Annotated in this window: 87 protein-coding genes, 1 tRNA gene, 1 other RNA gene and 3 pseudogenes (1 of these 92 only partly in view); 60 read left to right on the plus strand and 32 right to left on the minus strand. The window is 69.9% G+C overall.

Annotation, left to right across the window (positions count from 1 at the left end; translation table 11 throughout):
• The 5 genes and pseudogenes from ABZU43_RS24490 to ABZU43_RS24510 all read right to left on the minus strand — a co-directional run.
• Window positions 1–636, minus strand: the 5' portion of a protein-coding gene (locus ABZU43_RS24490; protein WP_355008814.1) for a beta-ketoacyl-ACP synthase III. It extends 309 nt beyond the left edge of the window; only the first 636 of its 945 coding nucleotides appear in the window; its start codon is at window positions 634–636; the stop codon falls past the left edge of the window.
• A 14-nt stretch (window positions 637–650) separates the two neighbouring features.
• Window positions 651–1,559 (minus strand): annotated as a pseudogene (locus ABZU43_RS24495) (ACP S-malonyltransferase); the annotation flags it as partial.
• 78 nt (window positions 1,560–1,637) lie between these two features.
• Window positions 1,638–2,939 carry a helix-turn-helix domain-containing protein gene (locus ABZU43_RS24500; RefSeq protein ID WP_355008815.1) on the minus strand — a complete coding sequence of 434 codons (1,302 nt, stop codon included), beginning with the start codon at window positions 2,937–2,939 and terminating at the stop codon, window positions 1,638–1,640.
• Window positions 2,940–2,975: 36 nt separating this feature from the next.
• Window positions 2,976–3,677 carry a response regulator transcription factor gene (locus tag ABZU43_RS24505; protein ID WP_355008816.1) on the minus strand — a complete coding sequence of 234 codons (702 nt, stop codon included), beginning with the start codon at window positions 3,675–3,677 and terminating at the stop codon, window positions 2,976–2,978.
• Entirely contained in the window at window positions 3,674–4,858 is a 1,185-nt protein-coding gene (locus ABZU43_RS24510; protein ID WP_355008817.1) for a histidine kinase, read from the minus strand. The genes ABZU43_RS24505 and ABZU43_RS24510 overlap by 4 nt, the downstream gene beginning before the upstream one ends.
• Before the next feature lie 66 nt (window positions 4,859–4,924).
• Between ABZU43_RS24510 and ABZU43_RS24515 the strand changes: the two genes are divergently transcribed.
• Both ABZU43_RS24515 and ABZU43_RS24520 read left to right on the plus strand, forming a co-directional pair.
• Window positions 4,925–5,131, plus strand: coding sequence for a hypothetical protein (locus ABZU43_RS24515; protein WP_355008818.1), 207 nt, complete (start codon window positions 4,925–4,927; stop codon window positions 5,129–5,131).
• 154 nt (window positions 5,132–5,285) lie between these two features.
• Window positions 5,286–5,597 carry a hypothetical protein gene (locus ABZU43_RS24520; protein ID WP_355008819.1) on the plus strand — a complete coding sequence of 104 codons (312 nt, stop codon included), beginning with the start codon at window positions 5,286–5,288 and terminating at the stop codon, window positions 5,595–5,597.
• Between the two features lie 160 nt (window positions 5,598–5,757).
• Here ABZU43_RS24520 and ABZU43_RS24525 read toward each other — a convergent pair whose 3' ends face one another.
• Window positions 5,758–6,408, minus strand: coding sequence for a hypothetical protein (locus ABZU43_RS24525; RefSeq protein ID WP_355008820.1), 651 nt, complete (start codon window positions 6,406–6,408; stop codon window positions 5,758–5,760).
• A 252-nt stretch (window positions 6,409–6,660) separates the two neighbouring features.
• Between ABZU43_RS24525 and ABZU43_RS24530 the strand changes: the two genes are divergently transcribed.
• On the plus strand, window positions 6,661–7,278 hold the full coding sequence (locus ABZU43_RS24530) for a copper resistance CopC family protein (protein WP_355008821.1): 618 nt from the start codon (window positions 6,661–6,663) through the stop codon (window positions 7,276–7,278).
• A 175-nt stretch (window positions 7,279–7,453) separates the two neighbouring features.
• Here ABZU43_RS24530 and gltX read toward each other — a convergent pair whose 3' ends face one another.
• Genes gltX through ABZU43_RS24545 form a run of 3 tightly spaced genes read right to left on the minus strand, consistent with a single transcriptional unit; the run spans window position 7,454 to window position 11,540 of the window.
• Window positions 7,454–8,863: a glutamate--tRNA ligase gene (gene gltX, locus ABZU43_RS24535; protein ID WP_355008822.1), complete on the minus strand. Its 1,410-nt coding sequence runs from the start codon at window positions 8,861–8,863 to the stop codon at window positions 7,454–7,456.
• A gap of 53 nt (window positions 8,864–8,916) precedes the next feature.
• Window positions 8,917–10,194 carry an MFS transporter gene (locus ABZU43_RS24540; RefSeq protein WP_355008823.1) on the minus strand — a complete coding sequence of 426 codons (1,278 nt, stop codon included), beginning with the start codon at window positions 10,192–10,194 and terminating at the stop codon, window positions 8,917–8,919.
• Window positions 10,191–11,540, minus strand: coding sequence for a GH1 family beta-glucosidase (locus ABZU43_RS24545; RefSeq protein WP_355008824.1), 1,350 nt, complete (start codon window positions 11,538–11,540; stop codon window positions 10,191–10,193). The genes ABZU43_RS24540 and ABZU43_RS24545 overlap by 4 nt, the downstream gene beginning before the upstream one ends.
• 188 nt (window positions 11,541–11,728) lie before the next feature.
• On the opposite strand from ABZU43_RS24545, the gene ABZU43_RS24550 reads away from it, so the two are divergent.
• Window positions 11,729–12,175: an SRPBCC domain-containing protein gene (locus ABZU43_RS24550; protein ID WP_210783445.1), complete on the plus strand. Its 447-nt coding sequence runs from the start codon at window positions 11,729–11,731 to the stop codon at window positions 12,173–12,175.
• Window positions 12,176–12,341: 166 nt separating this feature from the next.
• Here ABZU43_RS24550 and aceE read toward each other — a convergent pair whose 3' ends face one another.
• Entirely contained in the window at window positions 12,342–15,080 is a 2,739-nt protein-coding gene (gene aceE, locus ABZU43_RS24555) for a pyruvate dehydrogenase (acetyl-transferring), homodimeric type (RefSeq protein WP_355008825.1), read from the minus strand.
• 178 nt (window positions 15,081–15,258) lie between these two features.
• On the opposite strand from aceE, the gene ABZU43_RS24560 reads away from it, so the two are divergent.
• The 8 genes and pseudogenes from ABZU43_RS24560 to ABZU43_RS24595 all read left to right on the plus strand — a co-directional run bounded on the left by ABZU43_RS24560 (window position 15,259) and on the right by ABZU43_RS24595 (window position 20,716).
• Window positions 15,259–15,732, plus strand: coding sequence for a hypothetical protein (locus ABZU43_RS24560; RefSeq protein ID WP_355008826.1), 474 nt, complete (start codon window positions 15,259–15,261; stop codon window positions 15,730–15,732).
• A gap of 26 nt (window positions 15,733–15,758) precedes the next feature.
• The gene (locus ABZU43_RS24565; RefSeq protein ID WP_355008827.1) at window positions 15,759–16,163 is read left to right on the plus strand and encodes a YjbQ family protein; all 405 of its coding nucleotides are present in this window, start codon (window positions 15,759–15,761) and stop codon (window positions 16,161–16,163) included.
• A gap of 231 nt (window positions 16,164–16,394) precedes the next feature.
• Window positions 16,395–16,799, plus strand: a complete 405-nt coding sequence (locus ABZU43_RS24570; protein WP_355008892.1) for a MarR family winged helix-turn-helix transcriptional regulator — start codon at window positions 16,395–16,397, stop codon at window positions 16,797–16,799.
• Window positions 16,800–16,850: 51 nt separating this feature from the next.
• Window positions 16,851–17,189, plus strand: a pseudogene (locus ABZU43_RS24575) (transketolase); the annotation flags it as partial.
• A 282-nt stretch (window positions 17,190–17,471) separates the two neighbouring features.
• Window positions 17,472–19,442: pseudogene (locus ABZU43_RS24580) on the plus strand (thiamine pyrophosphate-dependent enzyme); the annotation flags it as partial.
• A 112-nt stretch (window positions 19,443–19,554) separates the two neighbouring features.
• Window positions 19,555–19,992, plus strand: coding sequence for a DUF3052 domain-containing protein (locus ABZU43_RS24585; protein ID WP_007463483.1), 438 nt, complete (start codon window positions 19,555–19,557; stop codon window positions 19,990–19,992).
• Between the two features lie 111 nt (window positions 19,993–20,103).
• The gene (locus ABZU43_RS24590) at window positions 20,104–20,568 is read left to right on the plus strand and encodes a peroxiredoxin (RefSeq protein ID WP_355008828.1); all 465 of its coding nucleotides are present in this window, start codon (window positions 20,104–20,106) and stop codon (window positions 20,566–20,568) included.
• Window positions 20,569–20,644: 76 nt separating this feature from the next.
• Window positions 20,645–20,716, plus strand: a tRNA-Val gene (locus ABZU43_RS24595).
• 43 nt (window positions 20,717–20,759) lie between these two features.
• Here ABZU43_RS24595 and ABZU43_RS24600 read toward each other — a convergent pair.
• The gene (locus tag ABZU43_RS24600) at window positions 20,760–21,503 is read right to left on the minus strand and encodes an SDR family oxidoreductase (protein WP_355008829.1); all 744 of its coding nucleotides are present in this window, start codon (window positions 21,501–21,503) and stop codon (window positions 20,760–20,762) included.
• Window positions 21,504–21,738: 235 nt separating this feature from the next.
• On the opposite strand from ABZU43_RS24600, the gene ABZU43_RS24605 reads away from it, so the two are divergent.
• Complete coding sequence (locus ABZU43_RS24605) at window positions 21,739–22,362, plus strand: HAD-IA family hydrolase (protein WP_355008830.1); 624 nt, start codon at window positions 21,739–21,741, stop codon at window positions 22,360–22,362.
• A 6-nt stretch (window positions 22,363–22,368) separates the two neighbouring features.
• On the opposite strand, the gene ABZU43_RS24610 is transcribed toward ABZU43_RS24605, so the two are convergent.
• Entirely contained in the window at window positions 22,369–22,962 is a 594-nt protein-coding gene (locus ABZU43_RS24610; RefSeq protein ID WP_355008831.1) for a Pr6Pr family membrane protein, read from the minus strand.
• Window positions 22,963–22,971: 9 nt separating this feature from the next.
• On the minus strand, window positions 22,972–24,282 hold the full coding sequence (locus tag ABZU43_RS24615; protein WP_355008832.1) for a glycosyltransferase: 1,311 nt from the start codon (window positions 24,280–24,282) through the stop codon (window positions 22,972–22,974).
• 122 nt (window positions 24,283–24,404) lie between these two features.
• Between ABZU43_RS24615 and ABZU43_RS24620 the strand changes: the two genes are divergently transcribed.
• The gene (locus ABZU43_RS24620) at window positions 24,405–24,884 is read left to right on the plus strand and encodes an N-acetyltransferase (protein WP_355008833.1); all 480 of its coding nucleotides are present in this window, start codon (window positions 24,405–24,407) and stop codon (window positions 24,882–24,884) included.
• A gap of 90 nt (window positions 24,885–24,974) precedes the next feature.
• Entirely contained in the window at window positions 24,975–26,117 is a 1,143-nt protein-coding gene (locus tag ABZU43_RS24625; protein ID WP_355008834.1) for a polysaccharide pyruvyl transferase family protein, read from the plus strand.
• A gap of 8 nt (window positions 26,118–26,125) precedes the next feature.
• Here ABZU43_RS24625 and ABZU43_RS24630 read toward each other — a convergent pair whose 3' ends face one another.
• Window positions 26,126–26,332, minus strand: a complete 207-nt coding sequence (locus ABZU43_RS24630) for a hypothetical protein (protein WP_355008835.1) — start codon at window positions 26,330–26,332, stop codon at window positions 26,126–26,128.
• A gap of 82 nt (window positions 26,333–26,414) precedes the next feature.
• Between ABZU43_RS24630 and ABZU43_RS24635 the strand changes: the two genes are divergently transcribed.
• A complete protein-coding gene (locus ABZU43_RS24635) occupies window positions 26,415–26,933 on the plus strand; it encodes a DinB family protein (protein WP_355008836.1) in 519 nt (172 codons plus the stop codon).
• 28 nt (window positions 26,934–26,961) lie between these two features.
• Here ABZU43_RS24635 and ABZU43_RS24640 read toward each other — a convergent pair whose 3' ends face one another.
• The gene (locus ABZU43_RS24640; protein WP_355008837.1) at window positions 26,962–27,834 is read right to left on the minus strand and encodes a PfkB family carbohydrate kinase; all 873 of its coding nucleotides are present in this window, start codon (window positions 27,832–27,834) and stop codon (window positions 26,962–26,964) included.
• Between the two features lie 189 nt (window positions 27,835–28,023).
• Between ABZU43_RS24640 and ABZU43_RS24645 the strand changes: the two genes are divergently transcribed.
• Both ABZU43_RS24645 and ABZU43_RS24650 read left to right on the plus strand, forming a co-directional pair.
• Window positions 28,024–31,314 carry a DEAD/DEAH box helicase gene (locus tag ABZU43_RS24645; RefSeq protein WP_355008838.1) on the plus strand — a complete coding sequence of 1,097 codons (3,291 nt, stop codon included), beginning with the start codon at window positions 28,024–28,026 and terminating at the stop codon, window positions 31,312–31,314.
• Window positions 31,311–32,222: an SWIM zinc finger family protein gene (locus tag ABZU43_RS24650; protein WP_355008839.1), complete on the plus strand. Its 912-nt coding sequence runs from the start codon at window positions 31,311–31,313 to the stop codon at window positions 32,220–32,222. The genes ABZU43_RS24645 and ABZU43_RS24650 overlap by 4 nt, the downstream gene beginning before the upstream one ends.
• A gap of 46 nt (window positions 32,223–32,268) precedes the next feature.
• Here the strand turns inward: ABZU43_RS24650 and ABZU43_RS24655 are convergent, their stop codons facing one another.
• Window positions 32,269–32,526: a DUF3040 domain-containing protein gene (locus ABZU43_RS24655; RefSeq protein WP_355008840.1), complete on the minus strand. Its 258-nt coding sequence runs from the start codon at window positions 32,524–32,526 to the stop codon at window positions 32,269–32,271.
• Window positions 32,527–32,957: 431 nt separating this feature from the next.
• Between ABZU43_RS24655 and ABZU43_RS24660 the strand changes: the two genes are divergently transcribed.
• Genes ABZU43_RS24660 through ABZU43_RS24680 form a run of 5 tightly spaced genes read left to right on the plus strand, consistent with a single transcriptional unit; the run spans window position 32,958 to window position 39,209 of the window.
• Window positions 32,958–35,039, plus strand: coding sequence for a DUF1800 family protein (locus ABZU43_RS24660; protein ID WP_355008841.1), 2,082 nt, complete (start codon window positions 32,958–32,960; stop codon window positions 35,037–35,039).
• A gap of 8 nt (window positions 35,040–35,047) precedes the next feature.
• Window positions 35,048–36,430, plus strand: a complete 1,383-nt coding sequence (locus tag ABZU43_RS24665) for a DUF1501 domain-containing protein (RefSeq protein ID WP_355008842.1) — start codon at window positions 35,048–35,050, stop codon at window positions 36,428–36,430.
• Entirely contained in the window at window positions 36,427–37,845 is a 1,419-nt protein-coding gene (locus ABZU43_RS24670) for a ferredoxin reductase family protein (RefSeq protein ID WP_355008843.1), read from the plus strand. Before ABZU43_RS24665 ends, ABZU43_RS24670 begins: the two co-directional genes overlap by 4 nt.
• A 13-nt stretch (window positions 37,846–37,858) precedes the next feature.
• Entirely contained in the window at window positions 37,859–38,437 is a 579-nt protein-coding gene (locus tag ABZU43_RS24675) for an FMN-binding protein (protein ID WP_355008844.1), read from the plus strand.
• 49 nt (window positions 38,438–38,486) lie between these two features.
• Window positions 38,487–39,209: an FAD:protein FMN transferase gene (locus ABZU43_RS24680; protein WP_355008893.1), complete on the plus strand. Its 723-nt coding sequence runs from the start codon at window positions 38,487–38,489 to the stop codon at window positions 39,207–39,209.
• A 441-nt stretch (window positions 39,210–39,650) separates the two neighbouring features.
• Here ABZU43_RS24680 and ABZU43_RS24685 read toward each other — a convergent pair whose 3' ends face one another.
• Entirely contained in the window at window positions 39,651–40,322 is a 672-nt protein-coding gene (locus ABZU43_RS24685) for a bifunctional DNA primase/polymerase (protein WP_355008894.1), read from the minus strand.
• A 248-nt stretch (window positions 40,323–40,570) separates the two neighbouring features.
• Between ABZU43_RS24685 and ABZU43_RS24690 the strand changes: the two genes are divergently transcribed.
• The 7 genes from ABZU43_RS24690 to mctP all read left to right on the plus strand — a co-directional run bounded on the left by ABZU43_RS24690 (window position 40,571) and on the right by mctP (window position 47,295).
• Window positions 40,571–41,800, plus strand: coding sequence for a helix-turn-helix domain-containing protein (locus tag ABZU43_RS24690; RefSeq protein WP_355008845.1), 1,230 nt, complete (start codon window positions 40,571–40,573; stop codon window positions 41,798–41,800).
• 16 nt (window positions 41,801–41,816) lie between these two features.
• The gene (locus ABZU43_RS24695; protein ID WP_355008846.1) at window positions 41,817–42,389 is read left to right on the plus strand and encodes a flavoprotein; all 573 of its coding nucleotides are present in this window, start codon (window positions 41,817–41,819) and stop codon (window positions 42,387–42,389) included.
• A gap of 82 nt (window positions 42,390–42,471) precedes the next feature.
• On the plus strand, window positions 42,472–43,344 hold the full coding sequence (locus ABZU43_RS24700; RefSeq protein WP_355008847.1) for a Nif3-like dinuclear metal center hexameric protein: 873 nt from the start codon (window positions 42,472–42,474) through the stop codon (window positions 43,342–43,344).
• Complete coding sequence (locus tag ABZU43_RS24705; RefSeq protein WP_355008848.1) at window positions 43,334–44,071, plus strand: C4-type zinc ribbon domain-containing protein; 738 nt, start codon at window positions 43,334–43,336, stop codon at window positions 44,069–44,071. Before ABZU43_RS24700 ends, ABZU43_RS24705 begins: the two co-directional genes overlap by 11 nt.
• Window positions 44,072–44,074: 3 nt before the next feature.
• On the plus strand, window positions 44,075–45,250 hold the full coding sequence (locus ABZU43_RS24710; RefSeq protein ID WP_355008849.1) for a bifunctional RNase H/acid phosphatase: 1,176 nt from the start codon (window positions 44,075–44,077) through the stop codon (window positions 45,248–45,250).
• Window positions 45,251–45,403: 153 nt separating this feature from the next.
• Window positions 45,404–45,646 (plus strand): DUF3311 domain-containing protein, encoded by a 243-nt coding sequence (locus ABZU43_RS24715; protein ID WP_091409411.1) that lies wholly within the window; start codon window positions 45,404–45,406, stop codon window positions 45,644–45,646.
• Window positions 45,646–47,295 carry a monocarboxylate uptake permease MctP gene (gene mctP / locus ABZU43_RS24720; protein WP_355008850.1) on the plus strand — a complete coding sequence of 550 codons (1,650 nt, stop codon included), beginning with the start codon at window positions 45,646–45,648 and terminating at the stop codon, window positions 47,293–47,295. Before ABZU43_RS24715 ends, mctP begins: the two co-directional genes overlap by 1 nt.
• Before the next feature lie 115 nt (window positions 47,296–47,410).
• Here the strand turns inward: mctP and ABZU43_RS24725 are convergent, their stop codons facing one another.
• A complete protein-coding gene (locus ABZU43_RS24725; RefSeq protein WP_355008851.1) occupies window positions 47,411–47,953 on the minus strand; it encodes a helix-turn-helix domain-containing protein in 543 nt (180 codons plus the stop codon).
• Between the two features lie 86 nt (window positions 47,954–48,039).
• Here ABZU43_RS24725 and ABZU43_RS24730 point away from each other — a divergent pair, with 86 nt between their 5' ends.
• Window positions 48,040–48,930 carry an NmrA/HSCARG family protein gene (locus ABZU43_RS24730; RefSeq protein ID WP_355008852.1) on the plus strand — a complete coding sequence of 297 codons (891 nt, stop codon included), beginning with the start codon at window positions 48,040–48,042 and terminating at the stop codon, window positions 48,928–48,930.
• A gap of 178 nt (window positions 48,931–49,108) precedes the next feature.
• Here ABZU43_RS24730 and ABZU43_RS24735 read toward each other — a convergent pair whose 3' ends face one another.
• A complete protein-coding gene (locus ABZU43_RS24735; protein ID WP_355008853.1) occupies window positions 49,109–49,570 on the minus strand; it encodes a MarR family transcriptional regulator in 462 nt (153 codons plus the stop codon).
• A gap of 54 nt (window positions 49,571–49,624) precedes the next feature.
• On the opposite strand from ABZU43_RS24735, the gene ABZU43_RS24740 reads away from it, so the two are divergent.
• On the plus strand, window positions 49,625–50,848 hold the full coding sequence (locus ABZU43_RS24740; RefSeq protein ID WP_355008854.1) for an MFS transporter: 1,224 nt from the start codon (window positions 49,625–49,627) through the stop codon (window positions 50,846–50,848).
• Between the two features lie 4 nt (window positions 50,849–50,852).
• Here the strand turns inward: ABZU43_RS24740 and ABZU43_RS24745 are convergent, their stop codons facing one another.
• On the minus strand, window positions 50,853–51,614 hold the full coding sequence (locus ABZU43_RS24745) for a sulfite exporter TauE/SafE family protein (RefSeq protein WP_355008855.1): 762 nt from the start codon (window positions 51,612–51,614) through the stop codon (window positions 50,853–50,855).
• Window positions 51,615–51,706: 92 nt separating this feature from the next.
• Here ABZU43_RS24745 and ABZU43_RS24750 point away from each other — a divergent pair, with 92 nt between their 5' ends.
• The 12 genes from ABZU43_RS24750 to ABZU43_RS24805 all read left to right on the plus strand — a co-directional run bounded on the left by ABZU43_RS24750 (window position 51,707) and on the right by ABZU43_RS24805 (window position 64,419).
• Complete coding sequence (locus ABZU43_RS24750) at window positions 51,707–51,991, plus strand: hypothetical protein (protein ID WP_355008856.1); 285 nt, start codon at window positions 51,707–51,709, stop codon at window positions 51,989–51,991.
• Window positions 51,988–52,374, plus strand: coding sequence for a hypothetical protein (locus tag ABZU43_RS24755; RefSeq protein ID WP_355008857.1), 387 nt, complete (start codon window positions 51,988–51,990; stop codon window positions 52,372–52,374). Before ABZU43_RS24750 ends, ABZU43_RS24755 begins: the two co-directional genes overlap by 4 nt.
• A 151-nt stretch (window positions 52,375–52,525) precedes the next feature.
• Window positions 52,526–52,941, plus strand: an RNA gene (rnpB, locus tag ABZU43_RS24760) — RNase P RNA component class A.
• A gap of 178 nt (window positions 52,942–53,119) precedes the next feature.
• A complete protein-coding gene (locus tag ABZU43_RS24765) occupies window positions 53,120–53,440 on the plus strand; it encodes a tyrosine-type recombinase/integrase (protein WP_355008895.1) in 321 nt (106 codons plus the stop codon).
• A 997-nt stretch (window positions 53,441–54,437) separates the two neighbouring features.
• The gene (locus ABZU43_RS24770; protein WP_355008858.1) at window positions 54,438–56,573 is read left to right on the plus strand and encodes a tetratricopeptide repeat protein; all 2,136 of its coding nucleotides are present in this window, start codon (window positions 54,438–54,440) and stop codon (window positions 56,571–56,573) included.
• Window positions 56,574–56,934: 361 nt separating this feature from the next.
• On the plus strand, window positions 56,935–57,771 hold the full coding sequence (locus ABZU43_RS24775; RefSeq protein WP_355008859.1) for a hypothetical protein: 837 nt from the start codon (window positions 56,935–56,937) through the stop codon (window positions 57,769–57,771).
• Between the two features lie 152 nt (window positions 57,772–57,923).
• On the plus strand, window positions 57,924–58,502 hold the full coding sequence (locus ABZU43_RS24780) for a DUF3883 domain-containing protein (RefSeq protein ID WP_355008896.1): 579 nt from the start codon (window positions 57,924–57,926) through the stop codon (window positions 58,500–58,502).
• A 280-nt stretch (window positions 58,503–58,782) separates the two neighbouring features.
• Window positions 58,783–59,295 carry a tyrosine-type recombinase/integrase gene (locus ABZU43_RS24785; protein ID WP_355008897.1) on the plus strand — a complete coding sequence of 171 codons (513 nt, stop codon included), beginning with the start codon at window positions 58,783–58,785 and terminating at the stop codon, window positions 59,293–59,295.
• Between the two features lie 147 nt (window positions 59,296–59,442).
• Window positions 59,443–59,910 (plus strand): DUF4265 domain-containing protein, encoded by a 468-nt coding sequence (locus ABZU43_RS24790; RefSeq protein ID WP_355008860.1) that lies wholly within the window; start codon window positions 59,443–59,445, stop codon window positions 59,908–59,910.
• A 927-nt stretch (window positions 59,911–60,837) separates the two neighbouring features.
• Window positions 60,838–62,514 (plus strand): DUF6119 family protein, encoded by a 1,677-nt coding sequence (locus ABZU43_RS24795; protein WP_355008861.1) that lies wholly within the window; start codon window positions 60,838–60,840, stop codon window positions 62,512–62,514.
• 36 nt (window positions 62,515–62,550) lie between these two features.
• Window positions 62,551–63,300: a tyrosine-type recombinase/integrase gene (locus tag ABZU43_RS24800; protein ID WP_355008862.1), complete on the plus strand. Its 750-nt coding sequence runs from the start codon at window positions 62,551–62,553 to the stop codon at window positions 63,298–63,300.
• Window positions 63,301–63,426: 126 nt separating this feature from the next.
• Window positions 63,427–64,419, plus strand: a complete 993-nt coding sequence (locus ABZU43_RS24805) for an HNH endonuclease (RefSeq protein ID WP_355008863.1) — start codon at window positions 63,427–63,429, stop codon at window positions 64,417–64,419.
• A gap of 228 nt (window positions 64,420–64,647) precedes the next feature.
• On the opposite strand, the gene ABZU43_RS24810 is transcribed toward ABZU43_RS24805, so the two are convergent.
• Window positions 64,648–65,454: an inositol monophosphatase family protein gene (locus tag ABZU43_RS24810; RefSeq protein ID WP_355008864.1), complete on the minus strand. Its 807-nt coding sequence runs from the start codon at window positions 65,452–65,454 to the stop codon at window positions 64,648–64,650.
• Window positions 65,451–66,398 carry a DUF5919 domain-containing protein gene (locus ABZU43_RS24815; protein WP_355008865.1) on the minus strand — a complete coding sequence of 316 codons (948 nt, stop codon included), beginning with the start codon at window positions 66,396–66,398 and terminating at the stop codon, window positions 65,451–65,453. Before ABZU43_RS24815 ends, ABZU43_RS24810 begins: the two co-directional genes overlap by 4 nt.
• A gap of 200 nt (window positions 66,399–66,598) precedes the next feature.
• Here ABZU43_RS24815 and ABZU43_RS24820 point away from each other — a divergent pair, with 200 nt between their 5' ends.
• Complete coding sequence (locus ABZU43_RS24820) at window positions 66,599–66,859, plus strand: hypothetical protein (protein ID WP_355008866.1); 261 nt, start codon at window positions 66,599–66,601, stop codon at window positions 66,857–66,859.
• Window positions 66,856–67,110, plus strand: coding sequence for a hypothetical protein (locus ABZU43_RS24825; RefSeq protein ID WP_355008867.1), 255 nt, complete (start codon window positions 66,856–66,858; stop codon window positions 67,108–67,110). Before ABZU43_RS24820 ends, ABZU43_RS24825 begins: the two co-directional genes overlap by 4 nt.
• Before the next feature lie 61 nt (window positions 67,111–67,171).
• Here ABZU43_RS24825 and ABZU43_RS24830 read toward each other — a convergent pair whose 3' ends face one another.
• From ABZU43_RS24830 to ABZU43_RS24845, 4 genes are all read right to left on the minus strand, one after another.
• Window positions 67,172–69,967 (minus strand): TIM-barrel domain-containing protein, encoded by a 2,796-nt coding sequence (locus ABZU43_RS24830; RefSeq protein ID WP_355008868.1) that lies wholly within the window; start codon window positions 69,965–69,967, stop codon window positions 67,172–67,174.
• 171 nt (window positions 69,968–70,138) lie between these two features.
• A complete protein-coding gene (locus tag ABZU43_RS24835; protein ID WP_355008869.1) occupies window positions 70,139–70,510 on the minus strand; it encodes a hypothetical protein in 372 nt (123 codons plus the stop codon).
• Window positions 70,511–70,644: 134 nt separating this feature from the next.
• The gene (locus ABZU43_RS24840) at window positions 70,645–71,562 is read right to left on the minus strand and encodes an expansin EXLX1 family cellulose-binding protein (RefSeq protein WP_355008870.1); all 918 of its coding nucleotides are present in this window, start codon (window positions 71,560–71,562) and stop codon (window positions 70,645–70,647) included.
• A 55-nt stretch (window positions 71,563–71,617) separates the two neighbouring features.
• A complete protein-coding gene (locus ABZU43_RS24845; RefSeq protein WP_355008871.1) occupies window positions 71,618–72,220 on the minus strand; it encodes a TetR/AcrR family transcriptional regulator in 603 nt (200 codons plus the stop codon).
• 118 nt (window positions 72,221–72,338) lie between these two features.
• On the opposite strand from ABZU43_RS24845, the gene ABZU43_RS24850 reads away from it, so the two are divergent.
• Window positions 72,339–73,172, plus strand: a complete 834-nt coding sequence (locus ABZU43_RS24850) for an SDR family oxidoreductase (protein ID WP_355008872.1) — start codon at window positions 72,339–72,341, stop codon at window positions 73,170–73,172.
• Between the two features lie 89 nt (window positions 73,173–73,261).
• On the opposite strand, the gene ABZU43_RS24855 is transcribed toward ABZU43_RS24850, so the two are convergent.
• Window positions 73,262–73,903 (minus strand): TetR/AcrR family transcriptional regulator, encoded by a 642-nt coding sequence (locus ABZU43_RS24855; protein WP_355008873.1) that lies wholly within the window; start codon window positions 73,901–73,903, stop codon window positions 73,262–73,264.
• Window positions 73,904–74,046: 143 nt separating this feature from the next.
• Here ABZU43_RS24855 and ABZU43_RS24860 point away from each other — a divergent pair, with 143 nt between their 5' ends.
• From ABZU43_RS24860 to ABZU43_RS24870, 3 genes are all read left to right on the plus strand, one after another.
• Entirely contained in the window at window positions 74,047–74,826 is a 780-nt protein-coding gene (locus ABZU43_RS24860; RefSeq protein WP_355008874.1) for an SDR family oxidoreductase, read from the plus strand.
• Window positions 74,827–75,065: 239 nt separating this feature from the next.
• On the plus strand, window positions 75,066–76,292 hold the full coding sequence (locus ABZU43_RS24865) for an epoxide hydrolase family protein (RefSeq protein WP_355008875.1): 1,227 nt from the start codon (window positions 75,066–75,068) through the stop codon (window positions 76,290–76,292).
• Window positions 76,293–77,234, plus strand: coding sequence for a redoxin family protein (locus tag ABZU43_RS24870; RefSeq protein WP_355008876.1), 942 nt, complete (start codon window positions 76,293–76,295; stop codon window positions 77,232–77,234).
• Here the strand turns inward: ABZU43_RS24870 and ABZU43_RS24875 are convergent.
• Window positions 77,221–78,105: a transglutaminase domain-containing protein gene (locus ABZU43_RS24875; protein ID WP_355008877.1), complete on the minus strand. Its 885-nt coding sequence runs from the start codon at window positions 78,103–78,105 to the stop codon at window positions 77,221–77,223. The two genes, ABZU43_RS24870 and ABZU43_RS24875, sit on opposite strands and share 14 nt — an antisense overlap.
• A gap of 66 nt (window positions 78,106–78,171) precedes the next feature.
• Between ABZU43_RS24875 and ABZU43_RS24880 the strand changes: the two genes are divergently transcribed.
• Window positions 78,172–78,762: a GNAT family N-acetyltransferase gene (locus ABZU43_RS24880; RefSeq protein WP_355008878.1), complete on the plus strand. Its 591-nt coding sequence runs from the start codon at window positions 78,172–78,174 to the stop codon at window positions 78,760–78,762.
• A 40-nt stretch (window positions 78,763–78,802) separates the two neighbouring features.
• On the opposite strand, the gene ABZU43_RS24885 is transcribed toward ABZU43_RS24880, so the two are convergent.
• The gene (locus ABZU43_RS24885; RefSeq protein WP_355008879.1) at window positions 78,803–79,393 is read right to left on the minus strand and encodes a GrpB family protein; all 591 of its coding nucleotides are present in this window, start codon (window positions 79,391–79,393) and stop codon (window positions 78,803–78,805) included.
• A 140-nt stretch (window positions 79,394–79,533) separates the two neighbouring features.
• Here ABZU43_RS24885 and ABZU43_RS24890 point away from each other — a divergent pair, with 140 nt between their 5' ends.
• From ABZU43_RS24890 to ABZU43_RS24900, 3 genes are read left to right on the plus strand one after another with little or no spacing between them, the layout of a single operon-like run.
• Complete coding sequence (locus tag ABZU43_RS24890; protein ID WP_355008880.1) at window positions 79,534–80,406, plus strand: AraC family transcriptional regulator; 873 nt, start codon at window positions 79,534–79,536, stop codon at window positions 80,404–80,406.
• 20 nt (window positions 80,407–80,426) lie between these two features.
• On the plus strand, window positions 80,427–80,759 hold the full coding sequence (locus tag ABZU43_RS24895) for a helix-turn-helix transcriptional regulator (protein ID WP_355008881.1): 333 nt from the start codon (window positions 80,427–80,429) through the stop codon (window positions 80,757–80,759).
• Window positions 80,753–81,715, plus strand: a complete 963-nt coding sequence (locus ABZU43_RS24900) for a hypothetical protein (RefSeq protein ID WP_355008882.1) — start codon at window positions 80,753–80,755, stop codon at window positions 81,713–81,715. The genes ABZU43_RS24895 and ABZU43_RS24900 overlap by 7 nt, the downstream gene beginning before the upstream one ends.
• A gap of 3 nt (window positions 81,716–81,718) precedes the next feature.
• On the opposite strand, the gene ABZU43_RS24905 is transcribed toward ABZU43_RS24900, so the two are convergent.
• Window positions 81,719–82,216 (minus strand): NUDIX domain-containing protein, encoded by a 498-nt coding sequence (locus ABZU43_RS24905; RefSeq protein ID WP_355008883.1) that lies wholly within the window; start codon window positions 82,214–82,216, stop codon window positions 81,719–81,721.
• 174 nt (window positions 82,217–82,390) lie between these two features.
• On the opposite strand from ABZU43_RS24905, the gene ABZU43_RS24910 reads away from it, so the two are divergent.
• The 4 genes from ABZU43_RS24910 (at window position 82,391) to npdG (ending at window position 85,867) form a co-directional block, all read left to right on the plus strand.
• A complete protein-coding gene (locus ABZU43_RS24910; protein WP_091409533.1) occupies window positions 82,391–82,594 on the plus strand; it encodes a hypothetical protein in 204 nt (67 codons plus the stop codon).
• 82 nt (window positions 82,595–82,676) lie between these two features.
• Window positions 82,677–83,510 (plus strand): histone, encoded by an 834-nt coding sequence (locus tag ABZU43_RS24915; protein WP_355008884.1) that lies wholly within the window; start codon window positions 82,677–82,679, stop codon window positions 83,508–83,510.
• Between the two features lie 80 nt (window positions 83,511–83,590).
• On the plus strand, window positions 83,591–85,021 hold the full coding sequence (locus ABZU43_RS24920; RefSeq protein WP_355008885.1) for an RNB domain-containing ribonuclease: 1,431 nt from the start codon (window positions 83,591–83,593) through the stop codon (window positions 85,019–85,021).
• A gap of 147 nt (window positions 85,022–85,168) precedes the next feature.
• On the plus strand, window positions 85,169–85,867 hold the full coding sequence (gene npdG, locus ABZU43_RS24925) for an NADPH-dependent F420 reductase (protein ID WP_091409546.1): 699 nt from the start codon (window positions 85,169–85,171) through the stop codon (window positions 85,865–85,867).
• Window positions 85,868–85,929: 62 nt separating this feature from the next.
• On the opposite strand, the gene panB is transcribed toward npdG, so the two are convergent.
• Both panB and ABZU43_RS24935 read right to left on the minus strand, forming a co-directional pair.
• Window positions 85,930–86,775 carry a 3-methyl-2-oxobutanoate hydroxymethyltransferase gene (panB, locus tag ABZU43_RS24930; RefSeq protein WP_124855798.1) on the minus strand — a complete coding sequence of 282 codons (846 nt, stop codon included), beginning with the start codon at window positions 86,773–86,775 and terminating at the stop codon, window positions 85,930–85,932.
• 209 nt (window positions 86,776–86,984) lie between these two features.
• Window positions 86,985–88,742 (minus strand): NAD+ synthase, encoded by a 1,758-nt coding sequence (locus tag ABZU43_RS24935; RefSeq protein WP_355008886.1) that lies wholly within the window; start codon window positions 88,740–88,742, stop codon window positions 86,985–86,987.
• 302 nt (window positions 88,743–89,044) lie between these two features.
• Between ABZU43_RS24935 and glnA the strand changes: the two genes are divergently transcribed.
• Complete coding sequence (gene glnA / locus ABZU43_RS24940) at window positions 89,045–90,394, plus strand: type I glutamate--ammonia ligase (RefSeq protein ID WP_355008887.1); 1,350 nt, start codon at window positions 89,045–89,047, stop codon at window positions 90,392–90,394.
• Between the two features lie 89 nt (window positions 90,395–90,483).
• A complete protein-coding gene (locus ABZU43_RS24945) occupies window positions 90,484–90,909 on the plus strand; it encodes a DUF350 domain-containing protein (protein ID WP_355008888.1) in 426 nt (141 codons plus the stop codon).
• Window positions 90,910–91,160 lie beyond the last annotated feature (251 nt).

The raw sequence follows: 91,160 nt of genomic DNA on the forward strand, positions 1-91,160 counted from the left end.
GGCCCAGCGGAACACCGCCTGCCCCTCCTGCTGGATGTACGGGCGCCAGCCCTCGATGCGGACCGCGTCGCTCTTGTCCGGCACCGAACCCCAGACGACCGGGCCGATGCCGGTCGGCTCGTCGTCGGCGGTGGCGGAGACCACCGCGGCACCGGCCCCGTCGGCGAAGATGATGCAGGTGGAGCGGTCGGTCCAGTCGGTGAAGTCGGACAGCTTCTCCGCGCCGATGACGATCGCGTTGCGCGACGCCCCGGCCCGGATGGCGTGGTCGACGGTGCCCAGCGCGTACGCGAAGCCCGAGCAGGCGGTGTTGAGGTCGAACGCGCCCGGCGCGGTGATGCCCAGCTTGCCGGCGACCCGGCAGGCCACGTTGGGGCTGCGGTCGATGGAGGAGCAGGTGGCGACCACGACCAGGTCGATGTCGGCGGCGGTCAGGCCCGAGTTGGCCAGTGCCTTGCCGGCAGCCGCGGCGGCCATGTCGGCGACCGTCTCGGTGTCGGCGATCCGCCGGCTGACGATGCCGACCCGGTCGCGGATCCACTCGTCGTTGGTGTCGACGAGCTGGGCGATGTCGTCGTTGGTCACCACCCGGGAGGGCTGGTAGTGCCCCATCGAGACGATGCGACTGCCAGTCATGAACGGCCTCCGATACGGGCGATCAGGTCCCGTGCGGCCGGCAGGTCGTCCGGGGTGTTGAGGGTGACGATCTCCGGGGCGCCGTCGCCCTTGAGTTCCCGCTTGACCAGGCCGGCGAGGGTGCCGGCCGGGGGTAGTTCGATCACGCCGGTGACCCCGAGGTCGGCCAGCGTACGCATGCACAGGTCCCAGCGCACCGGCGCGGTGACCTGACGAACGAGGCGCTGCACCATTGCCGCGCCGTCGTCGACAGCGGTGCCGTCGAGGTTCGACAGCAGGGTGCGGGCCGGGTTCGCCGGGGTGATCCCGGCGGCTTCAGCGGCGAGCGCGGTCTCCGCCGGAGCCATGTACGGGGTGTGGAAGGCGCCGGCCACCTGGAGTCGGATGATCCGGGTCCGGGCGGGCGGCGCGGCGGCGAGCTTGTCGAGCCCGTCCAGGGCGCCCGCGGCGACGATCTGCCCGGCGCCGTTGCGGTTGGCCGGGTAGAGCCCGTTCGCCTCGATCGCGGCGATCACCTCGTCGGGATCACCACCGAGCACCGCGGCCATTCCGGTCGGCTCCAGCGCACACGCGGCGGCCATCTCCCGGCCGCGGACGCCGGCCAGGGTGATCGCGGCGTCGGCCGACAGCACACCGGCCAGGGCGGCGGCACCCAACTCGCCGACGCTGTGGCCGGCGGTGACGGCGACGCCGTCCAGCGGCAGGTGCTCGGCCGCGAGCAACGCCGCGGCAACCAGCAACGGCTGGGTGCGGGCGGTGTCCTTGATCTCGTCGGCGTCGGCGTTGGTGCCCAGGTGCAGCAGGTCGACCCCGGCCAGCGCCGACCAGTCGCGCAGTCGCGCCTCAGTGCCGGTCAGGTCGAGCCAGGGGGTCAGGAAGCCGGGTTTCTGAGAACCCTGGCCGGGACTAAGTACGGCGAGCACGTCTATGACTCTCCCGGATAATGGCGGGTAACGCGGTGCCGCCTTCGACCAAACCACACTAGGACCTTTAGAGGTTTCCTACAAAGATCGGCGGGGATCATCCTCGGTTTGGGCGGATTTCCGGGTCGCCGGGGTCATTGTCTGAGTCGGGACCGGCGAGGCCAGCGGGGCGACCGGATCCAACCGACCCACGGTCAGCGCGACCTGAAGGGCGAACGCGTCGCGCGGCGACAGTGGCGAGAACCCGGTCACCTCGGCGATCCGGCGCAACCGGTAGCGCACCGTGTTCGGGTGCACGAACAGCGCCCGGGCCGCGCTCTCCAAGGTGCCACCGGCCGCCAGGAAGGCGTCCAGGGTGGCCAGCAGCTCCCCACCGGCGCGCACCAGCGTCGCGTACACATCGTGACGCAGCCGACGACGGGCCTCGGTGTCGCCGGCGAGGGCCCGCTCCGGCAGCAGGTCCGCGGCCGGCACCGGCCGGGGCGCGCTCGGCCAGGCCGGTGCGGCCCGAAAGCCGGACAGCGCGGCCCGCGCCGACTCGGTCGCCTCGTCCAGGCTCGGTACGGCGGGACCGACCACCACCGGGCCGTCCCCGAACGCGCTCAGCAGCTTCGCGGTGGCGGTCAGCGGGTCAGGTGCGCCGCCCAGCACGATCACCAGCCGGTCGCCGTGGACGCCGCCGATCACCTCCACGCCGATCCGGCGGGCCTGCCGGTAGACCACGTGCAGCACCGCGGAGACCTCGCCGCCGGGCGACCGACCGACAGCCACCGCCACCGGCGGCGCGTCCGCCCAGCCGAGAGCGGCGGCCCGACTGGCCAGGACGTCCGGCGAGTCACCCCGCAACAGCGCGTCGACGAGCAGCGCCTGCAACCGGGCGTCCCACGCGCCACGCGACTCGGCGGCCCGCGCGTAGACCCTGGCGGCGGAGAACGCGATCTCCCGGGAGAAGCGCAGCACCGCCTCGCGTAGCTGCTGCTCCTCACCCTCGGCGGCCAGGTGCGACACCTGCTCCTCGACCACGTCGATCGTCACCTTGATCAACGCCACGGTCTGCTGGAGGGTGATCGACCGGGCCAGCGCCTGCGGGGCGGCGGCGAAGACCTCGTCCGAGACCTCCTGGGTGCTGTCCGCGGTGCCGCCGCCCTCGCGCAGCCACTGCACCAGCGACCTCGCGCCCGCCTGCGCCACCAGCATCACCCAGGACCGCTGGTCGGCCGGCAGCGCCCGGAACCAGGGCAGCGTCTCGTCCATCCGGGCCACGCTGGAGGTGGCCAACGCCCCCGCCGATCGTTCGATCCGGCGCAGCGTGGCCGACAGCTCCCCACCGCCCGGCGTGCTCACCGCCCTAGCCTGACACGTCGTGAGCAGGCCAACCACGCCGGCACCGGTCCGCCGTGCGCCCAACGGCCCGTCTCACGACTGCGGGGGAGCGGGCAGGCCCACCTCCTGGGCCAGGATGGCGGCCTGCACCCTGCTGCGTAGGTCCAGCTTCGCCAGGATCCGGCTCACATGGGTCTTCGTGGTGCTCTCCGCCAGCACCAGTCGATCGGCGATCTGCTGGTTGGACAGACCCAACCCGAGGCAGGCCAGCACGTCACGCTCACGCGGGGTGAGGGTGGCCAGCGCGGCCCGCGCGTCCGCCGACGCACCCGGCGCGGTGGCCGCGAAGGCGGTGATCAACCGACGGGTCACAGTGGGCGCGATGAAGCCGTCGCCCCGCGCCACCGTCCGCACCGCGCCGACCAGGCCGTCGGCGTCGGTGTCCTTGAGCAGGAACCCGGCCGCCCCGGCCCGCAACGCCCCGAAGACGTACTCGTCCAGGTCGAAGGTGGTGAGCACCAGCACGTCGGCGAGCCCGTCGCTGACGATCGCCCGGGTCGCGGAGATCCCGTCCCGGTGCGGCATCCGCACATCCAGCACCGCCACGTCGGGGCGCAACTCCCGGCACAGGCGCACCGCGGCGTCGCCGTCGGCCGCCTCGCCGACCACCTCGACACCCGCTGAGCTGTTCAGGATCAGGGCCAGTCCGGCCCGTACCGCCGGCTGGTCGTCGGCGAGCACCACCCGTACCGTCGCCGGGGCCGTGTCGTCCGACGGCCGCGCCGGCCTGGTCACCCGCCCTCCCCGGTGGGCAGGGCCGCCCGCACCTGCCAACGGCCGTCGTGCGGCCCGGCGGTGAACCGGCCGGCGAGCAGCGTGGCCCGCTCCCGCATGCCGATCAGCCCGGCCCCGGCGCCCGGCAGCCCGGCCCCGCCCCCACGCACCGGGTTCTCCACAGTCAGCACCACCTCGGCCGGCCGGTACGCGATCGTCAGCTCCGCCTCACCCGTACCGTGCTTGAGCGCGTTCGTCAGGGACTCCTGCACGATCCGGTACGCGGCGAGGTCCACCCCCACCGGCAACGCGCCCGGCGTGCCATCGGTCCGGACCCGCACCGCGAGGCCGGCAGCCCGGACCCGGTCGACCAGTCCGTCCGCCTCGGCCAGTCGCGCGGTGACCACCTCCGGCGCGGCCGGGTCGGCGCTGGTCCCCGGCTCGCGCAGCACCTCGATCATCTGACGCATCTCGGCGAGGCCCTGCACGCTGCTCTCCCGGATCACCCGCAACGCCGACTCCACCTGACCGCGATCCAACCCGGGTACGGAGAGCACAGCGGTGGCGTGGATGGCCACCGCGCTGAGGTGGTTCGCGACCACGTCGTGCAGCTCCCGTGCCATCCGGGCCCGTTCGGCGCTGACCGCCTGCCGACGGTCCAACTCGACCAGCCGGGCGGTCTGCTCGGCCCGCGCCCGCTCGGCGGCGGCCTGATCGCGGTACTGCCGCACGCTGATACCGGTCAGGACCGGCAGGAGGCCGACGAGCACCACCAGCACGCCGATGGCCACCCCGCTCCACTGGTCGGAGAGGATCACGCCGACGACCGCACCGAGCACGCTCAGCCCGATGGTCGCCCGCAGCAGCCACCGCCACAGCCGTGGCGGACCGTAGACACAGGCGTCGTAGAGGACCTGCGTGTAGATCAGGATCGCGCCCAGCGAGCCCCCCAGCGCGATGTCCACCACCACTGCCACGGTGCCGACGGCGAGGCTGGCACGCGGGGCGGCGCGGCGCAGACCCACCGCGACGCACATCGCCAGCAGCGACGGCAGGAACAGGACCGCGGGCACGTCCGGGTGCGGACGGATCTGCGGTTGCCAACCCAGCGTCCACAGCACCAGCCCGCCGGCCAGCGACGCCCCGGCCAGCGCCAGGTCCCGGCCGCGGGTGCCGGAGCCGAGCCACGGTGTCGGACGCATGCCCCGATCCCACCACAGTCGCACCGGGTCGGAGTCCGACCGGGGGAGGAGACCGCCGCCTGCGACATGCGCCGAAAGGGGTACGCGGGCCGCGCCTCCCACGCCCTCTGCGTCATCGACCGGGCTGAGGGCGGGGCGCAGGCGCTCGCTCATCACGGCGTGACACTGCGGGCGCTCTTCGCCCGCGCCGACCTGGAGGCTCACCGCGCCCGCTGCCCGCCGGTCCGCCTCGCCGCCGAACCTCACGGTGAACGACACGAAAAGAAGCTGTGAACTGCGTAACCGGCGCCCGCGCTCAGCGGCGTCTTCGGGGACCGGCCGGTCCGGACCCCGGGTACGCTGCGCGCGGCCCGTCGGTTCCGGCCAGTACGGTGACAGGGCACCTCGGGGAGCATTCGAGGGTGAAGCGAGCGTGAGGAGACCGGGGATGGCGCACGGGGAGGCCGAGCACGGCTGCGCCCAGGGCGAGCCCTGCCGGCCGGGGCACCACGACCCGCAGGCGGCTGGCAAGCCCCGCCGGCCGGTCGGCGGTGCGCCATCGCACCCGGTGGAGCCGCTGCCGGGGCGCGTCGACGACGAGCCCGTGCTGCCGCGTCAGCGCTCTGCCGAGCCCGACTCGGACGTTCCCGCTGGTTGCCTCAGTGAACTTTCCGGCTGGGCCGGGGCGCACCGGCACGGCGCGGTCCGGCCGCGTCCACGAGCCACCCGCCGGGAGCGCCCACCGCGCCGCTGGTGCTGAACACCGCGTTCCGCTGCCCGGTCGGCCGACGCACCCGCTGACCAGCGAGTGCGTCGGACCGTCGCGTGTTGCGGGTCAGCGGAAGCGTGACCTCAGTGCGTGCGCCTGCTCAGTGCGTGCGCCTGCTCAGTGCGTGCGCCAGCTCAGCGCGTGCGCCAGCTCAGCGCGTGCGCCTGCGGATCAGCAGGGCGATCCCGGCGAGGCCGACGGTGATGGTCAGCATCACGCCGACGTTGAGCAGCAGCAGGCGTTGCAGGTCGCCGAGCGCCTCGTCGAGGTCCTTCGCCGGGTCGAGCGTGTCCTCCGGGAGAACCCGCTCACCGCCGCCCGCGCCGCCGCTGACCGTGTCGAACTGCCGCTCCAGCGGCACACCGGCGGTGCGCAGGGTCTCGGACATGCTGAGCCGACCCAGGAACCAGCCGGCGCTGGTCTTACGGCCGTCCGGCTGCTTCGCCGGCCGGAAGACGCGAGGGCCGCCGATCGCCTTGGGGTAGAGGTCGTAGGTCTGCTTCGGCGTCTCGCCGGCGAGCACCACGACGGTGTATTTCGGACCGAGGTTGGCTGCCTTCGGACCGGTTGGCATGCCGGTGCGCGCGAGGAAGTTGACCTGGTCGATGACCGCGCCCACGAGGGCGGGCTCCTTTTCCGCGCGCAACCGCAGCGGTGCGGACAGCCCCGTGCCGGTGATGTCCACTCCGGCGGGTGCCGGCTTCGGCGCCGCCGAGGCCGAGCCGGCGGTGCCAAGCGACAGCAGTGCCACCGCCATCGTGCCCGCCAACACGGCGGCCAACCGCCTCATGTGTCGGAGCATCCCGCCTCCTCGCCCCGTTCGATGGATGGCTTCGTGGTGACGTCTGGACCGATCTGCCGGTGCGGCATCGACCGGATGGTCGCGTCCACTCCTACAGACTCCGCAGAACGTCGATGAGTTGCAGCTTTTGGAACAGTAATTGGAACTATCTGCGATCTCTGCTCGACTAATGAGGAGCCGTTTGATCAGCGGGCGGATCGTACCCTTACGGAGGGGTTCATGGGGGGCAGGGTTACACGTACGGTGCGGGTCGTGCCAGTGGTGCTCGGCGTGGCGTTCGGTGTGTCGTTTTTGGTGCCGGCGACTCCGGCCGCCGCTCACAACCAGCTGACCGGCAGCAACCCGCGCGACGGCGCCCGCGTGGCGTCGGCACCCGCCCGGGTCGAGCTGCGGTTCCTCGCCAAGCCGTCGCCGACTACGACGAAGATCACAATAACCGGACCGGACAATGTGGTCGCTGGCGGGACTCCCGCCTTCGACGGCAGTCGGGTGCGGGTGCCGTTCAAGCCGGCCGCAGCCGGGCTTTACATCGTCGGCTACCAGCTCGCGTCGTCCGATGGGCACCCGGTGAAGGGCGAGGTGCGGTTCACCCTCACCACCGGCACCGCAGCCGACCCCACTGCCTCGCCGTCGGCCACCGCCGGAACCAACCCGGCGAGCTCGCCGTCGGCTGGCGCGTCGGCCGTCGGCGTACCCTCCGCCGGCTCGCCGTCGGCGGCACCTGGCAGCCCGACGGCCTCCCCGGCGCCGGCCGCCTCGGAGCGGTCCGACTCCGGCAGTCGCTGGTGGATCTGGGCTCTCGGCGGCCTGCTGCTGCTCGCCGCACTCGCGGCCGGCCTCGTGTTCCGCCGCCAGCGACGAGCTCGGTAACCCTCTGATCCTCGCCGCTCCCGGTGGGCAGGCAGGCGTACGCATCATCCTTTGCTCTGCACCCGCGGATGCGACGGCAACGGTCGGTGACCGGTGCAGATCGGGGTGCAGAGCAAAGTCAAAGCGATGCTGAGGTACGCCGGCGACGCTCTCCTGACGAGTGGACGGGCGACAGTCAGACGAGGCGCAGGCGGGCGGCGCGCATCCGGGTCAGGGTGCGCTCCCGACCGAGCACCTCCAGCGACTCGAACAGCGGCAGACCCACTGTGCGACCGGTGACCGCGACCCGCACCGGCGCCTGCGTCTTGCCGAGCTTGAGGCCCCGCTCGGCGCCGACCGCCTCCAGCGTCGACTTCAACGACTCGGCGTCCCAGGACTCCAGCGCCTCGAACGCCGCGACGGCGTCGTCCAGCAGCTCGGCGGAACCGTCCTTCATCGTCTTGGTCCAGGCGGCCTCGTCGATCAGCGGTGAGGCCAGGAAGAGGAAGTCGACGTTCGGCACGATCTCGCTGAGCACCGCGATCCGCGTCTGGGCCAGCGGCGCCACGGCGGCGAACGCGTCGGCGTCGAACTCCTCCGGCTGCCACGGCGGCGGCGCGATGGTCCCGGTGCCGGTCAGCCACGGCTGGCAGGCGTCGATGAACTCGGTCACCGGCAGCGCGCGAATGTACTCGCCGTTGAACGCGCGCAGCTTCTTCTCGTCGAAGAACGCCGAGGAGAGGTTGACCTCGTCCAGCCGGAACTCGTCCTCGATGACCGACCAGGGAACGATCTCCCGGTCGCCGGAGGGAGCCCAGCCGAGCAGCATGAGGTAGTTGCGCATCGCGCCGGCCAGGTAACCCTCGTCGCGGTACGCCTCCAGGGCGACCTTGTCCCGGCGCTTGGAGAGCTTCTGCCGCTTCTCGTTGACCACCACCGGCACGTGTGCCCAGATCGGCGGCTTGACCCCGAGGGCTTCCCAGAGCAGCTGCTGCTTGGGGGTGTTGGGCAGGTGCTCCTCGGCCCGGATCACGTGGGTGATCCCCATCGTCATGTCGTCGACGACGTTGGCCAGCAGGAAGACCGGCGAGCCGTCACCGCGGGCGATGACGAAGTCCTCGATGAGCTTGTTCTCGAACGTGGGCTCACCGCGGATCAGGTCGACCACCACTGTCGCGCCCTCGTCGGGCGTACGGAAGCGCAGGGCGTGCCCGGGGCCGGGGCCGAGGCCACGGTCGCGGTGGTAGCCGTCGTAGCCCTGGTACTGCGAGCCGGTGCGGGCCTGCACGTCCTCGCGGGTGCAGTCGCAGTAGTAGGCGCGGCCCGACTCGTGCAGGCGCGCGGCGGCAGCCCGGTGCTCCCCGGCGTTGGCCGACTGGAAGTACGGGCCCTCGTAGCTGCCCCGGGAGATCCCGATCCAGTCCAGCGCGGAGAGGATGCCCTCGGTCCACTCGGGCTTGTTGCGCGCCGCGTCGGTGTCCTCGATGCGCAGCACGAACACGCCGCCCTGCTGCTTGGCGTAGATCCAGTTCTGCAGCGCCGAGCGGGCGCCGCCGACGTGGAACATACCGGTCGGGGAAGGGGCGAAGCGCACACGTACTGTCACGTCCCCCAGCCTACGGCGGTCCGCGACTGCATTCCGCCACCGCCCCCCACGGCTCAGGGGACCGAGCGGATCTTGACGACCAGCGCGCTGCCGAGCAGGGTGACCACGGCGGTGACCGCGTAGAGCGTGGGATAGCCGCCCAGGTACACCACGAGCGGGGCGGAGAGCGCCGGGCCGAGCACCTGCGGCGCCGAGTTGGCGATGTTGATGACGCCCAGGTCCTTGGCCCGGTCGGTGGCCCGGGGCAGCACCTGGGTGATCAACGCGGCGTCCACCGAGAGGTAGACGCCGTAGCCGGCGCCGAGCAGCAGCGCCGCGACGATCGCCATCGGCCAGACCGGCGCGACCGCGAGCAGCAGCGCCGCCACCGCCATGATCAGCCCGGAGACGATCACGTAGATCTTGCGGCGGCCGGAACGGTCGGACAGCCGGCCGGCGACCACAGCTGTCAGCATCATCCCGAGCGTGTAGAGCAGGATCAGCACCAGCAGGCCGCCCTCGGGGTCGGGGTGGCGCACCCCGTCGCTGAGGAAGTACAGCAGGTAGAGGGTGCCCAGGGCGTTGCCCAACTGGACCAGGAAGCGGGTGATCCAGGCCCAGGCGAAATCCGGGTGCCGGCGGGGGCTGATCCACATCGAGGCCAGCAGCGCCCGCGTCCGGATCGCCGGCCGATGGGTACGTGGTAGCGGTTCGTCGGGGGTGAGCAGCGCGAACGGCAGCGACAGCAGCAGGACGGCCACGGCGATGGCCAGGTAGCCGGCGGCGTTGCCGGTGACCACTGCGGTGACCAGCACCGCGCCGAGCACCAACCCGAGCGCCTGCGGGATGCCCACCCACCCCGAGACGCCGCCGCGCTGCCGCACCGGGACCCGGTCGGGGATGGCGGCGCTGAGGCTGGCCAGCATCGCGTTGAAGCAGACCTGCGCGGCGACCCAGCCGAGGGCGACGCCGAGGATGGTCCGTTGCTGGGCCAGCAGCACCAGGGCCGCCGCGCCGAGCACGGCCCCGCCCGCCGTCCAGACGTGCCGACGGCCGAACTCGCGGCCGGCGATGCGCAGGCAGGTCCGGTCGGAGAGCGCGCCCGCCAAGGGGTTGGCCAGCACCGCGGCCAACGCGCCGAGGCCGGTGACCACGGCCAGCATGTTCTCCTTGTCGCCGGGCGCGATCTGCTCGATCTGCTGCGGCAGCAGCACCTGGATGGGCGTGAAGAACGCCATCCACACGCCGAGGTTGGCCGCGAAGATCAAGCCGATCCAGCTGCGCCGTACCGGCACCGTCGGCTCGGCGAGCGCCGCCGGCAGCGACGCCGGCGTCGGGTCGAGGGTGGTCACCGCGCCGACCCCGGCCGGCTGGCCGCGATCACGTCCCGCAACCAGGTGTACGACGACTTCGGCGTACGGGTCTGGGTGGGGTAGTCGACGTGCACCAGACCGAAGCGCTTGGTGAACCCCTCGGCCCACTCCCAGTTGTCCAGCAGCGACCAGACGAAGTACCCCCGGACGTCCACCCCGTCGTCGATGGCGGCCCGGACCGCCCGCAGGTGCCCGTCGAGGTACGCGATCCGTTCCGGGTCGGCCACCTGCCCGTCGGCGTCGGGCTCGTCGTCGTACGCGCAGCCGCTCTCGGTGATCTCGATGGGCGGCAGCGCGTCGCCGTAGGTGTCGCGGAGCCAGCCGAGCAGCTCGTGCAGCCCGTCGGGGTCCACCGGCCAGTCGAAGGCGGTACGCGGGTAGCCGTCCAGCGGCACGAGGTCGAACGGCAGGGGTGAACCCTCCTCGGCCGCCCGTACACCGGTGGGGTTGTAGTAGTTGACCCCGAGCACGTCGATCGGCGCGGCGATCGTGTCGAGGTCGCCGGGGTGGATGACGCTCGGGTCCAGGCCGGGCAGCTCCGGGTAGCCGCGGCCGAGCAGCGGGTCGGTGAAGAGCCGGTTGTGCAGCGCCTCGTACGCGGCCCCGGCGGCCCGGTCGGCGTCGCGGTCGCCGAGCACCCGCACCGGCGAGTAGTTGTTGGCGATCGCCACCGGGCTGGCGGTGTGGGTCCGCAGCGCGGCGACCGCGAGCCCGTGCCCGAGCAGTTGGTGGTGGGCGACCGGGAAGGCGTCGAACAGCAGCATCCGGCCGGGGGCGTGCACACCCATGCCGTAGCCGAGGCTCATGTGGATGAACGGCTCGTTGAGGGTGATCCAGAGCCGGACCCGGTCGCCGAGGCGAGCGGCGGTCTTCTCGGCGTACTCGGCGAAGCGGGCGGCGGTGTCGCGGTGCATCCAGCCGCCGGCGTCTTCGAGGGGTTGCGGCAGGTCCCAGTGGTAGAGGGTGGCCACCGGGTCGACTCCGGCGGCCAGCAACTCGTCCACCAGGCGGTCGTAGAAGTCCAGGCCGGCCGGGTTGGCCGGGCCGGCGCCGGTGGGCTGGACCCGGGGCCAGGCGATGGAGAACCGGTACGCGGAGACGCCCAGGCCGGCCAGCAGCGCCACGTCCTCGGTGTGGCGGTGGTAGTGGTCGCAGGCCACCTCGCCGCTGCTGCCGTCGCTGATCCGCCCGGGGGAGCGCGCGAAGGTGTCCCAGATGGACGGAGCTCGGCCGTCGGCGGTGGTGGCGCCCTCGATCTGGTGGGCCGATGTGGAGACGCCCCAGCGGAAGCCGGTGGGGAACTGGGGCATCGGTGCGGTCGACATGCGCCCTCCCGGTCAACGTGAAACGTGTTCGGGACTTTAAAGCGCTCTCGATGAATGCGCCATAGGCCGCCCTGGCCTAATCCGCAATGGTTGATCGGCGTGTCTTTTTCCGAACCCGTCCAGGTAAGTCCGATTTAACGCATAGAGTGCCGATATCGTGGGATGTCCTCACCGGAGGAAAGACGGAAATGATCCTCGTGGAACGCAGTGCGCACGTGGCGGCGCCAATTGAAGTGGTCTGGGATGTCGTGCAGCGGGCCGAGCAGTTGCCGGCCTGGCTGGCTGGGGTCCGAGCGGCCGAAGTGCTCTCGGGAGAGGGCTTCGGGCGGCGACAACTCGTCCAGGCTGGGCGCGGCTCGGCGCATGAGGCCGAGGTGATCGCCTACCAGGAGCCGACGCTGATCGGCTGGCGGGAACGGGCCAAGGGCGCTGGATCTCGGGCGGAGGCGCGCACCGAGATCTACGTCCAGCTCACCGGAGACGAGGAGGAAGGCGGGACCATCGTGCGCCTCATCGTGGTCCGCTGGCCGGCCGGCCCGGTCAAGGCGGCCATGCTGCGCCTCGGACTGCGTCGGGTCGGCGCCGACCTGGAGGACTCGCTGGCCCGGCTCACCGACCTGGCCGCCGTCGGCTGACGAGCGCCCATCCTCCCGGCGTCACCCGCGACGGCGGTGGTCCGGATCCCCGCCAGGGCCCCTGGACCACCGCCGCTCCGTACCCCCCGACCGCAGTTGGGTTGGGCCGTAGTCGAAGAAGGGCCCGGCGCTGATGCGCCGGGCCCTTCTTCGGTCGTGCTGGGTCTTAGCTGTCGCCGCCGGTCTCGCCGACCGGGGCGGCGTTGACGTCGTCGATCGCGTACTTCTTGGCGGCCTCGGCCGGCACCGTGATCGCCACCGCGCCGCTGCGGGCGAGCTGCCGCAGCGTGGCCACCACGATCGACTCCGCGTCGACGTGGAAGTGCCGGCGCAGCGCGTGCCGGGTGTCCGACATGCCGAACCCGTCGGTGCCGAGCGACGTGTAGTCGCCGGGTACCCAGCGGGCGATCAGATCCGGCACCGCACGCATGAAGTCGCTGACCGCGACCTTCGGCCCGTCCGCCTCGGCCAGCTTCTGCTGGATGTACGGAACCTTCGCCTCGGCGCCCGGGTTGAGCAGGTTGTACTCCTCGGTCTCCACCGCGTCGCGGCGCAGCTCGGTCCAGGAGGTCACCGACCAGACGTCGGCACCCACCCCCCAGTCCTGGGCGAGCAACTGCTGGGCCTTGAGCGCCCACTGCATCCCGGTGCCCGAGGCGAGCAGGTTGGCCTTCGGGCCGTCGACCTGCGGTGCCGGCGAGTAGCGGTAGATGCCCTTGAGCAGGCCCTCCACGTCCACGTCGGCCGGCTCGGCCGGCTGCAGCGTCGGCTCGTTGTAGACCGTCAGGTAGTAGAAGACGTTCTCCTGCGCGTCCCCGTACATCCGGTGCAGACCCTGCTCCAGGATGTGCGCGATCTCGTACGCGAACGCCGGGTCGTACGCCACCACCGCCGGGTTGGTGGCGGCGATCAGCAGCGAGTGCCCGTCCTCGTGCTGAAGGCCCTCACCGTTGAGCGTGGTCCGACCCGCTGTGGCGCCGAGCAGGAAGCCCCGGGCCATCTGGTCGGCCGCTGCCCACAGCCCGTCGGCGGTCCGCTGGAACCCGAACATCGAGTAGAAGATGTACATCGGGATCATCGGCTCGTCGTGCGTGGCGTACGCCGAGCCGGCCGCGGTGAACGAGGCCACCGAACCGGCCTCGTTGATCCCCTCGTGCAGGATCTGCCCGGAGGTCGACTCCTTGTACGACAGGAACAGCTCGCGGTCGACCGAGGTGTAGCGCTGGCCGTGCGGCGAGTAGATCTTCGCGGTCGGGAAGATCGAGTCGAGACCGAAGGTCCGGGCCTCGTCCGGGATGATCGGCACCCAACGCTTGCCGAACTCCTTGTCCTTCATCACGTCCTTGAGCAGACGGACGAAGGCCTGCGTGGTGGCCACCTTCTGCTTGCCCGAGCCGCGCTTGATGTCGGCGAACCGCTCCGGGCCCGGGATGGCCAGCCGCTTCGTGCTGGTCCGCCGGGACGGCAGGTACCCGCCGAGCTGCTCGCGCCGCTCCTTGAGGTACGCCAGCTCCTCGGACTTCTCGCCCGGGTGGAAGTACGGCGGCAGGTAGGGGTTGTCCTCCAGCGCCGAGTCCGGGATGTCCAGGTAGAGCCGGTCGCGGAAGGTCTTCAAATCCTCCAGCGTCAGCTTCTTCATCTGGTGGGTCGCGTTGCGGCCCTCGAAGTGCGAGCCGAGGGTCCAGCCCTTGATCGTCTTCGCCAGGATGACTGTGGGCTGACCGGTGTGCTCGGTGGCCGCCTTGTAGGCCGCGTAGAGCTTGCGGTAGTCGTGCCCACCCCGCTTGAGGTTCCAGATCTCGTCGTCGCTGAGCGGCTCGACCATCTTGCGGGTCCGTGCGTCGCGGCCGAAGAAGTGCTCCCGCACGTACGCGCCGGACTCCGCCTTGTAGGTCTGGTAGTCACCGTCGGTCGTGGTGTTCATCAGGTTGACCAGCGCGCCATCGGTGTCCGCGGCGAGCAGCGGGTCCCACTCACGACCCCAGACGACCTTGATCACGTTCCAGCCGGCACCCCGGAAGAACGCCTCCAGCTCCTGCATGACCTTGCCGTTGCCCCGGACCGGGCCGTCCAGCCGCTGCAGGTTGCAGTTGATCACGAAGGTGAGGTTGTCCAGCTCCTCGCGGGCGGCGACGCCGATGGCGCCGAGCGTCTCCGGCTCGTCCATCTCGCCGTCGCCGAGGAACGCCCAGACATGCTGCTGGGAGGTGTCCTTGATGCCGCGGTGCTGCAGGTACCGGTTGAACCGGGCCTGGTAGATCGCGTTCAGACCGCCGAGGCCCATCGAGACGGTGGGGAACTCCCAGAAGTCCGGCATCAGCCGAGGGTGCGGGTACGAGGGCAGCCCACCACCGGGGTGCGACAGCTCCTGGCGGAACCCGTCGAGCTGGTGCTCGCTGAGTCGCCCCTCCAGGAACGCCCGCGCGTACATGCCGGGGGAGGCGTGGCCCTGGTAGAAGATCTGGTCGCCACCGCCCGGGTGGTTCTTGCCCCGGAAGAAGTGGTTGAAGCCCACCTCGTAGAGCGACGCCGAGCTGGCGAAGGTGGAGATGTGCCCACCGACGCCGATCTCCGGGCGCTGAGCCCGGTGCACCAGCATGGCGGCGTTCCACCGGACGTACGCCCGGATCCTCCGCTCGACGTGCTCGTCACCCGGGAACCAGGGCTCGCGCTCCGACGGGATGGTGTTGATGTAATCGGTGGTGGTCAGGGGCGGAACCCCGACCTGGCGCTCACGGGCCCGCTCCAGCAGGCGCAGCATGACGTAGCGAGCGCGTTTGGCGCCGCGTTCGTCGATGACACCGTCAAGCGACTCGACCCATTCGCTTGTCTCTTCAGGGTCGATGTCCGGAAGCTGGCTCGGTAGGCCGTCGCTGATCACCGGGCGCTTGCGTTCCGTAGCCACAGGCGTTCCCTCGGTTGTGTGTGGGATAGGTCTCTAGCGCCATCCTGCCCCCTGGTGGCACCCCTCGTCACGTCTAGGTCCCCCCGACGCGATGCTGAACACAGGTACCCGCCGGTAACTTAGCGCGACGATCGAGTGAAGGCTGAGCGGTTTGACCGCCACTCCTACCGTTACCGCCATGAACGGACGCCGTGTCGCGGTCGCCGCGAGCATGATCGTTGTCGGGGTGGTCGGCCTGGTCATCGGCGCCGTCGCCCTCGCTTCCGGCAACCTGCCGATGGTCGGACTCGTAGCCCTCGGCGCCCTGGTGGCCGTGCTCGGCGCGGGCCTGCTGCGCGACGCGAGCCGAGCGGCCCGTCCGAGCGGCCAGGCCGGCGGTCGTCGCCGTCGTCCGGACTCGGGTGGCGGTGGGTACGGCTACCACCCGATGCCCGCCGGGGACGCCGGGAGCGGGAACGTCGGCAGCCAGCGGGACGGCGACCACGACCGCTCCGACGACACGGAGCCGGCCGGCGGCAGCGGCGACTCCGGGGGAGGCTGGTCCGGCTGGGGCTGGTCCAGCGGTGACTCCGGCGGCGGCTGGTCCGGCAGTGACTCCGGTGGTGGCTGGTCCGGTGGCGGCGACTCCGGCGGCGGTGGCGGCAGCTCCTGAGCTCACCCTGCGGCAGAATGCGACGTATGCGCAGCGATGTGATCACCGTCCAGACCGGGTCCCGGCCGACCGTCCGGGACATCACCGCGGAGGCCCAGCAGTTCGTCGCGGGCGAGGGCGACGGCCTGCTGCATGTCTTCGTGCCGCACGCCACCGCCGGCCTGGCGATCATCGAGACCGGGTCGGGGTCCGACGACGACCTTCTGAGCGCCGTGGACGAACTGCTCCCCACCAAGGACCGCTGGCGGCACCGACACGGCTCGCCCGGCCACGGCCGTGACCACGTGCTGCCGGCGTTCATCCCGCCATACGCCACGCTGCCGGTGCTCGGCGGTCGACTGGCGCTCGGCACCTGGCAGTCGATCTGCCTCGTCGACACCAACGGCGACAACCCGACCCGCCAGGTCCGCCTCTCCTTCCTCCCCGCCTGACCCAGCCTCAATCTTGGCGATCTTGCACTTGCTGTCCCGACACAAGGGGCATCCCACCCATACAGGCAACCGAAACCGCAAGATCGGCGCGGAGGGGGCGCGCGGGGGGTGATCAGGCTGGGCTGCGGTGGGCGGGCTGGTGCGTACGATGTGGTCGTGACGGGGCAGGTGGGTTCCGTGGTGGGCGGGCCGGCGGATCGGGCTGGTCTCGCCGCCGACGTGCTGCGCCGGATGGCCCACGTCAGCGACGCGGTACGACACCGGCAGGGCAGCGCGTTCGCCGAGGTTGGGCTCACACCGGCGGCGGCCCGGGCGCTGCGGGAGCTGGACCCTGATCATCCGCTACCGGCCCGGGATCTCGCGGGTCAGCTGGGTTGTGACCGGTCGAACGTGACGGTGCTGGTCGACAAGCTGGAGCAGGCCGGGCTGGTCGAGCGTCGCACCGACCCGGCGGATCGGCGGCAGAAGACGCTGCTGGTCACCGAGGAGGGCCGCGTCGTACGGGCCCGGGTGATCGAGGTGATGTCCGACTCCCGACTGCTGTCCGGGCTGGGCGACGAGGAGCTGCGTACCCTTCGTGACCTGGTCTGGAAGGTGTCCGACGGCGGCTTTCCGGAGCCCTGCGGGTCGGAGTGAGCGTGACCCTTCCGGCCGTGTCCCACTGGGCGAGCGGAGCTTCCGTCGGTAATGCTGTCCGACGTGACCACCCCGCAAGATCTCGACGACCGGTTCCGGGAGACGCTGGCGGCGCTGCCTGCCGCCGAGCGGCGGCGTGACCCCGCCGACCCGGTCACCGACGACGCCCCGCTGACCGGCGGGCAGGTGCTGGACCTGTTCGACGCGCAGGTGACCAGCCGGCAGCTCGACCTGGCCGGCCGCTGGTTGCGCAGCTTCGGGGAGGGTTTCTACACGATCGGCTCCGCCGGGCACGAGGGCAACGCCGCGGTCGCCGCCGCGCTTCGTCCCACCGATCCGGCGCTGCTGCACTACCGCTCGGGTGCCTTCTACTGCCTACGCGCCGCCCAGGCCGCCGCCGACCCTGCCCTGGCTCCCGTGGACCCCGCGCCAGCCGCCGCGGACGCTACCCAGGCCGCCGCGCACCAAGCGCCGGCCGCCAACCGGGCGCGAACTGTCGATTCCGAGCGGTCCGCCCCGGCGGGAACCGTCGAGTCCGAACCGTCAACCGGCACTCGGCCGTCCGTCGACGGCGCACCGTCCCGTGACCCCGACCCCGGCGCCGATCCGCGGCTGTCCGAATCGGAGCCGTCCGGGATCGAACAGGCCCCGGCCGCCAACGGGTTCGCGGCGTACGCCGACGCGGCACGGGACGTGCTGCGCGGGATGGTCGCGTCCAGCCTTGAGCCGATCGCCGGGGGACGGCACAAGGTGTTCGGCCGGGCCGACCTGGCCGTCGTGCCGACCACCTCGACCATCGCCTCGCACCTGCCCCGCGCTGTCGGAATGGGACTGGCAGTGGAGCGGCTGCGCCGGCTGGACAGCGCCGGACGGCGTACCGGGGCCGGAATGCGGGTCGGCAGCGGCGCGGGCGCCACGCACGCCCCCTGGCCACCGGACGCCATAGTGGTCTGCTCCTTCGGCGACGCCTCGGTCAACCACGCGAGCGCCACCGCCGCCTTCAACACCGCCGGGTGGTACGACCACGCGGGGCTGCGGATTCCGGTGCTCTTCGTCTGCGAGGACAACGGGTTGGGCATCAGCGTCCGCTCGCCGGAGGGCTGGGTCGAGGCGACCCTGCGGGCCAAGCCGGGCATCCGCTACTTCAGCGCGGACGGAGCCGACCCGGTGCGGACGTACGAGGTGGCGGCGGAGGCCGCGGCCTGGGTACGGCGCAACCGGCGGCCGGCCGTGCTGCACCTGCGCACCGTCCGGCTGATGGGGCACGCCGGGGCGGACGCGGAGTCGGCGTACCGGGGCCCGGCCGAGCTGGCCGGGGACCTGGACCGGGACCCGCTGGCCGCCACCGCGCGGCTGCTGGTCGGCGCCGGCGTGGCGACCGGCGAGGAACTGCTGGCCCGGTACGACGAGACCGGCTGGCAGGTACGCCGGCTGGCCGAGGAGGTGCTGGGCGAGCCGAAGCTGGCCTCCGCGGCCGACGTGGTGTCGGCGCTGGCCCCACGTCGTCCGGTGCGGGTGGCGCGGGCGGTGGCCGACGCCGCGGCGCGGGCCAGTGGGCCGGGAGCGGGCGCCCGGGCGGAGGCGTTCGGCGGCAAGCCGCCGGAGCTGGCCGGGCCGATGACCCTGGCACAGAGCATCAACGCCGCGCTCGCCGACGGGATGCTCGACCACCCGCAGATGGCGCTCTTCGGTGAGGACGTGGCCGCCAAGGGCGGCGTGTACGGGGTGACGAAGGGGCTGCGCGACCGGTTCGGGGCGGCCCGGGTCTTCGACACCCTGCTCGACGAGACGTCGGTGCTCGGGCTGGGCCTCGGTGCCGGGCTGGCCGGGATGCTGCCGGTGCCGGAGATCCAGTACCTGGCGTACCTGCACAACGCCGAGGACCAGCTGCGCGGTGAGGCGGCCACCATGCGGTTCTTCTCGCAGGGGGCGTTCCGCAACCCGATGGTGGTGCGGGTGGCGGGCCTGGCGTACCAGGAGGGGTTCGGCGGGCACTTCCACAACGACAACTCGGTGGCCGTACTCCGGGATGTGCCCGGGCTGGTGGTCGCGGTGCCGGCGCGGCCGGACGACGCCGCGCCCATGCTGCGGACCTGTCTGGCGAGCGCGGCGGTGGACGGCAGCGTCTGCGTGTTCCTGGAACCGATCGCGCTCTACCACACCCGCGACCTGTACGCGGAGGGTGACGGCGAGTGGCTGGCCGGCTATCCGGAGCCGGGCGGGTGGGTGGCCGGGCACGTGCCGATCGGGCGGGCCCGGGTCTACCCGGTCGGCTCGGCGGACGACCTCACCATCATCACCTTCGGTAACGGGGTGCGGATGTCGCTGCGGGCCGCGGCCGTCCTCGCCGAGGAGGGGGTGGGCACCCGCGTGGTGGATCTGCGCTGGCTGGCTCCGCTGCCGGTGTCCGACATCATCCGGGAGTCCTCGGCGACCGGCCGGGTGCTGGTGGTGGACGAGACGCGTCGCTCCGGTGGGGTCGGCGAGGGCGTGATCGCCGCGCTGGTCGACGCCGGATATGTCGGTGCCGCACGTCGAGTAGCCGGAGTTGACTCGTTTGTACCATTAGGTCCGGCAGCACGTCACGTACTGGTCTCCGCGGAAGCCATTACCGACGGTGCCCGTACGCTGCTGGCACGGTAAATTCCGTTCCACCCGGTGCGCCACTTGCGCGCAGCCCAACAACTGTGTGGACTTTGCCTGACGGCGTCGCACCGACGTCGCGAGCAGGGACGAGATGAGGAGGCACGCGACAGTGAGCGCGACCGCTGGTCAGGCCGCCGACGGGGTACGCAGCCTGGCGGACCGGTTCGGGATCGAACCGGGGATGGTCGTCATGGAGATGGGGTACGACGACGACGTCGACCAGGATCTCCGAGACGCCCTGACCGACCGCTGTGGAGATCTGGTCGACGAGGACACCGACGAGGTGGTCGACGCGGTGCTGGTTTGGTACCGGGACGGCGACGGTGACCTTTTCGAGCTGCTCGTCGATGCCCTCGGCCCGCTGGCCGACAACGGCGTCGTGTGGCTGCTCACCCCGAAGGCGGGGCGCGACGGGCACGTCGAACCGAGCGAGGTCGCGGAGTCCGCGCCCACCGCCGGCCTTCAGCAGACCTCGACCGTCAACGCCGGCCGGGACTGGAGCGGCGCGCGTCTGGTGCTGCGTCGAGGTGCCAAGGCCAAGAAGTAGCCAGCGCCGCTCCGCTCGCCCGACGGTCCGCCCACCGTCGGGTAGCAGGCTGGTGCCGTCCCCCCGCCCCGACGCCGTCGCCGGCGTGGCCGAGCAGCGAGGAGAGTTCGCATGCCCCTACAGGTTGGTGCCGAAGCACCCGACTTCGTGCTCAAGGACCAGAACAACCAGGAGGTCCGCCTCTCGGACTTCCGGGGCAGGCGCGCCGTGCTGCTGGTGTTCTACCCGCTCGCCTTCACCGGCACCTGCCAGGGCGAGTTGAGCGAGGTGCGCGACAACCTCGGCGAGTACGTGAACGACGACGTGCAGGTGCTGACTGTCAGCGTCGACTCGGCCTACAGTCACAAGATCTGGGCCGACCGTGAGGGCTACCAGTTCCCGATGCTCGCCGACTTCTGGCCGCACGGCGCCGTCGCCCAGGCGTACGGGGTCTTCAACCACGTGGCCGGCTTCGCCAACCGGGGCACCTTCGTCATCGACAAGGCCGGAGTGGTCCGCTTCGCCGAGATGAACGGCCCGGGCGAGGCCCGCGACCAGCAGGGCTGGCGCAAGGCCATCGCCGAAGCGACCAACTGACCGGGGTACGCCGTGCGCCCGGGTCGGTGGCGGGCAGGTAAGCTTGCCAGCCACCGGCCCGCCACATGGGCGATCCGGGCGCGTAGCTCAGTGGGAGAGCACCCGCCTTACAAGCGGGGGGTCGCAGGTTCGAAACCTGCCGCGCCCACCCTGTAGTACGACGCGGCCTGCGAAGGCACGCCGCGTTCAGGTCAGCTGGTGAAGCCGCCGTCCACGTTGACCACCGCACCTGTCACGTAACTGGCCTCGGGGCTGGCCAGGTGCGCGACGGTGGCCGCGATGTCGGCGGGGTGCGCGTACCGGCCGACGGCGGTGAATCCGCTGATCGCCGCCGCGTTCGGTCCGTCCGCCGGGTTGGCGTCGGTGTCCGTCGGCCCGGGGTTGACCAGGTTGACGGTGATGCCCCGTGGGCCCATTTCACGGGCCAGGCCGCGGGTCAGCCCGACCAGAGCGGTCTTGCTCATCGCGTAGAGGGTCAGCCCGGGAAAGACCGCCCGCTCAGCGACGTTGCTGCCGATGCTGATGATCCGTCCGCCGTCGCCCAGGTGCCGCAGGGCCGCCCGCGCGGCGACATACGGTGCCCTGATGTTGACCGCGATGGTCTGCTCCACCTCTGCCGAGCCGAGCTCGTCCAGGGCGCCCACCAGGAACACAGCGGCGTTGTTCACCAGGATGTCCAACCGGCCCAGGTCGGCGGCCGCCCGGTCGACGGCGCCCCGCACGGCGGCCGGGTCGGCGCCGTCCGCCTGGATCGCCAGCGCTCTGCGGCCCAGCGCCTCGATCTGTTTCACCACGATCGCAGCCCGCTCGGCGTTTTGCCGGTAGGTCAGCGCCACGTCGGCCCCGTCCTTTGCCAGGCGCAGCGCGATGCCGGCTCCGATGCCTCGGGAGCCTCCGGTCACCAGGGCGACCCTGTCGTTGAGTGTCGTCGTCATGCAAACGATCATCTGGCCGCGCCGAGCTTCCGTCTGGCGGCCATCGGACGTCTCGCTCCGACCGCGAAGTCCGATACCCGCGATCCTCGGCGGCCTGCCGAGCCCGGTGGGTCACCCTGATCCGCGCACCTTCACGGATCCTGCTGCCTCACCGGGCGACGAGACAGCAGGATCACCGAAGTTGCGCGGATCTTGCGAGGTGGGGGAGGGTGGGGCGAGCGATCCGGGGAGCGTGGTGGTGGAATTGGCGGGCATTGGCGCGGTGCTGTTCGACATGGACGGCACCCTGGTCGACTCCGACGCCGCCGTTGAGCGGGCCTGGGAGCGGTGGGCGGCCGAGTACGCCGTCGACCCGGCCGCGGCGCTGGCGATCGCGCACGGCAGCCCGGCCGACCGGACCGTCCGCCGGCTGCTGCCCACGCTCGACGACAGCGCGGTCGCCGCCGCCGCGGCACGACAGCTCGCGTTGCAGTACGACGACCTGTCCGACGTGACGGCCACTCCCGGGGCGCACGAGCTACTGAACGCGCTGGCCCGGCTGGGGTTGCCCTGGGCGGTGGTGACCAGCGCCGACGCGCGGCTCGCCGAGGCCCGGCTCGGTGCCGCCGGAATCAAGGCGCCGGTGCTCGTCACGGTGGAGGACGTCAGCGTCGGCAAGCCGGACCCGGAGGGCTACCTGCGGGGCGCGGCGCTGCTGGGCGTACCCGTGGGGCGGTGCCTGGTCGTCGAGGACGCCGAGGTCGGCCTGCGGGCCGGTCGGGCTGCCGGGGCGATGACCGCCGCGCTGAAGGGCCTCGACGGCGACCTGCGTCTGCGCGACCTGGCCCAACTGGCGCACCACCTGGAGTCGACGCCCTGACCACTGTCAACCAGCGCGCCGCTGCGTCAGGCGAACCGCGGTCAGAGCGATGAGCAACACTGTGACGCCGAAGAGCAGGGCGTTGAGGGCGACGTCGGGGTACCCGAGTCGGGGTACGTCGAGGAACGGGTAGAGGTAGCGGCCCTCGGCCCCGCCGAAGGCACCCCGGACCAGGATCACCGTCAGCCACAGCAGTGGGTAGCCGAGCAGGCTGACCGCGTACGCCGGACGCAGCGCCGCCTGAGGTCGGCGGTTGAGCCACTGCGCGGCGGCCAGCGGCGGCACCACGGCGTGCAGCAGCAGGTTGCCGGCGTCGGAGACCAGCCCACGAGCCTCGGGGTTCGCCACCATGGCGTAGCCGCTCCACGGGTTGGCCAGCACGAGGACGAAGACCACCGCGGTGCCGGCGAGGTAGACGGTGAGCGCGGTACGCACCCGGTCACCGCACCCCGCCAGCAACACCACCAGGTAGGCGAGGTCGACCTGCACCGTGAAGTAGAAGAGCAGCTCGACGGGCTTCTCGCGGGCGGCGATTCCGGCGAGGGTCAGCCCGACGGCGAGCACCAGCGCGGTGCTCACCCGCAGGACCCGGTCGGCCACCGGCGGACGCTACCACCGCCGCATCGATGAACGCCACGACGAGCGCCCGCGCCCGGTCTCCGGTGCCGGCTCGGTTGGTCCCGACGACCCCGCGTCACCTCGCCGCGCCCCGGGGGTGGCAGCGCCTCCCGCTGGGCCGACGGGCGGCAGCGACGCGTACAGCGTGACCAGTTCGGCCAGGTAGCGCTCCGCGGACCAGTCCGTCGCCGCCGCCCGGCCGTCCCGGATCACGGCCCCGCGCACCTCCCGCTCGGTCAGCAGCCGGGTGAGCAACGCCCCGAACTCCGCCGGGCTGGGCTCGGCGACCGGTCGGGCGGTGCCGGTGCCCGGCCGCTCGACGAGCTGAGTGTCCACGATGGCCACCGGTAGTCCGTAGGCCTCGGCCTCGGCGAGCACCAGGCCCTGCGTGTCGGTGGTGGAGGCGAACGCGAGCACGTCCGCCGCCCGGTAGTGGGCGCCGACCCGGTGGCGTGGCACCGGACGGAGCAGGTGCAGCGCACCGCTGACGCCGTACCGGCGGGCCATCCGGCGGACCGCGAGCCGGTGCCGCCGGGCCCCGAGCAGCACCAGCCGGGCAGCCGGCAGCTTGCGGCGGACCTGGGCGAACGCGGCCAGCAGCAGCTCAGGGTTCTTCTCCGGAGTGGCCCGTCCGACAGCGAGCAGCACCGGCGCGTCCGCCGGGATGCCGAGCCGGGCCCGCAGCCGCCGCCGGTCGTCGGCGTCGGGGTGCGGTGCGGCGGCCGGGGTCGGCAGGACAACGACCGGGGTACGCCCCGCCATCGTCGCCATCGTCGCCGCGGTCTTCGCCGAAGGGGCGATCAGGACAGTGCTGTGGGCCAGGAGGGTTCGCGCGAGCGCCGCCAGTCGGGCCTGTCGACCCGGCCCGGGGTGGGCGAGCGCCCACAGATCGCCCGCCCGCCACCGCAAGCCCAGCCGCAGGCCGGCGTAGGCGGCCCCGATCGGGACCTCCGGGTAGTGCGCGGCGTACGCGACAAGGTCGGTGTGCCAGGTCAGCACGGTCGGTACGCGACGGGTGGCGGCCCACCGCAGGCCGGCGACGCCGAGCGGGCCGGTGGTGTGCACGTGCACCACGTCGACCGGTGCGCTGGGCGGCCGGGGCAGTGCCAACCGGTACGGCCGGGTCGGCACCGACAGCGAGGGCACCTCGCCCGGTCGGCGGCGACACCGCCACACTGGGCCGGGGCAGTGCAGCACGACCCGGTGCCCGGCGGCGCGCAGCAGCGCCACGGTGGTGCCGACCGAGGTGGCCACCCCCTCCGGGTTGGTGAGGTGGCTGTCGCTGACGTGGGCGATCCGCACGTTGTCATCGTCGCCCGCCCGCGCACCCCCGGCCGTCCCGTCCGCCCCGGGTGGGGAAACAGTTGGCGTGGCCGGGCCGGTTCTGCTGCACTACCGGCTCGCGACGAGGAAGGGGAGACGCGGTGGAGTTGACGTTGACGCCGATGACGGCAGAGGAGTTGGCCCGCCTGCTCGAATCACTGGAGCAGGGGTACGCCGACGATCTGGTGGCGCACCGGGGGATGACCCCCGAGGCGGCCCTCGACCGGTCGGTCAGCCAGATCCGGGAGTCGCTGCCGGCGGGCGCGGCCACCGAGGGGGCCCTGCTGCGGGTGGGCCGGGTCGGCGACACCGAGGTCGGCTGGATCTGGGTGACCCTGCCGACGTCAGCCGCCCCGGACCAGGCCTGGATCCACAACATCGAGGTGCACGAGGAGCACCGGGGACGCGGGTACGCGCGGCGGATGATCCAGCTCATCGAGGCCGAACTCACCCAACACGGTGTGCCCGAGCTGGGTCTGAACGTCTTCGGCACGAACTCCGTGGCGATCGGCCTCTACCGCAGTCTGGGCTTCGAGGTCACCTCGCAGCAGATGGCGAAACGCCTCACCCCGGGGAGCTGAGCCGGCGGCCCGGGGACGGGTCCCTTCGGCAGGACTGTTCACCTGCCCAGCGGGAAACCGGCGCGGACCGCACCTGGGGAGGAGCGACGGATGACGCACGGCGCCGGACTGACCATCGGTGTGCTCGGCTCGTACGGTGGGCGAAACCTCGGCGACGAGGCGATCCTCACCGGCCTGCTCACCGATCTGCGTACGCAGGAACCGAACGCCCGGATCATCGTCTTCTCACGGAACCCGGCGCACACCCGGGCTGCTCACCCCGATGTCGAGGCGGTGCCGTGGGAGGGCGTGAGCCGCACCGACTCGGCACTGGTTCTGGCCCAGCTCGACCTGCTCATCCTGGGCGGTGGCGGCATCCTGTACGACCGGGAGGCCCGCCGTTACCTGCGGGTGGTCCGGGTTGCCCAGGAACGCGGCCTGCCGCTGATCACGTACGCGGTGGGGGTCGGGCCGCTCAGCGAGGGGGTGGACACCGGCATGGTCCGGGAGACGCTCTCCAGCGCCACCCAGGTGACCGTCCGGGACCAGGAGTCCCGGATGGTGCTGGAGGAGGCTGGCCTGCTGAACCCGATCACGGTCACCGCGGACCCGGCGTTCCTCCTGCAACCGGAGGAGTTCCCGGCCCACCTGTTGGCCGAGGAGGGCGTGCCGGTCGGCAAGCGCCTCGTCGGGATAAGCGTGCGGGAGCCGGGCCGGGCCGCCGAACGCCTCGACGTGGACGGCTACCACCGGCTGCTGGCCCAGATCGGTGACTTCCTGGTGCACCGGATCGACGCGTACGTGCTGTTCGTGCCGATGGAGCGCGACGACATCCGGCACGCCCACGGGGTGCTGTCGCACATGGTCGCCGCCGACCGAGGTCGGATCCTGCACGGCACCTACTCACCGCAGCAGGTGCTGGGGTTGATGCGCCACTTCGACCTGGCCGTCGGCATGCGCCTGCACTTCCTGATCTTCGCGGCGATGGTCGGTACGCCGTTCCTGCCCCTGCCGTACGCCGGCAAGGTCTTCGACCTGGCCCAACGACTCGGCGTGCCGGCGCTACGCGGCGTGGAGCGGGAGGTCGAGGGCCCGCTGCTGGCCGAGGTCGACCGGCTCTGGGACGAGCGGGAGCAACGCGCCGAGGCCACCGCACGGCGGGTGGCGGAGGTGTGCGATCAGGCCCGGGGCACCTCGGAGGTCACCCGAGGCGTGCTGGAGAGCCTGCGCAGCCAGACCCTCACCCGGGTCTGAGCTGGCTGTCACACCGCCGGGCCGGTCCACCGGTAGCGCCACTCGCGGGCCTCCTCGCGGGCGGTCTCCAACTCGTAGATCTGCGCGTCGGCCAGCCCGCCGGAGCCGAGGTGATGGTGGGTCAGCGGCGGACGGCCGTTGCTGTCCAGTTCGACGGTGATGGTCTGCCCGTCCGCCGAGCCGCCGACGAGAAGGATCTGCACGGAGGAAGCCATGCGCCCATCCTGCCCGGCCCAGCGCCGGCCCGCAGCGGATAGCGGGGCAGCGGGGGACCCGGCCCGTGGCTAGGGTCGGCGGATGGAGCAGACGATCGATCCGACGCTCGGTCCGGTGCTCGCCCGCACCGGCGACGAACGCGCTGTCCTGACCTCGTTCCTCGACTTTCACCGGGCCGTGCTGCTGCGCAAACTACGCGGTCTCTCCGATGCCGACGCCCGACGTCGGCTGGTGCCGTCGGCGACCACGCTCGTCGGGCTGGTCAAGCACCTGACCCTGGTCGAGCGGAACTGGTTCCCGACCCTGTTGGCCCCCGAGCCCGGCGACGTCTACCTGACCTCCGAGGAGGACGCGGTCGCCAGCTTCACGCTGAGCGACCAGGAAACCATCGTCGGTCTCACCGAGGCGTACGAACGGGCCTGCGCCCGCTCCCGGACGGTCGTCGCGAGCATCGACCTCGACCACGTGGTGCCGCACCCGCAACTCGGTGAGGTGTCGCTGCGCTGGATTCTGGTGCACATGATCGAGGAGACGGCCCGGCACGCGGGCCACGCCGACATCCTGCGCGAGTTGACCGACGGCGAGGCCGGCGCGCTCTGAGCCCCGGGTCGCCGCACGCCGTCGGCCGTCACCCGGTGGGCAACAGGCCCGGCGGGTATTCCATCCCGTCGTGCGTGCACGCCGCAGCGGCAACCCGCGCCGCGTACCGGGCGGCATGCGTCAGTGATTCGCCGCGCAACCGGCCGGCGATCAGGCCGGCCGCGAAGGCGTCGCCCGCCCCGTTGCTGTCCACCACCGGTTTTCCCGGGACGGCGGGCGGCACTGGTACCGCCGTGCCGTCGCCCGGGTACAGCTCGGCGCCGTCCGCACCGCGGGTCACCACCATCGTCCGGGGCGCCAGCGTGCCGGCGAGCGACGCGGCCCGGTCGCCCAACCGCACCCCGCTCAGCAGAACCAGGTCGGCGACCTCCGCGAACGGCTGGTGGTAGGTGTTCTCGCCGTCCCAGTCGTGCAGGTCGGTGGAGAGCGTCACGCCCGTCGGAACGGCGGCCCGCACGGCGGACAGCAACGGCACCACCCAATCCATGATCGAGAGGTGGACGTGCCGGGCGTCGCGGACCAGTGCGGCCAACTCGGTGGCGGTAAAGGGTGGACCACCCTGCCATGGGCGCGGGTCGTACAGCGACGTGCGCCGCCCGCCCGGGTCCACCAGGTTCACCGATCGGCGGGTGCCGCCCTGGTGCTCGGCCAGCATCGCCGGCACCTCGGCCCGGGTCAACGCCGCCCGGACCAGCTCACCGGCCGGGTCGGCACCGAGGGTGTCGACGACCAGGACGCGCAGGCCGAGTGCCCGGGCGGCCAATGCCACCCCGGCACCGGTGTTGCCGATTCGCAGCTCGATCGGCTCGACGGTGTGGGAGTCGGCAGCGGGGAGCGGCAGCGCGGGCACCCGAACCCGTACGTCCACCCCGAGCCCGCCAAGAACCAGAAGATCGACCACGACGCCGACGCTAGACCGTTGCCTCCCTCCCGCGCCTCCGCGATCTTGCACTTTTTGTGGTGACGAAAGGCGCATTGTTCGCATAGCGTCGACACAAAGTGCAAGATCGCGCGAGTGCGGCGACGGGTGCGGATCGCCGGCCAGGTGGGCCGCCCTATTCTGGGGGCGGGCGGCGAGTAGGGGGAGCAGGTGCTGGTCATCCACGGGCTGTGGCTGCCCGGCGGCAGTTCGACCGGCGGCCTCGCCGTCTGGGCCGAAGACAGCGCCGCACCGATCCCCGCTCCGCGTTCGGGCCGGCCGGCCCGGGAACGCCCGCATCCCTTCGCCGCCGGGCACTCCGACCTGGCCGTCGTCCTCGCCGACGCCGCCGAGCCGAGCCGGCCGGGCACCGCGCTGCTCACCCTGCCCACCCTGGCGGGCGCGCCGACCGACTCACCCGAGCTGATCCGGACCACCGTCGCACCTGCGGCCCGCGGTCGGCTCACACTCGCCGGGTGGCGGGTTCCCACCCTGGTGTACGCCCCGGACGACGCGCTGTCGCTGCTGCAAGCCCTGGACGACATCCCGGCGGTGGCCGGGGCCACCCTGCGACACCTCGCCGAGCTGGCCGACTTCGCCGCCGACCTGGTGACCCGTGGCCGCGTCCTCCCCGGTGTGCGTACGACGACGGCTGACGGGACGCCCGGCGCTGACGTGCCGGTGGCGTCCGGCGCATCCGTGCAGGCGGTGTGGCGTCCGCTGCTGACCGGCACCGACGCCGCCTGGGCGCGTTCGCTGGCGCTGGCCCTGCCACCCGCCGCCCGAGCCACCGTCCTGCCGCCCACCTCCAGGCTGACCAATCCCGAGCTGCCCGGTGCCGAGCCGCCCACTGCCGAGCTGACCACTGCCGAGCCGCCCACTGCCGAGCTGACCACTGCCGAGCCGGCCACTCCCGAGCCGGCCACTCCCGAGCTGACCGCTGCCGTCCTGGTCGCGGATGCGCTGGACGCGCTGACCGACGCCGCCGCGCGGGCTGCGCTGGCGACCACCACGCTGGCCCGGGGGCTGCGGCCAGGGGGTCCGGCGCCGGCCTGGCTGGCCGCGCTCGCCGGACCGCAGCGGGACTTCACCATCGACCCGGCCGGGCTGGACACCCTCTCCGCCGAACTGGACGCCTGGCAGCGCGACGCAGCCGGTGGCCCGGTGCGGGCCAGTTTCCGCCTTGTCGAACCGGCCCCCGACGAGGTCACCGAGCCGATCCTGGCCACCCGGGCGCTGTCGGCCGGCGGTGTGCCGGTGCCTGCCGACAGCGCGCCGGTGTCGGTCGGGTCGATAGGTGCCGGGCGCTGGCGTTTGGAGTTCGGGTTGCAGGCCTCGGACGAGCCCGGCCTGCACGTCGACGCCGGGGACATCTGGCGAGCGCCGCAGACCCTCGGCGGCCTGGTCGGGCGGACGACCAGCCCGCAGGAGACGCTCCTCGCCGAGCTGGGCCGGGCCAGTCGGCTCTGGCCGGACCTGGATGCCGCGCTGCGTACCGCCGCCCCGGAGGCGATGGACCTCGACGTCGAGGGGGCGCACCGGTTCCTCAGCGCGGGCGCCCCGGTGCTGCACGCGGCCGGTTTCGGGGTGCTGCTGCCGTCCTGGTGGCAGCGTCCGTCGGCGCGACTGGGCGCCCGGCTGCGAGCGCGCAGCCGCACCGCACCGGGCACTGTGGGTGGTACCGAAGCCGGTGTCGGTCTGGACGCCCTGGTCGACTACCGCTGGGAGATCGCGCTCGGTGACCAGCCGCTCTCCGCCGAGGAGTTGGCGGCGCTGGCCGAGACGAAGACCCCATTGGTACGGCTCCGCGGCCGGTGGGTGGAGCTGGACCCGGGGCGGCTCGCGGCGGGGCTGCGTCTGCTCCGCTCCGCGGGCGAGCTGACCGTCGCCGATCTGCTCCGCCTCGGGCTGGCCGACGGCGAGGCCACCGGCGAGCTGCCGGTGTTGGAGGTGACCGCCGACGGTGCGCTGGGCGACCTGCTCGCCGGCGCGGTCGAGCGGCGGCTCACCCCGCTGGACCCGCCGCCGGGCTTCCGGGGGACGCTGCGGCCGTACCAGCAGCGCGGGTTGGCGTGGCTTGCCTTCCTGCGCTCACTCGGTCTGGGCGGTGTCCTCGCCGATGACATGGGGCTGGGCAAGACGGTGCAACTGCTCGCGCTGCTCGCCGGGGACCCGCCGGAGGCCGGGCCGACCCTGTTGGTCTGTCCGATGTCGCTGGTCGGCAACTGGCAGCGGGAGGCGGCCCGGTTCACCCCGGAGCTGCGGGTGCACGTACACCATGGTGCCGAGCGGGCGCGGGGGGCGGAGTTTACAGCGGCCGCGCACGGCGCGGACCTGGTCCTCACCACCTACTCGGTGGCCGCCCGCGACGCCGCCGACCTGGCCGGCATCGACTGGCACCGGGTGGTGGTGGACGAGGCGCAGGCGATCAAGAACGCGTCGACCCGGCAGGCCGAGGCGGTTCGCGCGCTGCCCGCCCGGCAGCGGGTGGCGGTGACCGGCACGCCGGTGGAGAACCGCCTCGCCGACCTCTGGTCGATCATGCAGTTCGCCAACCCGGGTCTGCTCGGGCCGGCCGCGATGTTCCGCAAACGGTTCGCCGAGCCGATCGAGCGACACGGCGACGCCGAGGCCGCCGAGCGGCTCCGCCGGATCACCGGCCCGTTCGTGTTGCGCCGGCTCAAGACCGACTCGTCCATCATCTCCGACCTGCCGGAAAAGCTGGAGATGGAGGTGCTGTGCAACCTCACCGCGGAGCAGGCCGCGCTGTACCGGGTGGTGGTCGACGACATGCTCGCCCGGATCGAGACCAGCGACGGCATCGAGCGACGCGGTCTGGTGCTGGCCACCATGACCCGCCTCAAGCAGGTCTGCAACCACCCCGCCCAACTGCTGCGCGACGGCTCGGCGCTGGAGGGTCGCTCCGGCAAGCTGGCTCGGCTCACCGAGATCCTTGAGGAGGTGCTGGCAGCGGGGGAGAAGGCGCTGCTGTTCACTCAGTACGCCGAGTTCGGGGCGATGTTGCGCGGTCACCTGTCGGCGCGGTTCGGCCGGGAGGTGCTGTTCCTGCACGGTGGCCTCGGCAAGGCCGAGCGGGACGCCCTGGTGCAACGTTTTCAGTCCGCGGAGGGTCCGCCGCTGTTCGTCCTCTCCCTAAAGGCCGGCGGCACCGGGCTGACCCTGACCGCCGCGAACCACGTGGTGCACGTGGACCGGTGGTGGAACCCGGCGGTCGAGGACCAGGCCACCGACCGGGCGTTCCGGATCGGGCAGCACCGGCGGGTGCAGGTACGCAAGTTCGTGTGCGCCGGCACCGTCGAGGAGAAGGTGGCCGCGATGATCGCCGACAAGCGCAGCCTCGCCGAACGGGTGGTCGGCACCGGCGAGCAGTGGATCACCGAGTTGTCCACCGGCCAGTTGCGGGACCTGTTCGCACTGGAAGCCGGCGCGGTGGTGGAGTGAGCGAGCGGAGCGACTTCGCTGATTACGGGCGTCCCCGTCGGGTCGACGGGGGCCTGCGGGCGCGCAGCGCCCGGGGCGCGATCGGCCGGTCCTGGTGGTCGAGGCGTTTCCTGGAGGTGCTGGAGTCGTTCGCGCTCGGCACCCGGTTGACCCGGGGCCGGTCGTACGCGCGGGCTGGTCAGGTGCTCACCCTCGACATCGCACCCGGGCAGGTCAGCGCGGTCGTGCAGGGCTCCCGGCCGAAGCCGTACCAGGTGTCGATCGCGCTGAAGCCGTTCCCGGCGGCGCTCTGGTCCCGCATCGAGGACGAGCTGGCCGGGCAGGCGTTCTTCAGCGCCCGGCTGCTCGCCGGTGACCTCCCCGACGAGTTGGAGGAGGTCTTCTCCGCCGCCGGCGCACCGCTCTTCCCAGCGGGTGTGGACGAGCTGACCCAGCGCTGCAACTGCCCCGACTTCGCGGTGCCGTGCAAGCACCTCGCGGCGACGTTCTACCTGCTGGCCGAGGCGTTCGACGCGGACCCGTTCGAACTGCTGCACTGGCGCGGTCGGTCCCGGGCGGAGTTGCTCGACGAACTCCGGGCCCGGCGGGCCGCGACCACCGGTGCCACCCCGCCGCCCCCACCGCTCGACCCACCGTCCGAACCGGACGGTGCGGGGTCGAGTGTGGACGTCGTGGCGCCAGTCGGTGCCGCCCGGGCGCTCGCCGGGCTGTCGGCGACGCCGCTGGCGGATGCGGCGGACCGGTTCTGGTCAGCGCCGGTGCCGCTGCCGGATCGGCCGCCCCGACTGGTGACCGGCACGGACCTGCTGCTACGACAGCTCGGAGCACCGGCCCCGGCCATCGGTGGGCCGGGACTGCTCGAACGGTTGCGCCGCGCGTACCGGGCGTTCGGCCCGGCCGACACATGAGCTGTCACGTCCACCGGTTGAGCCGTCCCGTCGAGCGGTTCAACAGTCACGTCCAGCGGCGGCGAAACCGCCACATGATGGCGGCGTTGGCCACCAGCACCACCGCGCAGATCGCGCCGGTGAGTCGACCGGCGAACACGGCTATCGCCGGCAGCGACGCCCACAGCACGATGGTCAACAACATCAGGTAGCGGCCCCTGCGGGCTCGGGCCCGGTGGTCCAGCCGCTTAAAGAAGGCCGGGTCACTTTCCCGGAGCTGACGGGTGATCTGGTCGAATCTGCGCTGATCCTCTTTGCTGAGCATGGCGCTGCCTTCCCCTCACGCGTTCAGCGGTTCGGCGGCATACCCGCTGCGGTGGTGGCTCACGCTCGCCCGCTGCTGCTACTTTTCCTCCACGCGAGCACGGTTCACGTCCGGCTTACCTGAACCTTAAGTTTGCCTTTGGTGGTGAACGACGCCGAAACCGTCGGGTACGGCGTCGAGGTCCGATCCGTGCTCGGCTGGCGCGCGTACGCCCTGCTGGGAAGCTCTGCGGGCGGGTCCGTTGCTCCGCCCGCCGCCGAGGTCGCACTGAACGCTGTCTTAAGTGCCCTCCCGAGTGGGTTCCGGCCACCTTGAAGGGCCCTGGGGCCTTGGTTACTTTGCCGTAGCAACCCCCTCAGGCAACAGTCGCCGCACCTGCCGCACCTGCCCGGTAGCAGCTTCCGGCGCTCATCAGAAATCGGGATTGGTACATGGCCGACCAGAATGTGCCACCACGTCGACCGCGGGACGACCGCGGTTGGGACGGACATCAGCACCCCAGCGCTGACGGCTACGGCGACCCCCACCCGCCGGCGCCCTACGGCTACGACTCGCCCCACCCCTACCAGGGCGGCTACGCCGCGCAGGCCGACCCGCGTGAGCAGTACGCCGGGCAGCCCGCGCCCGCTCCGCGCGGTCCGCAGTGGGTCGGCCCGGAGGGCCTTGGCCGCCCGGCCCCGGCGCGACCGGCCGGCACCGGACTGCCCACCCTCGACGATGACAACGAGCCGGATCGCAAGGTCGGCCGACGTAAGGCGATGGTGGCCCTCGGCGGCACCGCCGCCGTCGTCGCCGGTGGCGCGGCGCTCGCCATGACCCCGCAGATCCGTGGCCTCTTCGGCGACGACGCGGTGGCCGGCGACGCGACCGGCAGCACGGTCACCGACGGCACCGCGGCGCGGCCCAGCGGCCAGCAGCCCAGCACCGTGCGTACCTACACCGAGCAGAACGAGAGCTACATGGGCTCCCGGGCCGGTGAGGCGCTGAAGAAGAACGCGCCGGCCGGCGGGCGGACCTTCTCCGGCCCGGCCGCCGCCGCGGCGGCGACCACTGTGACAGTGAAGACGGTGCTGGCCAAGGACCCGATCCTGCACCTGGCCCGGCGCGCCACCTTCGGCGTGACGCCCGCGGTGGTCGCCGACATCAAGCGCGAGGGCATGGACGCCTGGATCCGCGCCCAGCTGGACCCGGGGAAGTTGGAGCCGAGCAAGGGCGAGCTGAAGCTCGCCGAGCTGCCGACCCAGAAGCTCTCCGTGCAGCAGCTGCGCGACCAGCGGGACAAGCTCAACGAGCAGGACGCCCACCCCGAGCGGGAGATGGTCGACGCCACCATCGCCCGGCAGATCTGGTCCAAGCGCCAGCTGTTCGAGGTGATGGTCGACTTCTGGAACGACTTCCTGCACGTCGCCGCCGACTTCGACGGCGGCGAGGTGTACCGCAACTCGTTCGACCAGGACGTCGTGCGCAAGCACGCGCTGGGCAGCTACCCGGAGATGCTGGTCGCCGCGAACAAGCACCCGGCGCTGCTGATCTACCTGAACCAGAAGGACTCCCGCAAGGACGCGATCAACGAGAACCTCGCCCGGGAGAACCTCGAGCTCTACTCGGTCGGCGTCGACGGCGGCTACAAGGAGCCCGACGTCCGGCAGGCCGCCATGTTGCAGACCGGCCGCGGTGTCGACGACAAGGGCAAGTACGTCTTCCGCCCCGAGCAGCACTACGTCGGCAAGGTGAAGATCCTCGGTTTCACCCACGCGAACAACTCGGCCGACCCGAAGAAGGCCGAAGCGGCGATCGACGCGTACATCACCTACATCGCGACGCACCCGTCGACGGCGAAGTACGTGGCGCAGAGCCTGGCCACCCGGTTCGTCTCGGACACCCCGCCGAAGTCCCTCGTGGACCGGCTGGCCAAGACGTACACCACGAACAAGGGCATGATCAAGCCGGTCCTGATGACGCTGTTCTGCTCCTCGGAGTTCTGGGCCGGGGTGGGCCAGAAGGTGCGCCGGCCGATGGAGTACCTGGTCGCCACGTACCGCACCCTGGGCGTCTCGCCGGAGGCGTCGCCGAAGCACAACAACGGCGACAGCAAGCGCACCGCGTACGCCCGGGGGCTGCGCCAGATCCACGACAAGATGCGCGAGCTGGGCCAGTCCCCGATGGGTCACCCGACCCCGGACGGCTACCCGGACGTCTACGTCGCCTGGACCTCGGCCGGCACGATGGTCAACGGCTGGAACGAGGCGGGCGAGATCCTCGCCGGCTACCGCACCACCTTCACGTACACGGCGCCGGAGAAGCTGGTCGCCAAGCCACCGGCGACGGCCGGGGCGTACGTGGACGCGCTCTCCCAGCGGCTGGTAGGCCAGAAGTTGAGCACGCGGGAGAAGAACCTCATCCTCGGCGTGGCCGGTGTGGCGGCGACCACCAAGGTCGACGCCACGTTCAACGGGGCCATCACCGCCGTCGCGCGGGCGATCCTCGCTTCCCCCCAGCACCACCTCCGGTGAGGCACCCGATGGAGAAGACTGTGTACAACTCTTTCCCCCTGCACCCCGAATGCCCCGACGTGCGCCGGCTGGCCGACAACCCGGCCGAGGCTCTGCTGCGCGCCGAGGCGGACATCGTCGCCGCCGAGAACGCCGCCGAGTTCGACAGGTACCGCACCCTGGAGAACCTGGAGGAGGCCCAGCAGGACGGTCGCGGCGTGACCCGGCGGACCTTCGTCGCCGGTGCCGCGGCCACCGCCACCGCGCTGGCCACCGCCCAGTTCGTCACCACCTCGGCGTCGTTCGCGGCGACCAAGACCGGCACCCTGATCCACGTCTTCCTCTACGGCGGGCTGGACGGCCTGAGCCTGATCGCGCCGGACAACGACGCGGTGCTCAACAAGGCCCGGCCCGACCTGCTGCTCGGCAACGACTCGCTGTCCCTGGGCCGCGGCTTCAAGCTGACCAGCGCGTTCAAGCCGCTGGAGAAGTGGCTCACGGCCGGTCAGCTGGGCTTCATCCCGGCGGTCTCCGACGAGCGGCTGTCCCGCAGCCACTTCCAGGCCGCCGACGCCTGCAACCTGGGCGGGCTGCCCAACGAGACCGGCGGTCGGGGTTGGCTCGACGGTCTGGTCGACAACCTGGGCAAGGGCACCGCGTTCCGCAGCGTCGGCATCGGCAGCACGCTGCCCCGCTCGCTGGTCGGCAACAACGGCGCGATCTCCCTGAACAACGTCGGCTCCCTGCGGCTCAACGGTGACGAGCGGTTCCGGGCCGCCACCGAGAAGGCCATCAAGGGGCTCTTCACCGGGATCAACCACCCGGTCGAGGAAGCCGTGCAGGAGGGCATGGGCGCGCTGGCCACCGCCCAGAAGCTCGCCGCCAAGCCGTACCAGCCCGCCGAGGGCGTCAAGTACGAGGGCGTCGGCAACGCGTTCCAGCAACTCGCCCAGCTGATCAAGGGCGGCGCCAACGTCCGGGTCGCCACCGTCGGCATGGGTGGGTACGACACCCACGAGAACCAGGGCACCCGCGAGGGCGGCCAGCTGCACCGCCGGCTCAACGAGCTGGCCAACGCCATGGCCGCTTTCTTCACCGACCTCGGCCCGAAGGCCGCCGACGTGACGATCATGGTGTCCAGCGAGTTCGGCCGTCGGGTCGGCTCCAACAACAACGGCACCGACCACGGGCACGGCGGCGTGGTCACCCTGCTGTCCGGCAAGAAGCTGGCCGGTTCGCTGCTCGGCACCTGGAACGGTCTGGACAAGCTGGACTCCGGTGACGTGCCGGAGTACAACAACATGTTCAACGTCTACGGCGCGGTGGCGCAGGGCCGGTTCGGGCTCACCAACGCGGAGGTCGACAAGGTCTTCCCCCGCCAGAAGTACGCCCCGATGAAGCTGTACGCGTGACGTACCCGCACACCCACGCCGCCGGCCGTCGTACCGGGACCTCGTCCCGGCACGGCGGCCGGTCGGCTGCGCCCGTACCCCCGCAGATCCCGGCCCGGCGCGGGCCCGGCGGCCGACGGTTGCTGGGCGTGCTGCTCCTGGTCGGCCTGCTCGCCAGCGTGGTGCCCTGGTGGCTGGGCACCCCGGCCGGATCGCTGCGGACCACAGCGGCCACCGTCACCTCCGCCGGCCGGATCACCGGCCTGGTCGCCGGCTACCTGCTGCTGGTGCAGGTGCTGATGATGAGCCGACTGCCGGTGCTGGAACGGTGGATCGGCGGCGAGCACATGGCCCGCTGGCACCGGGACATCGGCGCCACCCTGCTGGTCACCGTGCTGGCGCACATGTCGCTGATCCTGGTCGGCTACGCCGACCTGCGTAATCAGTCGATCCTCGCCGAGGTCGGCACGTTGCTCGGCGACTACGAGGACATGGTCTCGGCGTTCGTCGCCACCGGCATCATGATGCTCGTCGGGTTCAGCAGCATCCGGGCGATCCGGCGGGCGCTGCCCTACGAGATGTGGCACCTGCTGCACCTGTCCAGCTACCTGATCCTGCTGCTCGGCTTCGGCCACCAGTTCACCCACGGCGCGCAGCTCTACCGGCCCGGCCCGGTGCGCACCGGCTGGATCGCGCTCTACCTGCTGGTGGTCGCCGCCCTGCTCTGGGGCCGCGTGATCGCACCGCTAACGTTCAACCTGCGCTACAAGCTGCGGGTCGCCGACGTGGTCGCCGAGAGCACCGACACCATCTCCATCTACCTCACCGGGGAGCGGCTCGACCGGCTGGCGATGCTCGGCGGCCAACACTTCCGCTGGCGGTTCCTCACCCGGGGCTGCTGGTGGCAGTCGCACCCGTTCTCCGTCTCCGCCGCCGCCAACGGCCGCTGGCTGCGCGTCACCGTCAAGGTGGTCGGCACCCACACCGCCGACCTGCGCGACCTGGAACCGGGCACCCGGGTCTGGGCCGAAGGCCCGTCGGGAACCTTCACCGCCGCGCACCGGCTCGGGGAGCGGGCGCTGTTGATCGCCGGTGGCAGCGGCATCACGCCGATCCGGGCCATGCTGGAGGAGCTGCCGCCGGGCGCGGCGCTCATCTACCGGGCCCGCACACCGGCCGACGTGCTGCTCAGCCGCGAGTTGGACTGGCTGGCCCAGGAACGCGACACCTCCATCTGGTACGTCATCGGCTCCCGCGACGACCCCGGCCCCCGCCAGCTGATGAGCCCGGACGGGCTGCGGCAACTGGTGCCCGACGTGGCCCGGCGCGACGTCTACCTGTGCGGGCCCCCCGGTCTGGTGGAACAGTCGGTGCGGGCGCTGCGGCGGGCCGGCGTGCCCCGACGGCAGATCCACCTTGCCACGTTCGAGCTGTAGGAAGGGCATCCCCATGCGTCGCGCGCTCCTCGCGATCACCGGCCTGGCCGCCAGCACCACCGCGCTCGTGGTGTTCAAGGGCTCGCCAGGCACCAGCCAGGTCGCCCAGAACCTGCCGACCGCCCAGCCGGTCAACCCCACTCCGCTGGATGTCGAGCCGAGCGCCGACCCGTCGGGCGGGGCGCCGAAGCCGTCGGCGACCGCCGACGCGTCCACGTCGCCCAAACCCACGAAGAGCAGTGCCCGTCCGTCCGGCACCCGCACCACCACGAAGGCCGCACCCCGGACCACCACCAAGGCGCCCCAGTCGACCACCCGCCGGGTCACCGGCAACGGCTTCGACAATGAGTACGGGTACGTGCAGGTGCAGATCGTCGTCTCGGGTAACCGGATCGTCGAAGCCGTCGCGCTGTCGCTGCCCAGCGGGGGTGAATCCGACATCCACAGCGGCGACGTCCGCAACCGTTACGACGGCAGGGGCGGTGAGGTCGTGCAGAAGCAGAACGCGAACCTCAACACCGTCTCCGGCGCCACCGAGACCAGCAACTCCTACAAGCAGTCGCTGCGGTCCGCCATCGAGCAGGCATTCTGACGTGCGGGCCACGCTGACCCGACCCGGGCTGTGCCGGGTCGAACAGATCATGGGTACGACGATCACACTGGACCTCGCCGACGACCTGCCACCGGCGACGCTGCGCGAGCTGGCGGATGAGGTCTTCGCCTGGATGCACGAGGTGGACGGTCGGTTCAGCACCTACCAGCCGGACAGCGAGGTCTGTCGCTTCGACCGTGGTGAGGTGCTGCTCTCCGAGGCGTCAGCTGACCTGCGGTTCGTGCTGGAGACCTGCGCCGACCTCTGGGGTGCCACCGACGGGTTCTTCGACGCGTACGCCACCGGTCGGCTCGACCCGTCCGGCTTCGTCAAGGGCTGGGCCGCCCAGGTCGCCTCGGACCGCCTCGTCGCCGCCGGTGCCGTCAACCACTGCGTGAACGCTGGCGGCGACGTACGGGTGCGGGGTCTGTCGCCGTCCGGGGAACCGTGGCGCATCGGTATCCGGCACCCGTGGGACGCGATGGCGGCCTGCCTGGTGCTCAGCGGGACCGATCTGGCGGTGGCCACGTCCGGCGTGTACGAACGCGGCCGGCACGTGCTGGACCCGCGCCGGGGCGCACCGGCCAGTGGGCTGCGCTCGGTGACGGTGGTCGGCACCGACCTCGGGGTGGCCGACGCGTACGCCACCGCCGCCCTGGCCATGGGCACCCCCGGCCTCAACTGGCTGGCCCGCCTGGACGACCACACCCACGCGGTGATCACCGACAACGCCCGCGAGTACCACTCGTTCGAACTCCCCCTGACCGACTAGCCCGCGCCCCACACGCCCCCGCGCCCCCCGCACGCCCTCTCGCGCCCGCGATCTTGCATTCTCGGTTGGTGTTCTGTCCCTTTGCGTGGAGATTGTCGGGACAGCAAGTGCAAGATCGCGGTGAGCGGGGGCGGGCGGGCAGGCAGGGCTGGGGGAGAGGGTTGCGGCGGCGGACTAGCGGAGGGGGCGGTGGGTGCCGGCTGGGCGCGAGCCGGTGGGGCGTGGGCGGCCGGGGCGGGACCCGGACGGTCGGGTGCCGGCCCAGCGGCGCCCCCGGTGGCTGCGCCGGGGCGGCTCGGTGCCGCCGGGGTGAGGCGCTCTGTCGTTTGTGGACATCGTTCCCCCGTTCGTGGCGCGCGTTCGCACCGTCCCCCTGTCAACGAGGACCGACGCCTCGGCGACGCTGTCGGGCACCGGATCGAATCCTCGACCGGGCCGGTTTCACATGCCGCGTCGGGGCAGCGGCAGGTGACCGGGGAGCAGGTCGGGGGCGAGCGTCACCCCGGTGGCGCGCAGCGCCCCGATCAACGTGTTCTGCACGAGGTACGAATCCGGAAGCTGCCAGCGTGCCTGCTCCGGGGCGACCGCCCAGCGGACCGTGCCTTCCGGCAGCCGGGTGGGCGGCGCGGGGATCCACGATCCCGGCCCGTGCCGGACCACGTGGAAGCAGTGCTCCAGCTCCGGCCTGAGCGGGTCGCCGGGGCGGACCAGGAACATCCACCGCCCGGTGGGAGTGACCAGCACCGGCCCGCGTACGCCGGTGCCGGCCGGGTGGATCTGGATCGCGTCGAGCACGTGCCGGCCGAGGTGGGCGGGCACCTCCAGCACGTCGAAGGCCCGGCCGGTGGGCAGCAGCACCCCGTGCGGTCGGTTCCGCCACCAGGTCGCCACCCGGGCCGGGTCGGCGCTGGCGGCCAGTTCCCAGTTCTCCAGGGCGGGGTGGCAGCCCACTGTGGGGCAGCCGGCCCGCCCGCAGACGAAGCGGCTACGGGCCAGACAGGCGCCCGGGGTGACTTCCCAGCCGTGTACCGCGTACCGGATGGCGACCCGGCGCAGCCGGACCCGTTCCAGCGGCGACAGTTCGGCAACGCGCGGTACGACATTCCCCCACATGTGTGCCAACTCCTCTCGTCGGGCCCGGCGTTCGCCAGGTCGCATGTCGAGCACCGTCACTGCCGTAACCCACGATCGTTGAGGTTGACGAACGGCCCGTGCAACTTGCACGAAAAGTACGAGGACTACCTGTCCGGCTGACGTACATCCTGTGCGACCAGCCAAAACCTGAACACGAACGGCAGTCGCCGCACCCGCGGACATCGCCCCGACTCGATTGGTTGTCGGTGGCAGGGGAGGATGGGGAGATGGACGAGCTACCCATAGGACGGCGAGTTGCCTACTGGCGGGGGCGGCGCAAGATGTCGCAGCAGGTCTTCGCGGACCGGCTGGGCAAGTCCAAGAGCTGGGTGGACAAGGTCGAACGTGGCGTCCGCCGGTTGGACAAGTTCTCCGTCCTCTACGAGATCGCCGACATCCTCCAGATGGACGTGCAGCTGCTGATGGGCAAGGACCCGGAGCGGCGCGCCGACGCCCTCAACTGCATCGACCAGGTCGAGGTGCAGGAGATTCGGGCGGCGCTGGAACGCTACGACTCGATGAGCGCGTACTTCGACGCGGCGCCGTACCCGCCGCCGATGGACGACATGCGCAAGGCCGTCAACCACGCCTGGCTCACCTACCAGTACGGCCGCTACGGGATGCTCACCCGGGCGCTGCCGAAGCTTCTGCGCGACGCTCAGGCGGCCGACGCCGCCTACGGCGGTGAGCAGGCCGCCGAGGCGGCCCACCTGCTCGGGCAGGTCTACCAGATCGCCTCCTCGGTGCTGCGCAAGCTCGGCGAGTGCGAGCTCGCCTGGTTGGCCGCCGACCGGTCGATGGCGGTGGCCCAACGGGCCGACGACCCGCTGCTCGCCGGGATCGCCACCACCCGGGTGTGCAACGCCCTGGTCGCGATGGGGCGCGCCCGTCCCGCGCTGGAGCTGAACGTCCAGATCGCCAACCGGCTGGCACCGGGTGGAAGCAACGCGGTCTCCCCGGCCCGCCTCTCCGTCTACGGGATGCTGCTGCTCCAGGGCGCGATGGCCGCGTCCCGCATCGGTGACTCGGCCAGCGTCGACGACCTGATCAACTGCGCGCAGGAGGCCGCCACACTGCTCGGCGGCGACTACAACCACTACTGGACGTCGTTCGGCCCGACCAATGTCGAACTGCACCGGGCCGCCGCCGCCGTGGAGCTGGGCGACGGGGGGCGGGCCGTGGAGGTGCACCAGCTGCGCATCGCGGAGCCCGCCTTCAACGCGCTGCTGCCCGAGCGCCGCGCCCACCACCTGCTCGACATCGCCCGCGGTTACGCCCAGATAGGTGACGTGGCGAACGCCGGCGAGATGCTGCTGCTCGGTGATCGGCTCGCCCCGTCGGAGATCCGCTGCCGGCCGATCGCGCACGAGGTGATGTCCGACATCCTCCGTCGCACACGTGGTGCGCCGCCTTCTCCGGTAGCGGAGTTGGCTGAGCACATGGGAGTAGGGGTATGAGCGCGGAGCCGGTCTGATGGCCGGTACAGCGCACAACAGCGGGCACCGTGAGGTGCTCTACGTCATCGCCTGCGGTTCGCCGCTGGCCCGGCACGTCGGTCGTCTGGTCGACCTCGCCCAACAGGACGGTTGGGACGTCTGCGTGGTCACCACGCCGGACGGCGCGAAGTTCGTCGACCAGTCGGCCCTGATTCGGCAGACCGGTCACCCGGTGCGGACTCACTACAAGAACCCCGGTGACCCGGACGTGCTGCCGCCCGCCGACGCCATGATCGTCTGCCCGGCCACCGTCAACACGGTCAACAAGTGGGCCGCCGGGATCACCGACACGCTGGCGCTCGGGCTGCTGGTCGAGGCCCAGGGCAAGGGCGTCCCCATCGTGGCGGTGCCGTACACGAACGCGGCGATGGCCTGCCACCCGGCGTTTCGTGCCGGGGTGGCCCGGTTGGCCGAGTGGGGCGTCACGGTGCTCTTCGGCGACGATGTGATCGCCCTGCACCCGCCCGGAACGGGGGAGCAGCACCTGCACGCCTTCCCCTGGGCGATGCCGCTGGCCGCATTGCAGACCGTCTCCTGGAGCGCCGCGTAGCGCGTCCGGCAGATCTTCCACCCGACGCGGCCGGGCCGGGTGTCACCGCCCGGCCGCCCCGACGCCGGTAAGCTGGCCCGCCGTGAGCACAAGCGGATCCGCCCCCACAGTCAGCGACGTGGTGGCCGCGCTGGAACGGCGCTTTCCGCCGGTCTGGGCGGAGGAGTGGGACCGGGTGGGCCTGGTGCTCGGTGAGCCGGCCGCTCCGGTCCGCCGGGTGCTCTGCGTGGTCGACGTGGTGCCCGAGACGGTCGACGAGGCCCTCGCCGCCGAAGCGGACATGATCGTTTCGCATCATCCGCTGCTGCTGCGCGGGGTGTCGTCGGTCGCCGCGACGACGTTCAAGGGGCGGATCATCCACCGGTTGATCCGGGCCGGGACGGCGCTGTACGCGGCGCACACCAACGCCGACGTGGCCTCCCCGGGCGTCTCCGACGCCCTCGCCGCCCGCTTCGGGCTCACCGGTCTGCGCCCACTCCAACGACCCGCGCCCGGCTCGCCCGCTCACGGCGACGACAGGGGTTTCGGTCGGGTCGGCGAACTGCCCCAGCCGATGACCCTCGCCGAGCTGACCCGGCACGCGGCGGCGGTGCTCCCCGTCACGTCCTGGGGAGTTCGCGCGGCGGGGGATCCCGGGCGTATGGTTCGTACCCTCGCCGTCAGCGGCGGGTCGGGGGACAGCTTCCTCGGCGCCGCGACCGCCGCCGGGGTGGACGCGTTCCTCACCGCCGACCTGCGGCACCACCCGGCCGGCGAGCACCTCGCCGCCGATGGTCCCGCCCTGATCGACGCCGCCCACTGGGCGACCGAACGACCGTGGCTGGACGACCTGGCCGCCTTCCTCAGGGAGGCGCTGGACGTCGAGACGCTGGTGTCCGACCTGGACACCGACCCGTGGACCGTGCACGCCGCCGCACCCGTTGTGGACGACAAGGAGCCCGACCGTGAAGGCTGACCCTCAGGTGCAGCGCCGCCTGCTCGACCTCCAGGCGATCGACACCAACCTCGCCCAGCTCGCCCACCGTAGGCGAACGCTTGCCGAGCGGGCCGAGCTGGAGTCGCTGGCCCGGGAGCTGTCGTCGATGGAGGACGAGCGGGTTCGCGCCCAGGTGGCGGTGGACGACCTGGACCGGGACATCGCCCGGTTGGAGAAGGACGTCGAGCAGGTCCGGGCCCGCAAGGAGAAGGACGAGAACCGGCTGGCCGCCGGCACCGGCCCGGCCCGCGAGCTGGAGGCGCTCCAGCACGAGCTGGTCTCGCTCAAGCGCCGCCAGGGCGACCTGGAGGACGCCGAGCTGGAGCTGATGGAGCAGCGGGAGACCGCGCAGGGCGTACTGGACGGCGTGGAGCAGCGGCTGGCCGAGACCCGGGACAAGCGGGCCGCGACCGAGCAGCGCCGCGACGAGGCGCTGGCCGAGATCGCCAAGGAGGAGGAGTTCAAGCGGGGCGCCCGTCAGCCGCTCGCCGGCGATCTCCCGAGCGATCTGGTCAACCTCTACGACAAGATCCGCGAGGACACCGGGCTGGGTGCCGCGCTGCTCACCGGGGGCCGCTGCGGCGGGTGCCGCCTGGACCTGTCCGGCGCCGACCTGGCCCGGATCCGCAAGGCCGCCCCCGATGACGTGGTCCGCTGCGAGGACTGCCGACGGATCATGGTCCGTACCAACGAGTCGGGCCTGTAGGTCGTGGCGCCGCGCGTGGTCTCCATGGAGGCCGACGGTGGGTCCCGGGGCAACCCCGGCCCCGCCGGCTACGGCGCTGTGGTCCGCGACCCGGAGACCGGCGAGGTGCTCGCCGAGCGCTCCGAGTCGCTCGGCACGGCCACCAACAACGTCGCCGAGTACCAGGGCCTGATCGCCGGCTTGACCGCCGCCGCCGAGCTGGGCGCCGCCGAGGTGGACGTCCGGATGGACTCCAAGCTGGTGGTCGAGCAGATGTGCGGCCGGTGGCAGATCAAGCACCCCGGCCTGCGGCCCCTCGCCGCCCAGGCAGCCGCGCTGGTGGGCCGGTTCAGCGCGGTCCGGTTCAGCTGGATTCCGCGCGAGCAGAACCGGCACGCCGACGCCCTCGCCAACGCCGCCATGGACGCCGCCGCAGGTCGTCCGTCGGCGACCGCGGCCCCCGGCCGTCCCGAGACGACGCCGGCCGCCGGCCAGCCCTCGACGACGCCCGCCGCCCCGATCGTCGGCAGCGACCCGGCGACCGCGCCGGCCTCCTGGGAGCCACGGCCGACCTTCACCGCCACCCGGCTCATCCTGGTCCGGCACGGCGAGACCCCGTACACCGAGCAGGGGCGTTACTCCGGGCGCGGCGATGTGCCGCTCTCCGAGCGTGGCCGGGCCCAGGTGCAGGCGACGGCCGCCCGGGTGGCCGAGCTGGCCCCGTCCGTCGCGGCTGTGCTCAGCTCACCGTTGTCCCGGTGTACGGCCACCGCGGCGTCGATCGCCGGGGCGCTCGGTGACGTGCCGGTCCGCACCGAGGACGACCTGATCGAGTGCGACTTCGGCCAGTGGGAGGGGCGCACCTTCGCCGAGGTGCGCCAGCAGTGGCCGGGGGAGATGGACGCCTGGCTCGCCTCACCCCGGATCGCGCCGCCGGGCGGGGAGTCGTTCATCCAGGTCGCCGAACGCGCGCACCGCGTCATCAGCGGGCTGCTCACCGCGTACCCCGGTGAGACGGTGGTGGTCGTCTCGCACGTCTCGCCGATCAAGCTGGTGCTGCGTGACGCCCTCGCCGCCGGCGACGGCTTCCTGCACCGGCTCTTCCTGGACGCGGCCGGCATCTCGGTGTTCGACATGTGGCCGGACGGCGGCGTGGCGGTGCGCACTGTCAACGACACCGCCCACCTCGCGGCCCTCTGAGCCGGTAACCCTTCGGCTGGTGGCCTGCGCCGTTCGGCGCAGGCCACCAGCCGTTCGGCGCAGCACCTTCTAAACGGGTCACGTGACGCCCATCACAAAGTCATAGCCTCCGGCCGTTGCATCGAAAGCCACGACTCCCCGGAGGTGTGTCAGATGGCTGCACCCGAACCGGAGGCGCCGCCCACGGCGCCGACCAGGGCAAAGGACCACAGCCCCTGGAACTGGTTGCTCTTCATCCCCATCGTGGTGCCGCTGATCCCGGCGTTCTTCAATGGCGACTCGCCCCGGGTCTTCGGCTTCCCGCGCTTCTACTGGCTGCAACTGGCCTTCATCCTGCTCGGCGTCGGCACCACCACGTTGGTCTACCAGATGACGAAGAAGCGGGGAGGCCGCTGATGTGGCGCGACCATCTCACCGAGATCATCGTCTTCTCCCTGCTGTTCCTCCTGGTCAGTGTGATGGGCTTCGTGGCGGCCCGGTGGCGGGCACCGAAGGACATGGCGCACCTGGACGAGTGGGGGCTGGGCGGGCGCAGCTTCGGCGGCTGGATCACCTGGTTCCTGGTCGGTGGTGACCTCTACACCGCGTACACCTTCGTGGCGGTGCCGGCGTTGATGTTCGGTGCCGGCGCGGCCGGGTTCTTCGCCGTGCCGTACACCATCGTCATCTACCCGCTGGTCTTCCTGGTGCTGGTGCGGCTCTGGTCGGTGTCGCACCGGCACGGGTTCGTCACGCCGGCCGATTTCGTCCGCAACCGGTTCGACTCGCCGGTGCTGGCGCTGCTGATCGCGATCACCGGCATCGTGGCCACCATGCCGTACATCGCGTTGCAGCTGATCGGCATCGAGGCGGTGCTCAAGACGATGGGCGTCACCGGCGACAACGCGCTGGCCCGACACCTGCCGATCATCATCGCGTTCGCCATCCTGGCCGCCTACACGTACCAGTCGGGGTTGCGCGCGCCCGCGTTGATCGCGTTCGTCAAGGACAGCCTGATCTACATCGTGATCCTGGTGGCGGTCATCTACCTGCCGTACAAGCTGGGCGGCTGGGGTGACATCTTCGCCGCCGCGGACGCGAAGTTCGACGCCTCGCCCAACCCGAACGACGGCATCCTGCTCAACGGCAACAACCAGCTTCAGTACGTGACGCTGGCGCTCGGCTCGGCGTTGGCGCTCTTCCTCTACCCGCACAGCATCACCGGTGTGCTGGCCAGCCGGAACCGCGACGTGATCAAGCGGAACATGTCGGCGCTGCCCGCGTACAGCCTGCTGCTCGGGTTGATCGCGCTGCTCGGCTACATGGCCATCGCGGCCGGCGTGAAGCCACTGCCCGGCAGTTCGGCCGGCTCGGTGGACAACAACACGGTCGTGCCGTTGCTGTTCGACCAGCAGTTCCCGGACTGGTTCGCCGGTGTCGCGTACGCGGCGATCGGCATCGGTGCGCTGGTGCCCGCGGCGATCATGTCGATCGCGGCGGCGAACCTGTTCACCCGCAACATCTACAAGGAGTACCTGAAGCGGGACGCCTCCCCGGCCCAGGAGGCGAACGTCTCGAAGATCACCTCGCTGGTGGTCAAGGTCGGCGCGGTGGCCTGCATCGTCTTCCTCGACCCGCAGTTCTCCATCGACCTCCAACTGATCGGTGGCGTGATCATCCTGCAGACGCTGCCGGCGGTGGCGCTGGGCCTCTACACCCGTTGGTTCCACCGCACCGGCCTGATCGTCGGCTGGGTGGCCGGCATGGGGCTGGGCATGTGGATGCTCTACCAGGTGGCCAGCCCGACCCGAAAGCACTTCGGCGGCTCCGCGTTCCCGCTGTCGGAGTTCGGTTTCGACACCACCAAGACGATCTACGTCGGCATCGTGGCGGTGGCGGTCAACCTGGCCGTGGCGGCGCTGGTGACGCTGGCACTGCGGGCTGCGAAGGTCGAGGAAGGAGTCGACGGCACCGAGCCGGACGACTACTTCGCCGACGAGGGCGACCCCCGCGTAACCCCGGGCACCGAACGCGACGCCGACCCAACCCGAGAACCAGTCGCCTAACCCCGGGCCCCGGCCCTTCCGCGTCGATCATGGAGTTGTGGTGCCTGGTTGATGACTGTTCACGGCAGTCGTCCCCCACCACAACTCCATGATCGACGGAGTTTGCGGCGGACAGCTACGGTCGGCCGGCTGACCCGATGCCCCTGAGGGCGAGGGTCAGCAGTTGTTCCGCCTTGGGCGCGCCCATCGGTTGCGCCGCTAGTGAGATGCCGTTGGCGAGGATCATCAGGTCGGCCATGGTGACGTCGGGCCGTACCGAACCCTCGTCGATGGCTCGGCCTAGCAGCGGTTCACCGGCGGAGACGAGCATCGCGCCGCAGGCATCGGTCTCCTCGGGGGGCTCGTTCAGGAGGGATTCCGCGAGGCCGCGGGTTGTCGTGGCGTACGCGGTGACCTCGTGCAGCCAGGTCGTCAGCCCGTCGAGGGCGTCCGGCGCGGCGAGCAGATCTCCGGCACGCGCCGCCAGGTTGCGGACGCACCCGCGGAAGACCGCCTGAAGCAGCGACCACCGGGTGGGGAAGTGCCGGTGCAGGGTCGCCGAACCGACCCCGGCGGATCGCGCGATCTCCTCCAGCGAGGCGTACGCGCCGTCGCGGGCGATCGCCTCGGAGGCCGCCGTGACGACGAGGTCGTAGTTGCGCTGCGCGTCCGCTCTCATGGCCCGCCTTGCAGAAATGGGGTGGTCCCCCGTATCGTAGCCGACTGAAAGTGGGGGATCACCCCACTTGTTTCTCAGGAGGCATCGTGGCTGTTCTCGTCATCGGCGCGACGGGTAAGCAGGGCGGGGCTACGGCCCGAGCCCTGCTCGACAAGGGCGTCCCGGTCCGTGCCCTGGTCCGCGATCCCGGCGCCGACAGCGCCCAGGCTCTGCGGGACCGGGGTGCCGAACTGGTCACCGGCGACCTGGACGACGCGGAGTCGCTGTTCGCCGCGGCCGACGGCATGGATGGCCTCTTCTCCATCCCGTACCCCGACGTGACGGACATGCAGGGCGACGCCGAGGTGACCCGCGGCCGCAACGTCGTCGAGGCGGCGCGCCGGGCCGGTGTGTCGCACGTCGTGCACAGCAGCGTCTCGGGTGCCGGCGACTACCACCGCAACCAGCCCGGATGGGCCGAGGGCCGGTGGGACCGCCACTACTGGGAGAGCAAGGCGGCCATCGACGAGATGGTGCGCTCTGCTGGCTTCGCGCACTGGACCATCCTGAAGCCCTCGACCTTCATGGAGAACCTGGTCGGCTGGTCCTACCTCTTCGGGGACTGGTCCAGCGGCACGATCATCACCGGCTTCGCCGCTGACACGCGGATGCCGTGGATCGCCGTCGACGACATCGGTGAGGCTGCGGCGATCGCGTTCACGAACCCGGGGAAGCTCGACGGCCAGGACGTCGAACTCGCTGGCGACCTGCTCACCATGACCGAGGTCGCGGCCACCCTGAGCGAGGTCACCGGCCGGGGGATCACCGCTCCCGTGCTCACCCCGCAGGAAGCCGTTGAGCGCGGCCTGCTGCCCGCCATGGTCAAAGCGGTCGAGCAGATCAACGAGAACGGGAGCCCGGCCCGTCCGGAGATGACCCGCGCCCTCGGCCTGCCCGCCACCGACTTCCGCACGTGGGCGCGGCGAACGTTCGCCTGAGAACCGGTCGGGCCGGCTCGGCGGGTTCACCGCCAAGATCGTGCTCGATCATTGTTGTAGTGGTGTCAGGCCGCGCGGCAGGCCACTACAACATGGATCCTGCGCGATCTTGGTTGTAGAAGAGCTTCTCGGGCGGCCCGACCGGCGCGGTGAGCCAGACGACGAGACCGCCGCGCGCTCAGCGGCGGCGGTTGCGATCCACCAGGGCCTGGTTGAGGCGGCCCAGCAGCCGTGCCAGGGTCTCCCGGTCATCGGTGGTCCAGTCGGCGAGCATGTCCCCATAGAGCCGGGTGCGGGCGGCCTGGACGGCCGCCATCCGTTGCAGACCGGTCGAGGTGGGGGAGATGACAGTGCCGCGGCCGTCGGACGGGTCCGGGGTACGGGTGATCAGGCCGTCGCGCTGAAGCGCGGACACCTGTCGGGTGACCGTCGAGCCGTCCAGGTTGAGCCGGGCGGCGAGCGCCGAGACGTTCTGCGGGCCGGCGTCGGCCAGGTGGCGCAGGATGACGTACGCCGCGCGGTCCAGCACCCGGTGCTCGGCGGTGCCGGTGGCCCGCCGGGTGGCCTCGCCGAAGCGCATCAGCAGGGCCACCTCGGTCTCGATCTGGCCGAGGGTGCTCTCGTCAGTGTCGTCGCTCATAGCTGTATCACACAGAATAAATACCTGTACGATACAGCTATCTGAGGAGTCGGAGTGGATCGGCGTTCCGAACCGAACCGCAGTGCCATCTACGCCACCACGCTGGTGGCCTTCCTCGCCATCGCCGGCATCGCCGTCGTCGACCCGATCCTGCCCGCCATCGGCGAGGCGATCGGCGTCACCGCCTGGCAGGTCGAGCTGCTGTTCACCGCGTACATCGCGGTCATGGCCCTTGGCATGATCCCGGCGACGCTGGCCAGCGGCCGCTTCGGCTTCAAGCCGGTGCTCATCACCGGCGTCTCCGTGGTCGGCCTCGCCGCGATCCTCGCCTCGTTCAGCGACAACATCGTCCAGCTCTCCGTGCTGCGCGGCGTCTGGGGGCTGGGCAACGCGATGTTCTTCGCCACCGCCATGGTGGTGCTGGTCAACCTGGCCGTCGACAGGGAATGGGTGGTGGGCCTGTTCGAGACGGCGCTGGGCCTCGGCTTCGCCGTCGGACCGCTGATCGGCGGCCTGCTCGGCGAGGTCAGCTGGCGGCTGCCGTTCTTCGTCTGCGGCGTCTTCATGGTCCTCGCCCTCGGCGTGGCCTCCCGCAAACTCCGCGAGCCCACCAACCGGCAGGCCCCGGTACGCGTCGGCCAGATCTTCGCCACCTACCGCCGCCCGGCGTTCATCGCCCTCTGCGTGGTCACCGCCGCGTACAACTTCGTGTTCTTCGTCGTGCTCGGCTACACGCCGCTCTTCCTCGGCCTGGACGTCATCCCGCTGGGGCTCGCCTTCACCGGCTGGGGTCTTGGCCTGGCCGCCGGCATCATGGTGACCGGTCACCGGCTGGCCCACCGCATCGGCGCGGTACAGACCGTCGGCGTGGCCATCGCCGGGCTGCTGGTCTGCATGGTCCTCTTCGCCACCTCCACCAGCACCGCCGAGGCGCTCGTGGTGCTGGTGCTCGCCGGACTCTGCATGGGCCTGGCCAACGCCAACCTCACCGACCTGGCGCTCGGCCTCGGCTCCAGCGACCGGCGCGTCGCCACCGGCGCGTTCAACCTGGTCCGCTGGGGCGCCGCCGCGCCGGCACCGATCATCTCCGGCAAGCTCGCCGAGCAGTCGCTGGCGCTGCCGTTCTGGGTCGGCTTCGGGGTGCTCGCCGTCGGCGTGCTGGTCTACCTGGCCTTCGCGCACCTGATGGCCGCCGGCTACGGCGAGCGGGTGCTCTGGTCCCGCTGGAACCGCGCCGCCGCCGACACCGAACACGAGCCCGTCGGCGAGACCTACTGACGCGTCAGTGCAGGGCGCGCCAGAGCAGGTAGAGGCCGATCGTCGTACCGAACACCACGATCACCGTCTTGAGCACCACCGGCGGCAGCCGGCGGACGAGCCGGGCGCCCGCGTACCCCCCAATGAGGGTGGCGGGCGCGACCACCGCGACCGCCGCCCAGTTCAACGGGCCGAACACTGCGAACACCACGAGCGTCGTCAACCCCACCACCGCGGAGAGCAGATTCTTGATGGCGCTCACCCGGGCCAGGGTCGCGTCCAGCACCAGGGCCAGCCCGGCCACCAGCATCACCCCGAGCGCCGCACCGAAGTACCCGCCGTACACCGCGCCGAGCGCGACCATCGTCTGCACCGCGACCGTCCGTCGGCGTGGCGACAGGTCCCGGGGGTGACCGACCAGCCGGCGCAGCGGGTCCTGGAAGGCCAGGACCGCTGTCGCGCCGAGAACCAGGAAGGGTACGACCAGCTCGAACGCGCGGGCCGGAGTGGCCAACAGCAGCAACGCCCCGACGATCGTGCCCACGATGGTGGTAGGAACGAGCGTGGCCAGCGCCCGGGGACGCGGCAGATCCTGCCGGCTGCCCGCCACACTGGCCAGGTAGCCGGGGAAGACCGCAACGGAGTTGCTGACGTTCGCCGGCACCGGGGGCAACCCGATCGCGATCATCGCCGGGAAGGTGATCAACGATCCGCCACCGGCCACCGCGTTGACAGTGCCAGCGGCGAGACCGGCGGCGAGCAGCAGCGCGGCGTGGGAGAGATCCATAGCCCCACGAGGCTAGTACGCGCGCCGAACCCGTCGTGAGCTGGCCGGCGAGGCGGAACAGGCCAGCGGTATACCGGTCGTATACTCCGGTCGTGGATACCACGATCAAAGTCGACACCGAGGTACGTGACCGCTTGGCGCTCCTGGCGAACGAACGTGGAACGACGATGCGGGACCTCGTCGCCCAGCTCACCCAGGCGGTACTCACCGCCGACGAACTGCGCGACCGCGCGGCGCGCGCAGAGCAGTACGTCCGGCTCAAGATCGCTTCTGACCTCACCGCCGACGACCTCACCCGGGGCGAGGACGTCTGGGCGGCCGTCGAGGCTGGCAATGTCCCGGAATCTCTAGCCGAAGATGGCCGGCGGGCGGCGTGACCGAGGCTGCGGTCATCCTCGACCACACGGCGCTGCTCGCGCTCGGTGCCGGCAACCCGGCGCTCTCGGGGCTCGTGGTCACCGCACACAGGGACGCGAGGCGGCACGTCCACGTGCCGGCACTCTGCCTTGCCGCGGCCACCTCCGCCCGCCCGGCCCTGGGAGAGCACATCGGTGCCCTACCAGCGCTGGAGGTCGTCGAGCTGGGCTACGCGACCGCTCTGTTGGTGGGGCGTCTGCTACGTCAAGGTGTGGACTGGCAGCTAGCCCATGCCGCCGCGCTGGGACGTCCCGACGCCGAGTGGCCCACCGGGCGTCCGGTCCTCACCGAGTTGCCGAAGGCGTACGCCGGAACCGGTGTCGTGACAATCAGCGTGAACTGACTGCTCGCTACCCAACGTCCGTCCTCACGGCGCGCTGCCCAGCGGGCCGGGTCTGTCGAAGGCCCGACTGCGGGGCAGGTCTGCGCGGGCACCCGCCTGCGGGGCGGCAATAGGCGCGCCGGCGGCGTCGTTAGGATGAGAGCGCGACGGACGAGTCGACCGGGCGGCCGCGTCGGCGGGCTTCGGCCCGCCGCCGAGGAACGTCCGGACTCCACAGGGCAGGGTGGTTGTTAACGGCAACCCGGGGCGACCCGCGGGACAGTGCCACAGAAAACAGACCGCCGACCCCAACGGGGACGGTAAGGGTGAAACGGTGGGGTAAGAGCCCACCAGCACCCCGGGTGACCGGGGTGGCTTGGTAAACCCCACCCGGAGCAAGGCCAAGCAAGGGCCGTCACCGCAAGATGACGACCCGGCGCAGACGCTTGAGGGCTGCCCGCCCGATGTCTGCGGGTAGGCCGCTGGAGCCTGCCGGCAACGGCAGGCCGAGATGGATGGCCGCCGCCGGCGCAAACCCCTCGGGGTACGCGCCGCGCACAGAATCCGGCGTACAGGTCGACTCGTCCGTCGCCCACCAGCTCAGGGACCTGATCAAGGCTCTGAGCTGGTTCCATGTTCGGGTGTCGATGGTCGTTCATGGTCAACATCGGGCGCCGTTTGACGCCCTGACGACGCCCTGACGCCCTGGAGACGCCCTGAGTCTTGGGTCAGTAGCCGCCAACTCGGCGCGGCGCATCGCCTTGTCCTGACGGTCGTTCGATGGCTTGGCGGGGCTTCTGCGCGGCGGGGTGCGATCAACCGGCGCACCTTCGATAACAAGAGTTGGCGTCCCGCCGTGGTGGCGGCCGGCATCACACCGACCCGGGCCACCGGGATGCACGCGCTACGGCACTTCTACGCCTCGTCGCTGCTCGACGCGAGGGAGAGCATCAAGGCACTCGCGTCGTACCTCGGGCACGCCGATCCTGGGTTCACGCTCCGGGTCTACACGCACCTGATGCCGGCCAGTGAGGAACGCACGCGGCGTGCAATCGATTATCTCTTCGGCTTGTCCGACTTTTCCTGACGTTTCGGACGACCCTAGGTCGGGTGATTAAACCACTGACCCCGCTCGCTAGTGGATGGATACCCAGGGGTGCGATCAGTGATGATGGGTTAATGACTTCTCGACGCTGGGTGATCTTTGGCATGGGTCTGGTGCTGTTGGGCGCGGGGCTCTCGTGGCTCATCAGCTACTTCATGAGTCAAGGGCTGGAGCGGGCGTCCTGGTGGGCAACGATCATCAGTCTGTTCGTCTCAGCGGCGGGCCTGATCGCTGCTGTGCTGGCGTGGCGCCGTCCGGTTGGACTCTCCGCTGCCGGTGCTGAGCGAACAGGTGCTGTGGCAGGGGTGAGGGAGGAGGCGGGCACTGTTGCTAATCGGCCCACTCCTTCGGGGAGTGTGACGGCTTCCGGGCCCGGCTCGGTGGGATGGGCCGTCGGAAGCACGGTAATTTCGGGTGATCACAATGTGATGGAGCGTTCACGGGATGACCATTCGTGATTAGCTCTCGGCCGCCTAGCCCCTCGTCCGTTAGTGACCTCGACGTGTCGGGTGCTGGGGCCGTCGGTGTCGCGATCAACAGCACGGTGATTACCGGTGACGGCAATGTCATCCTGCGAATCGACGGACAGATGTTTAGTCAGGTACCAGTCCCTGACAGCGCCGCCGGAGTTGAGCGGTTGCTGTTCGAGTCCGTGGCGGGACCGGACTCGGCGCTGGTGGGCTCTTGGTTACGCCCGGATGCGGGGGTAATCGAGCCGGAACCGCGCCCACAGGTCGAGACGCTTGTGGACTGGTGTTCCTCGGGGCGCGGCCCCCTAGTGCGGCTGCTGGTCGGGGCAGGCGGTCAGGGAAAAACGCACCTAGCGGGACAGGTGTGCGCCAGGCTACGGGGGAACGGCTGGCTGGCAGGATTCGTACGCCTGCCCTCGTCGAACTGGCGCGCGGCACGGCTGGCCGACTTAGCCGACGGTGGGGCGAAGGGACAACGGGCGCTTCGCGAGTTGCGGCGGGTTCCGGAGTTGATCGCTGCGGTGGAGGCAGCGGCGCAGCTTCAGGTGCCGACCCTGATAGTCGTCGACTACGCGGAGAACGTCGGCCCAGTGGTGGCGGAGTTGCTGGATACCATTGCAGAGTGTGATGCGGGGAAATCGGTCCGCTTGCTGTTGCTGGCTCGAACGGATGCAGACTGGTTCCGCGAGCTGGCAGTCGATCATCGACTTCATGATTGGGTGCATCCGACGCCGATGCGTCTGGGTGCCCTGTCAGAAGCCTGGGATGGTGAACGCATCGGACACGCTTGGGCCACCTCGATCGACCTCTTCACAGAACGTGCTCGGCAACACGGTTTTGCCGTCCCAGGCAGAGTTGCGGCCGTGCCGCCAGCGCGGTTCGCCACTACATTGGACCTTTACGCGACGGCGTTGGTGGCGGTGTTAGATGCTGCCAACGGATCCGAGCATGTTGATCCAGTCGATGGAGACGCTCTGGCAGGCGTGTTGCGGCATGAGCATCGTCAAGTCTCAGTCGCACTACGAGCGGCGGGCCTGCATCTGAATGAGGTGCAGCAGGCTTGGGCATTGTCGGCCGTAACGCTGACCGTTCCGGCTACGCAGGCCGAGGCGGTTGATATCGTGAGCCGGATATTCGCGCTAATCGAAATTGGCCAGCCACAGCAACGTAGATTGGTGGAGGTGCTGTGTCGTTTGTATCCGGACGGTTCCCGTGAGCGGGTGTGGCAGGCGCCAAAGCCGGACCGTCTTGCCGACATTAACCTGTTGGAATTGGCGATGCGGACGCCGAGTCAGCGGCAGTGGCTAAATGAGCTGATTGCAGTCTGCGGCGGTGATGACGCGGGAGCAGCAGGATATGCGACCGAAGTGCTGCATCGATGTTTGTCCACACCAGACCCGGCTGAAATGCGCCGTGAAGGTTTGGCGTTAGTGCGGAGCGGGCTCGCCGGATTGCTCGACCATTGCCCAGGGGTGTATGTGTCGGCGTTGGTGGTGGTGGATCCTGCCGGCTTCGAGTCAGAGATCGTGGATGTGGTTTCCGGTAGCCGCGGTGGCGTGGGGCTGACAGTCGCTCAGGTGCGTGAGTTGGATGCACTGCTTCATCTATTGGGGTTTGCCACGACTCGGACCGGTGTTGCCGTAGCGGTTTCACAGCGGCTGGTAGAGGCGACCCGCGTTGCTGATGGGAATGAACCTGAGCTGCTGGATCGGTATGCGGTTGAGTTGACCAATCTGTCGATCAGGTTAGCGGAAATTGGTCGACGCCATGATGGTTTGGCTGCAGTCGAAGAAGCGGTCGCAGTCTACTGGGAATTGGTTGAGGTTGAGCCCGGAACCTACCTGCCCAAACTTGCAGCCTCACTGACCAATATGTCAGTTGACCTAGCGGCGGTGGGTCGGTATGAGGAGGGTTTGACGGCGGCTGAGAAGGCCGTGGCTGTTCGTAGGCTATTGGTGGAGGTCGACCAAGCCGTCCATGTTCCTAGCCTGGCCTCGTCGTTGAACAACTTGGCAATCTGCCTCGATGGATTGGGTCGGGGGGATGAAAGTTGGGCTGCCGTTGACGAGGCGACTGCGATCCTTCGGGAGTTGGCTGAGGTTGACCCAGTCAGCTATCTTCCTGATCTCGCGAAGTCTTTAACTAATTTATCCATTGGACTCGGCCTGATGGGCCGGCATGATGAGCGTGTGGCCGCGGCTGTGGAAGCTGTTGCAATTCGTCGGAAGCTGGCTGAGGCGAACCGTGCTGCCCACCTTCCTAGCCTAGCGAAGGCGTTGCATAACCTGGCAGTCGGCCTTTATAGCGCGGATCGACCGGTCGAGGGATTAGCTGTAGCTGTGGAGTCTGCTGCCGTCCATCGCGAATTGATCGAGGCAGGACGCGCCGTTTATCTGCCAAACTTCGGAGCGTCATTAAACACTTTAGCGGTGTCCATGTGCGTAGTGGGCCGGTTGGAGGAGGGGCTGGCTGTGGCTGAGGAGGCCATTGCGGTACACCGCGAGTTGGTTGAGGCAAATCCGGCTGCCTATCTTCCTGTCCTCGTGCAGCTACTAAACCTCTTGTCAAATATTTTGAATAGGCTAGATCGAGCAGGCGAGGCTAGGGTGGCCAAGCGCGAGGCTGACCGGCTCTCTGCGTTGTAGTCCATTTCTCACCGGAGCAAGCATGAACTTGACCCGCATTGGCATTAGACCCGGCCGGATACCCCGGACGCCCTGGCGACGCCCTGCGGTACCTCCTGGCTGACGGAGCGCCTGGCCAGAGCCGGTGTCACGTTCATAATCCGGCGTACAGGTCGACTCGTCCGTCGCCCTCCACGTCGCAGAGCCTCGGTCATGCCCCTGAACTGGTCGTTTATCTGGTGCCGTTGGTTGACCTTGGTCATCGTTGGGTGGCGTTTGACGGCCTGGCCGCGGCCTGGGACGGCCTGGAGACGGCCTGGCTCGTGGCGGTTCCCGTCGCTGTCGTACATCGCTGGCAGTCTGTAAGGCGTGCGGATGACCGATGACGACGGGCGTGCTCAACGCGGAGTTTGCCGTCGAGCTGGACGGCCCGGGACTTGCGGTGGTTTTGGAGAGTGCCGGCGGGACGAGTTCGACCGGCCCTTCGCGCAACTCCGACTACATCCCGTCCCTTGAGCTGATTCTCGCCCGACTCCAGACGCTGGGTGCCGTGCTGGTTTCGGGCGTGGTCGATTCCCGTAAGACCGAGCACCTGCCCGAGTCCGAACGCACGGTTCTCGACAGACCGCTCAGACTCTCTGTCGTCGACGATCTGGCGGCGCTGCGGTTACAGCTCACGAGCCGGCAAGGTCGCATCGGGCAGGCACCGAACGCGCCCAAGGCGGGGAACAACCGAAAGCGGCTCCGGCTGCGAGTTGAGGTTCCCGGATACGGTCCAACGGACGCTTTGCGGCTGGCCACCGAGATTGCTCGTCCCATCGCGGCCCCTGCCTCGTTAGAGTCCGCCACCGAGTTGCCGGCCCAGCGGCGCTCCGGGGAGCCCGGCTCGGTACGGCTCAATGAATGGTGGCAGGACGATCCGGCCGAGTGCTATTGGCTGGAGATCACCGACCGGAATGACATCGGCGCGAACGTGCAGGCTCTTCAGCGCGACGGCAGCGGCCGGGAAAACTGGTCGTACGCCCTGGTGACGCGCTTCGGCCGGGAGACATCGTCCTGCACTGGCACAAGACGCAGCACCAGGTGCCCGCCATCGTCGGCTACTCCCGAGCCGTCGACGGTCCCTTTAACGACGAGTTGGTTTGGCAGGCCCGAGGCACGTATGGCCAGAGCCGACCCACCAACCCGCTGCCGCAGCCGTCCTGGCGGTACGAGCTGACCGGCTACACCCAGCTGCCCACGCCGGTGGACCAGTCTGCCTTTCAACGGGCAGAGACGGCCCTCAAGGAGATCAAGCAGGGGCTCGACGAGACGTATCCGGCCCCGTTGTACTACCCGTTCGCGTTCTACGCGAATCGCCCGGTACGAGTCATGCAGGCGTACCTGGTCAAGTTCCCCGCGGCCATCCTTGACGCGATCCCGGAACTAGCCGCCATCCCACGAAGCCGTGCGCCACAACCGGTCCGGCCCACACCCCAGCCGCGCAGCAGCCCCCAGCGGAAGGCCCGTTCCAGCGGCTCGGGGTTCATCGCGGACCCTGTACTGAAGGTGGCCTTGGAACGGCACGCCGTAGAGCGAGCCGCGGCCCTGTATCCGGACTACGAGGTTGCCGACGTCGGCGCGACACGGTCGTACGACCTGCAAGCTGTCAAAGGTGCCGAGGAGATCCACATCGAGGTCAAGGGATCGTCCGGCACCGCGGAGAACGTCCAGCTGACCAAGGGCGAGGTGGACCACGCCCGCGAAGAAGCTGCCACCCACCTCGTTGTCGTCGACCAGATCGAGTGGACGCGCCTTCCCAACGGCGAGATCCAGACCAGCGGCGGGCGGATACGACACTGGACCTCCTGGACGCCACACGACGACGACCTCAAAGCGACGCACTACCGCTACAGCCTTCCCGGCGGCGGCGTGGAGCTGGCTGATCCGCTCGCAGGCGCACAGGGCTGATCGCCACGGCCAGGGCTTGGGGGAGCCGAGGGCAAGCCAGTCCTGGGTTTGGACTGGCGCGGCAGCCGGAAGCTCCAACCCGTCTGCCAGGCCGACTTCACCGGCTTCCGTTGCGGCCACCGCGGCCGGTCATGCCAGGTGTCCGATGTGCTGCGGGGCGGTGTCCCGGCGGTTATCGGTGGCTCACCGCCCCGGCGCCGGAGGCGGCCGGGGCGGCTTGCCGCCGGCCGGGCTTGCCGTCCCCGCACCGCGCGAAGCGTGGTGCCTTGACTTGGGCTGGGTGCACATCGTCCGGCAGGTCAAGGTGGTTCGCTCCCGGCTGGTCTTCGGCCTCCCTAAGAACGACCGGGACCGCCGTGTACCGCTGCCCGACTCGGTAGTCCAGTCGCTTAAGGAGCACGCCGAGAGGTACGACCCGCTGTCGATCACCCTGCCCTGCGAGGACCCGTACAGCGACGAGCGGGTGAAGGTGCCGCTGCTGTTCACCACCACCCGCCGGGGTGCGATCAAGCGGGCCACCTTCGACGACAAGAGCTGGCGTCCGGCGGTGAGGGCGGCCGGCATCGTCCCGACCCGGGCGACCGGGATGCACGCGCTGCGCCACCTCTACGCCTCGGCGTTGCTCGACGCGGGGGAGAGCATCAAGGCCCTCGCCTCTTACCTCGGGCACTCCGACCCCGGCTTCACGCTCCGGGTCTATACCCACCTGATGCCAGCCATCGAGGATCGCACCCGCCGCGCCATCGACGATCTTTTCGGGTCTGCTGTTCGGATCCCGGGATCGAGCCTGTGACACAGCCGTAGTGGAGGACCGAACTCGTCCGTGGAGTTCGTGTCGTGGCTGCCCAATCCGGTGTCCTCGTCATCTCGACGGGTGACGCCGCGTGCTTAGGGTGTTCGTTGGTAGAACGCTGATCGATCACCGAGAAGGAGGAAGTTGATGACCAACCTGCCGGACGGGTGGGTGCAGGTGTGGTTTCTCATGCCGCCTGGCAGCAATGCGACGAGCATAGGGATGGGCGCGGAACTGGTGGCGCCGGATCGGGTACGGCTACCGAGGGCGCCTTGGGCCGCTTTGGATGCCGCGATGCACGACATTTTTCGTGTTGAGCGCGACCACGACGGCCAGTGGTGGGTCAAGGAAAAGGTCTTGGCCTCGGGCTACTGCGCGATCCGCATCTGGGCCCCTGATGACAACGATCTTGAAAGCTTCGAGGACGTTGTCCTTGCTGACTTCGCCCCGCTGCAGGTGAGCGGGGCTGGCATGTTCGGACTTGTCGTCCTCGATGTTCCACCGACGGCGGATCTGCCACGGGTGCGGTGGCTTCTACGCGAGGGCGAATGCGCTGGCCGATGGACCGTCGATGAGCTGTGTGTCACCGCAGCGTGGCAGGCAGCCGCACCGTAACCACTTGTTCGCCTGGGAATCGGCTATGAATCGGTGACCACGGTGCCGGCTGTCGCCGCTGGCGCGTGGCCTCGTCGGTCAACTGGTCTACGACTCCCCGGCGGCCTGGCGACGGCCTACAGCGATTATCGCTAGGTTCCGTCCCTGGTCACCAGGGGTTCGGTGATCTTAATCCGGCGTACAGGTCGACTCGTCCGTCGCCTACCAGGTCAAAGACCTGACCATGGCCCTGAGCTGCTTATATGTCCGGGCGTCGATGGTTGTTCTTGGTCAACTTTGGCCGGCGTTTGACGCCCTGAGGACGCCCTGAGTCCTCGGTCAGTAGCCTCCAGCTCGGCGCTGCGTATCGCCTCTTCATGGCGGCCCTCGGTGGCTTGACGGGGGCCTTTGCGTGGTGCCGCCGGCTGTCGTGAATGCCCCCGGGCACGTATTGGCGGCGGATGCTTCTGGCGAGGCTCGGAGATGCGGCGGCAAGCCAGTCCCGGGGTTGGACTGGCGCGGCAGCCGGAAGCTCCATCCACCCAATCAGGCCGCTCCGTCGGCTTCCGCAACGGCCTCTTGGGATTGGTTCCTCCGGTCGGCGGGGCGGCTTGCCGCCGGCCGGGCTTGCCGCCCCGCACCGCGCGGGAGCGCGGTTCCTCGATCTATGACAGAGCTATTCGGCAATTACCCGACCAGAAACATCTGACTAGGGCGGACCTCTGACCGGGTGGAAGCCTTCTCGGCGGGCTTTTGCTGCCTCAGCATCGCTTCTGCTCATGAACCCTTGAAGTACCGTCAATGGTTCCGTCATTGATCCGACTGAAGGGCGATCGCTGTCGTTATTGAATCTGTAGAATCCCGCAGGAGTCTTCAAAGCGACCATCGCGGATATTCTGATTACGACTGGCATGTCGGCCTGGCCTGTTTCTAGTCCTTGGAGGAGATGTGGATCTAGTTCTCTTCAAGCTGCGTGATGATCTCGAAGAGGGAGACTGGGGTCTGCGGGCTGTGGTCGACGAGGAGTATCAAGACGTGCCCGTTAAGGAAATAGCCGGCCTGGAGATTTGGCTGCACGTTAAAACTTCCAAGGTCAATGTGCCGAAGTGGCAGAAGGATCTGATGCTTTTGGCTCTCGATCAGGCTGCGGAGGGAATAATTGGGCTCAAGAATCAGAGCACGGGCGCAATTGTCCGCATAGAGCGGGGCGGGCATCGCTTCTTGCTCGTCTACGGCACGGGTCGTCATGCGGTCGATTCGAGTTCAATTGAGGCCGGATTTGGCCTGAGGGTGGCGGCAAACGTGATCGATCCCGAGGCACTCAAAGGTGTAGACACTCGGGCGATTGTAGGTTCCGGGCGGAGTCAAGTCATCTCTATGCCATCGGCCGGATCCCTGCACCGGCTTGGTATCGAGCCGACTTCTGATCTTGTCCGTTATCTAGAGGGCAAGCCGCCAGAAGAGATTGGGACAGGGATCGCTGGGGGAGATTCCCTGCGGCTCACGATGAAGTCTTTCAGCTATAGGTCATTGCCAGAGAAGCTCGACGAAGTTATTGCTGCGTATGATTCGCGCGAGTATAAAGCAAAATTCCCATTTTTGGATTACTTTACTCGTGTTCCCCGCACGAGAGGCGACCTTCACTCGAAACTCAAAGCAAGAGTGGATGGGATGCTTTTGTCGGGCGGCGAGGGCGTTGACTTTATGAACCCCGATTCGGATCGGCTGGCCAGCCCTGATCGCATTGTTCTTAAATGGCGTCGGAAGTCTCACCTAGTTCAAGGCGAAATAGGCAAGGATGCCGTCCTGGAGATTGTTTCCCAGTGGGGTGTTCCTGATCCGATGGAGTCGCTTAAAGTCCTCGCCAATTATGAGGGCGTCGAAAACCCTATCCGGACTTCGCTCATGCCGTATGTCGTGACAGAGGTTGAGTTAGGTGAAGGGATTTACGCGCCCTGCGCTGGCGCTTGGTATCGCATCGACCGGGACCATCTCACGGATCTTCAGGAGCGCATCGACCGGATTCCTGACCTGACTGATGAGTTGTCGCTGCGGTCGTGGTCCGTTGGGCAGGAGGATGAAGGTGACTACAATCTTGATGCGTTGGCAGGCGGTATTGAACATGTAGTCTTGGATAAGTCACTCTTTTACAGCAGGGGCGGGAGAAACCTAAAGGTAGAAATTTGCGATCTGCTCACACGGCGTAAAGAGATGATCTGCGTAAAGAAGATGCCCCGTTCGTCCCCTACTCTTTCTCATCTATTTGCACAGGGCTCCGTTTCGGCCCGGCTCTTTAGGGACAATGCGCGCTACCGAGACGTCGTTCTCCAGAGCCTCGGTCAACTGGTGGAAGCTCCTCGCGTGGGCGATCTAGGAGAATGGAAAATTGTTTTTGCAATAGCTACTGACAAGCCAGGAAGGCTTGCGAAATCATTGTTCTTCTTTAGTAAGGTGAATCTTGACCTTGCTGAACGTGCTATTCGTGGGGCCGGTTTAGGCATCGCGCTTGCGAAAATCGATCTCGTTAATCCTGCGACTGTCCCGTCCTCTCGTCGGGCTTCGCAAGAAGCGAGGGTGGCACGTGGTCGCGGTAGCGATAGCAACGAAAGTCCGCGTCTGTTTTGAGATCCGAGTGACTCGATTTGCATCTCATCCGATGGGATGCGGCATTCCGACGCTGGGATGGTCGGCAAGCTGGCCCCGGCGACCCGGGCCGTCGTCTTCGCCCACCTACGGACCATCCTGGGCGCGGCCGTCGATGACGAGCGCATCGCCAAGAACCCGTGCTCGGCAAAGTCGGTCAAGCCGCCGCCACCGGTTCAGCGTCGGGTGGTGCCCTGGCGGTACGACCAGGTTTCGGCAATCCGCGGTGGCCTTGCCCAGCGGTACCGCGCGATGGTTGACCTGGGTGCCGGCTGCGGGCTGCGCCAGGGAGAGATCCTGGGGCTGGGTGTCGACGACCTCGATCTCGACGCGGGATGGGTGCACGTCTCGCGTCAGGTCAAGCTCGTTCGCTCCCGGCTCGTCTTCGGCCTGCCCAAGAATGACCGAGACCGCCTGGTGCCGCTGCCCGACTCGGTCGCCCGGGTGCTGCGGCAGCACATGAAGGAATGCGACCCGGTGACGCTCACCCTGCCGTGGGAGATCCCGGCCGACGACGAGCGGGTTACTGTGCCGCTGCTGTTCACCACTACGCGGCGAGGTGCGATCAACCGGCGCACCTTCGACAAGAAGAGTTGGCGACCCGCCGTGCTGGCGGCCGGCATTGAGCCGACCCGGGCCACCGGGATGCACGCGCTACGCCACTTCTACGCCTCGTCGCTGCTCGACGGGGGGAGAGCATCAAGGCGCTCGCGTCGTACCTCGGTCACGCTGACCCCGGCTTCACGCTCCGGGTCTACACGCATCTGATGCCAGCCAGCGAGGAACGCAAGCGCAACGCGATCGACGACCTGCTCCTAGCCGCTCGGGGTGAAGAAGATCAAGGCACCTCAGCTCGACCACCGGACTGTCAGGGCTCTCTTGTAACCTCCGCCTATGTCTCGCCGCAAGAAGAAGAGAGCCTCTCAGAAGCCTGGGGAAAATGGTGTTGCGATTTATCACGACATGCGCGTCGAAGAGAACTTCGAACGTTGTGCGCAACGCCTGGTGGAAATGGTTGCATCTGCTGCTCGAACTCACCCACGCAAAGAGCGTTACCTGTACCTTGACGTTCAAGGGCATCGAAACGATGTGGGTGGTTGGGATCGAGATGCATACGAAATCATGGGAAATTTCCTGCTCACCTACCTGATGCCTTACCTCACAAAGGCGTTCACTCCCCTTGGCGCTTGTAGAAATCCTCGCAGGCAGCGAGACGATATTCCTGGCCTCGTGCAGATCGCTGATCCTGACGAGCTTCCAGATCAGTTACTAGATCTGGCAAAAAGGGTTAGAGGCGAAAAGCAAGACAGTCGTCGCTCTAGGCCCTCCCTAGCGGCGATCGCTGACTATCTTGGCGTAGATGAGGTTGCCTGCATCGTCTGCTGGTCAACGCCGGTCCATCGGGCTCACGCGGTACCGGACTCCTTGGGTGGTTCGAACGACGTGCGGAACTTCGCGCCCCTTTGCGAGCTTCATCATCGCCAAGCGCCGGACGTAATCGATGCGGAATCATTCTGGCGTTGGATTGACTATGCGCGTGCGAAAGGAGAGCGTGAGCGTGTAGCTAGGATGCGCGAGATGGCTCCTGCGCTGATTCCTGATCCCGGGCCTCGGACAGACGCTCCGGCGGGCACGTTCTTTGGTCAGGTCAAGGGTGAGCTGATCGAACTTTACGGCTGGGTGGAAGGCGACTTCGAGGGGCTTGCGTGGAGTCGGGTGCTCGATGATTTCTATGTCGTTCTAGAGCAGGCGACCGGTAAGCACTTCGGCGTTGATCGCAAGGTCTCGACGTACGCGTGGGCCTATAACGTGGCCAAAAAGCGGGTGGAGTTGAGGGGCCTTGCCGGTAGGGCTTCCTCCACGCCGGACGCCCTGACGACGCCCTGAGCGGGCAACTGGCAAACGAAGCATCTGCTCAGGGTACGTGCCGCGTTCATAATCCGGCGTACAGGTTGACTCGTCCGTCGCCCACCGGCCTTGATCGGGGCTGCGAGCTTTCCCTGCGGGATCGCTCGGTAGCGGTTGGCCGAGGAGCGGTTTTGATCAGCTGCAACGGCCTCGGCGTGGCGATCGGGTCGGCTTTCGATCTCCCCATTCCGGCTGCTCACGAACGCATCAGTGAGCTTGCGGGGAAGAGAGAGCTTGCTGGACGAGCGCGAGGAGGAGCGGAAGAACCCGATCGTTTCCACCGACCGTCGCAGTCGAGTCTGCGCTGTGTTGCGATCCGTCGACGTCGATCAACTGGACGCCGGACTCCTTTGCGATCACGACGCCCGCACCCGTGTCCCAAGGCTTGTTGTTCAGCATGACGAAAGCATCGATCTTGCCATGGGCGAGCCATGCCAGGTCGATTGCGGCCGATCCGTGCATGCGTATTCGTTGAACATTCCGCACTAGTTGATGCGTGATAGCAAGGCGCTGGACATTTTTGGCTACCGCATCAGTTCCTACAGCGTAGTCTCCAATAGCGACGACGGAATCTTGCAAATCTTCTGTCTGACTGCAATGGATGCGCTCTCCGTTGGCGAAAGCACCGCACCCTTGAGCGGCTTGATAACGAGTGCCCAGGAATGGTAGATCAATTATGCCTAGGACTGACCTTCTCTTGTGGATAAGGCCGAGAGAAATGGCGCACAGGGGTGAGCCGTGTACGAAATTGACGGTGCCGTCTACCGGATCCAATGCCCACATGAGTTCCGTGGAATCACCGCTCAGGCCGTGCTCCTCGCCGAGGAAGCCGATGTCGGGTGCCCTGGCAGCCAGGAGTTCGCGGACCTGTTGTTCGATGGCGTAGTCCACCTCGGACGCCATGTCGCGGTCACCCTTGCTGGTAAGAGTGCCAGGTCGGAGAGTGCGCATGAGGTGATGCGCCAGGTCGACAGCCTCGTTTGCCAGGGGCAGAAGGTGCGCAAAGTTGCTCATACGTCGCGGCTGCGTTCCCACAGCGAGGTGAACATCCCGTCGAACACCGTGTAGAGGCCGGGAGTGATAGCGGTGCGCTCGACGACCATCGTCGGGGAGTCAACTCCGCGTATCTGCGGTAGGTAATGCTGGACAACGCAGAGCCGGTCGTCAATCAGGAGCACGTTGACGCGGATGGTTTCGTCGTACACGCGGATGGCCAGGCGTTCGCGGGCGTCGGCCGGGAGCCGATCGCGGATGCGCCCGGCGAGATTCTGGATGTTGAGCTCGGTGAGCGCGCTGAGGTGGCCGTCTGGATAGCCGTCCTCATGCTCCTGCCTCCTAATTGCGTCGCCAGCAGGGTCAAGAAACAGGCAGCGGAGGTGGGTGCCGGCAGCCAGGAGTTTGAGGAGTTGGTTGTCGGCATACTGCTGGCAGAGGATGTTGAGCGACAGGCCGGCGGCCCGGATGTCCATAGCGTCGTCGAAGAGGACGTGTGGTGGCATCTTCGCGGTGAACTCCGACCGGCTCAAGTAGATCGCGGTGACGTCGGAGTACCAATCTCGGGCATCTTCGTCAACCGGCCGGCAGCGGTCGGCGCATCCTGCCTGGGCGGACATTACCCGTGTGCGGGTGCCGCCGTCGCCGCCAGGACGGGGCGTGGTCTGGGATGGGTGTTCACCAAGAAGCAGTGTCATCCGCGCGTGACCGGGCATGGCAAGGCCGGTGCAGATGCGGGTTAGTACGTCGATGCTGCTGACCCGACGGGTACCGCTGATGATCTCGCTGACCTGAGCCTGACTGAGGCCCGTGGCACCGCCGAGGTGGGTTTGGCTGGCGCGGGTTGCGCGTTGGACCAGGCGAAAGACGCGTGCAATGTCGCGGGCGGCCAAAGCGTCGATCATGTCCGTGGTGTCCCAGAGTGAGGGAGGCACGGTGAACGCTGTGGCTGCCCTGACGCTCATTCGTGTGGCTCCTTCCCAAACCTGGGTGGTGGTCAGCTTATCCGGTCGTCATATAACCGGAACTGATCGACATCCAACGTGGATGAAAGTTATCCGCTCGGTTACTACCCGCTGTGATGGACTGGCGCTTGCTGCGCCTGACAGGTTCGGGGCATGTCAGGAGAGGGATCAGCTAAGCGGACCATCTGGCGGGGGTCGCGGTGATCGGGACGATGAAGGCCGGCGATGTCATCCACCTGACCACCGCGGCGAGCGTGCAGTTTCTGCGCCCGATCTTCGTACGTGTCATCCGCGAGTTGCCCGAGCGGCACACGTACCACGGTTGGGTCTGGATTGAGGGTTACCAGCTGAACGCGGCGGGCGACGCGGTCGCGCACCGCGAGTTGTACGTGCGGCGCGCAGGCGTGCGGATGCAGGCCCTGCCGGCCAGACGCCCGCGCCGCCCGGTGCGGGTCGGATGATCCCGCACCTGCCGATGCGCCCGGCGTGGCTGTGCCGCAACTGCGCCGCGCCCTGGCCGTGTGGCCCGGCTCAGCTCGCCCTCGCGACCGAGTTCTACGGTCATTCGATCGCGCTGGCGTTCTACCTGGCGGCGTCGATGCAGGAGGCGACCGACGACATGTACGGCCTGGGGCTGCGCCCGGACCTACCCACGCTGCACGCCAGGTTCCTCGGCTGGTTGTCGCGGGCCCGTCGGTCCCACCGACGTTGAACCAGAGGACGCCGGCCGGGTGGGTTGCCCCCACCCGGCCGGCGTTCGGATCCCTGAAACGTCAGTGCTTCTTGAACACCGGCATGGTGTCCAGCGTGGTGGTGATGTTCTGCGTGGTGCCGCCCCGGTACGTCCTCCCGGTGAAGATGTCCGTCCAGTTGTCGCCCGGCGGGAACCACACCGACGTGGTGGCGGTGGTGCCGGGCGTCGTCACGGGTGCCACCAGGTAGTCCGGCCCGTAGAGGTACTGGGACCCGGCGGTGGCGTACGCGGCCTGCTCGTTCGGGTACGCGAGGTACATCGAGCGGACGATGGGCGTACCCGTGCGGGTGGCCTCCTTGGCGGCGGCGTAGGTGTACGGCTGCAGTTCCTTGCGCAGGTTGAGGAACTTCTTGGCCGACTTGTTGGCCTCCGGGCCGTACTGCCAGGGCAGCCGGTCGCTGTGGTTGGAGTGCAGCCGGTCGATGGGCTGGAACGTGCCGAACTGGACCCACCGGGCGTAGAGGTCGTCGGGCAGCTTGGTGCTGCCTGGTTCGGTGCCCGGCTCCTGGAGGCCGCCGGTGTGCCCGCCGATGTCGTGGCTGACCGCGGCGAGCCCGGTCGCGGCCGACTCGCCCGGCGTGTAGCCGACCTCCATCTGGAGGGTCGACCAGTCGGAGGTGGTGTCGCCGGTGAAGTGCAGGGTGGTGCGCTTGTCGGCCCACGGGCCGGTCGACACGGGGGTCGGGCTGCTGTAGCCGCCGGCCTGCAACGAGCCGTACGCCCGGGAGAAGGCGAAGCCGGTCTTGTCGGCGTACTGCTGGTTGATCCACGCGTCACCGGTCACGCCGGCGAGCGACGACGTCGTGTTGTCGCAGCACCAGTCCAGCCACCACAGGTCCGGGCCCTTGCTGCCCTTCGGGATCATCCCGTCGTGCAGCTGCATGTATGCAGTGAGCTGGTCCGGGTCGCCGAAGTCGAACGTGTAGCAGTCGGGGCCGCCGTTGCAGCCGACGCGCTGGAGCTTGCCCTTCGCGGTGGCCTGCGCCTGCGCGAACTTCGGGTCCGAGCCGAGGATGCTGGGATGGATGTTGATGCCGGTGTGCAGGCCCTGCTTCCTGGCCCAGTCGAAGAACGCCTTCGGGTCGGGGATCCGGGTGGGGTCGATGCTCCAGCCGTTCCACTTGTCCGGCGCCTTGACGTCCGTGTCGAGAACAAGAACATCAAGGGGTACGCCTTCGGCCTTCGCCCGGGCCACCAGCTCCTGGAACTCGGTGGCGGTGCGGTCGTAGTACTCGGAGTACCACACCCCGTACGCCCACTTCGGCAGCAGCTTCGTGGGCCCGGTCAGGGTCGACAGGTCCTTCAGGCCACGGGTGAAGTCCTGCCCGTACGCGAAGACGTAGCCGTCCTGCTCGGGCGCGGGCCGGGGCTTGGTGGTGCTCAGGGCCGAGGCTGAGTCGTCGAGCAGATACCAGCCGTCCTGGTACAGCAGGCCCGGGGCGGTGAGCGCGGAGCCGGTCACGCCGTCCAGGCCCCGGCGGTAGCCGCCGAGCGGTGCGTGCGGGGCGAGCAGTGGGAAGCCCTTGCCCGTGACGGCGACCGTGTCGACGTTGACGTTGCAGCTGGCGTCCGTGGGGCAGCCCAGCGTCACGGTGTTGGTGCCCCGGTCGAGGTGGACCGGCACGGAAACGGTGTTCCAGTAGTCCCACCCGCTGGTCGGCGGAAGGGTCGCCGTGACCGGAGCGGCCGTTCCCGCGGTGACCGACATGGTGCGTGTCTGGCTCGGCTGGGCACCGGCCTGACCGTTGGCGTAGCGGATCTGCACCTGGTAGTCACCGGCGGACGGAACAGCCGTGACGGTGAGCGCGTCGGCGGAGGTGGTGCTCTCCAGGCCGGCCAGGAATCCCGTACCGGATGCGCCGTTGTGGTCGTTCGCGGGCCTCGCGCCGCCGGTCAGCGCGCCGGTCTCAGCCTCTCCCAGCGTGCCGAACCGCAGGGGCTGCGGCTGGGGCGGGGTCGGTGCCGGGAACGGATCACCCGGGTTGACCACCGCGAGGCTGTCGACGTTCACGTTGCCGGAGTCGTTGGGACCCCGCACGACGCTGATCTCGTGCCGGCCCGCGGTGAGGTCGACCGGCACGGTGGCCAGGCCCCAGGTGTCCCAGTTGGCGGTGGGCGGCAGCGTCAGCGTGTGGCCGGCGTCGCCGTCGACCCGAACAGTCAGGGCGCGGTCCACGTTCTGGCCGTCGCCGCCGGTGCTGTTGGCATAGCGGACGGTGAGCTGCTTCGTGCCGGCCGCCGGGGCGTCGAGCGCGAAGGTGATCGAGTCGCCGGCCGCGGCGAAGCCGGCAGCGAAGCCACGCCCGGTGTACCCCTTGTGGTCGGTGGCCACGCCGGGGCCGTTGAGCTGTAGCGATTCGGCCTCGCAGAGCGCGCCGAACGCGCAGGCCGGGGCGGTGTGGCCGGCCCACGGCTGGCCCTGCACGGTCTGCTTGCCGGCCTTGAGCTGCACGGTGAGGTTGTCGGCGGTGAACGCGCCCGAGCCGACCCGGTACCGCACCGTCATCGCGCCGGTGTCGATGGTGAGCCAACCGTGGTCGACGCGCTTCGTGAACCGCGTCCGGGGGAAATCATCGCGCCCGACGGCGTTGAAGGTGGCGGCGTCGGTGAACCTGCCGTCCTTCTGGTACTCGGTGCGGATCAGCGTCGGGGACAGCACCTCGAAACGTGCGTCACCCGAGCGTACGGCGTCGTCCTGGGCCCGGTGGCGGCTCGCCTGCGCCGGCGCGGACGGGGCGAGCGCCAGCCCCGTGATGAGGATTCCGGCTGCGGCGGCTGCTGTCGCGCGGCGACGGTGTGAGTTCCGATAGAGCAAGATGCGCTCCTCGTCTCATATGGAGGAAATGAGTCGATGACAACGCTGTCACTCGCTCGAAACGCATGTCAACGGGCCTCGGAGGGTGTCCCTTCTCTCTTTCGTCACCTGCCGTACTCATCCGGCAGGCGTCCGCTGCGCACTGTGACGTGGATTCGCGCGACCACCAGTTCAGGCGTACGGAGTCCAGGGCTCGGGCTGTGCGGCGTCCCAGCCCAGCTTCTCGAGTGCCCGCAGGACCGCGCCGACGCGGGGGGTCCAGAAGAGCAGGACCTGGTCGCGCTCCTCGACCTCGAAGGCGACGGCGGTCGCCGGCAGCGGGAACCGCCGGTGAAACGGATGGTGCGCCACCGCGGCGACGTAGAAATGCTCCAGGGTGTCCGACCCGGTACGCGACGTGAAGGTCACCGTGCTGTGGTCGGCGTGCAACCGCACCGTCGGCCAGACCATTCGTTGGACAGCCCTGAGCGTGTCGCCCCGGGTGAGGTCGAGGCGGTCAACGTAGGTGAGCCCGCCGCGCGTATCGAAGGTTTCCGAGATCATCGCTGGATGGTACGGAGGGCATGAGGGTCGGGGCCCGGCGGTGGCAGCTACCAGATGTGCGCGCGTTCGTCGATGAACCGGGTCGGTTCGCCGAGGAAGGTGTCGGCCGGAACCGCGCCATGGGCCAGGGCTGGTCAGCAGCGGGGGCGGTCGAGGGGCGCGGCACCGGCGAGGGCTTCGACTGTCGTCGTGGGTGCGACCGATTCCGTTGAAGTCGGTGAGGGCGTAGCGCTGGGGGTCGGCGGGGCCGACGGTGAGTTGCTGGGTGTGGGGGAGGCGCTGGCGAGGGTGGCCGTGCTGCGTTGCACCTGCTTGGTGACCAGGCGGATGCCGGTGGCGGTCGCCTGGCGTCCGTACACGTCGGTGACTTTGATGCTGTACGGCCCGGGGCCGATCCCGCCCTCGATGGCCCAGTGGTTGTCGCTCTGCCGGGCGGCCTTGCGGAAGCCGCCACCCGGCCCTTTCGCCTCGACCGAGCGCAGTGGGTTGCCGTGGTTGCCGACCTGCACCGCGAACCAGTGTTTCGAGGCACCGCCCTTGATCCGGAAGGTGAGCCCTCCGTCGAGCGGTGGGTTCACCACCGCCCGGTACGTCACGGGCGCGATGCCCTGAGAACGGTCCGCGATCTTGCTGAACGCCTCGGTGGACAGGTCGATCTTGCTGGGTCCGCAGCCGCCGCACTGGTCCATCACCATCACCCGGACCGTGCCCTTCGGGCCGCTCACCTCCAGGTAACTGCCGCAGGCCGCCGATCCGGAGTACTGGGATGCGCCGAGGGCCACGTAGAGGCGGTCCGCCGGCGGGCCGGGGAAGGAGCAGTTGCCGCCCGAGCGGCCCGCGTCGTAGAAGCTGGCCTTTCCCTTGTGGACGGCGTTGCCCGTCGGTGGCGCGGCGCAGGCCGGGGTGGCGCCTCCGCGCACGGCGAGGGTGATGCCCAGGACGGCGGCCAGGGCGGTGACACCGGCGCCGGCCAACCAGTGCCGGACCCGCCGACTCAACCGGGGTGTGCTGGCCGGGGTGTGGTTGTCGGGGGCCGCGCCTGGTGCCGTCACGGCGCCTGATGTTGCCGCACCCCGCTGTGGCAGCGCAAAGCCGTCCCACCGATCGTCACTCGCTGGATCGGCGGGGGCGCAGTCCGTTGAGGGCGGTGGTGACGACGAGGTCGGCGTACTCGGCGGTGAGCGGCCCGCTGCGCTGCTGCCAGCGACTGAACAGCGGACCCCAGATCAGGTCCACCGCCACGTCGAGGTCGATGTCGTCGGCGATCTGGCCGGCCTGCTGGGCGCTGCGCAGGCGTTGCCGTTTGGCCTCCTTCAGCGGCCCGTCCAACCGTTCGGCGTACGCCGCGGCTAGCTCGGGGTCGAGCGCGATCTCGGTGGCCAGCGCGCGCATCGGTTGCTCGTACCGGGGATCGTTCATCTCCTCGACCGTGGCGCGCAGCACCACTGTCAGGTCCGCCGCCAGGTCGCCGGTGTCCGGCAGCGTCGGCGGCCCACCCTCGGTGGCCTCGCTGAGCATGAGGAAGGCGTCGAAGATGACAGCGCCCTTCGACGGCCACCAGCGGTAGATGGTCTGTTTGCCGACGCCGGCCCGCGCGGCGATGCCCTCGATGCTGAGCTTCGCGTACCCCGTCTCCTGGAGCAGGTCGAAGGCCGCGGTGAGGATGGCGCGGCGGGAGGTCTCCCGCCGCCGGGCCGTGTTGGGCGTCATGGGCCGAACGATATCAGTTCGCGAGACGAACCGTCTCGTCTTGACGGCGGTGTTGTCGCGCGCCTAACCTCGGTCCATCGCGAGACGGACCGTCTCGTCTTGAAATGAGGAGAAGCGCATGCGTACCTGGTTCATCACCGGTGCCAGCCGCGGCCTGGGCCGCGCCTTCGCCGACGCCGCACTCGACCGGGGTGATCGGGTGGTCGCCGCCGCCCGGACCATCGCCCAGGCCGACTTCGACGAGAAGTACGCCGACCGGCTGCTGGCCCTGACCCTCGACGTGACCGACCGGGCGGCGGTCATCGCCGCCGTGGACACCGCCGTCGAGCACTTCGGCCGGCTCGACATCGTCGTCAACAACGCCGGCACCCTGTCCATGGGCATGATCGAGGAGTTCACCGAGGCCGAGGCGCGCGCCCAGTTCGAGGTCAACTTCTTCGGCGCGCTCTGGGTCGGTCAGGCCGTGCTGCCGCACCTGCGCGCCCAGCGGGCCGGCCACATCGTGCAGGTCTCCAGCATCGCGGCGCTCGGCGGCTTCCCGAGCACCGGCCTCTACAGCGCGAGCAAGTTCGCGCTGGAGGGCATGAGCGAGGCGCTGGCGATGGAGGCGGCGGCCTTCGACATCACCGTCAGCATCGTGCAGCCGGGCGGCTACTGGACCGACCTCTACACGAGTCTGAGCGCCACCATCCCGATGGACGCCTACGCGCCACTGCGCGCCGAACTGGAGCGCCAGTGGGCGGAAGGCTCGATCGACAGCGAACCCCGGCTGGCCGCCGAGGCGCTGCTGCGACTGGTCGACAGCGACGACCCGCCGCTGCGGCTCCTGCTCGGCAGCATGGTGTACGACCTGGCGTTCGACATCTCCCGTCGGCGGATGGACACCTGGGCGGGTTGGGAGCAGGTCAGCCGAGCCGCCGAACACGCGGTCGCTGCCCCTGGACGCCCGTGACCGGCCCGCAAATGTCCTTGTTGCCGACGGCCTCGATTGCGTTAGGCATCAGCTTTGTGGCTGCGGGGACTGTGTCGCGGTCAGCGGGATCAGTTGGTGGACGCCTCTGGTCCAGTCGTGGCGTACCGGGCGGCGATGGTGCGGACGGCCTCGTCGACTACCTGAGCGACGCGTTCAGCGCTCACCTCCCAGCCCGGCACCAGGAGTGTCGGCCAGAAGACGTAGTTGGAGATCATGCCCAGGAACTGGGTGGCTGCGAGGTCCACGTCCTCGACCCGCACCGTTCCCGCCTCGTGTTCAGTGAGGAGGTAGCTGCGTACGGACTCGAAGTAGGGCAACTTCCCGTGCGAGAACTGCGCCTGGGCCAGCTCGGGGAACCGAGGCAGCTCGGCGATGACGATTCGGAACAAATCGGTCATCTGGGGCTGGCTCAACAGCTTGGCGTAGCGGCGACCGATGGTGCTGAGCCCGTCAACGACGTTGCCTGCTGGCGGCGGGTCCTCTTCGTCAGCTGTTGCCCAGGACTCGGTGACGATGGCGTCGAACAGGGCCGCTTTGCTCGGGAACTGCTTGAACAAGGTGGCCCGCGAAACGCCCGAGCGCTCCGCGATCTGCGCCAGCGACGTCCGGTCGTAGCCCAGCTCGAGGAACAGCGCGGTCGCGGCCGTCACGATCAGCGCGCGCTTCTCCTGGGCGACGCGCTGGTGATACGTCGTCACGACCCTGCTCATGAACCGAGCATACGAGGTGAGTGGCTTGACTCGCCATTGCCACCGACCTAGTGTCAGGGCAGTGGTGAGTCGACCGACTCACCACAGGCCGCCGCCATCGCTGGTGATCCCGGTCATTCACCCAGGTACCGAAGGAACATCTGATGCCTCGCTTCGACAACCAGACCGTGCTCGTGACCGGTGGGACCGGCGGCCAGGGCTCCAGCCACGTGCGCGCTTTCCACGCGGAGGGAGCGAACGTGGTGATCGGCGGCATCGACGCGGAACGTGGCGCCGCTCTCGTCGACGAGCTCGGGACCCGCGCTCGCTTCGCCCGCCTTGACGTCACCGACGAGAGCTCGTGGTCCGCCGCTGTGCTGGCCGCCGAGAGCGCCTTCGGCGCCCTGAACGTGCTCGTCAACAACGCGGGCGTCCAAAATCCGCCGGCAACGATCGAAAACACGGAGCAGGCCACGTGGTCGCGCATCCTCGACATCAACCTCACAGGGACCTTCCTCGGCATCAAGGCCGCCGCCCCCGCGCTACGCCGCGCAGCAGGGGGAGCCATCGTCAACATCGCCTCGACGATGGGCCTGGGCGGTACGGCTCACTACGCGCCGTACGTCGCCAGCAAGTGGGCTGTGCGAGGTCTCACCCAAACGGCAGCGCTCGAGCTCGGCCGCGACCGCATCCGGGTGAACACCATCCACCCCGGCGTGATATCGACCGCCTTCATCCACGAACCGGCAGCTGGCGCAGTCGCGGCAATCGCCGACTTCTACTCACCCGAGCCGTTCGCCATCCCCCGGCTCGGGGAGCCGACCGACGTCAGCCGTCTTCTCCTGTTCCTCACGTCATCGGACGCGTCGTTCATCACGGGGTCGGAGTATGTCATCGACGGTGGGCTCCTCCTCGGCCCCGCCCTCCAGGCCGAGACCGCATGAGCACTCCAGACATGACCGGGTCGAACGACTCAGCACGGGACGCGTCTCTATCCCACCTGCCCGACCGAATCCGACGACTGAGCAAGTGTCAACTTCGCCGACCATCGCGGTCGGCCAACACTAGGCTCCGAGATATGGCGGCGGCGTGCCCAGTCCCAATTGGCACATAAGTCCGGGCAGAGCCTTCACCCCATGATTTCTCCTCGCGAGGCGCAAACCTAGACGGAGAGGAAACACGCATGGCTGTCAAAACCAAGACCCGTCCGGGCACCACGGAGATTCGACCGTTCTCGGTCGACATTCCTCAGGCCGACCTTGATGACCTGAAGAGGCGCATCAAGGCCACCCGCTGGCCGGACAAGGAAACGGTGGACGACCAGTCGCAGGGCGTGCCACTCGCGACCATTCAGGCCGTCGCCCGCTATTGGGAGAAAGAGTACGACTGGCGCACTGTCGAGGCGCGGCTGAACGCCGTACCGCAGTTCATGACCACCATCGACGGGGTGGACATCCACTTCATCCACGTGCGCTCGAAGCACGAGGACGCGATGCCGCTCATCGTCACCCACGGGTGGCCGGGCTCGGTGATCGAGCAGATGAAGATCATTGAGCCGCTCACCGACCCGACCAAGCACGGCGCGAGCGCGTCGGACGCCTTCCACCTGGTGATTCCGTCGCTGCCCGGCCACGGCTTCTCCGGCAAGCCGACCGAGTCGGGATGGAACCCGCAGAAGATCGCGACCGCCTGGACGGAGCTGATGAAGCGGCTCGGCTACAACCGGTTCGTCGCGCAGGGCGGTGACTGGGGTGCGGTCATCGTCGACCAGATGGGCCTCCAGGCGCCTCCGGAACTGCTCGGCATCCACACCAACATGCCCGGTGCGATCCCCACCGAGATCGACCTGCTGTTCCAGGGCGACACCACCGGTGCGAACAACGCCATGGGCTCGCTGCCATCGGGGCTGTCCGACGACGAGATGCGTGCCGCCGAGGAAGCCAACTTCGTCTGGAAACACGTCGCCTACGCCCTCATGATGGCGACACGTCCGCAGACGCTGACCGCGCTGGCGGATTCTCCGGTCGGCCTGGCGTCCTTCCTGCTCGACCACGACGCGAAGAGTCTGGCCCTGATCTCGCAAGTGTTCGACGGGGCCACAGCGGGCCTGACCCGCGACGACATCCTGGACAACATCTCGCTCTACTGGTTGACGAACACCGCGGTCTCCGCGTCCCGTCTGTACGCGGAGAACAAACTCTCGTTCTTCGCCGCCAAGGGCGTGAAGGTTCCGGTCGCCGTGAGCGTCTTCCCGGACGAGCTGTACGAGGCGCCACAGAGTTGGGCCGAGCAGGCGTACTCCAACCTCATCTACTACAACAAGCTCGACGTGGGCGGGCACTTCGCAGCCTGGGAACAGCCGAAGATCTTCTCCGAAGAGCTTCGCACCGCCTTCCGGTCGCTGCGCTAGATGGCCGTGCACCTGCCCCCGCTCAACGGGGCGGCCGAGTGGCTCAACTCCGAGCCACTCGGCCCCGCCGACCTGGGCGGACGCGTCGTCCTGGTCAACTTCTGGACGCTGACCTGCATCAACTGGCTGCGCCAGGAGCCGTACGTGCGTGCCTGGTCGCAGGCATACCGCGATGACGGGCTGGTGGTCATCGGGGTGCACACCCCGGAGTTCGGCTTCGAGCACGAGGTCGACCAGGTGCGGCGGGCGGTGGCGGCCCGATCGATCGACTACCCGGTGGCGGTCGACAACGACTACGCGATCTGGAGCGCCTTCGACAACCACTACTGGCCGGCGCTCTACTTCGTCGACACCGACGGCGTCATCCGCGACGAGCACTTCGGCGAGGGACGCTACGAGCAGTCCGAGCGGGTGCTCCAGCAACTGCTCGGTATCGAGCGCGAACCCGTACCCGTCAACGGGCTCGGCCCGGAGGCGGAGGCCGACTGGAACAACCTGCGGACGCCCGAGACGTACCTCGGTTTCGGTCGCGGCGAACACTTCGCGTCGCCGAACGACCCGGCGCTCGACGACCGTCGCGCCTACCAGGTGCCGGAGAGCCTCGGCCTGAACCAGTGGGCCCTTGCAGGAGAGTGGACGATCGGGTCGGAGAACGTCGTGCTGGACCAGGCCGGCGGCGGCATCGCCTTCCGGTTCCACGCCCGCGACGCGCATCTCGTGCTGGCCCCCGGGGCGGGAGGGCCGATGCCGTTCCGCGTGCTGCTCGACGGCGACGCTCCCGGCCCGTCACACGGCGTCGACGTCGACTCCGACGGCAACGGCTTACTCCAGGACGGCCGGCTCTACCAGCTCGTCCGCCAGAACGGCGCGGTCGGGGAGCGGACCCTGGAGATCACGTTCGGCGAGCCCGGCGTGGAGGCGTACGCCTTCACCTTCGGCTGACGCGCAGATCGACAGTGCTGACGGTGCCGGAGACCGGCGAGATGCTGTGCACCTGCGGGCCGGGGCGGAGTCGGGCATCGCTGGCGTACCGGTCGGCGAGGGCCTTCTCCGCGGTCTCGTCGCCGTCGTCGGCGGCGAGCAACAACGCGGCGATCTCGTCCACGAGCGTGAGGTCGGCGGTGGCGATGTCCTCGGTCATCGCGCCGAAGCCGTCCCAGAGCAGCAGCTCGTCCTTCTGCCGGTGGGCCAGCTCGATCAGAACGTAGTCGTGGACGAACCAGTCGCCTCGGATCGGCAGCTCCGGGCTGACGCCGTAGCGCTCGGGGTCGATCGTCCCGGCCCGGTACGCCGACCACACCCGCGCCGCCGAGTCGAAGAGCCCCGCCTTCGGGTCGATGTCGTACCCGTCGAACCCCCAGTCGCCGGCTGGGTCGAGCTCCGGGTCGGCCCAGACCCACCGGTCGCCGTTCCAGTACTCCACCAGCACGTGGTCGTGGTGCCAGTCGGGCGCGAAGTACGAGGCGAAACCGACGCGGCTGCGGCTGGGAATGCCGTGCTGACGCAGCACCGCGACCGAGAGCAGCGTGTGGTCCCGACAGCAGCCTGCCACGCGGTCGACGGCCGGACGCTCCGCCGCGAGGGGCACTGGAAAGCGGGACTGGTCAGTGTCGAGGATGCGGTCCACCCAGCGGCAGTTCACCTCGTCGAGGCGTTCGTCGGGCAACTCGACGCCACCGGCCCGGTAGTGGACGATCACGTTGCGGGCGGTCGCCGCCACGGTGGGGAAGTCGCTCGCCACGGCGTCGAGGAGCCCGCCGTGCCGACCCGGGTCGCTGTACGCGGAGTGTTTCCGGTAGTCATCGAGGTCCATGCGGCCAGTCTCCGGCCCGCCACCGTGTCAGGGTCAAGGCGCTTTTCCCGACTAGTGTCAACTGCCGTGACGACGCCCGAGATCACCATCGCCACGCCCGCCGACCGCGCCAGAGTTGTGGACACACTCGTCGCAGCGTTCGTCAAGGATCCGATCCTGCGGTGGCTGTTCCCCGACGAGGAGACCTATCCCCGGTACTGCGCCGCCTTCTTCGGGCACCTCTTCGACAAGCGGGTGCACCAGAAGTCGATCTGGACGATCGACGGGGGTGCGGCGGTCGCCCTCTGGGACCCGCCGACCGGGCAGTCGGCCGCGGTGCCGGCCGCTGCGCACGCGGTACCGGAGGTCTCTCCGTACCCGGCCGACGTGCTGGCCCGCGTGCAGGGCTACGACGACATCGTGCACGACGCCCTGCCGGCGTTCCCGTTCTGGTACCTCGGTGTCCTGGGCACCCACCCGGACAACGCCGGACGCGGTTGGGGTCGTGCCGTGATGCGGGCCGGGCTGGACCGCGCCGCCGCCGACGGCCTGCCGGCGATCCTGGAGACCAGCAACCCGGTCAACGTCGAGTTGTACCGCCGGGCCGGCTGGGAGGTGATGAGCTTCCTGCCGGAGCCCGTACCCACCTGGCTCATGATGCAGCAGCCGCCGCGCTGATCAGACTGATCTGCGCGCGGCCGTCGGCGACGTGAGGTCATCAGGCGGCGAAGATGCGCGCGTAGATCTCGTCGATGACGTCGTTCTTCGCGAGGCTGTAGTCGCGGGGCCGGTGCGCGGTGTCCCGCGCGAGGCGGCGCTTGGTCGCGGCGTACCGCTCCCGGTCGTCCGGATGCGAGCGCAGCCAGTCGCGGAAAAGTTGGTGCCGGACCGGTTCCGGAGCACCCTGCGGCCAGACGTGCAGGTTGACGTCCTCGGCGGGGCTGAGCAGCATCCGGTGCCCGTGCCACCAGGGTTCCCGAAGGACGAGCCGGTACCCGAGCCGTTCCAGGGTGGGGAGGTAGGTGGCCTCCTCGGCGGTGTCCTCGATGACGAGGTCGACATCGATGACGGGCTTGGCCGCGAGCCCCGGCACCGCCGTCGATCCGACGTGTTCCACAGCGATGACCAGAGCGCCGAGCGCCTCGGTGAGCGACGACCGGACGTTGACGAACCGCTGCGCCCAGGACGGGTCGTACTCCTCGATGACGACGGACTCCCACGTCCGCGGCGGCTCGCCCACCAGGCCGGCGTCGACCTGCTCGGGGGTGCCGTGGAAGCGCTGCACGACGTCCTGCGGATACTCGGCCACGTCGACCTCCTCGGGAAGCAAAGTCCGCCAGGCTACGACACGGCGGTCGCTGGCCGCACCCGACCGATGCGGGCATCGGATGTCGGGTGGGCGACCGACCCTGCGACCTAACGTCGGTGCTCGAAGGGAAGGAGGCCCGGGTGCTGGATCGGCTCAACGAGGCCATGACGTACATCGAGCGTCACCTCGACCGGAAGATCGAGGTGGCGGAGCTGGCGCGGATCGCGCTGACGTCGGAGTACCACTTCCGGCGGCTGTTCTCCGCGCTGGCCGGAATGCCGCTGTCGGAGTACATCCGTCGGCGTCGGCTCACCGTCGCCGGTGCGGACGTGCTGGCGGGGGAGCGGACGTTGCTCGACGTCGCTGTGCACTACGGCTACGGCTCGGCGGAGGCGTTCGCCCGGGCGTTCCACGCCGTGCACGGCGTGGGGCCAGGAGAAGCTCGGCGTACGCGGGCAGCGCTGCGTGCCCAGCCCCGGATGTCCTTCCGACTCACAGTCGAAGGGAGCGGCAGCATGGAGTACCGGATCGTCGACAAGGACGCGTTCGCGCTGGTGGGGCGCAAGGCCCGGGTCCCGCTGGTGCACGAGGGGATGAACCCGGCGATCGTCGCGTTCATCAGGAGCATCGACAAGGAGACGACCGAGCGGATCGAGGCGCTCTCCGATCAGGAACCGAAGGGGATCGTCAACGTCAGCGACAACCTCGCCGACAGTCGGCAGGAGGGCACCGAGCTCGACTACTGGCACGGGGTGGTGACCGGCACCGAGCCGCCGGAGGACATGGACGCGCTGCCGGTGCAGGCGGGGTCGTGGGCGGTGTTCACCACCTCCGGCGCGTTTCCGCAGGCAGTGCAGTTCCTGTGGCGTGACGTGTTCACCCAGTGGTTTCCGTCCAACCCGTACCGCAGCCGACCTGGACCGGAGATCTCCCGGGTCCGGGTGTCGGCGGACGGAACCCAGGCGGACGCCGAGCTGTGGATTCCCGTCGAACGGGTACCCACCCCTATGTAGAGTTCCGATACAGTGGTCGGATGCGGATGACCATTCCGGTCGCGAAGGTGCTCGCGGCGCTGCTCGCCGAACCCGACGAGCAGCGCTACGGGCTCGACCTGATGCGATTGACCGGCCTGCCCAGCGGCACCCTCTACCCGGTGCTGCACCGGTTGCAGGGGGCCGGCTGGCTGGCCGCCGACTGGGAGGCGATCGATCCCGTCGCGGCCGGGCGGCCGGCCCGCCGCTACTACCGACTGACCGCCGTCGGGGTGACGCAGGCCCGCCAGGCGCTCGCCGACCTGCGGGCCGCTATCCCCGACGGCCGTCGCTCGTGGGGCGGCACCGAGCCCACCGGAGCACCGGCGTGGTGACCCGCCGGGCCGCCGAACTGCTGTTGGAGTTGGCCGCGCGCCGCTGGCCGGCCGAGGTTCGCGACGACCTGCGCCGCGAGTGGGCCGCCGAGCTGCACGTGCTGGCCGAGAGCGGTCACCGGACGAGAATGCTGGGCTTCGCGGTGAGCCTGGCCGTCAGTCGGACCGGTGCCCCGATCGTCGACCGCTCAGTGATGCGCGGTCGGGCCGGCCGCACCGTCGCCGCACTACTGCTGTCCCCGATCGTCTGCGTCGGGATCGTGCTCGCCAGTGCCTTCGCCCTCATGCCGATCGAGCGGATGGTGACCCAGGACTGGTCCGAGCGGATGCAGAAGCCGATCTGGACGGCACTCACCATCGGGTTGGCGGTGCTGCTGGCGGTGTTCGCCGCGCGCTGGGCCCGACACACCGCACTCGACAGCCCGCTACGCATCGCGCTCGGCGTGGTGCTTCCCATCGGCGCGGTCGGTGTCGTGTTCCTCGCTGCCATCTCCCCGGACGACCCGGTCACCTTCGTACCCGGGCTGCTGCTCTGGTTGGCCGGCCTGGCGCTGGCCCTCTGGGCCGCGGCGAGCCTCGCCTCCCGCAACCGCCTCCGTGTGGCCTGGTGGGTGGGCATCCTCGGCGCACTCGCCGCCGCCGACCTCGCGGTGATTCTCGCCGTCGTCGACGTCATCGCGGCGGGCCGTCGCGCCGGCCCCGTCAGCAGTCCGACGCCACTGGGCGGCGTCGACTGGATCTCCGCACCGCTGTGGCTCCTCGCCACCTGGACGGAATGGAACATCAGACTGCCCAGACCCGCCATCTCGTGGGAGATCTTCCACATCGTCATCAACGAGGTGCGGGCGGAACCCATGCTCTACCTGGCCTGCACGCCGTACGCGCTCGCGTACACCATCCGGGCGGCCCGGTCGGCCCCCGCCGAGCCGGTCGCCCTCGCGCCGACCCCGGTGTGAACCTCAGTCGGGTACGTCGTCCCACGTCGTACCCGGCTCCAGGTAACCGGCCACCTGCTTCTCGCGCAACGCGTACGCGATGACCAGCAGGGCGTGCTTGTCCAGCTCGGGCAGCTGGTCCAACGGGAACCACCGCACGGCCAACGACTCGTCGTCGTTGACCCGGGCGGTGCCGCCGATCGCCCGGCACAGGAACCCCATGTTCAGGTATTCACAGCGGTCCCCGTTCGGGTACGTGTGCGGGTGCGACACGGCGCTGGACATCCGCACCGGCGCCACCTCCACGCCCGTCTCCTCGCGCACCTCGCGGACCAGCGCGGTGGCCGGCTGCTCGCCCGGCTCGACGAAACCGCTGATCACCGACCACCGCCCGTCGTCGGCGCGCTGACCGAGCAGCAGCTCACCGGCGTCGTTGCGGACCACCGCGCTGACGCTCGGCAGCCAGAGCAGGTCGTGGCCGACGTGTTTGCGCAACCCCAGGATGTAGTCCGGTATCGCCATCCCGCGATCATAGAGGTGCCCACAGCAGGGCTCACCTGCGCATCTTCTGGTGTTCCAGTCCCACGCGTTTCGCCATTTCGGCCCGACGAACGCAATGCATATCTACTGTGGAGATCGTCGGCGACTTGTGCGATCCGGTGGCGGCCGGCCGGTTCGCGGTGCACAGTGATTCCCATGAGCGACAGCGGACGTGGTGGGCAGTTCTACTGGTGCACCCGGCATCACCGGGTCGAGACGGACTCCAACGTGTGTCCGGCGAAGCACGTTCTCGGCCCGTACGACTCGGCGGCCGACGCGGAGAACGCCCTGCAACGAGTGCAGGAGCGGAACGAGGCGTGGGATGCCGAGGACGCTCGTTGGGCCGGGGACGACAGATAGGCGGCGCGGGACGGCTCGCGCCGAGGTTTTCGTGCTCCGCGAGGACGCACGCGAGAGCACGTCCCCCAAGGAGGGAACCACGATGGCCGAAGCACAGCAGGCCACCAAGCGCCCAGCCGCCCGACGCACCACCGCGAAGAAGACCGCCGCGGCGGAGCGGAACACCGCGGCGAGCCGGACCACCCCCGTGCGCAAGTCCACCACGGCTGCCGCGAAGGCATCGGCCCGCAAGGCCGCCGGCGGGGCGGGCCGCGCCCCGGCCAGGAAGACCACCACGGCGGCTACGAAGGCCCCCGCGAAGAAGACCACGACCAAGACCACAGCAGCGGCCAAGAAGGCCCCCGCGAAGGCCTCGACCACCACCCGCAAGACGACCGCCGCCGCCAAGCGGGCCCCGGCGTCCACCGCGCGCAAGACGACCACCGCCGCGAAGAAGACCACAGGCACGGCGAAGAAGACGGCGAGCGCGGCGAAGAAGACCACCGCCAGCGCGGCGAAGAAGACCACCACCGCCGCGAAGGCCTCGGCGCGCAAGACCACCACCGCGGCGAAGGCACCGGCGCGCAAGACCACCAGCGCGGCGAAGGCCCCGGCGCGGAAGGTGGCGACCACGGCGTCCGCCGCCAAGAAGACAGCGACGAAGAAGACGGCGGCGGCGAAGAAGACCGCGTCGACCCGCCCCAGCGGCGGGGCCCGCAAGGCTCCGGCCAAGAAGGCCCCGGCCGCGAAGGTGTCGGGTACCTCGTCGACCACCGCCCGTAAGGCGGCGGCGAAGAAGGCACCGGCGAAGAAGACCGTCGCGGCCAAGGCACCGGCCCGCAAGGTGACAGCCCGCAAGTCGCCGGCCCGCCCGGTCGCCGCCCGAGCCACCGCCCCCAGGGGGGCCCGCAGCGCCGCCCGCAAGGCGACCGGCTGAGCGCGGAGCATCCCCACAGCGTGCGGATTTCCGGCCGGTCACCGGAAGCGGATCACCCGTGGCGCTGTCAGGATTGACCCGTGGTCATCCGACGCGTACTCGCGCCCCGCATCGACTTCGGCGCGTTGCGCCGCGAGCTCGGCCTGCCCGAGGAGTTCCCGGCCGACGCCCAGCGTGAAGCCGACGAGGCGGCTGCGGCACCGCCGCAGCCGCCCGTCGACCGCACCGACATACCGTTCGTCACTGTCGACCCCGCCACCTCGCGGGACCTGGACCAGGCGATGCACCTCGCCCGCCGCCCCGGTGGCGGCTACCGGGTGCGGTACGCGATCGCCGACGTCGCCGCGCACGTCACCCCGGGCGGGGCGTTGGAGGCGGAAACCTGGCGGCGGGGGCAGACCATCTACCTGCCCGACGGCAACGTGCCGCTGCACCCACGCACCCTCAGCGAGGGTGCGGCCAGCCTGCTGCCCGACGACGACCGGGCGGCGGTGCTCTGGACCATCGACCTGGACGCCGACGGCGGCACCGTTGCCGTCGAGCTGGAACGCGCCCTGGTCCGCAGCCGCGCCAAACTCGACTACACAGGGGTGCAGGCGGCAGCCGAGGCCGGGCGGCTACCCGACCCGATCGCGCTGCTGCCGGAGATCGGCGACCGGCTGACCGCCCGTGGGTTGAGCCGGGGCGCCATCAACCTGCCGCTGCCCGAGCAGGACCTGGAACCCGACGGTGAGGGCTGGCGGCTGGTGCTGCGCGCGCCGGTGCCGATGGAAGAGCACAACGCGCAGATCTCCCTGCTGACCGGAATGGCTGCCGCCGACATCATGCTGGCCGGCCGGGTGGGTCTGCTGCGGACGATGCCGGCGCCCAAGCCGGAAGCGGTGCAGCGGCTCCGGGCCGCCGCCGCGCCGCTGGGCGTGCACTGGCCGGACGACGTGGGCCCGGGTCCGGTCATCGCCGGACTGGACGCCGCCCAGCCGCGCGCCGCCGCGTTCATCGACCAGGCGGCCGAGCTGATGCGCGGTGCCGCGTACACCGCCTTCGACGGGGAGCTGCCGGAGCATCCGGAGCACGGTGGCGTGGCCGCCGCGTACGCCCACGTGACGGCACCGTTGCGGCGGCTGGCCGACCGGTACGCCACCGAGGTCTGCCTGGCTCTGCACGCCGGCCAGGCGGTGCCCGACTGGGCCCGCGCCGCGTTGCCCCGGCTGCCCGAGGTCATGGCGAGCACCGACCGGGTCGCCTCGGCGGCGGCTCGCGGCGCCGTCGAGTTGGCCGAGGCGGCGGTGCTGGAGCACCGGGTGGGCGAGACCTTCGACGCGGCCGTCCTCGACGTCGACGCCCCGCCCAACGGCAAGTCCCGGCCCCGACCGCCCGGTGGCACCGTCGCACTGGACGCCCCGCCGGTCCGCGCCCGCTGCCTCGGCCAACTGCCGCTCGGCGAACGGGTCCGGGTCCGTCTGGTCACCGCCGACCCGGCGGCCCGTACCGTCCTGTTCGAGCTGGCCTGAGCGGGCCGCCGTCGCGGGCCCGATCCTCCCCGTGGGAGGGGTCGCCCGCCGTGGCCCGGTCCTCGGCGGCGCTGTCGCTCGCGGCAGCGGGGATTCTCACAGCGCTCGGCGCTGCTGACGGGCCGGGCGGTTTGCGAGGATGAGGCCATGGCATACGACGCGAGCACGCTGCCCGACGTGTCCGGGCTGACGGTCGGCATCATCGGCGGCACCGGCGACCAGGGGCGGGGCCTCGCCTACCGGTTCGCGCGGGCCGGCCAGACGGTGCTGATCGGATCCCGGTCGGCTGAGCGGGCCGCCGAGTCCGCTGCCGAGATCGCCGCCCTGCCCGGGGTGCCGGCCGGCGGCAGCGTCACCGGCGCGGCCAACGACGAGGTGGCCCGACGCAGCGACGTGGTGATCATCGCGGTGCCGTGGGACGGGCACGCCGCCACCGTCGCCGCCCTCGCCGAGCCGCTCGCCGGCCGGATCGTCGTCGACTGCGTCAACCCGCTCGGCTTCGACAAGCAGGGCCCGTACGCGCTGACCGTCGCCGAGGGCAGCGCCGTGCAGCAGGCCGCCGCGCTGCTGCCCGACTCGCGGGTCTGCGCCGCGTTCAACCACGTCAGCGCTCCGCTGCTGGCCGACCCCGAGGTCGACCGGATCGACCTGGACGTGCTGATCTGCACCGAGGACCGTGAGCTGGTCGACATCGTCGGCGCGCTCGCCGCCCGGATCCCCGGCATGCGGGGCATCTACGCCGGGCGGCTGCGCAACGCCCACCAGATCGAGGCGTTCACCGCCAACCTGATCGCGATCAACAAGCGCTACAAGGCGCACGCCGGCATCCGCGTCACCGACCTCTGACCCCGAGCGGCGTGATCCGCCCCGGTTCCACGGAACCGGAGCGGATCACGCCGTGCCCGGTCCTAGAACGTGTGCTCGGCGGCGGGGAACTCGCCGCCGCGGACCTCGTCGGCGAAACGGCGGGTGGCGTCGGTGAGAGCACCGGCCAGATCCGCGTACCGCTTCACGAAGCGCGGCGCCTTGCCCGTCCGCAGCCCGGCCATGTCCTGCCAGACCAGCACCTGCGCGTCGGTGTCCGGGCCCGCGCCGATGCCCACGGTGGGGATCGGCAGCTCGTGGGTGATCCGCTTGGCCACCTCGCCGGGCACCATCTCCAGCACCACAGCGAACGCGCCCGCCTCCGCCACCGCCCGCGCGTCGGCCAGCACCTCGTCGGCGGCGTCGCCGCGACCCTGCACGCGGTAGCCACCCAGGGTGTGCTCGCTCTGCGGGGTGAAACCGATGTGCGCCATCACCGGGATGCCGGCACCGACGATCGCGGCGATCTGCGCGGCGTTGCGGCGGCCACCCTCCAACTTCACCGCGTGACAGCCACCCTCCTTCATGAACCGGACGGCCGTGCGCAGCGCCTGGGCCGGACCCTCCTCGTACGAGCCGAACGGCAGGTCACCGACGACCAGCGCCTGCCGGGTCGCCCGCACCACGGCCCGGACCAGCGGCAGCAGCTCGTCGGCGGTGATCGGCAGGGTGGTCTCGTAGCCGAACACGTTGTTCGCGGCCGAGTCGCCGACCAGCAGCACCGGAACACCGGCCTGGTCGAAGATCGACGCCGTGTACTGGTCGTACGAGGTGAGCATCGGCCAGCGCTCGCCGCGCTCCTTGGCGGCCATCAGGTCGCGGGTGCGGACCCGTCGGGTGGCCGGGCCGCCGTACAACGCGGTCACCTCGTGCGGAGTGGACTCCACCATCTCTGTCTCCCTTCCTCGAGGCCGCCTGCGCGGTCCCCGGGTTCCGTCGCGATCGTCGCACCGCGAGACGGGCTGACGGCAGGGCCCAGTGCAAGATGTCACTCCACCAGCGCGAGGCCGCCCCAGCTGGCCACCCGGGACCGCCCCGCGCGTCCACCGCGCGGCGGCGCCGGGCCGCGCCACCGACCCGGCACCCCAAGGGGTACGGCTCAGCCGTGCTCGCGCCACCGGTTGGTGATCGGCAGACGGCGGTCCCGGCCGAACGCCTTCATGGAGATCTTCGTGCCCGGCGCGGACTGCCGTCGCTTGTACTCGGCGGTATCCACCAGCCGCAGCACCCTGTCCACCACGGCCGGGTCGTGACCCGACTCGATCAGCCCGTCGCGGCCGAGGTCACCGTCGACGTAGCCGATCAGGATCGGGTCCAGGACGTCGTACTCGGGCAGGCTGTCGCTGTCGAGCTGGCCCGGGCTCAGCTCGGCGCTCGGCGGCTTGCCGATCGAGTTCTCCGGGATCGGGGCGGTCTCACCGCGCCGGGCCGCGTCCCGGTTGCGCCACTTCGCGAGCCGCCAGATCAGCGTCTTCCAGACGTCCTTCACCGGGTTGAAGCCACCCACCGAGTCGCCGTACAGGGTGGAGTAGCCGACCGCCAGCTCGCTCTTGTTGCCGGTGGTCAGCACCAGGTGGCCCTCCTGGTTCGACAGCGCCATCAGGATCACGCCACGGACCCGGGCCTGGAGGTTCTCCACTGCCACACCGGACAGCGACAGGTTGGCCAGAAAGCCGTCGACCATCGGCTGGATCGGCTCGACGCGGTAGTCCAGGCCGGTGCGCTTGGCCAGGTCGGCGGCGTCCTCCCGGGAGTGCTCCGAGGAGTGCTGGCTGGGCAGCGACACCCCGACCACCCGGTCCGGCCCGAGCGCGTCGACGGCGAGCGCGGCCACCACCGCCGAGTCGATGCCCCCGGAGAGACCGAGGACCACCGAGGGGAACCGGTTCTTGTTGACGTAGTCGCGCAGACCCAGCACCAGCGCCTGCCACACCTCGGCCTCGTCGGCCACCGGCTCGATCAGCCCGCCGGTGGCGGCCGGGCCGGACGGGGTGGGCGGAATGCCGTCGAGCGTGCTGTGCACGATCCGCATCCCGTCGGCCAGCGTGTCGGCGGGCGGCGGGGTGGCGGCGGCCGGCAGCTCGATGTCGTGCACGAGCAGGTGTTCGACGAACTGCGGTGCCCGGGTGAGCAGCTCACCGTCGGCGGTCACGATCATCGAGTCGCCCTCGAAGACCAGCTCGTCCTGGCCTCCGGTCATGTTGACGTACGCGATGGCGGCGCCCGCCTCGGCGGCCCGGCGGCGGACCAGCGGCAGCCGGATGTCGTCCTTGTTCAGCTCGTACGGCGAGCCGTTGATGTTGACGACCAGGCCGACGCCGGCCCTCCGGGCGGCGGCGAAGGGACCGCCGGCCTGCCACAGGTCCTCGCAGATGGTCAGCGCGACGTCCACGCCGCCGATCCGCACCACTGTCAGCGCGTCACCCGAGACGAAGTACCGGTCCTCGTCGAAGACCCCGTAGTTGGGCAGGTGGTGCTTGAAGTAGCGGGCGGCCACCACGCCCCGGTGCAGCAGCGCGGCGGCGTTGCGGGCGCCCCGGCCCGGCTCGGCGTCCCCGCTGACCTGCGGCGGGCCGTCGGCGTCCAGGTAGCCGACAACGACCGGCAACTCGCCGAGACCGTCGGCGGCCAGGTCGGCGGCCAGCCGCTCCACGGCGGCCCGGGACGCGGCGACGAAGGAACGCCGGAAGACCAGGTCCTCGACCGGGTACCCGGTCAGCATCATCTCCGGGAAGAGCACCAGTTGGGCGCCGGCATCGGCGGCCTGGCGAGTCCAACTGCGGACCAGATCGGCGTTTCCGGCGAGGTCGCCGACGCTCGGGTTGACCTGGGAAAGGGCGAGACGCAGGGTGGGCATGCCTTCATCTTGCCCCAGCCTCGTCGCGACAGTCCGTACCCTCCGACGAGATGGCCGCCACCCGCCGCGACGGGCGTTCGCGAGGCCGCGGCGGCAGGTGCTCGGCCGTCGTGGCGGCCGTCGGTGGTGGTTCGGCCGTCGTGGCGGCAGGGCCGGGCCCCGCGCTCGCCCGGCGGGACACGAGGGGACGGCCGGCGGCTGTTCGCGTAACGTCTGCGTAACCAGGCCCGGGAACACTGGGCGATCAGGTCGGGTGCAGCCCGGCCAAGGCGGACAAAAGAGTGTCGCGAGGGGTTGGGGAAGTGGACCGTCAGCAGGAGTTCGTCCTCCGCACGCTGGAAGAGCGGGACATCCGGTTCGTCCGGCTGTGGTTCACCGACGTTCTGGGCACGCTCAAGAGCGTTTCGGTGGCACCCGCCGAGCTCGAGGCGGCCTTCGAGGAAGGCATCGGCTTCGACGGCTCGGCGATCGAGGGCTTCGCCCGGGTCTTCGAATCGGACATGGTCGCCATGCCCGACCCGACCACCTTCCAGGTCTTCCCCTTCGAAGGCGGGGTCAGCGGCGAGAGCGCCCGGATGTTCTGCGACATCCTGCTGCCCGACGGCGGGCCGTCCTGGGCCGACCCCCGGCACGTGCTGCGCCGCGCGCTGTCCAAGGCGGCCGAGAAGGGCTTCACCTTCTACACCCACCCCGAGATCGAGTTCTTCCTGCTCGAGAACGGGCCGCAGGACGGCACTGTGCCCACCCCGGTCGACACCGGCGGCTACTTCGAGCACACCACCCACGCCGTGGCCCGGGACTTCCGCCGTCAGGGCGTACTCGCGTTGGAACGCATCGGCATCTCGGTGGAGTTCAGCCACCACGAGGTCGCACCCGGCCAGCAGGAGATCGACCTGCGGTACGCCGACGCGCTCACCACCGCCGACAACATCATGACCTTCCGGCACGTGGTCAAGGAGGTCGCGCTCTCCACCGGTGTGCAGGCCAGCTTCATGCCGAAGCCGTTCACCGACCAGCCGGGAAGCGGGATGCACACCCACCTGTCGCTGTTCGAGGGGGAGCGCAACGCCTTCCACGACAGTGGCGACCCGATGAAGCTGTCCAAGGTGGCGAAGTCGTTCATCGCCGGCCTGCTGGTGCACGCCCGGGAGTACACGGCTGTCACCAACCAGTGGGTCAACTCGTACAAGCGGCTCTTCCCGCAGCACCTGCCCGACCGGATCACCGAGAGCCCCGCGTACGTCTGCTGGGGTCACCTCAACCGGTCCGCGCTGGTCCGGGTTCCCGCGTACGGCAAGCCCAACTCGGCCCGGGTCGAGGTCCGCTCGCTGGACTCGGCGACCAACCCGTACCTCGCCTTCGCGGTGCTGCTCGGCGCCGGCCTGAAGGGCATCGAGGAGGGATACGAGCTGCCACCGGGCGCCGAGGACGACGTCTGGTCGCTGACCAGCGCCGAGCGGCGTGCCATGGGCTACGAGGCGCTGCCGGAAAACCTCGCCGAGGCGATCGACGTCATGGCGGAGTCCGAGCTGGTCGCCGAGGTGCTCGGCGAGCACGTCTTCGACTTCTTCCTGCGCAACAAGCGGGCCGAGTGGGAGCAGTACCGCCGTGAGGTCACCCCGTACGAGCGGCAGCGCTACCTGGCCCTGTAGACGCAGGGGCTGACGCCGTTGCGCGCTGCCGCTATCGTCTCGATCACCGCGCCGGTACCCCTCCGGGCGGAGAGTCGGGAGGCAAGTCGGTGCTGGAGGATCTGTTCAGCGGTGCCTGGCAGAGCGTCGTGTTCGGGATCGTTGGCGTCGGCCTCATGGCCGCCGGCTTCGGGCTCGTCGACCTGCTCACCCCGGGCCGGCTGCGAGACCTGATCTGGGTCGAGCGCAACGCCAACGCGGGGTTGCTGCTCGCCGCCAACCAGCTCGGCATCGCCGGGATCGTCTTCACCGCGATCCTGACCAGCTACAGCGACTTCGGCAAGGGGATCGCCTCCACCGTGGTCTTCGGCCTGGTCGGGTTGGCGATCATGGCGCTGGCCTTCGTGGTGCTGGACCTGCTCACCCCCGGCAAGCTCGGCGAGGTCATCTGCTCACCCGAGCCGCACCCGGCTGCCCGGGTCAGCGCCGCCACCCACTTCGGGGCCGCGCTGATCGTCTGCGCCTGCATCGCCTGACGGCCGCTCTCCGCGTCACCCCGCGGGCGGTGCGCCTGCGTTCCGTCGTGCGTGGCTGGTCGTGCGTGGCCGGGGTCGTTGGCAGGCGGCGGGTCGTCCGTGGGTGGGCGTCCGTGGGTGGGCGTGCAGATCTTGGACACTTACCGTCACGACCTGACTATTCAGTCCCATGACATCTGTCAGTGGTGAAGTCCCGATACATGTGTCAGTTGGTAGGGATCTTGGGTCTGCCGGTGGATGGTGCCTGGCAT

This window comes from Micromonospora sp. NPDC005205, from assembly GCF_040608275.1.
GTDB lineage: Bacteria > Actinomycetota > Actinomycetes > Mycobacteriales > Micromonosporaceae > Micromonospora.

Excerpts from the sequence above, each read along its gene's own strand:
- ABZU43_RS24520 (WP_355008819.1), top strand. The coding sequence starts at position 5,286 with ATGGCGCACGGGGAGGCCGAGCACGGCTGCGCCCAGGGCGAGCCCTGC.
- ABZU43_RS24815 (WP_355008865.1), bottom strand. The coding sequence starts at position 66,398 with ATGAGCGTCAGGGCAGCCACAGCGTTCACCGTGCCTCCCTCACTCTGG.
- ABZU43_RS24835 (WP_355008869.1), bottom strand. The coding sequence starts at position 70,510 with ATGATCTCGGAAACCTTCGATACGCGCGGCGGGCTCACCTACGTTGAC.
- ABZU43_RS24910 (WP_091409533.1), top strand. The coding sequence starts at position 82,391 with ATGAGCGACAGCGGACGTGGTGGGCAGTTCTACTGGTGCACCCGGCAT.
- ABZU43_RS24810 (WP_355008864.1), bottom strand. The coding sequence starts at position 65,454 with ATGAGCAACTTTGCGCACCTTCTGCCCCTGGCAAACGAGGCTGTCGAC.
- mctP (WP_355008850.1), top strand. The coding sequence starts at position 45,646 with ATGTGGCGCGACCATCTCACCGAGATCATCGTCTTCTCCCTGCTGTTC.
- ABZU43_RS24680 (WP_355008893.1), top strand. The coding sequence starts at position 38,487 with ATGGGTACGACGATCACACTGGACCTCGCCGACGACCTGCCACCGGCG.
- ABZU43_RS24625 (WP_355008834.1), top strand. The coding sequence starts at position 24,975 with ATGACGCACGGCGCCGGACTGACCATCGGTGTGCTCGGCTCGTACGGT.
- ABZU43_RS24600 (WP_355008829.1), bottom strand. The coding sequence starts at position 21,503 with ATGACGACGACACTCAACGACAGGGTCGCCCTGGTGACCGGAGGCTCC.
- ABZU43_RS24685 (WP_355008894.1), bottom strand. The coding sequence starts at position 40,322 with ATGTGGGGGAATGTCGTACCGCGCGTTGCCGAACTGTCGCCGCTGGAA.
- ABZU43_RS24715 (WP_091409411.1), top strand. The coding sequence starts at position 45,404 with ATGGCTGCACCCGAACCGGAGGCGCCGCCCACGGCGCCGACCAGGGCA.
- ABZU43_RS24660 (WP_355008841.1), top strand. The coding sequence starts at position 32,958 with ATGGCCGACCAGAATGTGCCACCACGTCGACCGCGGGACGACCGCGGT.
- ABZU43_RS24870 (WP_355008876.1), top strand. The coding sequence starts at position 76,293 with ATGGCCGTGCACCTGCCCCCGCTCAACGGGGCGGCCGAGTGGCTCAAC.
- ABZU43_RS24665 (WP_355008842.1), top strand. The coding sequence starts at position 35,048 with ATGGAGAAGACTGTGTACAACTCTTTCCCCCTGCACCCCGAATGCCCC.
- ABZU43_RS24735 (WP_355008853.1), bottom strand. The coding sequence starts at position 49,570 with ATGAGCGACGACACTGACGAGAGCACCCTCGGCCAGATCGAGACCGAG.
- ABZU43_RS24570 (WP_355008892.1), top strand. The coding sequence starts at position 16,395 with ATGGCCCACGTCAGCGACGCGGTACGACACCGGCAGGGCAGCGCGTTC.
- ABZU43_RS24725 (WP_355008851.1), bottom strand. The coding sequence starts at position 47,953 with ATGAGAGCGGACGCGCAGCGCAACTACGACCTCGTCGTCACGGCGGCC.
- ABZU43_RS24865 (WP_355008875.1), top strand. The coding sequence starts at position 75,066 with ATGGCTGTCAAAACCAAGACCCGTCCGGGCACCACGGAGATTCGACCG.
- ABZU43_RS24690 (WP_355008845.1), top strand. The coding sequence starts at position 40,571 with ATGGACGAGCTACCCATAGGACGGCGAGTTGCCTACTGGCGGGGGCGG.
- npdG (WP_091409546.1), top strand. The coding sequence starts at position 85,169 with ATGGCATACGACGCGAGCACGCTGCCCGACGTGTCCGGGCTGACGGTC.
- ABZU43_RS24905 (WP_355008883.1), bottom strand. The coding sequence starts at position 82,216 with ATGGCGATACCGGACTACATCCTGGGGTTGCGCAAACACGTCGGCCAC.
- ABZU43_RS24695 (WP_355008846.1), top strand. The coding sequence starts at position 41,817 with ATGGCCGGTACAGCGCACAACAGCGGGCACCGTGAGGTGCTCTACGTC.
- ABZU43_RS24915 (WP_355008884.1), top strand. The coding sequence starts at position 82,677 with ATGGCCGAAGCACAGCAGGCCACCAAGCGCCCAGCCGCCCGACGCACC.
- ABZU43_RS24545 (WP_355008824.1), bottom strand. The coding sequence starts at position 11,540 with ATGTCGACCGCACCGATGCCCCAGTTCCCCACCGGCTTCCGCTGGGGC.
- ABZU43_RS24780 (WP_355008896.1), top strand. The coding sequence starts at position 57,924 with ATGCAGGCGTACCTGGTCAAGTTCCCCGCGGCCATCCTTGACGCGATC.
- ABZU43_RS24550 (WP_210783445.1), top strand. The coding sequence starts at position 11,729 with ATGATCCTCGTGGAACGCAGTGCGCACGTGGCGGCGCCAATTGAAGTG.
- ABZU43_RS24805 (WP_355008863.1), top strand. The coding sequence starts at position 63,427 with ATGTCTCGCCGCAAGAAGAAGAGAGCCTCTCAGAAGCCTGGGGAAAAT.
- ABZU43_RS24850 (WP_355008872.1), top strand. The coding sequence starts at position 72,339 with ATGCGTACCTGGTTCATCACCGGTGCCAGCCGCGGCCTGGGCCGCGCC.
- ABZU43_RS24510 (WP_355008817.1), bottom strand. The coding sequence starts at position 4,858 with ATGCGTCCGACACCGTGGCTCGGCTCCGGCACCCGCGGCCGGGACCTG.
- ABZU43_RS24635 (WP_355008836.1), top strand. The coding sequence starts at position 26,415 with ATGGAGCAGACGATCGATCCGACGCTCGGTCCGGTGCTCGCCCGCACC.
- ABZU43_RS24875 (WP_355008877.1), bottom strand. The coding sequence starts at position 78,105 with ATGGACCTCGATGACTACCGGAAACACTCCGCGTACAGCGACCCGGGT.
- panB (WP_124855798.1), bottom strand. The coding sequence starts at position 86,775 with ATGGTGGAGTCCACTCCGCACGAGGTGACCGCGTTGTACGGCGGCCCG.
- ABZU43_RS24895 (WP_355008881.1), top strand. The coding sequence starts at position 80,427 with ATGCGGATGACCATTCCGGTCGCGAAGGTGCTCGCGGCGCTGCTCGCC.
- ABZU43_RS24565 (WP_355008827.1), top strand. The coding sequence starts at position 15,759 with ATGCGCAGCGATGTGATCACCGTCCAGACCGGGTCCCGGCCGACCGTC.
- ABZU43_RS24790 (WP_355008860.1), top strand. The coding sequence starts at position 59,443 with ATGACCAACCTGCCGGACGGGTGGGTGCAGGTGTGGTTTCTCATGCCG.
- ABZU43_RS24675 (WP_355008844.1), top strand. The coding sequence starts at position 37,859 with ATGCGTCGCGCGCTCCTCGCGATCACCGGCCTGGCCGCCAGCACCACC.
- ABZU43_RS24825 (WP_355008867.1), top strand. The coding sequence starts at position 66,856 with ATGATCCCGCACCTGCCGATGCGCCCGGCGTGGCTGTGCCGCAACTGC.
- ABZU43_RS24775 (WP_355008859.1), top strand. The coding sequence starts at position 56,935 with ATGACGACGGGCGTGCTCAACGCGGAGTTTGCCGTCGAGCTGGACGGC.
- ABZU43_RS24800 (WP_355008862.1), top strand. The coding sequence starts at position 62,551 with ATGCGGCATTCCGACGCTGGGATGGTCGGCAAGCTGGCCCCGGCGACC.
- ABZU43_RS24525 (WP_355008820.1), bottom strand. The coding sequence starts at position 6,408 with ATGCTCCGACACATGAGGCGGTTGGCCGCCGTGTTGGCGGGCACGATG.
- ABZU43_RS24860 (WP_355008874.1), top strand. The coding sequence starts at position 74,047 with ATGCCTCGCTTCGACAACCAGACCGTGCTCGTGACCGGTGGGACCGGC.
- ABZU43_RS24845 (WP_355008871.1), bottom strand. The coding sequence starts at position 72,220 with ATGACGCCCAACACGGCCCGGCGGCGGGAGACCTCCCGCCGCGCCATC.
- ABZU43_RS24655 (WP_355008840.1), bottom strand. The coding sequence starts at position 32,526 with ATGCTCAGCAAAGAGGATCAGCGCAGATTCGACCAGATCACCCGTCAG.
- ABZU43_RS24560 (WP_355008826.1), top strand. The coding sequence starts at position 15,259 with ATGAACGGACGCCGTGTCGCGGTCGCCGCGAGCATGATCGTTGTCGGG.
- ABZU43_RS24590 (WP_355008828.1), top strand. The coding sequence starts at position 20,104 with ATGCCCCTACAGGTTGGTGCCGAAGCACCCGACTTCGTGCTCAAGGAC.
- ABZU43_RS24935 (WP_355008886.1), bottom strand. The coding sequence starts at position 88,742 with ATGCCCACCCTGCGTCTCGCCCTTTCCCAGGTCAACCCGAGCGTCGGC.
- ABZU43_RS24745 (WP_355008855.1), bottom strand. The coding sequence starts at position 51,614 with ATGGATCTCTCCCACGCCGCGCTGCTGCTCGCCGCCGGTCTCGCCGCT.
- ABZU43_RS24855 (WP_355008873.1), bottom strand. The coding sequence starts at position 73,903 with ATGAGCAGGGTCGTGACGACGTATCACCAGCGCGTCGCCCAGGAGAAG.
- ABZU43_RS24630 (WP_355008835.1), bottom strand. The coding sequence starts at position 26,332 with ATGGCTTCCTCCGTGCAGATCCTTCTCGTCGGCGGCTCGGCGGACGGG.
- ABZU43_RS24515 (WP_355008818.1), top strand. The coding sequence starts at position 4,925 with ATGCGCCGAAAGGGGTACGCGGGCCGCGCCTCCCACGCCCTCTGCGTC.